This window comes from Planctomycetota bacterium (assembly GCA_021414025.1).
GTDB lineage: Bacteria > Planctomycetota > Phycisphaerae > Phycisphaerales > SM1A02 > SYAC01.
The window spans coordinates 230,687-344,989 of sequence record JAIOPG010000007.1 but is presented as its reverse complement, the minus strand read 5'-3'; the positions used below and the strand labels follow the sequence as shown (position 1 = coordinate 344,989).

95 protein-coding genes, 8 tRNA genes, 2 pseudogenes and 1 riboswitch (2 of these 106 only partly in view) are annotated in these 114,303 nt (G+C 64.8%); of the genes and pseudogenes, 49 read left to right on the top strand and 56 right to left on the bottom strand.

Annotated features, from left to right (window positions below):
* Window positions 1-304, bottom strand: partial view of a hypothetical protein gene (locus K8R92_10605; GenBank protein MCE9620339.1) — the beginning only. It extends 350 nt beyond the left edge of the window; 304 of the gene's 654 nt are visible here — the first part of the coding sequence; the start codon lies at window positions 302-304; its stop codon lies off the left edge, out of view.
* A gap of 118 nt (window positions 305-422) precedes the next feature.
* Here K8R92_10605 and K8R92_10600 point away from each other — a divergent pair.
* From K8R92_10600 to K8R92_10585, 4 genes and pseudogenes are all read left to right on the top strand, one after another.
* Window positions 423-497 (top strand) — tRNA-Glu (locus tag K8R92_10600).
* Between the two features lie 223 nt (window positions 498-720).
* Window positions 721-1,731 (top strand): AAA family ATPase, encoded by a 1,011-nt coding sequence (locus tag K8R92_10595; protein ID MCE9620338.1) that lies wholly within the window; start codon window positions 721-723, stop codon window positions 1,729-1,731.
* A 3-nt stretch (window positions 1,732-1,734) separates the two neighbouring features.
* A complete protein-coding gene (locus tag K8R92_10590) occupies window positions 1,735-4,410 on the top strand; it encodes a S8 family peptidase (protein MCE9620337.1) in 2,676 nt (891 codons plus the stop codon).
* A 28-nt stretch (window positions 4,411-4,438) separates the two neighbouring features.
* Window positions 4,439-4,660 (top strand): annotated as a pseudogene (locus K8R92_10585) (type I restriction-modification system subunit M N-terminal domain-containing protein).
* Between the two features lie 489 nt (window positions 4,661-5,149).
* On the opposite strand, the gene K8R92_10580 reads toward K8R92_10585, so the two are convergent.
* Both K8R92_10580 and K8R92_10575 read right to left on the bottom strand, forming a co-directional pair.
* Complete coding sequence (locus K8R92_10580; protein MCE9620336.1) at window positions 5,150-6,217, bottom strand: hypothetical protein; 1,068 nt, start codon at window positions 6,215-6,217, stop codon at window positions 5,150-5,152.
* 320 nt (window positions 6,218-6,537) lie between these two features.
* Window positions 6,538-7,566 carry a formylglycine-generating enzyme family protein gene (locus K8R92_10575; GenBank protein ID MCE9620335.1) on the bottom strand — a complete coding sequence of 343 codons (1,029 nt, stop codon included), beginning with the start codon at window positions 7,564-7,566 and terminating at the stop codon, window positions 6,538-6,540.
* A gap of 201 nt (window positions 7,567-7,767) precedes the next feature.
* On the opposite strand from K8R92_10575, the gene K8R92_10570 reads away from it, so the two are divergent.
* The 5 genes from K8R92_10570 (at window position 7,768) to K8R92_10550 (ending at window position 13,102) form a co-directional block, all read left to right on the top strand.
* A tRNA-Glu gene (locus K8R92_10570) sits at window positions 7,768-7,842 on the top strand.
* A gap of 12 nt (window positions 7,843-7,854) precedes the next feature.
* The gene (locus tag K8R92_10565; protein ID MCE9620334.1) at window positions 7,855-9,642 is read left to right on the top strand and encodes a lysophospholipid acyltransferase family protein; all 1,788 of its coding nucleotides are present in this window, start codon (window positions 7,855-7,857) and stop codon (window positions 9,640-9,642) included.
* Window positions 9,639-10,742 (top strand): 3-dehydroquinate synthase, encoded by a 1,104-nt coding sequence (aroB, locus tag K8R92_10560; protein ID MCE9620333.1) that lies wholly within the window; start codon window positions 9,639-9,641, stop codon window positions 10,740-10,742. The genes K8R92_10565 and aroB overlap by 4 nt, the downstream gene beginning before the upstream one ends.
* A 141-nt stretch (window positions 10,743-10,883) precedes the next feature.
* Window positions 10,884-11,900, top strand: coding sequence for a ParA family protein (locus K8R92_10555; protein ID MCE9620332.1), 1,017 nt, complete (start codon window positions 10,884-10,886; stop codon window positions 11,898-11,900).
* Window positions 11,897-13,102 (top strand): hypothetical protein, encoded by a 1,206-nt coding sequence (locus K8R92_10550; protein ID MCE9620331.1) that lies wholly within the window; start codon window positions 11,897-11,899, stop codon window positions 13,100-13,102. The genes K8R92_10555 and K8R92_10550 overlap by 4 nt, the downstream gene beginning before the upstream one ends.
* A 47-nt stretch (window positions 13,103-13,149) precedes the next feature.
* Here K8R92_10550 and K8R92_10545 read toward each other — a convergent pair whose 3' ends face one another.
* The gene (locus K8R92_10545; protein MCE9620330.1) at window positions 13,150-14,148 is read right to left on the bottom strand and encodes a membrane dipeptidase; all 999 of its coding nucleotides are present in this window, start codon (window positions 14,146-14,148) and stop codon (window positions 13,150-13,152) included.
* A gap of 69 nt (window positions 14,149-14,217) precedes the next feature.
* Here K8R92_10545 and K8R92_10540 point away from each other — a divergent pair, with 69 nt between their 5' ends.
* Genes K8R92_10540 through K8R92_10525 form a run of 4 tightly spaced genes read left to right on the top strand, consistent with a single transcriptional unit; the run spans window position 14,218 to window position 17,181 of the window.
* The gene (locus K8R92_10540) at window positions 14,218-14,661 is read left to right on the top strand and encodes a DUF2752 domain-containing protein (protein ID MCE9620329.1); all 444 of its coding nucleotides are present in this window, start codon (window positions 14,218-14,220) and stop codon (window positions 14,659-14,661) included.
* Window positions 14,658-15,344, top strand: a complete 687-nt coding sequence (locus K8R92_10535; protein ID MCE9620328.1) for a hypothetical protein — start codon at window positions 14,658-14,660, stop codon at window positions 15,342-15,344. Before K8R92_10540 ends, K8R92_10535 begins: the two co-directional genes overlap by 4 nt.
* 2 nt (window positions 15,345-15,346) lie before the next feature.
* On the top strand, window positions 15,347-16,021 hold the full coding sequence (locus tag K8R92_10530; protein MCE9620327.1) for a hypothetical protein: 675 nt from the start codon (window positions 15,347-15,349) through the stop codon (window positions 16,019-16,021).
* Entirely contained in the window at window positions 16,018-17,181 is a 1,164-nt protein-coding gene (locus tag K8R92_10525) for a hypothetical protein (GenBank protein ID MCE9620326.1), read from the top strand. The genes K8R92_10530 and K8R92_10525 overlap by 4 nt, the downstream gene beginning before the upstream one ends.
* Here K8R92_10525 and K8R92_10520 read toward each other — a convergent pair.
* The gene (locus K8R92_10520; GenBank protein MCE9620325.1) at window positions 17,082-18,242 is read right to left on the bottom strand and encodes an amidohydrolase; all 1,161 of its coding nucleotides are present in this window, start codon (window positions 18,240-18,242) and stop codon (window positions 17,082-17,084) included. The two genes, K8R92_10525 and K8R92_10520, sit on opposite strands and share 100 nt — an antisense overlap.
* Window positions 18,243-18,267: 25 nt before the next feature.
* Entirely contained in the window at window positions 18,268-18,834 is a 567-nt protein-coding gene (locus tag K8R92_10515) for a flavin reductase family protein (GenBank protein MCE9620324.1), read from the bottom strand.
* A gap of 193 nt (window positions 18,835-19,027) precedes the next feature.
* Here K8R92_10515 and K8R92_10510 point away from each other — a divergent pair, with 193 nt between their 5' ends.
* The 5 genes from K8R92_10510 to K8R92_10490 all read left to right on the top strand — a co-directional run bounded on the left by K8R92_10510 (window position 19,028) and on the right by K8R92_10490 (window position 23,831).
* Window positions 19,028-19,492: a hypothetical protein gene (locus K8R92_10510; GenBank protein ID MCE9620323.1), complete on the top strand. Its 465-nt coding sequence runs from the start codon at window positions 19,028-19,030 to the stop codon at window positions 19,490-19,492.
* 447 nt (window positions 19,493-19,939) lie between these two features.
* On the top strand, window positions 19,940-20,140 hold the full coding sequence (locus tag K8R92_10505; GenBank protein MCE9620322.1) for a carbon storage regulator: 201 nt from the start codon (window positions 19,940-19,942) through the stop codon (window positions 20,138-20,140).
* An 82-nt stretch (window positions 20,141-20,222) separates the two neighbouring features.
* Window positions 20,223-21,677, top strand: coding sequence for a hypothetical protein (locus K8R92_10500; protein ID MCE9620321.1), 1,455 nt, complete (start codon window positions 20,223-20,225; stop codon window positions 21,675-21,677).
* Between the two features lie 2 nt (window positions 21,678-21,679).
* Window positions 21,680-22,600: a diaminopimelate epimerase gene (gene dapF / locus K8R92_10495; protein ID MCE9620320.1), complete on the top strand. Its 921-nt coding sequence runs from the start codon at window positions 21,680-21,682 to the stop codon at window positions 22,598-22,600.
* A 1-nt stretch (window position 22,601) separates the two neighbouring features.
* Window positions 22,602-23,831 carry a M20/M25/M40 family metallo-hydrolase gene (locus K8R92_10490; GenBank protein ID MCE9620319.1) on the top strand — a complete coding sequence of 410 codons (1,230 nt, stop codon included), beginning with the start codon at window positions 22,602-22,604 and terminating at the stop codon, window positions 23,829-23,831.
* 50 nt (window positions 23,832-23,881) lie between these two features.
* On the opposite strand, the gene K8R92_10485 is transcribed toward K8R92_10490, so the two are convergent.
* The 4 genes from K8R92_10485 to K8R92_10470 form a co-directional block, all read right to left on the bottom strand.
* Complete coding sequence (locus tag K8R92_10485; GenBank protein ID MCE9620318.1) at window positions 23,882-25,042, bottom strand: DegT/DnrJ/EryC1/StrS aminotransferase family protein; 1,161 nt, start codon at window positions 25,040-25,042, stop codon at window positions 23,882-23,884.
* A 55-nt stretch (window positions 25,043-25,097) separates the two neighbouring features.
* Window positions 25,098-26,585 carry a hypothetical protein gene (locus K8R92_10480; protein ID MCE9620317.1) on the bottom strand — a complete coding sequence of 496 codons (1,488 nt, stop codon included), beginning with the start codon at window positions 26,583-26,585 and terminating at the stop codon, window positions 25,098-25,100.
* A gap of 75 nt (window positions 26,586-26,660) precedes the next feature.
* The gene (locus K8R92_10475; GenBank protein MCE9620316.1) at window positions 26,661-28,076 is read right to left on the bottom strand and encodes an ATP-binding protein; all 1,416 of its coding nucleotides are present in this window, start codon (window positions 28,074-28,076) and stop codon (window positions 26,661-26,663) included.
* A 343-nt stretch (window positions 28,077-28,419) separates the two neighbouring features.
* Window positions 28,420-29,346: a GNAT family N-acetyltransferase gene (locus K8R92_10470; protein MCE9620315.1), complete on the bottom strand. Its 927-nt coding sequence runs from the start codon at window positions 29,344-29,346 to the stop codon at window positions 28,420-28,422.
* Window positions 29,347-29,402: 56 nt separating this feature from the next.
* Here K8R92_10470 and K8R92_10465 point away from each other — a divergent pair, with 56 nt between their 5' ends.
* From K8R92_10465 to obgE, 3 genes are all read left to right on the top strand, one after another.
* On the top strand, window positions 29,403-30,035 hold the full coding sequence (locus K8R92_10465; GenBank protein ID MCE9620314.1) for a hypothetical protein: 633 nt from the start codon (window positions 29,403-29,405) through the stop codon (window positions 30,033-30,035).
* A gap of 150 nt (window positions 30,036-30,185) precedes the next feature.
* Entirely contained in the window at window positions 30,186-30,428 is a 243-nt protein-coding gene (locus tag K8R92_10460; protein MCE9620313.1) for a 50S ribosomal protein L27, read from the top strand.
* A 44-nt stretch (window positions 30,429-30,472) separates the two neighbouring features.
* Entirely contained in the window at window positions 30,473-31,504 is a 1,032-nt protein-coding gene (gene obgE / locus K8R92_10455) for a GTPase ObgE (GenBank protein MCE9620312.1), read from the top strand.
* Between the two features lie 2 nt (window positions 31,505-31,506).
* Here obgE and K8R92_10450 read toward each other — a convergent pair whose 3' ends face one another.
* The 3 genes from K8R92_10450 to K8R92_10440 form a co-directional block, all read right to left on the bottom strand.
* Window positions 31,507-32,070 (bottom strand): thioredoxin family protein, encoded by a 564-nt coding sequence (locus K8R92_10450; GenBank protein MCE9620311.1) that lies wholly within the window; start codon window positions 32,068-32,070, stop codon window positions 31,507-31,509.
* Window positions 32,067-34,715, bottom strand: a complete 2,649-nt coding sequence (gene mutS / locus K8R92_10445) for a DNA mismatch repair protein MutS (protein MCE9620310.1) — start codon at window positions 34,713-34,715, stop codon at window positions 32,067-32,069. Before mutS ends, K8R92_10450 begins: the two co-directional genes overlap by 4 nt.
* Window positions 34,716-34,810: 95 nt before the next feature.
* Window positions 34,811-34,883, bottom strand: a tRNA-Ala gene (locus tag K8R92_10440).
* An 82-nt stretch (window positions 34,884-34,965) separates the two neighbouring features.
* Here K8R92_10440 and K8R92_10435 point away from each other — a divergent pair.
* From K8R92_10435 to K8R92_10420, 4 genes are read left to right on the top strand one after another with little or no spacing between them, the layout of a single operon-like run.
* On the top strand, window positions 34,966-35,901 hold the full coding sequence (locus K8R92_10435; protein MCE9620309.1) for a ZIP family metal transporter: 936 nt from the start codon (window positions 34,966-34,968) through the stop codon (window positions 35,899-35,901).
* Window positions 35,898-36,077 (top strand): hypothetical protein, encoded by a 180-nt coding sequence (locus K8R92_10430; protein MCE9620308.1) that lies wholly within the window; start codon window positions 35,898-35,900, stop codon window positions 36,075-36,077. Before K8R92_10435 ends, K8R92_10430 begins: the two co-directional genes overlap by 4 nt.
* 45 nt (window positions 36,078-36,122) lie before the next feature.
* Window positions 36,123-38,942, top strand: coding sequence for an isoleucine--tRNA ligase (gene ileS, locus K8R92_10425; protein ID MCE9620307.1), 2,820 nt, complete (start codon window positions 36,123-36,125; stop codon window positions 38,940-38,942).
* Between the two features lie 9 nt (window positions 38,943-38,951).
* Window positions 38,952-39,356 (top strand): methionine--tRNA ligase subunit beta, encoded by a 405-nt coding sequence (locus tag K8R92_10420; protein ID MCE9620306.1) that lies wholly within the window; start codon window positions 38,952-38,954, stop codon window positions 39,354-39,356.
* Window positions 39,357-39,406: 50 nt separating this feature from the next.
* Here K8R92_10420 and K8R92_10415 read toward each other — a convergent pair whose 3' ends face one another.
* The 3 genes from K8R92_10415 to K8R92_10405 form a co-directional block, all read right to left on the bottom strand.
* A complete protein-coding gene (locus tag K8R92_10415; GenBank protein ID MCE9620305.1) occupies window positions 39,407-41,371 on the bottom strand; it encodes a hypothetical protein in 1,965 nt (654 codons plus the stop codon).
* Between the two features lie 18 nt (window positions 41,372-41,389).
* Window positions 41,390-41,989 carry a 30S ribosomal protein S4 gene (gene rpsD / locus K8R92_10410; protein MCE9620304.1) on the bottom strand — a complete coding sequence of 200 codons (600 nt, stop codon included), beginning with the start codon at window positions 41,987-41,989 and terminating at the stop codon, window positions 41,390-41,392.
* 138 nt (window positions 41,990-42,127) lie between these two features.
* Window positions 42,128-44,044: an amidophosphoribosyltransferase gene (locus tag K8R92_10405; GenBank protein ID MCE9620303.1), complete on the bottom strand. Its 1,917-nt coding sequence runs from the start codon at window positions 44,042-44,044 to the stop codon at window positions 42,128-42,130.
* An 81-nt stretch (window positions 44,045-44,125) separates the two neighbouring features.
* Here K8R92_10405 and K8R92_10400 point away from each other — a divergent pair, with 81 nt between their 5' ends.
* Entirely contained in the window at window positions 44,126-44,851 is a 726-nt protein-coding gene (locus tag K8R92_10400; GenBank protein MCE9620302.1) for a hypothetical protein, read from the top strand.
* Window positions 44,852-44,861: 10 nt separating this feature from the next.
* Here K8R92_10400 and K8R92_10395 read toward each other — a convergent pair whose 3' ends face one another.
* Together K8R92_10395 and lpxA are read right to left on the bottom strand one after the other, a co-directional pair.
* On the bottom strand, window positions 44,862-45,704 hold the full coding sequence (locus K8R92_10395) for an MBL fold metallo-hydrolase (protein MCE9620301.1): 843 nt from the start codon (window positions 45,702-45,704) through the stop codon (window positions 44,862-44,864).
* Between the two features lie 2 nt (window positions 45,705-45,706).
* On the bottom strand, window positions 45,707-46,531 hold the full coding sequence (gene lpxA / locus K8R92_10390; GenBank protein MCE9620300.1) for an acyl-ACP--UDP-N-acetylglucosamine O-acyltransferase: 825 nt from the start codon (window positions 46,529-46,531) through the stop codon (window positions 45,707-45,709).
* Window positions 46,532-46,586: 55 nt separating this feature from the next.
* Here lpxA and lipB point away from each other — a divergent pair, with 55 nt between their 5' ends.
* Window positions 46,587-47,297 carry a lipoyl(octanoyl) transferase LipB gene (lipB, locus tag K8R92_10385; GenBank protein MCE9620299.1) on the top strand — a complete coding sequence of 237 codons (711 nt, stop codon included), beginning with the start codon at window positions 46,587-46,589 and terminating at the stop codon, window positions 47,295-47,297.
* On the opposite strand, the gene K8R92_10380 is transcribed toward lipB, so the two are convergent.
* The 15 genes from K8R92_10380 to tsaD form a co-directional block, all read right to left on the bottom strand.
* A complete protein-coding gene (locus K8R92_10380) occupies window positions 47,266-47,985 on the bottom strand; it encodes an OmpH family outer membrane protein (GenBank protein MCE9620298.1) in 720 nt (239 codons plus the stop codon). The genes lipB and K8R92_10380 overlap by 32 nt on opposite strands.
* 65 nt (window positions 47,986-48,050) lie before the next feature.
* Window positions 48,051-49,889, bottom strand: coding sequence for a translation elongation factor 4 (gene lepA, locus K8R92_10375; GenBank protein MCE9620297.1), 1,839 nt, complete (start codon window positions 49,887-49,889; stop codon window positions 48,051-48,053).
* A 35-nt stretch (window positions 49,890-49,924) separates the two neighbouring features.
* Window positions 49,925-50,416: a hypothetical protein gene (locus tag K8R92_10370; protein MCE9620296.1), complete on the bottom strand. Its 492-nt coding sequence runs from the start codon at window positions 50,414-50,416 to the stop codon at window positions 49,925-49,927.
* An 11-nt stretch (window positions 50,417-50,427) separates the two neighbouring features.
* Window positions 50,428-51,975 carry a 30S ribosomal protein S12 methylthiotransferase RimO gene (gene rimO, locus K8R92_10365; GenBank protein MCE9620295.1) on the bottom strand — a complete coding sequence of 516 codons (1,548 nt, stop codon included), beginning with the start codon at window positions 51,973-51,975 and terminating at the stop codon, window positions 50,428-50,430.
* 31 nt (window positions 51,976-52,006) lie between these two features.
* The gene (locus tag K8R92_10360; GenBank protein ID MCE9620294.1) at window positions 52,007-52,471 is read right to left on the bottom strand and encodes a YkgJ family cysteine cluster protein; all 465 of its coding nucleotides are present in this window, start codon (window positions 52,469-52,471) and stop codon (window positions 52,007-52,009) included.
* Window positions 52,468-52,998 carry a YkgJ family cysteine cluster protein gene (locus K8R92_10355; protein ID MCE9620293.1) on the bottom strand — a complete coding sequence of 177 codons (531 nt, stop codon included), beginning with the start codon at window positions 52,996-52,998 and terminating at the stop codon, window positions 52,468-52,470. The genes K8R92_10360 and K8R92_10355 overlap by 4 nt, the downstream gene beginning before the upstream one ends.
* A complete protein-coding gene (rpoC, locus tag K8R92_10350; GenBank protein MCE9620292.1) occupies window positions 52,995-57,515 on the bottom strand; it encodes a DNA-directed RNA polymerase subunit beta' in 4,521 nt (1,506 codons plus the stop codon). Before rpoC ends, K8R92_10355 begins: the two co-directional genes overlap by 4 nt.
* Before the next feature lie 102 nt (window positions 57,516-57,617).
* Window positions 57,618-61,454, bottom strand: a complete 3,837-nt coding sequence (gene rpoB / locus K8R92_10345; GenBank protein ID MCE9620291.1) for a DNA-directed RNA polymerase subunit beta — start codon at window positions 61,452-61,454, stop codon at window positions 57,618-57,620.
* 354 nt (window positions 61,455-61,808) lie between these two features.
* Window positions 61,809-62,207 (bottom strand): 50S ribosomal protein L7/L12, encoded by a 399-nt coding sequence (gene rplL, locus K8R92_10340; GenBank protein ID MCE9620290.1) that lies wholly within the window; start codon window positions 62,205-62,207, stop codon window positions 61,809-61,811.
* A 119-nt stretch (window positions 62,208-62,326) separates the two neighbouring features.
* Window positions 62,327-62,872, bottom strand: a complete 546-nt coding sequence (gene rplJ / locus K8R92_10335) for a 50S ribosomal protein L10 (GenBank protein ID MCE9620289.1) — start codon at window positions 62,870-62,872, stop codon at window positions 62,327-62,329.
* Between the two features lie 22 nt (window positions 62,873-62,894).
* Window positions 62,895-63,599, bottom strand: coding sequence for a 50S ribosomal protein L1 (rplA, locus tag K8R92_10330; protein MCE9620288.1), 705 nt, complete (start codon window positions 63,597-63,599; stop codon window positions 62,895-62,897).
* A gap of 3 nt (window positions 63,600-63,602) precedes the next feature.
* A complete protein-coding gene (gene rplK, locus K8R92_10325; protein ID MCE9620287.1) occupies window positions 63,603-64,028 on the bottom strand; it encodes a 50S ribosomal protein L11 in 426 nt (141 codons plus the stop codon).
* Between the two features lie 177 nt (window positions 64,029-64,205).
* Window positions 64,206-65,408, bottom strand: a complete 1,203-nt coding sequence (locus tag K8R92_10320) for an amidohydrolase (protein MCE9620286.1) — start codon at window positions 65,406-65,408, stop codon at window positions 64,206-64,208.
* Window positions 65,409-65,517: 109 nt separating this feature from the next.
* On the bottom strand, window positions 65,518-66,075 hold the full coding sequence (locus K8R92_10315; protein MCE9620285.1) for a peptide chain release factor-like protein: 558 nt from the start codon (window positions 66,073-66,075) through the stop codon (window positions 65,518-65,520).
* Complete coding sequence (gene tsaD / locus K8R92_10310) at window positions 66,072-67,133, bottom strand: tRNA (adenosine(37)-N6)-threonylcarbamoyltransferase complex transferase subunit TsaD (GenBank protein MCE9620284.1); 1,062 nt, start codon at window positions 67,131-67,133, stop codon at window positions 66,072-66,074. Before tsaD ends, K8R92_10315 begins: the two co-directional genes overlap by 4 nt.
* Window positions 67,134-67,156: 23 nt before the next feature.
* Here tsaD and hflX point away from each other — a divergent pair, with 23 nt between their 5' ends.
* Entirely contained in the window at window positions 67,157-68,608 is a 1,452-nt protein-coding gene (gene hflX, locus K8R92_10305; GenBank protein ID MCE9620283.1) for a GTPase HflX, read from the top strand.
* Window positions 68,609-68,632: 24 nt separating this feature from the next.
* Here the strand turns inward: hflX and K8R92_10300 are convergent, their stop codons facing one another.
* Complete coding sequence (locus tag K8R92_10300; GenBank protein MCE9620282.1) at window positions 68,633-69,565, bottom strand: hypothetical protein; 933 nt, start codon at window positions 69,563-69,565, stop codon at window positions 68,633-68,635.
* A gap of 119 nt (window positions 69,566-69,684) precedes the next feature.
* Here K8R92_10300 and K8R92_10295 point away from each other — a divergent pair, with 119 nt between their 5' ends.
* Window positions 69,685-69,996: a hypothetical protein gene (locus tag K8R92_10295; GenBank protein MCE9620281.1), complete on the top strand. Its 312-nt coding sequence runs from the start codon at window positions 69,685-69,687 to the stop codon at window positions 69,994-69,996.
* On the opposite strand, the gene K8R92_10290 is transcribed toward K8R92_10295, so the two are convergent.
* The 4 genes from K8R92_10290 to K8R92_10275 all read right to left on the bottom strand — a co-directional run bounded on the left by K8R92_10290 (window position 69,978) and on the right by K8R92_10275 (window position 71,616).
* Window positions 69,978-70,051: transfer RNA gene (locus K8R92_10290), tRNA-Phe, on the bottom strand. The genes K8R92_10295 and K8R92_10290 overlap by 19 nt on opposite strands.
* On the bottom strand, window positions 70,042-70,515 hold the full coding sequence (locus K8R92_10285; protein ID MCE9620280.1) for a hypothetical protein: 474 nt from the start codon (window positions 70,513-70,515) through the stop codon (window positions 70,042-70,044). The genes K8R92_10290 and K8R92_10285 overlap by 10 nt, the downstream gene beginning before the upstream one ends.
* A 187-nt stretch (window positions 70,516-70,702) precedes the next feature.
* Window positions 70,703-71,536 (bottom strand): carbon-nitrogen family hydrolase, encoded by an 834-nt coding sequence (locus K8R92_10280; protein ID MCE9620279.1) that lies wholly within the window; start codon window positions 71,534-71,536, stop codon window positions 70,703-70,705.
* 7 nt (window positions 71,537-71,543) lie between these two features.
* Window positions 71,544-71,616: transfer RNA gene (locus tag K8R92_10275), tRNA-His, on the bottom strand.
* Between the two features lie 145 nt (window positions 71,617-71,761).
* Here K8R92_10275 and pckA point away from each other — a divergent pair.
* The 4 genes from pckA (at window position 71,762) to K8R92_10255 (ending at window position 77,029) form a co-directional block, all read left to right on the top strand.
* A complete protein-coding gene (gene pckA / locus K8R92_10270; GenBank protein ID MCE9620278.1) occupies window positions 71,762-73,342 on the top strand; it encodes a phosphoenolpyruvate carboxykinase (ATP) in 1,581 nt (526 codons plus the stop codon).
* Complete coding sequence (gene ilvA, locus K8R92_10265) at window positions 73,233-74,621, top strand: threonine ammonia-lyase (protein ID MCE9620277.1); 1,389 nt, start codon at window positions 73,233-73,235, stop codon at window positions 74,619-74,621. Before pckA ends, ilvA begins: the two co-directional genes overlap by 110 nt.
* A gap of 114 nt (window positions 74,622-74,735) precedes the next feature.
* Complete coding sequence (locus K8R92_10260; protein MCE9620276.1) at window positions 74,736-75,323, top strand: excisionase family DNA-binding protein; 588 nt, start codon at window positions 74,736-74,738, stop codon at window positions 75,321-75,323.
* Between the two features lie 44 nt (window positions 75,324-75,367).
* A complete protein-coding gene (locus K8R92_10255; GenBank protein ID MCE9620275.1) occupies window positions 75,368-77,029 on the top strand; it encodes an NAD+ synthase in 1,662 nt (553 codons plus the stop codon).
* Here the strand turns inward: K8R92_10255 and K8R92_10250 are convergent.
* Window positions 76,959-77,717, bottom strand: a complete 759-nt coding sequence (locus tag K8R92_10250; GenBank protein ID MCE9620274.1) for a metallophosphoesterase — start codon at window positions 77,715-77,717, stop codon at window positions 76,959-76,961. The two genes, K8R92_10255 and K8R92_10250, sit on opposite strands and share 71 nt — an antisense overlap.
* 122 nt (window positions 77,718-77,839) lie before the next feature.
* Between K8R92_10250 and mutL the strand changes: the two genes are divergently transcribed.
* The gene (mutL, locus tag K8R92_10245) at window positions 77,840-79,702 is read left to right on the top strand and encodes a DNA mismatch repair endonuclease MutL (GenBank protein MCE9620273.1); all 1,863 of its coding nucleotides are present in this window, start codon (window positions 77,840-77,842) and stop codon (window positions 79,700-79,702) included.
* A gap of 8 nt (window positions 79,703-79,710) precedes the next feature.
* Here mutL and K8R92_10240 read toward each other — a convergent pair whose 3' ends face one another.
* Genes K8R92_10240 through K8R92_10230 form a run of 3 tightly spaced genes read right to left on the bottom strand, consistent with a single transcriptional unit; the run spans window position 79,711 to window position 81,624 of the window.
* The gene (locus K8R92_10240) at window positions 79,711-79,935 is read right to left on the bottom strand and encodes a (2Fe-2S)-binding protein (GenBank protein MCE9620272.1); all 225 of its coding nucleotides are present in this window, start codon (window positions 79,933-79,935) and stop codon (window positions 79,711-79,713) included.
* 2 nt (window positions 79,936-79,937) lie between these two features.
* Window positions 79,938-80,729: a type II secretion system GspH family protein gene (locus K8R92_10235; protein ID MCE9620271.1), complete on the bottom strand. Its 792-nt coding sequence runs from the start codon at window positions 80,727-80,729 to the stop codon at window positions 79,938-79,940.
* Window positions 80,719-81,624 carry a hypothetical protein gene (locus tag K8R92_10230; protein MCE9620270.1) on the bottom strand — a complete coding sequence of 302 codons (906 nt, stop codon included), beginning with the start codon at window positions 81,622-81,624 and terminating at the stop codon, window positions 80,719-80,721. Before K8R92_10230 ends, K8R92_10235 begins: the two co-directional genes overlap by 11 nt.
* Before the next feature lie 47 nt (window positions 81,625-81,671).
* Window positions 81,672-81,884: riboswitch (cobalamin riboswitch) on the bottom strand.
* A gap of 144 nt (window positions 81,885-82,028) precedes the next feature.
* Between K8R92_10230 and K8R92_10225 the strand changes: the two genes are divergently transcribed.
* Both K8R92_10225 and K8R92_10220 read left to right on the top strand, forming a co-directional pair.
* Window positions 82,029-84,257, top strand: a complete 2,229-nt coding sequence (locus K8R92_10225) for a HEAT repeat domain-containing protein (protein MCE9620269.1) — start codon at window positions 82,029-82,031, stop codon at window positions 84,255-84,257.
* Between the two features lie 53 nt (window positions 84,258-84,310).
* Window positions 84,311-84,383: transfer RNA gene (locus K8R92_10220), tRNA-Thr, on the top strand.
* On the opposite strand, the gene K8R92_10215 is transcribed toward K8R92_10220, so the two are convergent.
* From K8R92_10215 to K8R92_10200, 4 genes are read right to left on the bottom strand one after another with little or no spacing between them, the layout of a single operon-like run.
* Window positions 84,352-85,671 (bottom strand): Y-family DNA polymerase, encoded by a 1,320-nt coding sequence (locus K8R92_10215; GenBank protein ID MCE9620268.1) that lies wholly within the window; start codon window positions 85,669-85,671, stop codon window positions 84,352-84,354. The two genes, K8R92_10220 and K8R92_10215, sit on opposite strands and share 32 nt — an antisense overlap.
* Window positions 85,668-85,988, bottom strand: a complete 321-nt coding sequence (locus tag K8R92_10210; protein MCE9620267.1) for a hypothetical protein — start codon at window positions 85,986-85,988, stop codon at window positions 85,668-85,670. The genes K8R92_10215 and K8R92_10210 overlap by 4 nt, the downstream gene beginning before the upstream one ends.
* Window positions 85,989-86,023: 35 nt before the next feature.
* The gene (locus K8R92_10205; GenBank protein MCE9620266.1) at window positions 86,024-86,653 is read right to left on the bottom strand and encodes an SOS response-associated peptidase; all 630 of its coding nucleotides are present in this window, start codon (window positions 86,651-86,653) and stop codon (window positions 86,024-86,026) included.
* 44 nt (window positions 86,654-86,697) lie between these two features.
* Window positions 86,698-87,249 (bottom strand): hypothetical protein, encoded by a 552-nt coding sequence (locus tag K8R92_10200; protein ID MCE9620265.1) that lies wholly within the window; start codon window positions 87,247-87,249, stop codon window positions 86,698-86,700.
* A 131-nt stretch (window positions 87,250-87,380) separates the two neighbouring features.
* Here K8R92_10200 and K8R92_10195 point away from each other — a divergent pair, with 131 nt between their 5' ends.
* The 4 genes from K8R92_10195 to K8R92_10180 are packed head-to-tail and all read left to right on the top strand — an operon-like array spanning window position 87,381 to window position 91,020.
* Window positions 87,381-87,680 carry a hypothetical protein gene (locus tag K8R92_10195; protein ID MCE9620264.1) on the top strand — a complete coding sequence of 100 codons (300 nt, stop codon included), beginning with the start codon at window positions 87,381-87,383 and terminating at the stop codon, window positions 87,678-87,680.
* 29 nt (window positions 87,681-87,709) lie between these two features.
* Complete coding sequence (locus K8R92_10190) at window positions 87,710-88,684, top strand: TIM barrel protein (protein MCE9620263.1); 975 nt, start codon at window positions 87,710-87,712, stop codon at window positions 88,682-88,684.
* Window positions 88,685-88,739: 55 nt separating this feature from the next.
* The gene (locus K8R92_10185; GenBank protein MCE9620262.1) at window positions 88,740-89,765 is read left to right on the top strand and encodes an NAD-dependent epimerase/dehydratase family protein; all 1,026 of its coding nucleotides are present in this window, start codon (window positions 88,740-88,742) and stop codon (window positions 89,763-89,765) included.
* A 28-nt stretch (window positions 89,766-89,793) separates the two neighbouring features.
* On the top strand, window positions 89,794-91,020 hold the full coding sequence (locus K8R92_10180; protein ID MCE9620261.1) for an aminotransferase class I/II-fold pyridoxal phosphate-dependent enzyme: 1,227 nt from the start codon (window positions 89,794-89,796) through the stop codon (window positions 91,018-91,020).
* A gap of 39 nt (window positions 91,021-91,059) precedes the next feature.
* Here K8R92_10180 and K8R92_10175 read toward each other — a convergent pair whose 3' ends face one another.
* A complete protein-coding gene (locus tag K8R92_10175) occupies window positions 91,060-92,115 on the bottom strand; it encodes a paraquat-inducible protein A (protein MCE9620260.1) in 1,056 nt (351 codons plus the stop codon).
* Between the two features lie 148 nt (window positions 92,116-92,263).
* Between K8R92_10175 and K8R92_10170 the strand changes: the two genes are divergently transcribed.
* From K8R92_10170 to K8R92_10160, 3 genes are read left to right on the top strand one after another with little or no spacing between them, the layout of a single operon-like run.
* The gene (locus K8R92_10170) at window positions 92,264-93,745 is read left to right on the top strand and encodes an efflux transporter outer membrane subunit (GenBank protein MCE9620259.1); all 1,482 of its coding nucleotides are present in this window, start codon (window positions 92,264-92,266) and stop codon (window positions 93,743-93,745) included.
* Between the two features lies 1 nt (window position 93,746).
* Window positions 93,747-94,910, top strand: a complete 1,164-nt coding sequence (locus K8R92_10165; GenBank protein MCE9620258.1) for an efflux RND transporter periplasmic adaptor subunit — start codon at window positions 93,747-93,749, stop codon at window positions 94,908-94,910.
* Window positions 94,911-94,916: 6 nt separating this feature from the next.
* Window positions 94,917-98,060 carry an efflux RND transporter permease subunit gene (locus tag K8R92_10160; protein ID MCE9620257.1) on the top strand — a complete coding sequence of 1,048 codons (3,144 nt, stop codon included), beginning with the start codon at window positions 94,917-94,919 and terminating at the stop codon, window positions 98,058-98,060.
* Here the strand turns inward: K8R92_10160 and K8R92_10155 are convergent, their stop codons facing one another.
* Window positions 98,061-99,053 carry an Mrp/NBP35 family ATP-binding protein gene (locus K8R92_10155; GenBank protein MCE9620256.1) on the bottom strand — a complete coding sequence of 331 codons (993 nt, stop codon included), beginning with the start codon at window positions 99,051-99,053 and terminating at the stop codon, window positions 98,061-98,063. It lies immediately after the preceding gene.
* A 264-nt stretch (window positions 99,054-99,317) separates the two neighbouring features.
* On the opposite strand from K8R92_10155, the gene K8R92_10150 reads away from it, so the two are divergent.
* Window positions 99,318-100,052 carry a hypothetical protein gene (locus tag K8R92_10150; GenBank protein MCE9620255.1) on the top strand — a complete coding sequence of 245 codons (735 nt, stop codon included), beginning with the start codon at window positions 99,318-99,320 and terminating at the stop codon, window positions 100,050-100,052.
* 1,089 nt (window positions 100,053-101,141) lie between these two features.
* On the opposite strand, the pseudogene K8R92_10145 reads toward K8R92_10150, so the two are convergent.
* The 3 genes and pseudogenes from K8R92_10145 to K8R92_10135 form a co-directional block, all read right to left on the bottom strand.
* Window positions 101,142-101,243, bottom strand: a pseudogene (locus K8R92_10145) (prepilin-type N-terminal cleavage/methylation domain-containing protein).
* A 114-nt stretch (window positions 101,244-101,357) separates the two neighbouring features.
* Window positions 101,358-101,861, bottom strand: coding sequence for a tRNA (cytidine(34)-2'-O)-methyltransferase (locus K8R92_10140; protein MCE9620254.1), 504 nt, complete (start codon window positions 101,859-101,861; stop codon window positions 101,358-101,360).
* Window positions 101,858-103,282, bottom strand: a complete 1,425-nt coding sequence (locus tag K8R92_10135; protein MCE9620253.1) for a hypothetical protein — start codon at window positions 103,280-103,282, stop codon at window positions 101,858-101,860. The genes K8R92_10140 and K8R92_10135 overlap by 4 nt, the downstream gene beginning before the upstream one ends.
* 112 nt (window positions 103,283-103,394) lie before the next feature.
* Between K8R92_10135 and K8R92_10130 the strand changes: the two genes are divergently transcribed.
* Window positions 103,395-103,535: a hypothetical protein gene (locus K8R92_10130; protein ID MCE9620252.1), complete on the top strand. Its 141-nt coding sequence runs from the start codon at window positions 103,395-103,397 to the stop codon at window positions 103,533-103,535.
* A gap of 15 nt (window positions 103,536-103,550) precedes the next feature.
* On the opposite strand, the gene K8R92_10125 is transcribed toward K8R92_10130, so the two are convergent.
* Window positions 103,551-103,624: transfer RNA gene (locus K8R92_10125), tRNA-Arg, on the bottom strand.
* A gap of 18 nt (window positions 103,625-103,642) precedes the next feature.
* Window positions 103,643-103,716: transfer RNA gene (locus tag K8R92_10120), tRNA-Met, on the bottom strand.
* Window positions 103,717-103,839: 123 nt separating this feature from the next.
* Between K8R92_10120 and K8R92_10115 the strand changes: the two genes are divergently transcribed.
* Window positions 103,840-105,984 (top strand): hypothetical protein, encoded by a 2,145-nt coding sequence (locus K8R92_10115; GenBank protein MCE9620251.1) that lies wholly within the window; start codon window positions 103,840-103,842, stop codon window positions 105,982-105,984.
* Here the strand turns inward: K8R92_10115 and K8R92_10110 are convergent, their stop codons facing one another.
* Window positions 105,985-107,838: a CTP synthase gene (locus K8R92_10110; GenBank protein ID MCE9620250.1), complete on the bottom strand. Its 1,854-nt coding sequence runs from the start codon at window positions 107,836-107,838 to the stop codon at window positions 105,985-105,987.
* Between the two features lie 97 nt (window positions 107,839-107,935).
* Between K8R92_10110 and K8R92_10105 the strand changes: the two genes are divergently transcribed.
* On the top strand, window positions 107,936-110,512 hold the full coding sequence (locus K8R92_10105; protein MCE9620249.1) for a HEAT repeat domain-containing protein: 2,577 nt from the start codon (window positions 107,936-107,938) through the stop codon (window positions 110,510-110,512).
* On the opposite strand, the gene kdsB is transcribed toward K8R92_10105, so the two are convergent.
* Together kdsB and K8R92_10095 are read right to left on the bottom strand one after the other, a co-directional pair.
* On the bottom strand, window positions 110,502-111,323 hold the full coding sequence (kdsB, locus tag K8R92_10100; protein MCE9620248.1) for a 3-deoxy-manno-octulosonate cytidylyltransferase: 822 nt from the start codon (window positions 111,321-111,323) through the stop codon (window positions 110,502-110,504). The two genes, K8R92_10105 and kdsB, sit on opposite strands and share 11 nt — an antisense overlap.
* Window positions 111,323-112,819, bottom strand: coding sequence for a hypothetical protein (locus tag K8R92_10095; protein ID MCE9620247.1), 1,497 nt, complete (start codon window positions 112,817-112,819; stop codon window positions 111,323-111,325). Before K8R92_10095 ends, kdsB begins: the two co-directional genes overlap by 1 nt.
* A gap of 98 nt (window positions 112,820-112,917) precedes the next feature.
* On the opposite strand from K8R92_10095, the gene def reads away from it, so the two are divergent.
* Together def and K8R92_10085 are read left to right on the top strand one after the other, a co-directional pair.
* On the top strand, window positions 112,918-113,436 hold the full coding sequence (gene def, locus K8R92_10090; GenBank protein ID MCE9620246.1) for a peptide deformylase: 519 nt from the start codon (window positions 112,918-112,920) through the stop codon (window positions 113,434-113,436).
* On the top strand, window positions 113,437-114,303 hold the 5' portion of the coding sequence (locus K8R92_10085) for a methionyl-tRNA formyltransferase (protein MCE9620245.1). 96 nt of this gene lie beyond the right edge of the window; the window shows 867 of its 963 coding nt (coding positions 1-867); the start codon lies at window positions 113,437-113,439; its stop codon lies beyond the right edge, outside the window.

Sequence of the window (114,303 nt, the reverse complement as noted above, 5' to 3'; positions counted from 1 at the left end):
AAAACAATGGAAGCGTTTCCGCCCCGTTGGGAATCCATCGAGCCGGGATGGTCCGGCCATCTTGCGTAGTCACTTGCGAGATTGCATAGGCGTGGCCGGCCCTAGCCTGGTTGGTCAGCCCGCCGGCGACCCCGGCCAGGATTGCGGTAGTTCCGGGGCCAAATTGGCCCGCCAACGTCCGCAACGCATGGGTGCAATGCTCGCCGACGCCGATGGTGTGGATGGCGGTGAAAAGGGGCCGAAGTCGCGGCTCAATTCGGCGGTTTTCAAAGCTCGTGGGGCAGAGAAGGATGGTCGCCGGCATGGCGGTCACGGTACCCGAGACCACGGGGAAACGCGCGATTTGTCGTGCCGGGCGGGCTCGCTATACTCCTCCCCGCTACTTGTCGGCCACTTCGATTGTCACTGGTTTGGCCATGTCTGGCCCCATCGTCTAGCCCGGTTTAGGACATATCCCTCTCACGGATGGAACAGGGGTTCGAATCCCCTTGGGGTCATTGGCACTGTTTGCACAGTTTCGCACTCGTTCGTATTTGTTCGCAAATCATCGGTAAAACAAGGTGTTTTTGAAACATCTCGCGAATCGGTGCGATTGCGTGCGGACGGGTGCTGCGCCTCATATTGGACATTGAGTGCGCCGCTTTTTGGACGAGAAGTTGCGAGTTAAACAGGTGGTCGGCACAGCCGTTCTCGGCAACGGACGCGAAAGACGGTGACAGCATGAACGCAGAAATCCTCAAGAGAATCGTCCGTGCCATCGCAGAGGGCTCTCAGCTTGACTTGGATCGCCTTGCCGAAAAAGTTGTGGAAGCCGAACGCAAAACCGGCCACAGTCGGCTAGCTAATCAACTCGAATCGATTCTCAGTGAATCCAGACGCCGTACGGCTGGGCATGGTCACCACGCGGCGGACAAAGCTGCATCGCTCCGTGAACTACCACAGAGTAAACGCAACGGCGAGCAACTCGCCACGCTAATCCCTCGCGAAGAGCTAGAGCACGACATGGTGCTTCCACCCGCGATCGAGGCACGTTTTGCACGCATCGAGTGCGAGTACGCCGCCCGGGAGAGGCTTGGTGCCTATGGGCTCAGACCGCGTAAGACGATTCTCTTGCACGGCCTGCCTGGGTGCGGAAAGTCTCTGGGTGCCAAACGACTCGCATGGAACACCGGTCTGCCACTAATGAAGGTCCGATTCGATGCACTGCTCTCGTCCTTCTTTGGGGAATCGGCGTGGAATCTCCGCAGCATATTCGTCGCTGCCAAGGATCGGCCGTGCGTGCTGCTCTTGGACGAGTGCGACTTCATCGCTCGTTCTCGCGGAAGTAGCAAAGACATCGGCGAGGCAAATCGTATCGTCAACTCACTTCTTCAACTGATGGAGGAGTACGACGCGCCAGGTCTGCTCGTCGCGACGACGAACGTCGAGTCATCACTTGACGAGGCGCTGTTCCGCCGCTTCGACGATGTGTTCTTGGTGCCACCTCCCGGTCCGAACGAAGTGTCGCGTCTGCTCCGAATGACTTTGGCTTCCGTCGTGGTGGATGAGAATTTGCCTTGGCAGTCGATGACAGATGCACTTGCAGGGGCATCCGCCGCGATGGTCGTTAAGGCCGCGCGTGATGCCGCAAAGGCGGTCGTACTCATGGGCCGCAAGGCCGTCACCGAGTCCCACCTTCGAGAGGCAATCACAGAAGCTCGTCGGCACAGATCAAGCGAATCCAAAACGTAAATCATGGCTGATGCCCACCAGTTCGAGCATCTTCCGCTACTTCTTCGCTACCGGGGACGCGCCAAACTCCGTGGAGGTGGCAGAACGTCTCCGCAGACGATTGCAAATCGGAGCGCGAGAGCCGCTCACAGCGAGTCCCTTCGAGCATCCGCTCACTCACTTTCGACGAGATGGGAAGCTCAGCAGGCTCAGCGTCAGGAACAGAATCTCCCGGTGCTGCCGGTCGGCAAACCGTTTCTGGTCCAGGTTGATCCGGGTCTTGACCTAGATGTGCTTCGCGACAAGTTTGCTTTCGAAATCGTCGCCGAGCAGGAAGAGGGCTTCGTACTAGTCGCGTCGGAGGACATCGACCTTGCTGAGTTTACGAGGATGGTCAATGCCTTTGCCGTTAAGGTACATGGCTCGGCGACAATCGCTTCGGTACACAAGCTCTACGAAGATCCGAACCAAGCCGATCGACTCAAGCGAGTCCTATCCGAGAGGTTGCTCAATCAATGGCCGACGATCAAAGACAATCAAGTCTTTGTCGTCGATGTAAGCATCGCATGCACAGGCACAAAGGAGATTCCGGATATGCCGGAGCGAGGCAAGCGAGACTCTGATGCGGACTGGGCAAAGAAGCAGAGTGAATGGGCTCTGCAGCGGACCGAGGCGTACGACACGTGGGACACTTTGTGCTCAGAGCGTCAGTCGGAAGTCATTGCGTTCGTACGGGCCTATGACGCCGACATTTTGAATTTGGTGCATGATGATCTCTCCGGGGCAGTAATGCCGGGAAGTTTCGACGTGCGGCTCAAGATCAAGGGTATCGGGTTTAAAGACTTGATCCTCAACTACCCGTACGTGTTCGAGGCTTTAGAACCAGATGACATTGCCTTGCCGCAGTACGCTGACGCCGGTGGTGCGGCCCCCTTTCGGGCGGTCACTCCGGTGGCGCCATCCGCAGATGCCCCGACGGTGTGTGTGATTGACAGCGGTATTCAGGAGGGCCATGTCTGGCTTGCACCGGCAATGGACACCTCCAACTCCAAGTGCTTTCTTCCCGGCAAAGCGACGACAGAGATTGGCGATTTTGTCTCGCCCGGAGGTCACGGAACCCGCGTGGCCGGCGCAGTCGCCTACGGCGAGTCCGTACCGCAGGATGGATCGCCGCAATTGTCTGCCTGGCTTCAGAATGGCAGGGTCCTGAACGAGAACTGCCGGATGCCCGAAGAGTTGTTCCCTCCCTCCGCGACGCGAGCGGTTGTCGAGCACTTCCACCTAGATGGCAGGAAAACCCGGATCTTCAATCAGTCAATCAACTCCAAAGGCGCCTCACGCGCTAGGTACATGTCCTCTTGGGCCGCTGAGATCGACCTCCTGAGCAGCCAGCACGATGTCCTGATTGTTCAAAGTGCGGGCAATCTTCCTACGTCGGGCAACCCACCAGTCATTGGAGCTAAGGAACATCTTGCCGCGGACCGCAAGTATCCACGGTACCTGAACGAGGACTCCAGCCGCGTCGCGAACCCGGCGCAGAGCCTTCAAGCACTCACTGTTGGCTCCGTCGCCTACGGCGCATTTAACGCCTCGGGTTGGAAGTCGTTCGCTGAACACAGGGGTCAGCCTTCGGCCTTTTCACGAAGTGGATTCGGAATTTGGGGCGTCATCAAGCCCGAAGTCGTCGAGTACGGCGGGGACGCTGTTCGCACTGCCACTCATCCGCCGGATGTGATCGTTGGTAGTCGTGTGCCAGGTGTGTGCCCGGAGTTGATCCGGTCAACGATGTTTCCGCCATCGCCGGCATTCGCACGCGATGCCGCGGGCACCTCATTTGCTGCTCCCAAAGTCTGTCGCACGGCGGCCGCAGCACAGAGGGTATTACCGGATGAGCCCGCCTTGCTCTACCGCGCTCTTGTGGTGCAATCAGCTCAATGGCCGGAATGGGCTGAGGCTATCCTTGCAGAGCTTCGCAACCCTGTTACGCGAAGCAACGCCGCGAGGCGGCAAGAACTTTTGGATCAAGCAGGGGAGATCGTCCGTTGGATTGGCTTCGGCGTCCCCGACGAGGCCAGGGCTTCGACCAACTCTGACCACCGAACCACGCTGATAACGGCGGGCACTACCCCGATCCGCGCCCGCGAGTGCCACATCTACCAGATACCCATTCCCGCAGAACTTCGCGGGCCGGCTGATGAGTACGACGTGCGAATCGACGTGACCCTCTCGTATGTGGCTGAGCCTCGCCGTACACGACGCCAACTTCGACGGTATCTGTCCACATGGGTGGACTGGAAGAGCAGCAAGCTCGGTGAATCAATTGACAGCTTCCGTGTCCGGATGATGAAGGAGGAAGAGCTTGAGGGCACACCAACGGATGGCAGTGTCTTGCCTTGGACTCTTCACGAGAAGGAGTCAGATGGTCTCATCCGCAGCGCCCGCCGCAATGGCGGCACGGTTCAGAAGGACTGGGCCGTCGTCAAATCCAACATGCTTCCCGAGCACTTCTGCATCGCCGTGGTGGGACACGAAGGCTGGAATCACGATCCCGATGCCACGGCGCACTACTGCCTTGCCGTGACATTGGAGATTCAGGGGCAGGAGATTGTCATCTACGACCCGCTCCGCGTTGCAGTCGAAGAGCTACAGACTGAGATCGAGGAAGTCGAAACTGAAGCCACCGTCGAAGTCGAGGAGTGATGGAACGTCGGATAGTTTAAGGAGCCGTATGGACCAAGGCCAACTCAACTGGATCGCCAACTTTATCTGGGGCATCGCCGACGATGTACTCCGCGATGTTTACGTCCGGGGCAAATACCGCGATGTCATTCTCCCAATGGTGATCCTTCGCCGGCTGGACGCGGTGCTCGAACCGACGAAGCAGGCGGTGCTGCAACAAAAGGCCCGGCTCGACAAGACCAAGATCACCAACCAGGACGGGGCACTCCGAAGCGTTTCGCGCCTTGCGTTAGGTAAAACATCGTCCCACAGCCCGTCCTTTGATGGGATGGACCTTGCGTCAGTACGCACTCCCGAAAATAAATCGCCCATTTCCCGTCAGGATTCAAACTGACCCACTACTCCGATTTTTCGGCCGGTTCATGATCCGTACGGATTCACAAATCAACATAATATGGCGGCTTTCCGCCAAATGTAATCTAATATCAGTTGAAAATTAGACCAGAACCCCGCTCCTCTGGCTTACTAACAAAGCCAAAGCAACTAGGTCTCGGTCGACCAGAATTTCTCCCGCTGAAACTGGAGCTAATTTGATCAACCAAAGCCGTGAGGGTGATAGGCAAAAAGACCAGCTAGTTCGTCTCGCCTCTCGTCGCCAGCACCATTTTGTATAAAAACTGATCCAATTCGTGAAGCGATACGAGTACAAAGTTTCTGTAAATCGAGATTGTTACTGAGCACAGATTCAATTATCGCGCGATTATGGACCACATAAATCGCATGACGAAGATTCACAGGGAATGTAGTCCATACACAACAATATCTGCCCCACATCACCACCGTCGACAGTTCCAGTCTTGTCAATGTCAGCGGCACAGCCCTCACATTCACCGAAACTTAATAACACCAAGCCAATATCTCCGAAATCAACTTGACCGCTCCCATCCAAATCGAGTGGGTGATGTATAAACAGAGTAACAGAGCCTTGATCGAGAGTAGACCATAAGTAAATCGAGTTGCATGATGTTCTTTTGACATATTGCGCATTAAATAATGTGTCATTGGTCTTCATTCGACAATGGAATGTGTAATCTGCGCCGCAAAACGGGCCAATTGTGGTTGTCGGCTTTTCGAGTGGATCTTCCGAATCAATAGTCAAAGTATCTTCCCAGACAGTTGCGCTACCACTAGTGATCCAGCATCTAAATGTTATTAAGAATTCTTCAGGAACATTGGCCGGCGGATCCAGGGTTTCCCCGATGGATACATTTTCTGAAGCCAGCAAAGCATAAAGGTCTATAACGGCGGTATCGCACAAAGAAAAATTCGTAACCAATTCAAGATCCCCGTTAAACGCTATTGTACCCAAACTGCTCGAGTCATCCACAGGTCCGCCCACAACGTGTATGAGGCACTTGAGCACACTCCACGAAGGCTTTTGGAAGGTTGTTTGTAAGTCTAACTCGCTGCTTCCAACGGTCGTCGAAGAACCCGAAATTACTGCGCCGTAATTATATCCATCGATCACAACATCAGGATTATTAGAGTTGGAGTAAGTGGGGACGGGCAAATACCATGGTCCAAGTGAGTTGGGATCGTTGTCAATGGACGAACTGCAAGTCCCCGGAAGTTCTTGTCCGCCCCCGTGATATTGGCATTCAGAAGTGGAAGACGGTATATCACAAACTTTGTTGAGTTTTGTTGTTTCAGAGTTCAAAATGCTTGTCGTTGTTCCAAATGTTACAACACCCGCATTTGCTGAAAGGCAGGCATGTAAAAAAAACAGACTAGCGCCGAATGGTAGGAATGGAATTTTCATAAAATTCATGTTCGTGATCTCCTTAATTTGCTTGGGCTAACACTGTCGACTCCGTAACTTCATTTTGATCATTAAACACCTGTTGTCAACACTAATTGTAGGGTTGGAGCAAAATCTGGTAGTAGTAGCGATTGAAAAATGACGTTCAACAAGTTGTAAAAGCGGCCTTTTGGATTCGCACGCCCAAGTTTCCAAATTTGGGGGAAAAGGCTTCGATTCCTAAAGGTCTTGGAGTCACTTTTGCGGCACAACGCGGCTCCGTCGCCATGCAACAACATGGGCGGAGTTTCGCTCCGCCAATCCAGCAAATCACTTCTTGAAACGGCCGCTTACGGATTCCGAGCGACCCGGAACCCCGTGCAGTAGCAGTGGAAGTCAGCCACCTCGACCTTGCGCATCGAGGACCTGCAATACTGCCCGCTGCTGAGCCAAGTTCCGCCGCGCGAGATGTGGTAGGAGCCGGCCGCAGGACCCGTCGGATCCACCTGGCTGTCGCCTGAGTACCAATCCCAGTAGTCCGCGGTCCACTCCCAGACATTGCCGAGCATGTCGTAGAAACCCATGGCGTTGGGCAATTTCAATCCGCCCAGCTTCGGTGCGCTCGTGTTGCTGTTGCACCAGGCGACCAGGTCAAGCAGGTTGTATCGCGCCGCGGTATTGCCTGCCCGGCATGCATATTCCCACTCGGCTTCCGTCGGCAATCGCATGCCAGTCGCCGCGCAGAAAGGTTGGACATCGTTCCACGAAACATGCTCCACGGGATCAGTCAGATTCGTTCCGCCCAGGCTTGGATTGGTGCCGATCACCGTAACCCACTTCGACTGCGTCACCTCTTTGCGAGCCAGGTAATAGGGCTGAGTGATCGTGACTTGGTGGGAGGGGCCCTCATAGGCGAACGCCTCGGCATCGCCCGGGCTCGTGCCCATCATGAAAGTTCCCGGCGGCACCAGCAGCATCTCGATGCCCGTTCCATTATCCATGACGCGCCATGGCAAGTGAGTTTCTGAAATGCTCTGCCGCATTTCCTCGCTGGCCACGACGGCCGGATCTGCCGACCACTCCAGCACCGTCGCCCATGAAGGGCCGGCGCAGGGGCCGAAGTCCAACAGCAGCAAGCCAACATCGCCGCCATCCACTTCACCGGATCCATCCATGTCCGTGGCGCAGCCCGCGCAGGGACCGAAATCAAGCAGCACCAGTCCGACATCGCCGGCATCCACTTCGCCCGAACCATCCAGGTCGCTTGAGCACACCTGGGCCCGCGCCTGCAGCGTGAAGCAGGCCACGATCGCGCACATCAGCAGTTTGAATCGGGCGAAGGTCGGTTGTTTGGCGTTCAAGGCGGATGTCTCTTTCATTGCTGGGTCTCGGCTCCAAGGGTGCGTCACGGACCATAGGCAGGGCAAAGCCTGCCGGTCGGTTCAGACGCCCCGTCAGTGTGGACCAAACCCCGATTTTTGCAAGCCGAATCTTGAAATTATGCCCAAAAGGGGGGCTTGGCCCCGGGCAATTTTCAGCCCATATCCCTTCCATCCATCGCTTATAGTCTGAGGCTCGCCGGCCCCATCGTCTAGCCTGGCTTAGGACACCACCCTTTCAAGGTGGCTACAGGGGTTCAAATCCCCTTGGGGTCATTTGCGGTCTCGATGCCAGAAGAGAAATCTCCATTCCGCGTCCAGCCTCCCAAGTCCAGGGTGCTGCAATGGCTCTGGCCTGTCTCGCGCCATCTCACCGGAGTCAGCCGCGTTGAAAAAATCGTCGATCGATCGCATCGGATTCGCGGCGATGGCTCCCTGCTGGACGCGCTGAACCGCGCCACCCACATCCACGCCGATTGCTCCGCGGCCGACCGCGAGCGCATTCCCAGGACCGGGCCGCTGCTGGTGGTGTCGAACCATCCGATGGGCGCGACCGACACGCAGCTGATCTCGACGCTGATCGAGTCGGTTCGCAGTGATGTCAAGTTCATCGCCAATGAAATGCTCTGCAAGATCCCGGTGGTCGCCGAGCGATCGCTCGGCGTGAAGATTCTCGGCAAGCCATCGGTCAGTGCCAACATGAACGCCATGCGCGAGGCCCTGCGATGGCTTTCCAACGGCGGCTGCCTCTGCGTTTTCCCATCGGGCGAGGTAAGCCACTCCACCTGGAGCCGGTGGCGCCCCGTCGACGGCCAGTGGCCGACCCAAGTTGCCAAGATGGCCCGCATCGCCCGGCCCACCGTGCTGCCGGTGTTTATTTCCGGCCGGAATCCCTGGTGGTTCCAGCTGGCCGGCCTCTTCCATCCGCTGCTGCGGACGGCGCTGCTGGGCCACTGCTATCCCGGCCAGCAGAACCGGAAAATTCCGGTGGTGGTCGGCACGCCGATCCCCGCGAAGGAGTTTGATGCCTTCGAAAGCGACGAGGAACTGATCGGATATTTCCGCCTGCGCACGTATCTGTTGCGAGCGCGCTTGGAGGAAAAATCCACGGGCCCCGGTGTGATAGTGCACACGACTCCGCTGCTGGAGCGACCGCAGCATGCGCCCGAGGAACTCGCCGCGGAAATTTCCGGCCTTCCGGAGTCCCATCTGCTGCTCAAGCACGGCGAGTGCGAAGTCTGGTGCACGCCCAGCGGTGAAATTCCGCTGACCATGCTTGAGATCGGCCGCCTGCGCGAGGAGGCCTTCCGTGCCGTGGGCGAGGGCTCCGGCAAGGCGATCGACATCGACCGCTTCGACCGCTCTTACCGGCAACTTTTCATCTGGAACGCGCGGACGCAGGAAGTGATGGGCGGCTACCGGATGGGCCTGACCGACGAGATTCTCGCGGCCAATGGCATCGACGGCCTCTACACCAGCACGCTCTTTGACTACTCGCCGAAGATGCTCAAATCCCTCGGACCCGCCATCGAGCTGGGCAGGAGCTGGGTGGCCTGCGCCCATCAACGCCGTCCGATGCCTCTGCTCATGCTGTGGCGCGGAATTGCGCAATTTGTGCTCCGGCATCCCAAGTACGCCATTCTGCTGGGGCCGGTGAGCATTTCGGACGAGTACCAGAGCATGTCCAAGCGGCTGATCATGGCCTTCCTGCAGACGCACCACGCGCTGAAGTCTTTCGCCAAGGATGTGAAGCCGCGGAACCCGCCCTCCGACGAGCCTTTCCTGGATTGGGATCCGGCCCACACACGCGCGGCGGTCCGCAATGTGGGTGATGTGGACCGGCTCATCCGCGAGGTGGAGGCCGACGGCCGCACGATGCCCGTGCTGCTGCGCCAGTATCTAAAGCTCAACGCTCGGCTGATCGCCTTCAATGTCGATCCCGACTTCGGCAATGTGGTGGATGGGCTCATGTTTGCGGATCTGCGGCAGGTGCCCGCCCGCGTCCAGGAGTACTACTTCGGCAAGGAGAACGCCGAGCAATTCCGCGAGTTTCATCGCGAGAGGACGCGCACATGAATGTGATTCCGGTGCAAAGTCTCCACGGCAGCTACGACATTCAGGTCGGTGACGCGCTGCTGCAGAACGTGGGCAGCGAGATCGCTCGGCAATTTCCCAAGGCGCGGACGGTTGCGCTGGTCGCAGACCAGGCGGTTGCGCAGACCTGGGCCCGCGAGGTCGCCTCGTCGATCGAGTCCGCAGGGTTGCGCGTGGCCTCCCACGCGGTGAAGGCGAGCGAAGAAAACAAGTCCATTGCCGCAGTCGAATCGCTGTGGAAATTTGTGCTTGCGGAGCGCGTGCAGCGCAGCGATGTTCTGGTGGCCATGGGCGGCGGCATCGTGGGGGACATGGCGGCCTTCGCCGCGGCGACCTACATGCGCGGCCTTTCCACCGTGATGATTCCCACCACCTTGCTGGCCATGGTCGACGCTGCGATCGGCGGCAAGACGGCGGTCAACCTGCCCATGGCCGGCGGCCAGCTGGCCAAGAATCTGGCGGGAACCTTCACCGCCCCCGCATGGGTGGTCAGCGATGTGCGGACGCTCTCCACGCTGCCGGACCGCGAATTCCGCTGCGGTCTGGCCGAGTGCGTGAAGCACGGGCTACTGGCGGACCAAGGCATGCTGGACTGGCTCGCGAACCATCAGGCGGGCTTGCTGGCGAAGGATCCCGCCCGACTGGTCGAGTTGGTGCAGCGCTCGGCTTCGGTGAAGGCCGCGATCGTCTCGCGCGACGAGCATGAGCGAGGCGAGCGAGCACATCTGAACCTGGGGCACACCTTCGCCCATGCCATCGAGTCGCTCCTGCACGACGAGATCCACCACGGCGAGGCTGTCTCAATCGGCCTGGTCGCCATGGCGGCGGCGAGCCAAGCGGCGGGGTGGTGGAAGGACGCCGAGTCCTTCCAGCTTTCCCAGCGCCTGGCCCAACTCGGCTTGCCGGTTCGACTTCCAAAGCCGATCGACCGGGCCAAGGTCAAAGCCGCCATGAACCTCGACAAAAAGGGGGAATCCGGCGAGATCCGCCTTGTGCTGCTGAGGGGTCCCGGCAAGCCTGGAGTTCTTCAGGCCGCAAGCGACGCGGTGATCGACGCCGGGCTCGCGGCCATCGGCGCCTGAATCGAAAATCCGACTTGGAAAGCCGAAGACCCGTAGGCGAATCGACCGATAGAGCAGGGCATGCTCGAAGCGCCGGAGGCGTGAAGGCATGCGACCCTCGGCCTGGGCTGGGCTGACTTTCCTTGAGGCGACCTGAGCAGGATGCGTTGCGTCGCAATCGTGAATCAGAAAGGCGGATGTGGCAAGACCACGACCGCTATCAATCTGGCGGCCACGCTCGCTTCCAAGAATCGCCGCACGCTTTTGGTGGACATGGATCCACAAGGCCATTGCGGTGTCGGTCTTGGTGTGCCCGAGGACCGGATCGAGCAGGGACTGGCCGAGGCGCTTCTGGCCGAGCCGCCGGGCGGCGCCGATCCCGATGTCATGCTTTGGGAGGTCGCCAAGAATCTGCGCCTGGCCCCGAGCACGCTCTCGCTGGCTGGGCTCGAGGCGGCCCGCGGAGGTCTTGCCAATCTGCCGGACCGCGATGCGCGACTGGCCAAGTTTCTGGACCGCATTGCCGACCGCTTCGACTGGTGCGTGATCGACTGCCCGCCGACGATCGGATTGCTCACCTTCAACGCGCTCTGCGCCGCCGACGAAGCCATCATTCCGGTGGAGACGGGATTCTTCTCGCTCAAGGGCAGCGAGCGCCAGGCGGCCGCCGTCGAGGCCATGGCGGCGCGGCTGGAGCGGAAGCTGCCGCTGCGAATCCTGCCCACACTGCATCGGCCCCACGCCAAACTGGCCACGGATTTGCTGGCGGCGATCGAGCGCCGCCATGGCATGCTCACGCTGCCGCTGGCCATCCGCGAGCACGAGGAGCTGCGCGAGGCGGCCGGCTTCGGCCAGCCCATCACCGAGTACGCGCCCAGCTCCGAAGCCTGCCGCGACTTTGTCCTGCTGGTCGATTGGCTCGACCTTCATCCCGTTCCATGCACGAGGAAACATCCCGGAGATGGAAAGGTGTTTCGCCGTGAGCTTTCCGCCGGTGAAACCGCGCCGGGTCCCGCGACGGCACCGGGCGAGCGCATGGCTGATCTGCTTTCGCGCATCCGCCAGCAATCCGCGGGTGTGGAGAGTGTGAACGCGGAAAATGCAAGCGCAGTGTCCGCTGAACAGCCCGGCGTTGCTGCCAGAGTCGCCGAGTCGCCCATCGCCGGAGACGAGCGATGAGCAATCTCGACGAGCGATTCGATCGGCTGACCTCGCTCTTCCTGGGAGAGCCTCATGGGGAAGAGACCGGCGAAACGGCACACGAACCCGTCAAGCAAGTTCCGCGACGCGAAAGCCAAATCACGCCGCTGCTGGCCGGCAATTTGCCGGTCATGGCGCATCCATGGCTGACGCATGTGGCCGCCCGATTGCGCGAGGGGCCCGCGGCGCTGCTTCGAGCCAGCACCGACGGCATCCAGTGCTCACTGTTGGGAACCAAGGGACCTGCCGAAAGTTCCGACCAGGATTTCGCTGCGTGGTTATTGCGTGCGGCGGCGATCGTCCGCCATTGGTTCGTGGTGCCCGCGACCGTTCAGGGCGCCGAGGATGTCGCCACGATGGAGGTCGAGGAAGCTGTCATCGCCACCGGAGGCGATGAGGCCGCGACCGTGGCCGCCTATCAGCTTGTTCGCCGAATCGTGGAGTGCGCCCGCAAGCACGATCGAGTTCCGCCGCTCACGCCGATCGCGATCGTGGGCTGCTCGGTGGAATCCGCCCAAGAAGCAATTGCCACGATTTCAACGGCGGCCCAGGCCTTTCTTCGCCAGCCCGTTCCATTGGCCGGCGCCTATCCGCGGTTGGAGCGGACCGATGTCGCACAGCAAGCTTCGTTTCCCGGCGGGTTTTCGCTCGCCGAACTCTTCGAGGCAATACGAGTCGCCGAGGCAACCGTGGATGGAAGCCGCCGAACCCAGGCGCCGCCAGCAGCTGCTCCAAGGCCTGCGGTTGCGGAGACCCCCGCGCAACAATCCTTCGCATCTTCCAGCGCCACGGCGCGGCAACCGCTGCAAGTGCAAATGCGGCCGGGCTCCTATGCCTCGATCATTTCGGGCCTCTGGTCGATCGCGCTGCGCTACCCCGGCGACGCCATGATCGAGTTCGCCACCGATCACGCCGGGCGATTGCATGTCATCGCGGCGGTCGAGCAAGCCGCGTTGGTCCGCCAGGCCGCTGCGTGGGCGCAGCGCAATGCCTCGCTGATCCGGCTGGGCTTCCCAGGCTTGGCTCCCGATCCGCTTCCCATTGTCGAGCGCATCGTCTTCAGCGACGCGACGCAAGCCGTCGACTGGCATCGCTGCGGCGTTCGCCTGGACCTAGTGCTTCGTGCCCAGGACAAGTTTGTGCATGTCTCGCTCAACGATGAGCGCACGCTCAAGCCCTGAGCCAAAATACAGCAGTTGAAATCTTTGAGGGAGTGAGCGGGGGAGTCTTATTTTTGTGGAAGTGAAGTGCGAAGCACGCGCAGCCAATTGCCGCTTCGGAATCCGTCGAGTTCCTGCGTGGAGATGCCGGCCTGAGCCAAGGCGCTCTCGATCTTGGGCAGATCCTCGGGGCGCTGCGCGTTGGGCGGGCAATCCTCGGGAGTGAAACCGCCGTCAAAATCGCTGCCTAGGGCCAGACGTTCCGGCCCTCCGACCTCGCGCACGTGCTTGACGTGTCGCACCGCATCGTCAAGCGTTGCAGCACGGCCGCCGGCCAGGAATTTTCCATAGAGGTTGAGACCACACACACCCTTTCGCGCGGCGATCGCCCGAATCGTCTCATCGGTGAGGTGGCGCTCATTGCCGGGCACAAGACTCCGGCAATTGGAATGGCTCGCCACGATCGGCCCCGTGGCAAGCTCGATCACTTCGGCGCACGCCTGGTCGCAGAGATGCGAGAGGTCGTGGATCATGCCGACGCCATCGAGCGCTCGAACCAACTTTCGACCGGCCTCGGTCAATTCGCCCGGCACAGAATTTCCGCCCGCGTAGCGCGAGCCCTTGGCCCAGGTCAGCCCGACCATTCGCACACCTTGGTCGAACCACCACTTCGCGCGCTCGGGCGATTCGATCGGATCGGCGCCCTCCATCAGAATCACCACGCGCAGCGGCCCCGGCTCGTTCCAACTTTTGAGATCCTGCTGCGTCCGGACAATCTTGATCGCGCCGCGAGCCTCGAGGCCCTGATAGAGCCGCAACTGCAGGCGGCCCGCGCGGGCGGCCTGTTCGACATCCGCATGGTCGGCGTAGCCCCAGGGCTCGTCGCAACCGACCTCGGTGAAGATCGTTCCAAAAACCAGCTTGAAAGAGCCCTCGCGAAGCGCCGGAAAATTGACCCCGAATTTCGCCCGATCCGGGGAGTCGGATTCGAGATCCACGCCTTGCATGGCGAGATAGGCCAGGTCAAGGTGGCCATCGATGCGGCTGAGCGTCGAGGGGTTGGGCATCACGGCATTCTGCACGGGCCGGGTCCCGAGTGTCTAGGGCTTCGCGGCTCCAGTTACACTCTTGCGTCCATGGCTGAAGCGACCACGATCAACGCATCCACTCGAGGATGGATCCTGCTTTTGGCGGCGGCACTCCTGACGCCGCTGGTGGTCGCGGCCCGGCTGGTTCCCGACGCGCGGGGCATGGGCACCCACCAGCAGCTCGGACTGCCGGTGTGCACCTGGCCTATGGCGCTGGGAATTCCCTGCCCAAGCTGCGGCATGACCACGGCCTTCGCCCACGCGGCGCGGGCCGAATTCGGCCAGGCCTTCAGCGCCCAGCTCATGGGCGCGGTGCTCGCCTTCGCAGCCTCGATTGGTTGCCTGATCGCGCTGGGTGTTGCACTGACGGGCTACCAGTTTCAGCGCCTCTTCGATCCTCTCTTGAACCGCTGGGGATTCATCGCGCTTGTGGCCCTTTTCCTCGCGGCGTGGTTCTGGAAATTGGCCGGGATGAAGGGTTGGTTGCCATGAGGTGCGCCCGTTTCCCAGGTGCATGGTGGAGCGTGATGGCCGGTATCAGCGCTGCAGGCGCCTTGTGCCTCGTCATGAGCTGCCAGGTCTTCGGCGTCGCCTCCGCGATCGGGCAGAACATCGAGCGCGAGAAGAAGATCGAGGTCCTGGCGAAATACGCCGGACTGGACAACAAGCGCGTCGCCGTGCTGGTCAAGGCCGACATGGGGACGGTATACGAGCATCCGACGGCCGTGCCGAACATCTCCTTCAATCTCGCCCAGCGGCTCCAGGAAAATGTGCCGGGCATCAAGATGCTGGACCCGCGCATCTGCATGAACTTTCAGCACCAGACTCCCAACTGGTCGGCGCAGCCGCTGGGGCAGGTCGCCGAGGAACTGGACGTCGACCGCCTGGTCATCGTGGACCTCTATGAATACCGGCTGAATCCGCCGGGCAATCGCTATCTCTGGGATGGCGTGGCGGCGGCCAACATCGGCGTCGCGGAGCGCGACGGCATCGACTCCGACCAGACCGTGGACCAGTGGAACGTGTCGGCGCAGTTTCCCCTCGACGCGGGCGTGACTCGGGAATCCATGAACATCGCGATGGTGCAGACCGGGTTGCTCGCCACATTCGTCCGCAACAGCGCGTGGGTTTTCTACGACCACATCGAAGACAAGTACCCGGATCAAAAGAAATGAACATGAACCTCACCCGAAACCTTCGCCTGACGTGCGCCGCCGCGGCGCTGACCTTGGGAGCGGCACTTTCCTCGTGCAACTACATCGTGCCCGCGGCCTACATCATCGACGGCCCGCCCTCCATCGATGCGCAGTACACGCTGCCCGACCGCAAGACCGTGGTCTTCGTGGACGACCGCTCCAACATCCTCAGCCGCACGCAGCTCCGCGCGGTCATCGGCGACAAGGTCGCGACCGACCTGATGAAGCAGGGGCTGGTCACCGAGACGATCGCCAGCCGCGACGCGATCGCGATTGCGCGCAAGGACGAGACGGTGGACAAGCCCATTCCCATCAGCGAGATCGGCCAGCGCGTCGGGGCCGACACGATCATCTACGTGCAGATCCAGGACTTTTCGCTTTCCGCTCCGGGCGGGCAGGCCAAGCCTTCGGCGCTGGCGACCGTGAAGGTGATCGACGTCACCGGGCGCTCGCGGCTCTATCCCGCGCCGAGCGAGCTCACGGGCCAGCCCGTGACGACCGACATGCGCGAGGTCAGCGACGACCTCTACCAGAGCACGGCGGGCCGCCGGCAGATTGAGGACACGCTGGCCGCCGAGATCGGCACGGAAGTGGCCAAGCTTTTCTACAAGCACGAGCGCAAGGAACTGGGCAAGAACATGGGCGTTCGCAAGTGAGTTCCGGGTCGCGCGTCGTGTGCGTGACCGATCCCCTGGGGCCGGGCGGCGGCGCGGCGACCCTGACCGCGTGCCGACTGGCGGTCCGCGCGCTCGAGGAGCGGATGGGCAGCGGGGCGGTGGAAGTCGGAGTGCTGGGAACGGCGGCCGCCTTCGAGCGGGCCCGCGAATGCGGTCTCTCTCCCGCGTGGAGAATTCCGGTTCCCTGTGGAAGCCTGAGGCTTGCCGAAAGACCGCTCACTCGACTCATGCAAAAAAATACTCCCGCCGCCGTGGTGGCCTGGGGCGAGCGGGCGGCTCAACTGATTTCGCGCGGGGCGGAGGAGCTGCCGCTGGTGGTCGTGATGGACGCACCTTTCAAATCCAAGCTGGTGCGGCAGGCCGAACTGGCCGAAGTGCTCTGCATGGGCGAGGCTCTCGCCGACCAGGCGTGCAGCCTCGGCTGGCTTCCGATTCGAATCCGCTCGGTGCTTCCGCCCATGCCGGCCTGGCAGCCTTCACCCTCGAGGGATCGCAATTCGATCCGGAGAATCTGGAACGCCGCGGAGTCGGACTTCGTCATCGGCGTCCTTCCGACAGCCTCGGGATTCGGCAACTCACTCTTCGCCTTTCACGCGTTTGGGCGGTTCGCGATCGCCGGGCATGGCGCCCATCTCGTGCTCGATCCCGCCACGCGCTATGCAAACGAGGTGCGTCCCTTTGCGCGGAGGCTTGGCCTCGATGAGCGGGTCCACTTCGACGATGCGATCGGATGTCCGTGGAACTTGGCCCCGGCGGTCGACCTCTGGATGTCGCTGCCCGATCCGAAGCGCGACGAAACGGCGCTGCATCCCTCCGGCGCGGCGGCTCTGGGCTCGCCCATCCTGGCGACCGTCGGAAGCTTGGCCGCTGCCGCGATCGAGCCTTCCGTGGACGGCATCGTTTCCGAGGCGGGCATCAACGCCTTCGCGTTTGAATTGATCCAGGCGGCACGGAATCCGGCTCGGTGCAGCGACATGGTGACCGCGAGCCGCGTGAAATATGCGCCTCAAAGTGTGCGCGATGGCTTCGCTTTGGCGATTCAGGAGAGCGTGCTGCGAGTCTGCCCCGAGGCCTTTGCCATGTCGGAGCCCGCGCCGCGCTTGCCCGCCGCCACAAAATTCGCGGCCGCGTCCACATAGAGCGACTTCAACACATCCGGCGGCAGATGCTGCCCGCACAGGCGCGGCGCGTCCTGCGGAGTGAATCGTTGCGGATCGACCATCGCCAGATCCGGATCCGCGATGGGGCTTTCGCCGTCAAAGTCGCTTTCCCAGAGCGTCCGCAGAGCCCAGTAGCGACTGGCGTAGAGATCGAACGCGTCCTCGGCGCCGCTGGCTTTGGCCGCCATTTCGCTCTTGGCGTCGCTGGAAACGAAATGCTCGTCGGTGGTGACGATGTCGCTGCCGAACAGGATGCGGCCGCGGAATCGCTCCAGAAAATTCGGCACGGCGCCTTTGGGATGCTTGGACACTTCGCGCACGATCCATTTGGTGGCGCTGGTGTCCAGGAAAAGATTGGGATGCCGCTCCAGCAGTCCGGTCAGGAATTTCAGATCTTCGGGCCATCCGCCCATGTGCGCCAGGAGCCACGGCACGGTGAACCGATCCAGCAGTCGCTCCAGCGGCAGGTAGTGCGATTGCTTTGTTCCGTAGATCGCGGCGTCGCGGTAGCGCGTCTGGAACCAGGTGTCGGGATCGGCGACATGCGCCATGAGCGACATGCCTAGGCTGGTCGCCAACTCCATCGCGCTCACCCGGATCGGCGCGTCGAGGCGGAACATGTTGGGATCGCCCGCCGCGATCGCCAGATCGATGCTGCGCGGAGCCGCCCAGATCTTGCAGATGCCCGAGCCGAGCTCGCGGTAACGGCCGATGCGCTCGAGAAAACCAGCCCCGAGGGCGTGCTTGCGGTCCTTGGACGCAAAGTCCGGAACCGCGATGAGATGAATCCGGTCACCAAGCTCGGCTCGCACCGCCTCCACCTGCTCGAGATAGGTCATGGACCAGATCGAGCCGATGCCGTAGAGGTCCATCGCCTCTCGCAAGAGTCGCGAGGCCCGCGCACCATTCACATGGGAATGAGCATCGTTGATCGCGAAGGGCAGCTTCGGCATCCGCCGCGCCAATGCTCGGTAATCCCAGCCGAATCGATTCGACGAATTCACGGCCCGGGTCGACGAGATGTTGGATGGCGTGGACACGGCGGAATCGTAGCCGGGCCGAAGCTCACGAACGTGGGCGGAGCGAGCGGGCCTTGCTTCGCGAACCCGGACGCTCGCCTGAACCCTTGGCTTTCACCGCTGGCGCTGCGCGCTTGCGCTTGGCGATCGGCGCCTCGGCGTTGCGGCCCGCGTGATGAATGCATCCGATGTAGACCTCGTGATCGGCCTCAATGTCGAAGTGGCGCATGATTTCGCAATCAAACCACGCGGTGGCGCGAGTGGGAACGGGCGCCCCCGAGGGCGTCTTCGAGCAGGGGATTGAGATCAGCGGATCCTGGGTGTGCTCAGGAAGCTGGCGAAAAAGCCGCGAGCAGATCGGATCGTTGGCGCTGATCAGGCACAGGGCGAATCCCCGTGAATCGCGGATGATGGGACTGAGGGGCTGACCCTTTTCAATCGCGATGACCAACATCGGCGGGTTTGAAGCCACTTGCTGCACCCAGCGCACCAGTGCGGCGCCGCGCATTTCGCCGTAGGCGCCCGTCAACAAAAAAAGATCGCTTGGAATCTGATCCAGCAGATCGCTGATCCCGGACCTCTCGATTGGTGTCCAATCGCATCGCGATGCCATATGCACACACGGTAACCCTAAAAAATAGAATTTCTAGTCTAAATCTATTATTTGCAGGTATTTATAAATAATTTGACGTCTGTTATTGGGCTGCCAATGGGTTCGGGTGCATGAAAAATGCAGAAATTTGATCCAAGGTGGGGCAAGGTGTTGCAAAGTGTTGAATCGGTATTACCATGCCCACAGGTGCTCAATGCTCTTCCTAGGCCAATTCGAACATTCCCTCGATGCGAAGCAGCGTCTCGCAATTCCATCGGAAATTCGATGCTGTCTTCCGGACGAAGGCAAGGATGCAGTTTTTGTTTCAGCGCCGGGGACCAACGGATTTCTCTGGCTGTGGCCGGAGCCGACCTTCGCCGAATTGGCCAACGCCCTCGGCGGCTCCTTGCTGGGCGACGAGGGAGTTCAGAATTTCGAGCGCTACATGTTCAGTCAATCCTCGCGCTGTCCTCTGGACAAGGCGGGTCGACTGCGCATTCCCGACCACATGCTCGAGCGCTACGGATTGTCGGGGAAATTGATGATTCTCGGCGTGCGAGATCATCTGGAACTTTGCACCTTGCACCAATGGAAAGAGGAGCGTGACCGACACGAGCCCGCCGCCGCGGACATCTGGCGGCGAGCCCGGGAGACGATTCGAACTCGAAGTTCGAGCTGATCTCAGACAAGCTTTCGACCCCGTTGCAGGACGCAACGGTTTCATCAAAGACTTGCGCTCACGCCAGGGACGGCGGAGCGCAGGGGAGCATCGAATGGACGACTGACTCCAGCCAGGGACGGCGGAGCAGGAGCCATTCGAACAGAACACGCGGGCCATGGACGGCCCGCAGGAAGGGTCTGAGACCGCCAAGGATGGCGGCCAGGACTCTGGAACCCCGATTTTCGGGTTCTATCCGTCGTCGCCCCCGTACCGTGACCCGGTGCGGGGGCGTTTCTTTTCATGCCGAGATTGGGCGGGCTTGGGGTAGACTCCGTCCTCGGAGTTTCCCGATCAGCAGACCCGATCGCACGGATTCGCAGAGGCTTGGAGCACTGCGGCGAGACGGCCTTGGCAATGAGGTTCAAAGCTATGTTGGTGATTACCCGACGCGAAGGTGAAGAAGTTGTGATCGGCAACCCCGCGGCGCCGCTGGGCATCGTCCGCATCGCCTCGATCAAGGGGGACCGGGTCCGGATCGCCTTCGAGTTTCCGCGCGAGGTGCTGGTGCACCGCCGCGAGGTCGCCGACCAGATCAACGCCTCGGAAAAGAACGACAACCCGATCGCGGGTCAGATTCGTCCCGCTTCAGGCGGCGAAGCCCAATAGACGCTTTCAGAAGTTCACCCGACGCAGGCCGCACTTCAAGGCCTTGCTGTTGATCGCGTGCGTTCGCCGATAGACTGGCTCCATGGAATTGCCTCCTCGTCGCCGGGCTTGGCTTCGCCGGGCATCCGCCTCGATGATCATCCTGCTCGTGCTGGAGGCCTGCGCGGTCTCCGGCGGCAAGGATCCGCTCAAGACGCTCTCCAACCCGGAATCGCTGCCGGTTGTGCAGGTCGCGGCGATGGAGCAGCTCGACGCCAATCCAAGCCCCGAGTACATCGCAGCCCTGAAGCGCTTGATCTGGCAGCCCGGCTTCCCGGAATCCACCCGGATGGAGGCTTTCAACCGCCTGGTCAAGCTGGACGAAGCGGGCCTGAAGGAAATTCTGCGATTGCAACTGCCCAAGATGCAGATGCTTGCTTGGCGGGGCACGCTTTGTGAGCTCATCGTCAAGATGGGTTGGTCGGACCTGACCCCCACGCTGGTCCGCGCCTGGAGCATCCCCATGGGGGCGTGGGTGGAGAGCGACAAGGACCGGCCGGAGCGCATCGCCATCGAGAAGCTCAACGGCAAGGAGCAGTTGACCGACCTGCTGGTGAAGATGCTGCTGGATTCCAACCCGATCACCGAGGCGAATCTGCGCATGCGTTGCTGGGAGTTGCTCCAGAAGCTCGGGCAGCGCGAGCGGCTCGTGGCCCTGCTGGCGGATGCGACGGTCAAACCCGACGATGTGCTGCTCTCAAACCTTCGCAGCTGCGCCGGCGAGCTGGGCATCGTCCCGACCAACAAGGAGGAGATCCTCTGGCTGCAGGCGCTGCTCTCCACCAAGAACTTGACCTTCTGGGCGGAGGCCAAGGCCGCGGTGATGCAGCTTCCGCCGGAGGTGCGCGTCAAGCTTGAGATTCGCGAGCTGCCCATCGCGGTGGCCGTCGCCCGTTTCAAGCCCGACCTGCTCAAGCAGAATGCCGGACAGCTTTATGAGATCGTCGAGGCGCGAAGGCAGGCCAAGGGCTCGCGGGTGGTCAGTCCGAATTTCGAGGGCTACGGCGTGGAGCACACCGAAAATTTGTACATGATGCGCTCCAGCCTCTCGTGGGGCGACCTGGCGGCTATGGCGATCGTCATGGAAATCTTCGACTCTCCCGAGCTCCGACTGCAGTTGTTTGACATCGCGGATCGCGACCTGCAGGACCGCAACACGGAGTATGGCGGTGTGATCCGCATCGGTGGCGACGGCAAGCCCTCGGTCGAAGAGATGAAGCCGCGCGTGCAGGGCAACGACCTGCGCTATGAGTCCTCCCAGAAGATGTTCGACAGCGCCTACACCGGGCTCTTCCACTTTCACCTGCACTGCCAGGGCTATGAGAACGCGATGTACGCCGGGCCGCACTTGGGGGATTTCGCCTATGCGGAGAGCACCCGCGCCAACTGCCTGGTGTTCACCTTCCTCTCGCGCAACGAATTGAACGTGGACTTCTATCGTCACGGCCCGACGGTGGTCGATCTGGGCAGCATCCGCCGCCCCGGGAAGGAGGGGTGACCATGCAGTTCGCGAAGATGCACGGGCTTCGCAACGATTACATCTACATCGACACCTTTCGGGAACGGGTGCCCAATCCCGCCCGTCTGGCGCGGGCGGTCAGCGACCGTCACTCGGGCATCGGCAGCGACGGCCTGATCCTGGTGGGGGCCGCCGACGAAGGTGCCGCGGCCGATCTGCGCATGCGCATCTTCAACGCCGATGGAAGCGAGTCGCAGATGTGCGGCAATGGCATCCGCTGCGTCGCCAAGTTCGCGGTGGAGCGGGGGCTGGCCGAAAGAAATCCGCTGCGCATCCAGACCGGGCGCGGCACACTTGCCGTGTCCTGGCGTGGCGATCCACGCGGCGGCGTGAGCGAGGCGACGGTGGACATGGGCGAGCCCATTCTGGAACTCTCAAAAATTCCGGCGAAACTTGCCGGAGTTTCGCCGACGGCGCGGGCGATCGCCGTGACGCTGCCGCCTGCGTGGTGGGCCTTTGACGCAAACCCGCAATGGATGACAGCCAGCGGCTGCGACGGGAAACTCACTCTGGTCTCGATGGGCAATCCACACGCCATCTTGTGGTGCCGCGATGTCGCGAGCGTTCCGCTGGAACGGATCGGTCCGGCGATTGAGAACCATCCGTCTTTTCCGGAGCGCATCAATGTGCATGTCGCGCAATGCGAAGGCCGAAGTCACGTCCGTGTTCGCACCTGGGAGCGCGGCAGCGGCATCACGCAGGCGTGCGGCACCGGCGCCTGCGCGGTCGTCGTCGCCGGCGTGCTCGAAGGAAAGCTGTCGGGTCCCTGTGAGGTGATTCTGCCGGGCGGCTCGCTCACGGTGGAGTGGCCCGGCGCGGACCATGGGGTTTCCATGACCGGTCCCGCCATCGAAGTGTGCCGCGGAACCCTGTCGAACGAGCTTCAGGAGAAGGCGAATTGAAATGGCGCTGACCTCTGTCGAGCAAGCGATCGTGCAGCAGATCCGCGGCGCGCGGGACCCAATGGAAGCCCGGCTCGCTGAGATGGTCGCCATCCCGACCGGCCATGAATTTGGTCCGGGCCTTGATGCCATGCGATCGCTCCTGAGCCAGCGCCTGCGATCGCTTGGCGCCGAAGTGGAGGAATTGGCGGCCGACACGCGTCCGAAGTGGATCACACCCAATGACCGCGGCGAGATGGGCTCCCCGACCGTGGTGGCCCGGCGGCTTCAAGGCCGAAGCGGACCCACGCTGCTGCTGGCGGGCCATATGGACACCGTGCACGATCCGGCCGGGGATTTTCAGAAACTCCAGCGACTGAGCCCGAGTCGCGCGACGGGACCCGGGGCGGCGGACATGAAGGGCGGTCTGGAAGTGGCGCTCACGGCACTGGAAGCCCTTGAGAAACATGCGCCGGGCATTCGCTGGATCTTCATCGTCAATGCGGACGAGGAGGCGGGTAGCTTCCGCTCCGCGCGCCACCTGGCCCAGATCGCCAAGGAGTGCGACGCGGGATTCATTCTGGAGCCGGCGCTGTCCGACGGCGGCCTCGTGGTCGAGCGTCCCGGCAGCGGGCAGTTCATGATCGACGTGGTCGGCCGCGCGGCGCACTCGGGAAGGGACTTCGCCAGCGGTGTCAGTGCCGTCAACGCCCTCGCCGCGGCCATTCTGGAGGCCTCCCGGATGACGGACCTCTCGCGGCGCCGGATCGTGAACATCGGCCCGTTGCAGGGAGGCGAAGCGACCAACATCGTCGCCGACCATGCCCGTGCCTGGGGCAACATCCGCTTCGCCGACGCGGCCGAGGGCGAGGAGCTCGGCTCCCGCCTTGAGGGGCTGGTCTCGGGCGATGTCCAGAAGCTTCCCTGCGTCACCATCCACAAGGCGCTGAACCGGCCGGCGAAGCCGCTCACGCCGGAAGTCTCTCGCCTGGCCGCGGTCGCCCAGGGCGCCGGCCGCGACCTTGGCCTGGCGCTTTCGACCGGCAGCACCGGCGGCGTGAGCGACGGCAACTTGATCCAGGCCGCCGGCGTCCCATGCCTGGACGGCCTGGGCGTGCGCGGAGGCCACTTGCATCGAAGCGACGAGTTCATCGAGCTGGACAGCCTCACCGAGCGTGCGGCGCTGCTGGCGATTCTCCTGAGTCGGGTGGCGAAGGACGAATCGGGCGCGTTCGCGCGCAAGCCTCGCTGATCAAGACCTGCGCATTCACACCACAGATGACGAAGCACAAAGCTTCGGCATCACTCGCGTGTCGCGCCGACGCGGCTCATGAGCGTCTTGAGCGTCTGGCAGACGTCGTCGATTTCGCTCTCTGAAATGCTTTCAAAAAACGGCAGCGCGATGGTGCGGTGGCTCAGCCGCTCGGCGAGCGGGAAGTCGCCGGGCTCGTGATGGGTTTTCTTGCGCACGTGCGGAAGCAGGGCGGCGCAGGGCCACCAATCCGCGGCGCCGATGTCGAGGCGGTGCATGCCGTCGATGATCTGGTCGCGGTCGTCCTTGGTGAAGCGGTCGGAGAGGCGGATTACGAAGTTCGACCAGCTCATCTTGCACTCCTGCGGCGGATTCGGCAGCAGGATGTCGGGCTCGCCGCCCAGGCGCCGCGTGTAGCTCTGGGCCACCTTGGCGTGCTGGGCCAGCGTGGCGTCGAGCCGTTGGAGTTGACTCAGGCCCAGGGCCGCGTTCATCTCCGGAAGGCGTCCGTCATAGCCGTCGTAGGCGTGTTCCATTTTCATGCCCAGGTCGCAGGGCTGGTCGGGGAAGGAGTAGCGATCGACGCGTCCCTGGTGGCGGATGGCGCGGCAGGCGGCAGCGAGGTGGTCGTCGTGGGTGACGATCATGCCGCCCTCGCCCGTGGTGATGAGCCGGCTGGCGAAGAAGCCGAAGCAGGCGATGCGCCCGAAGCGCCCGATGTTGTCCTTGCCGCAGGTTCCGCCGAGCCCCTCGGTGCCGTTCTCGATCATCGGAATCTCGAGCTGCGTGCACAGCGCGATCAGATCGGTGAAACCCGCGGGGTTGCCGAAGGTTTCTGCCACCAGCATGGCGCGGGTCTTGGGCGAGCTCTTCTGCTCGGCGGCCGCGGGATCCATGTTCATGGTGCGCGGATCGACGTCGACGAAGACCGGCGTGGCTCCGACGTGCAGCACCGAGTTCACGTTGGCGCTGTAGCCGAAAGCGCTCACCAGCACCTCGTCGCCGGGGCCGATGCCCAGGGCGCGCAGGGAAATCTCGATCGCCAGCGATCCGGAATTCACCCCGATGCCGTGCGTGCGGCGGGTCTGGCGGGCCATCTGCCGCTCGAACTCCACGAGCTTGGGCCCCATCGTCGTGCAGCCCGAGCGCATTGACTGCTGTACCGCGTCAAAGTCCTCCGGCGCGAAAGTTGGCTTATAGAGGGGGATCATGCGGAGTGCTCCGCGATGTGAAACTGCGTTGTCTCGGTCCGGGTCTTCATGGGATTCAGCGGATGATCTGCGCGATCGCTTCCTTGTCGCGCTTGGAATACTTGAGGTAGAGCCAGGCCGCCTGCATCTGGGAGGATTCGTCCACCTTGCCGCCGCCGGAGGCGATCATGCCGAGCTCCTGGATTTCCGCCGCCGAGAGCGGCGCGGAGGACTTGGCCAGGGCGAGCATCGCCATGGATTCGCCGCGTCGGGGAAGTTTTCCGCGGACCAGACGGGCGAACGCCGCGGCCTCGGGGCTGGAGGAGTCGGCCACGACCGCAAGGATCGTCTCCGCCAGTTCCACGTTGTGGTCCACGCTGTCCAGCGTGGTCTTGAGCAATTCCTGGTGCGCGTCGGGCATTTTCAGAAGTTGCTGCACGGCCAGCAGCGTGACGATCTGGTCTTCGCTGCGCATGCCCTTGCTTGCGGCCACGCGGTTGAGCACATGCAGAAGCAAGGGCTTGGAGAGAGCAGGGGAGAGCGTTGGCGTGATGCCGAGAACGAACTCGCTGGTCGATCGATTGCCATTCTCAAGCAGCGCGGTGAGTGCCGCACCGGTGTCCGCCGAGGGGGTCCGCATGGCGGCGCCGGCGTTGGCCATGGATTCGAGAAGTGGATCGCCATTTCGGATCCGATCGAAATCGGCGGCGTCGAATCCCTCCTTGGCGGAGAGCATGAGCAGCCCGGTCTGCACCAGATTGGATTGCGATCGGTCCGACTTCAACTTTTCAAGGACCGCGGCACGGCCGGATGCCGGCGCGAGACTGACCGCGGCGGTGACCGCGGCGACGCGGTCGGCGCCGGTGGAATCGGCGGTGGCCTCCAGGAGCGGCGCGACCGCGGACACGATGCGGTATTGCCGCGCGGCGTTGGCCAGCTGCTTCAGCAGTTCCGTCCGGTCCTCCGGCGTGAGCTCCTTGCATTTTCGAATCAGTCCCTGCCAGCCGCCGGTGTCGCCCTGCTCCAGGAGCAGCATCGAGGCGAGTCCGGCCACCTCAGCGGCGCTGTCGGCGGGAGCCGATTCCAGCAGCGACTTGTTCCAGGCCTGGCCCTGCCGATTGAGCTCCGCGACCAGCAAAGTCCGCTCGTAGTTGGAAAGTTCCGGCGCCTCGAGAAATTCCCTGATCGCCGCGGGCTTGAGCAGCTCCAGTCCCAGCGCCTCGGTGATCAGGAGCCGGCGGAGCGTGGGATCCTTGAGCTGGTTCACCCGTGCCGCGTCGAGGCTCTTCGCGGGGCTCACCAGGGCGATGCCCATGTATCCGTCGACCCGCAGCGCCACGTTTTGCTGCGCCGCCAGCGCCTCGAAGAGGGGGTTCATCGCCGGATCGGAGAGCAGTCGCAGCGACACCCAACGGAAGTGCTGGATCCCGCTTTCACTCGGGGACATCGCCTTGCGGATCTGGGTGACGGAGGTCTGGAAGGGATCCGCGCGGGCGTATTGGGCGCTCGCCGCGGTCGAGAAAAACAGGAGAGTCGCAAGGAACAGGGCGGCCGCGAATTGCATGCGCCGAGTGTATCCACCGGGCCGCGCTGCGGGCAGAGGAAGCGGCGGCAGCGCCGCCGCACGGGAAGGATCGGCCTACGAACGGCGCGTCTTGGGGGAGTTGCGCAGCTCGTGCCGCAGGCGATCGAGCAGTTCGACGATCCTGCAGTCGCCCGCGGCGCCGGCGTCCACGCGCGCTCCGGCTTCGATCAGCGAGTCGATCCGCGCGGCGCCGGTGTGGATGGCCGAGTGCGACGTCCGGCCCAGCGAACGGGCGATTTCCGGAAAACTCATCGAAGTGTGGCGCCGCGCCAGCCAGGCGATCAGCGCCCGCGCCAGCGAAATCCGCCGGTGCCGGCCCGCGCCGGCAAGCTGGGGCATCTCGACGCCCGTGACCGTGCACACCTGGTCGATGATTTCGGTGAGCCGGACGGGATTGGTGCCGCGCTGCTCCTCCGCGCGGCGAAAGAGCACATCGACCATGCTTCGGGTGATTTCGGCCGGCTCACTCTGGTTGGAGCGCAGGGCCTCGAGGCTGGCGAAGGTTCCCTCGATTTCTCGGGCGCCGCCCGCACAATGTTGGGCGATCGCTTCCGCCGCCTCCTCGGAAAGGTCGATGGCCCTCCGCAGCGCCAGCGACCGGACCAGAGCCAGCCGCAATTCGAGATCCGGCGGGTCGATGCGGACCACCATCCCCGCGATCATCCGGCTGATGAGCGACTGACTCAGGCGCCGGACCAGGTGCGGGTGCTCATCGGAAACGATTGCCACCTGCGAACCGGAGAGCTGCACGGCGTCGAGCGTGTGCAGGAACTCATTCTGCGTCGCGGTCTTGCCCGCCAGGAAATGGACGTCGTCGATGGCCAGCAGGTCGACGCGCCGCACCCGGGCCCGGAACGCGTCGATGGTGCCGTGGCGGACGGACTGGATGTACTCGTTGGTGAACTGCTCAGCGGTGATGTAGCGGACGCGCTGCTGCGTCCGCGACTCGCGCCGCTGGCGGCAGAGGCCCTGAAGCAGGTGCGTCTTGCCGACGCCGCAGCTTCCATGCAGGACGAGCCCGTTGCCGACGGAATGATTCGAGGCGAAATTGCGGACCGCCTCATAGGCCATGCGGTTGGTCCGGCCCACTGCGAAGTCTTCGAGGCGACGCCAGGCCTCGCCGGACCGCGGCCGGGGGGCGGGGGCGGCATCAGTGCCGGTGAAGGGTGCCGGGGCGATTGACAGCGGCTCGCTCGGGCCGGGGTGCGACTCCGCAGTCGCGGCCCGGACGCGAAGTTCGAAATCATCGCGTCCCAGTGCCTCCTGGGAAACGGCTCGAAGGTCGCCGCCAAAATTCTTGCGGATCCAATCCGCGGCGAAGGTGCTCTGGGCGTCGACCGCCAGCCTGCCGCTCTCCACCCGGACCGTCGAGGCCGAATCGAACCAGAGATCGGCCCGGCGATGGCCCAAACGCTCGGTGAGCAGGCTCCGGATCCGGCTTGGAAGTTCCAGGGTGCGTTCGGGGGACACGGACAATCGGCTCCAAGTGAGAGGACGGACAGGAAAACGGGCACAACTCAAGCCCGACGCACCGACCAGATCCGACATGAAGCCGCGCAGCGCAGGAGACAGCCAGCCGGTTCATGCCGGTTGTTCCCCTCTGCGTTGGCGTCATCCGTTCCTGGGCTGCGACCAACCCCGTGGGTCGCAAACTTCCCCGCGTCCTGCGGAGTGTCAGCAGCGTAGTGCGAAAATTCCGATCTGCAAGCGTGATTTCAATGCGCCGCGCCGCGCCCATCGCAAAGGCTTGCAATCGTTGGAGTTTGCGGCGGAAAAAAACTTGTCCACCCGTATCGGCGCGAATGTGTCGACATCATGTGGAGCGTTTCAGACTTGACAAAGCCATCGCGACCCTGCGCAAGATGGCGCGGAAACCGCGCGAGTGGTAGAGGCGCAAAGCGGGGGAATTTCGCTCGTCCACCGCGAGCAGCACGCTGCGTTCAGGCTGTTTTGCCGCAAGAAACAAGGCGTGGTCGAGCAGATGCGCGCCCAGCCCCTTGCCGCGTGCGTGTTTCGCAAGACCGAAGTACGCAAGCTCGATGCAATCCGCGGCGGGCGTGCGGTTCAGGATCGCGACGCCGACATTGCGGCCCCCGTGGCGCAGAACGGTCCAGAGGCGCGGATCGAAATTCCCCCCTCGTCGATGGCCTTCCAGAATGTCGCGGTCGTGGCGCAACTCGGAGAGTCCCGGGCAGTCAAGCGACTCCTCGTAGGTGGCTTGGAGCAACTCCAGCATCGTCTCGTCGGGAAGGGTCTCCGAGGTCAGCTCAACTTCCGCCACGGGCGCGGGTCGTCGGGCATTGCGGATGTTGGCCCGCTCCATGGAAGCCAAAACTGCGAGTTGCAGGAATCCCGCCTCCTGCAGCACGCCGAGTTCCAGGGCGTCGTCAGGGTCGCCCAGGTACTGAATCAGGTCGATGTTTCCCGCACTCCAGGCGTGACGGGCCATGTCACGGACCAGCCGGGTCGTTTCACCGGCGTGGCCCCGATTTTGAATGGGGGAAAGCAGCAAAGTGGCGGTTCGGCCGGGATTGGCAGAGAGCAGCCCCGCCGCGACCAGCGATCCCTTGTCGTCCAGCCGCTTCCATAAGTCCTGCAGAGATATGCCCTCGCGGGTAGCCGCGGCAAGGAACCGGCTGCTCTCGGCCCGCCGCCTTCCCAGCAACTTCTCAAGGACGGGCAGCCGCTCCGAGTCCAAAACGGGCTTGGAACGGTCGTCCGTGGAGGGAGTGGAGCTCACGGAAAGAAGCGTAGCACCGAAGCGGAGTTTCTTGCGTATTGGTTACCATGACCCAGATGCTTTCATTCGCCTTGATCCTGATGTTCGCCCTCGATGCAACTACTCCTCCCGCCGCGGCGCCGATTCCGCCCGCCGCCAGGCCGCCTTCGGCGCGAGGACGAGCGTTGGACCAGTGGGAACTAGAATATCAGGCGGGTCCCGTCCGCCTCTACAAGGATGGCGAGTCCGGCGAGGCCTTCTGGTACGCCACCTACACCATCGTCAACAGGACGAGCCGCGACCGCAGCGTGGCGCCGCAATGGGAACTCCTTGACGAGGAGGGCCGTCTCTTCAGCGCCGGCGAGGGCGTGCCGCGCCGCGTCTACCGCGCGGTGCAGTCGCTGCTGGCCAATCCGCTGCATGAGGACCAGTCCGCCATCATCGGTGACATCATGCCCGGCGAGGAGAATGCCAAGAGCGGATTCGTGATCTGGAAGGTCGGCCCCGAAGTGCGGCGCTTCTCGATCCTGGTCACGGGGCTCTCCAACATCAAGAAGCCCGCCACCGATCCGGTCACGAAGAAGCCGATCGTGCTGAAGAAGACCCGGCGGCTCGACTACCAGATGGCCTGCGACCGTGCCTCCCTGATCGGCGAGGTGCCCATGGCCACCATGGGGGACGAGCCCAATCCGCGCTGGATCATGCGCTGAGCGCAATTTCAAGCCTCTTTCCGCGGTTTTCCATGATTCGCCGGACCCGGGGTTGCGGGTGAACGGCCGACAAGGGCTTGGCGTGGGAGGGAAATGTCGCTAGACTGCCCGACCCGGAATTTCCCGCACGGCAATTGAAGGAACCACACCATGGCACACAAAAAGGGTCAAGGCTCAACAGAAAATGGTCGCGACTCCAACGCGCAGTACCTGGGCATCAAGCTCTACGGCGGCGAAAGCGCCCGGACCGGATGCATCATCCTGCACCAGCGCGGCACCAAGTGGAAGCCCGGCAAGAACACCTTCCGCGCCAAGGACGACGCCATCATGGCCGGAGCCGATGGCAAGGTCGCCTTCCGCGGACGCTTCGTCGACATTGTTCCCTCGAACTGACCGGCGACGACGGCACTTGACCCCCAGGGTCGGGACGACGAATCATGCTTGTTGATCGTGCGCAAATCATGGTGCGATCGGGCAAGGGCGGCAATGGCGCCAGCCACATGCGCCAAGAGAAATCCAATCCCAAGGCGGGGCCCGACGGCGGCGACGGCGGCGATGGCGGCGACGTCACGCTGGTGACCGATCCCCATCTCGACACGCTGCTTGCCTTCCGCTACCAGCGCCATTTCTTCGCCAAGGACGGCGAGAAGGGACAGTCCAAGAGCTGCCACGGAGCCAACGGCGAGTCCGTGGAGGTCCGGGTGCCCTGCGGCACGCTGGTCTTCGACGAGGCGACCGAGGAGCTTCTCTGCGACATGGTGGAGCCGGGGCTGCGCCTGGTGGTCGCCAAGGGCGGCAAGGGCGGGTTGGGCAACGAGCGGTTCAAGACCAGCACCCACCAATCGCCGACGGAGTTCACGCCGGGTGAGCCGGCCATCGAGCGGACCCTGCGATTTGAATTGAAGCTGATCGCCGACGTAGGGCTAGTGGGACTGCCCAACGCCGGCAAGAGCACCATGCTTTCTGCGCTGACCCGCGCCGAAGCCAAGGTCGGCGCCTATCCCTTCACCACGCTTTCACCGCAGCTGGGCATCGCCGAGCTGCCGGGCGATCGCAGACTTGTGTTCGCCGATCTTCCAGGATTGATCGCCGGCGCCGCCGAGGGCGCCGGGCTGGGCCACGATTTTCTCCGCCACATCGAGCGCACCCGGGTGATTTTGCATCTGGTGGACGTGGTGCCCGACGACGGCTCGGATCCGGTGGACAACGTCGAGATGATCCGCAATGAACTGGCCGTGTTCAGCCCTGAGCTGGGTGCGAAGCCGGAGTTGCTGGTGCTCAACAAGATCGACCTGATCCCCGAGGCTGAGCGGGCCAAGAAGATCATGAAAATTTGCAACGCACTGCGAGTCCCGGCGGCGCGGCGCATGGTGGTCAGCGGCGCCACCGGCGAGGGGCTGCGCGACATGCTCGAGGCCTGCTGGAAGCTGGCGGCCCAGGATGTCTCGGTTCCCTGGCGAGCCGTCTGAAGTCAATCCCCGTGTTTCTGGCGCAGCCGCGCTGAGAGGCGCAGCAGCAGCTGCACGCGCTCGAATTCATTCACCCATTCCTGCAGGGTCTCCGCGGCCTCGTCCGCAGGAAGCGCCGCGCCGGGCATGGGGCAGGAGGGGCCGAGCTGCGAGCGCGCGATCGACCGGTAGCGGCTGAGTGTGCGGTCGCCCAGCATGTGGACGAACTCGAAATCCTCGGCCATCCAGATCGCCACCGGGACCCGGGCGCCGTCGCAGATCCGCGTGTGCTCGACCAAGTCGGGACGGGTGTCGCGGTCGATCCAGCGCAGTTCAATCATTGGGGAAGCCTGGGCGATGGCCTGAATCATCGGACCCTGCTGGGCGCAGTCGCCGCACCAGACGCCGCTGACCACCAGCACCGGCATCTGCCGCGTGAAGGACTTGATGAGGGTCTTCTGCAGTTCTGTGAGATGGACGCCTTTTTCGGCGCGGCGCCATGCCGCGGCGCGGCCCGGATCGCTCTCCAGGTAGCGGTCGTAGGGGAGCGATTGCTCAAAGGCGCTTTTGAGGAGCGATGCGTTCATGATTCCTTGGTCTCGCTTTGAGCCGACGCCTGGAGTTTGCGCAGTGCGTCGAAGGCCTGCATCGGGGAAAGTTGATCGAGATTCATTGTTCGAAGTTCCTTGAGGGAGGGGCTGACCCTGGGTGGCGATGTCGAAAGCTGAGAGAACAAGTCAGGCGCGTCGGCGCGGGTCGGTCTGGCGGGGCGCCGGATTTTTTCCTGAGTGGGCGTTCGAAGTTCGCTCTCGACCGCCAGCGAGTCCAGGATGACCTCCGCCCGCGCGACGACATCCAGCGGCAGCCCCGCAAGCCGGGCCACATGAATTCCATAGCTGCGATCGGCGCGACCCTCGGCGATCTTGTGCAGGAAGACGATGCCATCCTCCCATTCGCGCACCGTCACCTGCAGGTTGGCGACGCGCGGCAGACGGTCCGCCAAAGACGTGATCTCGTGATAGTGAGTGGCGAAGAAGGTGCGGCACCCGCGCGCGGCGAGCCCCTCGGCGATGGCCCAGGCCAGGCTGAGCCCGTCGAGGGTGCTTGTGCCGCGCCCGATTTCATCCATGACCACCAGGCTCCGCTGCGTGGCCTGGTGCAGGATGCGCGCCGCTTCGAGCATCTCGATCATGAAGGTGGATTGGCCCAAATGGAGCTCGTCCGAGGCGCCGATGCGGGTGAAAATGCGGTCGGTGACACCGATGGTCGCCTGGTCGGCGGGCACGAACGCTCCGGCATGGGCCAGGATGACGATTAGGGCATTCTGCCGGATGTAGGTGCTCTTGCCCGCCATGTTCGGCCCGGTGATCAGGGCCAGGGTCGGCTTGGTCGATTCATCCGTTGAGCCAAGCGTGGCGTCGTTGGGAATCACCTTCCGACCAAGCGAAACTTCCAGCGCCGGATGCCGACCCCCGATGATCCGCAGCACGGGCTCGTCGACCATGACCGGACGCACATGGCTGCGCCGCTGCGCCGTGGAAGCGAACGATGACAGTGCATCAATCTCCGCGACGCGATCGGCGATCTCCTGGATGAGCGGAATGTGCGAGGCGATCTCGACGCACAGGGCGTCGAAGAGGCGCTGCTCGCGGTCCAGCGCCCGCCGCTCGGCGCTGAGCACCTTGACCTCGAAGTCGCGCAGCTCCGGCGTGATGCAGCGCTCGGCGTTCTTCACCGTCTGACGGCGGGTGAAGTCGGCGGGAATCTTTGCGGCCTGCGCGTTGGTGACCTCGATGTAGTACCCAAAGACGCGATTGAACCCGACCTTCAGGGAGGGGATGCCGGTGCGCTCGGCGAGCGAGCGCTGGTAGTCGGCGAGCCACCCATCCGCATCGCGCTGCAGGCGGTGGCACTCATCCAGTTCCGCGTCGAAACCTCCGCGAAAGAGGCCGCCCTCGCGGAGATGCGCCGGCGGATCCTCCACGCAGGCGGCGACGATTTTTTCAGCCAAAGGCCGCAGTTTCTGAGCTGGATTCCTGAGACCTGCCCGATCGGGTTCGAAGGCGCCGCCCGCGGGGAGCTGCTCGACGAGCTGCTCTGCGGCGAGGACGCTGCGTCCCAGCGCCATCAGGTCGCGCGGCGTGGCGCGCCCCAGCGAAAGCCGCGCGGCGATGCGGGCGATGTCCTGGACGGTGTCGAGCGACTTCTCGATGGCGGCGCGGCGCTGCGGATCCGCCGTCAGCAAGGCCACGCGATCATGCCGTCGCGAGATTTCAGTTCGGTTCGATGAAGGGCGCACCAGCCAGGCGCGGACCAGCCGCCTGCCCATGGAGGTGCGCGGCGATTCCAGGCAGGAGATCAGCGAACCCTCCGAAGACTGGCTTCGCATGGTCCGCTCCACCTCGAGCGAGCGAAGCGACGCGGCATCCATGATGAGCGTCTGCGAATGCGCGACCGGCAGGGGCGGGCGAAGATGGGCCAGGGCCTCTCCGCTGGCCGAGGCTTGAGTCTCCAGCAGGTATCGAAGCAGCGCCCCGGCGGCGCAGGTTTCGGTGCCTTCCGCTTCAAGGCCGAAGCCGCTGAGCGAAGCCACTTTGAAGTGTTTTTGCAGCAATTCGGCGGCGTCACGCGGGGCGAATCCCCAGGCGGGCCGCTCCAGGCAGGATTTCACCAGCGTCGCGGCCAGTTCTCTGCCGGCGAATCCCTCCGGCAGCAGCAATTCCGCGGGCTCCACTCTTGCCAGCGCATCGAGCCAATCATTGGCTGCGACGGTGAGGACTTCGAAAGTGCCGGTGGAGAGCTCGGCCGACGCGATACCAACCTGTGCACCATCGCTGCTGATGGCGAGAGCTGAGACGCGGTTCGCCGCACCCGCATCCAGCAGCGACTCGTCGACCAAGGTTCCAGGCGTGACGACCCGCGTCACGGCGCGCTCGACGACGCCCTTGGCCTCCCGGGCGTCCTGCACCTGCTCGCACACCGCCACGCGGAAACCCTGCTCGACCAGCCGGCGCAGGTAACCCTCAGCGGCGTGGTGGGGCACACCGGCCATCGGCACTCCCTTGGTGCGCTCCGTCAACGTGATGCCCAAGGCGCGCGAGGCGGTGATGGCGTCCTCGTCGAAGAGCTCGTAGAAATCGCCCATTCGAAAGAACAAAAGGCAGCCCGGATGCTCGCGCTTGAAGCGGTCATACTGCTTCATTGCGGGGGTTTCTCGGGTGGCGACGCTCATCGAACGCAGGATACGAAAGAGGCATGGCTGATCCCCGGCCCGCCGCGGTGAAATTCAGAAAAAGAAAAAGCCCCGCTCGAAAGCGGGGCCGATCATGGAGTGGATGAGGATCGAACTCACAACCTCTTGAATGCGATTCAAGCGCTCTCCCAATTGAGCTACCACCCCGCGAGGCGAAGAGTGTAGTCGCGCCCGGGCCTCGTTGCCACCGCCGCTGCACATGCCTTCGGGGAAGGGTTATGCTCTTTCCGTGGACATGCCCTGGCTCTGGACAGCGTGCGGAGTGATCGCGGTGGCGAGCGTCTTCGGCGGAATCGTGCCCACCCTGGTCCGCCTCACCCATCAGCGCATGCAGATCGCCCTCTCGTTCGTCTCCGGCGTCATGCTGGGTGTCGCGCTCTTTCACATGCTGCCGCACGCCATCATGGAGAACGCCCAAGGTCGCGAGGCCGACCACCACACCATCAATCCGGTGATGATTTCCGCGGCGCTGGGGTTCCTGGCCATGTTCTTCCTGGAGCGCTTCGCCAGCTTCCATCAGCATGACGTGGTGGAGGAGGGTGGCGGATCCGAGAGCAAGTGCGATCACGGACACGACCACGATGGCCATCACCACGGCGTGACGCCGCTGACCTGGTCCGGCGCTGCGCTGGGCCTTTCCCTGCACAGCGTGTTGGAGGGAGTGGCGCTGGCCTCGAGCGTCGCCGTGGCCGCGACGCTGCATCCCGGCGTGGGACTCGCCGGGCTGGGCACTTTCCTGGTCATCCTGCTGCACAAGCCCTTCGACGCCATGACCCTCACCACGCTGCTGCGCGCCTCAAAGATGGGCGCGGGGAAGACGCACCTAGTCAACTTTCTCTTCGCGCTGATCGTGCCGGTCGGCGCCGGGCTCTTCCTGCTCAAGACCGGCGGGGGGGATCACGCCTTCACCGCCTGCGCGCTGGCCTTTTCGGCAGGCTCCTTCCTCTGCATTGCCGGAAGCGACCTGCTGCCTGAGTTGCATTTTCACTCGCACGACCGCGTCCGGCTTTCCCTCGCCCTGGTGCTGGGGCTGGCCATCGCCTGGGGCATCGGCGCCTTCGAGGCGATGTCCCACGACGAGGCGCCGGATCATCACGGCACCCCGGCCGCGCCGCATTCCGCATTGACAAACCCATCGGACACATACGCGAGGATCGCCCCATGAAAGTTGAAAAAGTTCTGGCCGAGCTCAATCGCCTGCGCAATGACCTCGAGAAGAATCCCAAGGACATGGAGTGGTTCGCCCTGCACCATGCCTTCTGCTTTGTGAGCTACAAGATGGGGGAATTCCAGAAGTATCTGGATGAAGCAGTCAAGCCGGGCGAGTGCCCGGAGGAGTGACCGCGGTTTCCGAACGCTTCGGAAGATCCCTATCATTCGCCCTCCATGCCGGACTACCGAGACACGCTGCAGTTGCCCGCCACCGACTTCGCGATGAAGGCGAATCTGTCGCAGTCCGAGCCGAAGACGCAGCAGCGCTATGAGGCCTCCCGCCTCTACGAGCGGCTCGACGCCGCCCGCGCCTCGGCCCCGATCTACCGCTTCCACGATGGACCGCCCTACGCCAACGGCCCGATCCACGTCGGCCACATGTTGAACAAGGTGCTCAAGGATCTGGTGGTTCGCACTCGGTTGATGGAAGGCATGCGCTGCCCCTACACGCCGGGGTGGGATTGCCACGGACTGCCGATCGAGCACCGCGTGATGACGGAGCTCTCCAAGAAGGGCAAGATGAAGGAGCTCGACGCTCTGCCGGCGGACCAGCGGCGCATGGCGATCCGCCGCGCCTGCGGTGGCGACGCGGGAAAATTCATCCAGACCCAGGCCGACGGCATGAAGCGCTTGCTCACCCTCGCCGACTACGCGCAGCCCTACCGCACGATGGATCCCGCCTACGAGGGAGCCACGCTGGAGCTCTTCGCCTCGCTCGTGGAGCAGGGGATCGTCTTTCGCGAGCGCAAGCCCGTGCACTGGAGCATCGCCAACCGCACCGCGCTGGCCGAGGCCGAATTGGAGTACGAGGAGCGCGAGGATCCGAGCATCTGGGTGGACTTCGAGGTCGCCGACCGCGAGGCCGTCGGCAAGGCGTTCGGCATTGAGCTCGATGCCACGCCGAGCCTGATGATCTGGACCACCACGCCCTGGACGCTTCCGGCCAACCTCGCGATCGCCGTGGGCGGCCGCTACAACTATGCGCTGGTCCGCATCGACGGCAGCGAGACGATCATCGCCAGCGACCTGCTTGAAAAAGTCTCCAAGGCCATTGGCGCCGAGCATGTCGAGCGCCTCGCCGAGACCACCGGCGACCGGCTCGTCGGCCTGGAGTATCGGCATCCGTTTTGCGAGCGCACCGGAAAAGTCATCGCGGCCGACCATGTGACGCTGGAGGATGGCACCGGCCTAGTGCACACGGCCCCGGGCCATGGCGAGGAGGATTGGCGTGCCGGCCGCAAGGAAGGTCTCGATGCCTATTGCCCCGTCCGCGACAACGGCACCTACGACGACACGGTTCCAGAGTGGCTTCGCGGCGTCTCGATCTGGGAAGCCAACAAGAGCATTCTTGAACATCTCACCAAGAGCGGTCACCTGGTTCACCATGTGATGTTCAAGCACAGCTATCCCCACGATTGGCGCAGCAAGACGCCGGTGATCTTCCGGGCGACCGAGCAGTGGTTCATCGGCGTCGACCGCAAAGCCAAGAATTCCGGGCGCACGATCCGCGAACTCGCCTCCGAGGCGGTGGAGTCCAAGATCGAGTTCGTTCCCGAGTGGGGGCGCAACCGCCTGCGCGGCATGGTCGATTCGCGCCCGGACTGGTGCCTGAGCCGGCAGCGCTCCTGGGGCCTGCCGATCCCGGCGTTCCAGCTTGAGGATGGATCTCTCTTCATGACGCCCGCCTCGATCCGCGCGGTGGCCAAGGCGATTCGCCAGCATGGCTCCGACGCGTGGTTCACGCTCGCTCCGCAGGAACTGCTCGCGCACTACGACCCGTCGAAGGATCCGGAGGCGCCGAAGGCGTTGAAGGTCGCCGCGCTTGCGAAGCTCTTCGACATCTTTGACGTCTGGTTCGAGGCGGGCTCAAGCTGGCACTCCGTCCTCGAGGAGCGCGGCCTGGGATTTCCGGCCGAGCTCTACCTGGAGGGCAGCGACCAGCATCGCGGCTGGTTCCAGCTCTCTCTGCTGCTGGCGCTGGCCGCGCGGGGGCAGCCTCCCTTCCGCCGCCTGGTGACCCACGGCTTCGTGGTTGACAAGGATGGAAAGAAGATGAGCAAGAGCCTGGGCAACACCATCGAGGTCGAGGCCATCGTGAAGGAGTTCGGTGCCGATGTCTGCCGCTGGTGGGTCAGCGGGATCGCCTACGAGGGGGATGTCCGCATGGACCTCGAGCACCTGCGGACCGCGGGCGAGGCCTACCGCAAGATCCGCAACACGGTGCGCTTCCTGCTGAGCAACCTGGGCGATCTGCCCGCGGACACGGAATGGCGGACGCAGTTGAAGCAGGTCGAGCCCGAGTCGATCGACGGCTGGGCGCTGGGCGAGACCTCGCGGCTGGAGCGCGAGGTGCGCGACGCCTATCAGCGATTCGATTTCCGCGCGGCGCATCTGGCCCTCTTCGCCTTCTGCAATGACGCGATGTCCTCCAGCTACTGCGTCGCCGTGAAAGACCGCCTCTACTGCGACCGGCCCGATTCGCCGCGCCGCCGCCGCTCGCAGGTGGTCATGCGAGCCTGCGCCGAGGTGTTGTGCCGGCTCCTGGCGCCGATCCTGCCGCACACCGCGGACGAGATCTACCGGACGCTGCACCCCGGCGACGCGACGGTGCACGAGCAGACCCATCTGGGCCTGTCGTTCCAGGCGCACGCCGGCTGGAGCCAGGCGATGGAGGCGCGGTCCGCCGCCCTGAAGGCGCTGGAGGAGGCCAAGGCCCGCGGCGTGGAGAACGCGATGGACGCGGGGCTGGTCGTGCCCGACCGCGAGGGAACCCTCGGCCGCTTCGCCGCGGATTTCGCTGATCTCTGCGGCGTCTCCCGCGCCCGTTTCGATCCCAAGGCCGCCGCGGTGGAAGTGATCGATCTGCGCGACGCGCCGCGCTGCGAGCGCAGCCGCCGCCGCGACGAGAGCGTCGCCCTGCGCAGCGACGGCGGCATGCTCAGCGACCGCGATTTCGACGCCGTGACCGCCTACAAGACCCTGAACCCCGTTTGAGGACACCGCATGGAAGGATCCATCATGACCGAGCCGCTGCCCGCCATCGCCTACGACCTCTTCTCCAAGATCGACCTGCGCGTCGCCACCGTGCTGGCGGCGGAGGCGCATCCCAACGCGGACAAGCTGCTCAAGCTGCGACTGGATGATGGGACCCCCGAGGGTCGGCAGGTCTGCGCCGGTGTGAAGGCGTGGTATGACCCGGCGTCCCTGGTGGGCAAGCAGGTGGTCATCGTCGCCAATCTCGAGCCGCGCATGCTCCGCGGCGAGGTCAGCGCGGGAATGATCCTCGCGGCCAGCGACCTGAAGAGCGAGCCTGCCGCCGGCGCGGATGGAAAGCCGGGGCCGGATGAGCGCGATGTGGTCCTGCTGTGCGTGGACAAGCCCGTCAAGGCGGGCTCGAAAGTCAGTTAAAGAAACTCGAAATCACGGACGATCCGTCTCGGCCGATGCACGAACCCGAATCAGAAGGGGGGCGCAGGCGGGCTCAGGTCGACCGGAGCGGTTTGCTCCTTGGTCGCCTTGAACTTGTTCCGTGCGGCCAGGGCCTCGAAGGAAAACTCCTCGGGCACCTTGATCTGGCTGCTTTCGCTGAGCATGGCGTTGCGGAAGCGCTGGTTGCCCGCCAGGCTGTTGAAATCCTCGGCGTACATGGGCAGCACATCGCGGACGTGAACCGCAACCAGGGCGAGCTTGTCGGGGGAGGCGACCACGAAGGTCCGCGCGGCATCCGGCGTGGTGGCGAACTGGGCCTCGGGAATGGCCAATGAGCGCCTGACGATTTCGTTCACCACGGAAGCGTCCTCGCCCAGGCCGGGAATGGCGGTCGGCATCTTCAGGCCATACTGCACGAACTTCATGTCGGCGCCGCGGATCTGCGGGGCGAACTCGACTTTGGTGTTGTATTCCTGGGCGAGCGCCTCAAGTCCCTTCTCCTTGGCCTTGGCCTCGATCGAGGCGAGCTGGCTTTCCAGCGCCGCGAAGCGGAGGAGCTTCTGCTCGTCTTCGACGGCCTTAGCGCCGGCTTCCTGGGCGTTCACCGCGGAATGCGCGGGCGAGGCCTGGAGCACGCGGAAAGCGTAGAGGTCGGTGGTCAGCGGCTCGCGGCTGGGTGAGGCGGGGTTGGCGTCGGTGCGCGGAGGGCGCGACAGATCCGGTGCTCGCAGCGGGGGACCGATGACGCCGACCTGCAGGACGGCGCGAGACTCGGCAGGCTTCAATTCCTTGGTCATCGAGACCAGGGTGCCGATGGGCATGGGCTGGGCGCCGAAGCGGTCGCTGGCGGCGCTGCCGAGTCCGGCGACCTTGGAGAGATCGGAGAGCACGGTCGGTCCGACAGTCTCGACCTTGGGGGCGGTCACGTTGAACTGCTTGGCCAGGTCGGTCGCGAGGGCCGGGAGCCCGGGAAGATTCCGCCAGTCCTCGGGCAGCTTGGCGTAGATGCCGTCCTTGGGAAGAGTCCGCGTGGAGAGCTGGGCCTGATCGGCGATGAACTTCACCATCTCGTCGAGGCGCTCAGCAGTGATCTGGTCGAGCACCTTGGTGCGGACTTGCTCCTTGAAGGTGTCGAAGTTCGGGTCGACCTCGCCGAGGCGGGCGCCGAAGGAAGTCGGATTCCGCAGGAAGGCCTTGCGCAGTTCGACGTTGGAGAGGCGCGGATCGTTCATCATCTGGTTGCGGACCTGTTCCGCGGGGACGACGAACCATTCCAACTGGATCTGTTCGGGCTGCCGGTAGCCAACGCCGTGCGGACCCTTGCCCGGCTCCTTGTCGGCGTTGTCCTTCACGAGCTTCTCGACCTGCTCCGGTGTCGGAACCGGATCGTTGGCGGGGAGGGGCTTGTCGGTCGCAATCACCACCACGTCGGCGCTCAGTCCGGTGAGGGCGTTCTGCGCCGTCGACTTCATTCGCGCCTCGCTGATGCGCGGCGCCGCGGCGGCCAGGTTCAGCATGCGGGCCACGCCGGAAAGTTCCGCGAGCGTTTCGTAGATCATCGGGGGCTGGTAGCCGCTGGCGCTGCAGAGCTGGCCCAGCAGCAGCAGAGCCTGGCTGGACATCGGCTCGCCGGGCTTGACCTCGCCGCCGGCGATCTTCTGCAGGACGTCCTTGCCGTCCGAGGGGCCGCTGACCAATCCGGCCTGCTTCGCCTCACGGACCAGCAGATACCACTGGCTTGGATTGTTGGTGATGCCCAGATCACGGGCCATCGGCAGCTTGAGGGCGTCGATGATCTTGACCTGCCGCGCCAGCTTCTGCTCCTCAATGAGCGTGACCTTCTCGCCGTCACCCACCGTTGCCCAGACCGCATTGGCCGAGGCGGACGACTTGGAAAGCTGCTGGATCGCTGAGGGCACGAGCCAGGTGACCATGAGCACCACGCTGAAGAATCCGAAGAGGACCTTGTTGTATTTTCGGAGGAACTTGAGCATGCCCGAAGGCCCGATGGATCAGCGATAGAACTCGATGATCAGATTGGTGTTGACATCGAACGGAATCTGGTCCGAGGTCGGCAGGCTGGTGACCTTCGCCGACAATTGGGCCGGATTCACTTCGAGCCAGCCGGGCACGTTGTGGCTCGACATGCTCTCCATGTTCTCGCGGATCAGCTTGTGCGTGCCTTCACGCAGGGTGATCTCATGTCCGATTTCAACCAGGTAGCTGGGACGATCGACCTTCTCGCCGTTGACCTTGACGTGGCCGTGGGCGACCAGCTGGCGGGCGGCCCAGATCGTGCGGGCGAAACCCGCGCGGCGGAGCAGATTGTCCAGGCGGCGCTCCAGGAGCTGCATCAGCACTTCGCCGGTGTTGCCGGTGGTCCGTCCCGCGTTGGCGAGGACGTGGCGGAATTGCTTCTCGAGGACGCCGTAGTGGTAGCGCAGTTTTTGCTTCTCGTCCTTGCGGATGCCGTAGGGCTTCGGGCGCTTGCCGCGGAAGCCGTGCATGCCGTTGGAGGTGAGCTGGCGCTTGGCGGTGTGCTTCGGAATGTCCGCAATGGGAACGCCGACACGACGAGAAAGTTTGACTTTGGGACCGGTGTAGCGAGCCATCTGTGCCTCGAAAGGAGCCTTGAAACCGCGGTTCGATTCGTCGAACTGCGGCGAGCCGACTAGTAGACCCGAATTCGACCTTTCGGTCAAGTTCAACCGGCGCCGAGGCGGCTGCGGAAGGGCTTTCCTGAATCCCGATCAATAAGCCCGTTTTTCGAGCTTTTTTCTCCAGTTCAGATAGGCCGTGTTCAGGACCCGCAACCCGCCCGGGGTGGGATAGTCGCCGGTGAAATACCAGACGCCCTTGTGCTCGGGCATGGCCTGGGCGAGGCCCTCGACCCGCTGGTAGACGACCTCCAGACGACCCTTCCAGGCGAGGCTCTCGGGGCGGATGAGCCGGGCGATCCGGTCGCAGAGCTCGTCGTGCGAAACCGCGTCGTAGATCCGCCGGACATGATTCTTCATCTGCGCCGGCGGAAGGGTGGCCTGCTCCAGGCAGAGCCGCTCGATCTCCTCGAACATTCCCTCGTCGCCGCGGTCGCGGATCACGCCCACGGCCGCCTCGAAGGCGATGAACCTGCCCAGTTGGCTCATGTCGATGCCGTAGCAGTCGGGGTAGCAGATGGGCGGGGCCGAGCTGGCGATGACGATCCGCGAGGGGCGCAGGCGGGCGAGCATGGTGACGATCGAATCGCGCAGCGTGGTGCCGCGCACGATCGAGTCGTCGACCATGACCAGCGTGTCGTTCTCCCGGACCACGCCGCGGGTGACGTCATAGACGTGCGTGACCAGGTCCCGGCGGGCCGCGTCGTGGGTGATGAAGGTGCGCAGGCGCTGATCCTTGTGGGCGATTTTCTCCACCCGCGGCAGCATGCCCAGCGACGCAGCGAGGTCGCTCTCGGCAAGGGTGCCCGCGCGCAGCTTGCCGGTCAGGGCCGCAATTTCGCGGGTGCGCATGCGCTGCTCCACTTCCTCCACCAGGCCGAGAAAAGCGGGCTCGCTGGTGTTGGGGATGAAGCCGAAGACGATGTTGGCGAAGTCCTCGCCGGTCCGCTGGAGCACCGGCTCGGCCAAGCTGCGGCCGAGGCGCTTGCGCTCCTGATAGATGTCGGGGTCATTGCCGCGGCTGAAGTAGATCCGCTCGAAGGAGCATTCGAGGCGGCGGTCGGGGGGACGGAACGCCGCGCGAATGATTTCGCCGTCGCGGCGGACGATGAGCGCTTCGCCCGGAGGCAGCGCCTTCACCGATTCCGGCGGGACATCGAAGACGGTGGTCAGCGCGGCGCGCTCGCTTGCGGCGGCCACGACGTCGTCGGTCTCCAGCACGAAGACCGGCCGGATGCCATTGGGGTCGCGGCAGACGAAGCAGTCGCCATGGCCGAGCAGACCGACAAAGACATAGCCGCCATCGAAATCCGCGGTCGCCTTCTCCAGCACGCGGACCAGGTCCAGTTGCTTCGCCACCGTGTGGGCCAGCTCGACGCCATCCAGATTGAAGAGGCTTCCCTGCCCCGACGCCTTGCGGTGCAGGTCATGCTCCACATCGAGGAAGTGGCCGATCTTCTCCAGCACCACGCCCGTGTCCGTGTCGCCGACGGGATTCAGCCCGTAGCCCGCGAGCGTTTGAAAGAGTTCGCCCGCGTTGGTGAGATTGAAGTTGCCGGCGATCGCCAGGTTGCGGCTGGCCACATTGGAGCGGCGGATGTAGGGATGGCAGAGGCTCTCGCCGCGCCCGCCGGAGGTGCCGTAGCGCAGATGGCCCAGCATGACTTCGCCCAGCATGGGGATGCGCCGCTTGAGCTCCAGCGGATCCATGCTCCGCAGCTCGGACTCGGACCATTTCAGTGCCGGCCCCATTGCTGCGTCGAAGATTCGCTCGATCGGGCTGCGCTTGCTGTTGCGCAGCCGGGAAAGGAAGGGCTCGCCGGGAGCCGTGTCGAACTTCACGCTGGCAATTCCCGCGCCGTCCTGTCCGCGGTTGTGCTGCTTCTCCATGAGCAGATAGAGCTTTCGCAGTCCCCACAGCGGATCGCCATGGAGGCGCTGCATCTCGGCGAGCGGGCGCTTCAGGCGGACCAGCGCGACGCCGCAGTGATGTCCGATGAAGTCGCTCATGGGGAAGTCGAAGCGTAGCGGCGGGGGGTGGATTCATCCGGAGGCATGTTTTGCGAGCCGCCGGGCGGCTACGCTCCGGAAGTGGCAGAATCATCGAGCGATATCACATGGCCGGCGCTGCTGGCACGCTGGATCGAATTCGCCCAGGCGGCGAAGGCGTGGCCTGCAGGACTGGAGGTGCAGCGGCTCCGCGAGAGCGTGGCCAGTGTGATCGCCCTGCAGGCGGTGACGCACGCGCTGGGAGAGTTGGACCGGGTCGCGCCGTCGGCGAGGGCCTTCGCCCGCGACAGCGCGGAAGTGGCCATCGAGGAGGCGGTCAAGCGGCTTGAGAGCGCCTGGAAAGGCGCAGTCCTACCCGCGGAGATCGCGGCGCTGGTGCAGGAGGCGCGGCAGGCTCTTCGCGCCAGCCTGTATGCCCAGCTGCGCGGATGGATCTGGGAGGGGCCTGGCGCGATGAAACTTCCATCGTGGCCCGACTTCGACGCGGTCGGAACGCTCGCGGCCATGGAGCCCGGCTCAATCGTCCTTCCCGGCGAGGTGGTCGCCTGGTGGACCGAGCGCGACGCGCCGCCCTGCGCCGGTTGCCGCGAGACGAACCTCGACCATCCAGTGCAGCTCTACCGCATGTTTTCCAAGGCCGGCAGCTACCTGCGCAGCGAGATGCTGCCGCTCTCTCAGGAGTCTCGCGGCGGGCTGCCGATGCTTGTGCCGCTCTTCCTGCAGGGGCATGAAATTGGAAAGTTCCTCAGAAACCCGCAGGAGTGGCATGAATTGCAGGTGGCGGCCGGCGTCGCGGAGAAGGATTGAAGCGCCGCGCTCAGCTCATCTCGGCGAAGAGCGAGTCGCTCCATTGGCAGGGTCGAGTTTCGCCGACGGCGAGCCAAGGCAGCGGCGCCGCCTGCGTGGCGACCTGCAGCTCCGCCGCAAGTTCGGGAGCGCGCTCGCTCCACAACGATCGCACCAGCGCGGGATTGTTGCACTGTGCCGAAAGATGAAGCAGGACCACCTGCCGCAGCGGGTGACGGCGGTGCAGGTGAAGAACGGCTTCCAGCGTCTCGTGGTTGGAGAGATGGCCGCGCCCGCCCATGATGCGCTGCTTGAGAAAATCCGGGCGCGACGATTGCCGCTGCAGGTGCGTGTCGTAGTTGCTTTCGATGCAGAGCGCGTCGACGCCGGCGAAGAACTCCAGCGCCTCGGGCGGAACGCGACCCAGGTCGGTGGCCCAGCCCAGCGACGCGCCATCGAGCGAGATCCGGAACCCGGTCGAGCCCGCCTGGTCGTGGGGCAGCTCGATCGGCTTGAGCTCGGCGCCGGGCGCCCGCCAGCCGCCGTTGGGTTCGAACAAGAACGATTCGCGGATGCCGCCACCGCGGATGGCTCGGTGGTGCGGGCCCCGTGCGATCACCCGCGCCTTCTCGAAGGGCCAGCGCTGCGACCATCCGGAGTGCAGGTGGTCCGCGTCCGCGTGCGTCAGCAGGATCGCCGAAACCTCGGCGGGCGAGATCCCCTCCGCCGCAAGGGCGCCGCAGAGTTTCCGCGGCGAAAGGCCCAGGTCGATGATGGCGTGGATCGGCGCGGCATTGCGCGGGCGCAGCGAGAGAATTGCGGCGTTGCCCGAGCTGCCGCTGGCCAGGATCCGGAGACGAATCGGCGGATGCATCGTCAGGTGGGAACGATGCTGGAGGCGCCGCGCATGACGCTGCCGGTGTTGGGCGTGATCGGTCGCTTGGCGGCCTCGATGAAGCGGATGTACTCCTCGACCAGGGGATCGCCCTTGCGTTCCGCGAGCAGCGCCAGCATGTTCGGCCGCGAGAGTTTGCTCTTCTGCACCACGTCGAAGACCCAGCGCACCGTGTCGATGTCCGTTCGCTTCATGCCGCTGCGGCGCATGCCGACCAGGTTCAGGCTGCCGGCGACATTGATGCCGGTGAGCATGAAGAAGGGCGGCAGGTCCGTGCTCAGTCCGGTGAGCCCGCCGATGAAGGCGCCGCGACCGATGCGCACGAATTGGTGGGCGGTGCCCGAGCCGCCGAAGATGACGCCGTCGCCGACTTCCACGTGGCCGCCCAGGCTCACGGTGTTGGCGAAGATGCACCGGTTGCCGACGACGCAATCGTGGCCGGCGTGGCTGTTGGCCATCCAGTAGTTCTTGTCTCCAATTTGGGTCGGCCGCTCGGTCTTGGCGCGGTGAATGGAGACCGATTCGCGGAAGGTGTTCTCGTTGCCGATGATGCAGCCGGAGCCCGCCTTGTCGGGATCGAAGCTCAGGTCCTGCGGCGGATAGCCGATGGTCGATCCCGGATAGAAACGGTTGCGCTCGCCGACGGTCAGCGGCCCCTGCATCGAGACCATGTGCATCAGGCGCGTGCCGGCTCCGAGGGAAATGGGTCCGATCGTTCCATCCAGGACGCAGTAGGGGCCGATCTCGACACCGTTGGCCAGCTTGACGTCGCCGGTGAGGATCGCGGTGGGATGCACGTTGGACATGGGCCGGCATTGTATTGCGAGTCGGGGAAGATCGGCAGCGTAAACTGCACGGTCCGTGAACATTCTGCAGATCACCGACCTGGGCCGCATGGCCTACGCCGACGCGCTGGCGCGGCAACGCGAGGCGCACGCCGAAGTTCTCGCCGCACGCGCAGCGCGGGGAAAGATGCAGCTGCTGCTGGTCGAGCATGACCCGCAGGTCATCACCGTCAGCCGCCGGCCCACGGCCGGCCGGAACATCCTGGCCTCCGACGAGCGCTTGGCGGCGCTGGGCGTGCAGCGCGTGGAGACCGACCGTGGCGGCGACGTCACCTGGCACGGTCCCGGGCAACTGGTGGCCTATCCCATCCTCGATCTGGAGCGCATGGGCCTGCGCATCCATGGCTACATGCGCTTTCTTGAAGAGATCGTGATTGGTGTGCTGTCGGACTTCGGCGTACCGGCGCGGCGCGACCCGGAGGCGACGGGCGTCTGGACGGGGGCGGAGGATCGGCCGGGTCTGAAGATCTGCGCCATGGGTGTGCGCGTGAGCCGCTGGGTGTCCATGCATGGACTGGCGCTCAATGTGGACCCCGATCTTCGCGCCTTCGACTTGATCGTGCCCTGCGGGCTCGCCGGACGCGGCGTCACCAGCATGCGTCAGGAGCTCGGGAAAAAGTGCCCGTCAATGGACGAAGTGAAAGCCGCGCTCTCTCAAAGAATCTCAGCCGGTGTCGCCCGTCATGTCGCCGCGCTCACGGATCCTTCAGGCCCAGCTCCTTCATGACGTCGGCGGTGATGTCCAGGGACTCCGGGCAGCGCAGGAATGTGCGCGCCTGCACCTGGACCATGGCATCGCCCAGTTGCGCAGACTCGAAGGGCGCGGCGGCCGGAATGAAGCGGTAGACCATGTCGATCTTCTGCCGGTCGCAGACCACGTCCACCGCGGTCACCAATTCGCGGTAGGCGGTCTCGACCTGGCCGGCCATGAGCTTGCTCTGCGAGGCGGTGACCCCCTCGTTCCACTTTTGATATTGCTGGAAGAGGCTCTGCATCTCCTCCTTGCCCTTGGCCAGCTCGGGGTTGTCCTTGGCCATCTCGCCGTACTTGGACTTGATGGCCTCCATCTGCCGCTGGAAATCGTCGCTCTGCTTTTTGGCGGCGTCGTCGAACTGGTTGCGCTCCTCAACGAAGCGGTCGGTCTTGAGCATGGTCTTGAGGACCTTGTCCACGTGGACGGCCGCCGAGCTCCAGACCCGTGACGTGGGCTGCTCGCCCCAGGCCAGATGCGACGCTTCGTTGCGCAGGGTGAGCACGCCGTCCTTCCCTTCGAGCAGAATGTTTTGCGCCGGGCCGAGGTCGGCCATGAAGGGGGAGCGCGCGCTGGCGGGGGCGTCGGGCGATGGGCGGCCCAGAAGCATCCATGCGATGGCGAGCGCGGAGAGGGCGAGAACGAGCCGTTCGATTTTGTGCATGCGCGGAGTTTAGCGATCCGCGGTAGGCGCGTCTCGCCGCGGGGCAGGGTCGGACCGCCGCCCGGTCACTCGCCCTGGTCGAGGATGGCCATGAAGGCCTCCTGCGGGATGCTGACCATGCCGATGGTCTTCATGCGTTTCTTGCCCTTTTTCTGCTTCTCGAGCAGCTTGCGCTTGCGGCTCACGTCGCCGCCGTAGCACTTGGCCAGCACGTTCTTGCGCAGGGCCTTGATCGACTCGCGGGCGATGATGCGCCCGCCGATGGCGGCCTGCAGCGGAATCTCGAATTGATGGCGGTCGATCTGCTTTTTGAGTTTTTCCAAAATGATCCGGCTGCGGTGCTCGGCGGTGGATTTGTGCGTGATCAGGCTCAGGGCCTCGACCACCTCGCCGTTGACCAGCACGTTGACCTTCACCAGCTCGTCGGCGCGGAAGCCGATGACCTCGTAGTCCATCGTGCCGTAGCCGCGAGTGATGCTCTTGAGCTTGTCGTAGAAGTCGTAGATGATTTCGGCCAGCGGCAGCTCGTAGTCCAGGATCTGTCGGGTCTCGCTGACGAAGCGCTGGCTCTTGAAGAGGCCGCGGCGCGAGTCGCTGAGCTTCATCAGGTCGCCGATGTTCTCGTTGGGGCAGATGATCTCGATCTTCACGATCGGCTCCTCGATGGCCAGCACCTGGCTCATGTCGGGCAGGTCCGCGGGGTTGTGGATCTCCAGCCGCGTGCCGTCGTGCAGGACGATCATGTAGGTCACGGTCGGCGCGGTCTGCACGACTTCGACGCCGCCTTCGCGCTCCAGCCGCTCCTGCACGATGTCCATGTGCAGCAGACCCAGGAATCCGCAGCGGAAGCCGAAGCCCAGGGCCTCGGAGTGCTGCACCTCGAAGGTGAAGCTGGCGTCGTTGAGGTGCAGCTTCTCGATCGCCTCGCGCAGCCCCTCGAATTCGCCCTTCTTGCCGCTGCTGCCTTCGGCGTTGCTCGAGGCGGGATAGAAGTCGCAGAAGACCATCTGCTTGGGCTCCTGGTAGCCGGGCAGCGGCTCGTCGGCCGGGTCCAGATCCAGCGTGATCGTGTCGCCGACGCGCACGTCGGCCAGGGTCTTGATGCTGGCGGCGAGGTAGCCCACCTCGGCGTGACCGAAGCTCTTCATCTTCTGCGGGAAGGGAGTGTTGCGGCCGAGCTCGGCCACGGCGAAGACGCGGCCGGTGCCCATCATGCGGATCTTGTCGCCGGTCTTGATCGAGCCGTCGAAGACGCGGAAGTAGACCACCACGCCCTTGTAGTCGTCGTAGATGCTGTCGAAGATCAGCGCCCGCAGCTTGTTGGATTTGGACGGCGGCGGCTCGGGCAGTTTCTCGCAGATGGCGTCGAGCAGCTCGGCGATGCCCTGACCGGTCTTGGCGCTGACCAGGATGCAGGTCTCGGCGCGGAGCCCGAGCACGCGCTCGATCTCCATCGCCACTTCGTCGGGATCCGCCGCGGGCAAATCGATCTTGTTGATCACCGGAATCAACTCAAGGTTGTTGGCGACCGCCAGGTAGGCGTTGGCCACGGTCTGGGCCTGCACCCCCTGAGTCGAGTCGACCACCAGCACGGCGCCCTCGCAGGCGGTCAGGGCGCGGCTCACCTCGTAGGCGAAATCCACGTGGCCCGGCGTGTCGATGAAGTTGAGCTGGTAGGTCTGGCCCTTGTAGACATGCTGCACGGTGACGGCGCTGGCCTTGATGGTGATGCCGCGCTCGCGCTCCAGGTCCATCGAGTCCAGAATCTGCTCCTTGGCCTGGCGGCTGCTGACCGCGTTGGTCGCCTGCAACAGGCGGTCGGCGAGCGTGCTCTTGCCGTGGTCAATGTGAGCGATGATGGAGAAGTTGCGGATGGGCACGATGGGGTCTTTTGAGCGCCGCATTCTAGTCGACGGAGGCGATCAAGTCGCGACCGGGATCAGGAATCGTCCGCGGAGAGCCGCGTTCCGCATTCGGAACATCGAGCGACCGTGCGGTCCGCGAGCCGCTGCCCGCACGCCGGGCACATGGGCATGCCCATGGCGGTGAGCTCGCGGCGGACGAAGGGTGCGTAGAAGCGGTTCAGGACATAGATGAAGACCAGGTGCTGCAGCAGGATCCATCCCGTCACCGAGAAGCCCAGGATCACCAGAAATGGTGTCGGAGGGAGGGATCCGAAAAAGATGCCGTAGATCCTCCACAGGTTGGCTCGCCACATCAACAGAACCATGGCAAAGGTCGGCACGACGGAAATGAGCGACGAGATCACCAGAATCTTCGGCGAGCGGAGCATGCTCAGGTTGGCCCGCCAGTGCACCAGCAGCCGCGTCCGCAGCGGCAATTCCACGAACTCATGCATGCGGAAGGACCAGCCCCAGTACGACGGCCGCGCCGGCGCGTCGCCAGGATTCGATGCGTTGGTCGGCTCCATGCGCGAGGCGATCAGTGGCCGCGGCGGGTCCGGGCCATCGGCAGAGAGATGCTCCGGCCGGCTTCGTCCTCGGGACGCGCGACCAAGTCGTAGCCGTCGGAGTCGAAGGCCTCGCACATCACCAGCTCGCCGGGCGAGAACTCGCGCTTCGAGCGCACCACGGTGGAGCTGTCCACCTGCGGAGCCTGGAACCAGGCACGGCCGATGTAGGCATGCTCGCCCTTGCGAGCGCGCTCGGGATCCGGCGCGTCGATCAGCACCTCGAGTCGCTTCTTCGCCTTGGCCATGGCGGCCACATGCTCGAAGGCGATCTCCTGCTGCAGCAGCATCAGCTCCTCCTCGCGGCGGGCGGATTCCTCGGGGGGAACGTGCAGCTTTGGGTCGAGGTTCATCGTGCCGCTGGGAGTTCCCTCCTCGTGGCTGTACTTGAAGCAGCCGGCCATTTCGAATTTCTGCTCGCGGACGAATTCCAATAGCTGCTCGAAATCCTTTTCCGTCTCGCCGGGATGGCCCACAATGAACGTGGTCCGAAGCGCCAGGTTGGGAATCCGCTTGCGGAGGCGGCCCAGCAGGTCGCGGGTCTCGTCGCCGGTGATGCGCCGGCGCATCAGCTCAAGCATGGAGTCGCTGGCGTGCTGCAGCGGCATGTCCAGGTACTTGACCACGCTGGGCAGCGAGGCGATGGCGTCGATCATCTCGTCGGTGAACTTGCTGGGATAGGCGTACATCAGGCGGATCCAGCCGCCGCCATGCTCCTGCGCCGTGCGGTCGAGCGCCGCCAGCAACCCCGGCAGGCCGCGCTCGTCGCCGATGTCGAAGCCCCAGCTGGTCGTGTCCTGCCCGATGATGTTGAGTTCGAAGGCGCCGTCGTCCATCAGGGCGCCGGCCTCGGCGACGGTTTCGTCGAGGCTCTTGGAGCGCATCTTGCCGCGGATCGAGGGGATGGTGCAGAAGGCGCAGCGCTGGTTGCACCCTTCACTGGCGCGAAGGTAAGCCCAGTGGCGCGGCGTGAGCCGGAAGCGGTTGGCGTCGGATTCGAAGTAGCCCACGCCGCGGCCGTCGGCGCCATTTACGGTGAGGCCGACGGTCGTGCGGCCGCGATCCTTCGCCGCCTGCAACGCGTTGGCCGCGATCCAGTAGGGAGGTCGCTCCGCCTCGGAGCCGAGCTCAGTGCGCGACGGCGTGATGCCGGTCACCGCCTCGACCACGCGGTCGCGGTCGAAGACGCCGATCATGGAGTCGACGCCCGGCGCCCACTCGAGGATCTTGGCGCGGTGCCGCTGCACAAGGCAGCCGGCGACGACGACCCGCTTCAGTTCGCCGCGATCCTTCCGCCGCAGCGCGTCGTGGATGACTTCCAAGCTTTCTTCCTTGCTGGCCTCCAGGAATCCGCAGGTGTTCACCACCAGCGCGTCGGGGGAGTCGCTTTCATTGACCGGGGTCAGCCCGCCCTCGCGCAGCATGGAGAGCATTTTTTCGCTGTCGACCAGGTTCTTCGGGCAGCCCAGGCTGACGAACGCCACGCGCTCGATCGACTTGTTTCGCTTGGTTCTGGGCATTGGGTGATCTTAGGCGAACGGCAAGTTGCAATCACGCGGCGAACGCACCAAGAAGCCGGCGCCATTCGTCGTAGCGATACTCGACCGCGAGCTCCTGGTGCAGGTTGCGGATGCGGCCCAGCCACGATTCCATGGCGGCTTCCTGCCAGCCTGCTCCGGCCTGGTCACAGAAATAGGCGCGGCAACCCAGCGGACGGGCGTGATGGATGCCGCACATGCCGTCGACGAGAAACGGGCATGTTCCCTGGCGCACCGACGCGGCGACGAGGTCGGCCGGGGGCGCCGAAGGAAGCTGCGAAAGCGTCCACGCGACTTCCAATCCGGTGAGCCACATCGAGTGGCCATGCTCCTCGAAGTGGCAGCACTTGCCGCTGGCCAGGCAGATGGGCCGGTGAAGGCGCAGCTGCTCCGCGGCCTCCTGCTCAAGCTCGCGCATGAGCGCGCCCACGCGAGGATCGCGGGCCGCGGCTTTCCATGATTCGATGGGGTCGCTCACCACGCCGCACCTTCGCTCGAGGCTCGCTCCGCTCGAAGGGCCTCGAGGATTTTCTCGGCGGGAATCAGCGGGCCGCTGCCCATGCCGGGACAGGGCGCCGATTTCTTTGCCTCATCCCAGGCCTTGCGCGAGCTCAGGGTGCGCTCCCAGAAGGGCCAGGTGTGGCATTGCTTGGGGCGGTCCTGGTAGACCTTGCAGAGGGCCTTGCCCGGCACGCTCTCGCGGTCGAGCAGGGCGCAGTCATGTCCGCGCCGAAGTCCCGCCGGGCCGGTCCGCTCCTGCAGCGACCAGCGGGCGCCGATCTTCCGCGCGTAGGTCTTGAGAAAATCCTTCTCGCTCATGCCCAGTTTGGCGGCCATCTTCTGGCCCTCCTCCCGGTCGAACCAGACTGCGCCGGGCTCGCCGCTGCAGCAGTTGCCGCAGCAAGTGCACTCGAAGCGCAGGCCGTCGCGCCACCAGGGCGCGCCGCCGCCGCGGCCGTCCGGCTTCTCATCGCGTTTGGCGCTTGGCCTCGGTGTGCCGCTCAATCGGGGTCCGTGTCGTCGCCGGCTTCCGTGCTTTCGTCGATCGCGATCAACGAGCCCTGCTCGGAGCCTTCGCCCAGAGCCGCCACGCGGTCGCCCACGGTCGGGCCTGCCCCCTGGCGCTCGGCGCCCAGGGATTCCGCCTCGTCCGCGGCGGCTTCCAGCTCCGTTGCGTCGTTGTCCTCGTCGCCCATCGGCTCAGCAACCAGTTTCTGGATGCGGATGGCCTGGTAGGCCTTGTAGCCGGTTCCCGCGGGAATCAGGTGGCCCAGCAGCACGTTCTCCTTGAGGCCGACCAGCGTGTCGACCGCGCCCTTGAGCGCGGCCTCGGTGAGCACCTTGGTGGTCTCCTGGAAACTGGCACCCGAGAGGAAGCTCTCGCTCTGCAGGCTGGCCTTGGTGATGCCCAGCAGCAGCGTGCGCGCCGTGGCGCGCTTGGGCTTGCGGGTCTTGGCCTTCGACTTCTCCTGCCCCTCGGCGGTGGTGTTGGCTTCCTTCACCTCGTCCTTGGAGTAGAGCTTGCCCTTGACCAGCGCGGTGCCGCCGGAGTCCTCGACCACGAGCATGTCGTCGAGTGCGGAGTTGACGTTCTTCAGATTGAAGCGGTCCATCACATCGTTGAGCAGCACCACGGTGTCGCCCGAACTGGTGATCTTCATCTTGGAGAGCATCTGGCGAAGAATGACTTCGATGTGCTTGTCCGAGATCGGCACGCCCTGGGCGCGATAGACGTTCTGCACCTCGTCCAGCATGTAGACGTAGAGCGCATCCTCGCCGTTGATGCGGAGGATGTCGGCGGGATCGCGCGGACCTTCGACCAGCGGATCGCCGGCCGTGACGGTGTCACCGGCGTGCACCAGCAGATGGGTTCCCTGGGGCACGTGGTGCTCCATGAAGGTGTCGCCCTCGCCGACGACGCGGATGGTCATCTTGCCCTTGCGCTTGTCGGAGAGCAGCTCGACCACGCCGGAAATCTCGGCGAGCACGGCGGGCTCCTTGGGCTTGCGGGCTTCGAACACTTCGGTGACGCGGGGCAGACCACCGACGATGTCCGCGGAGCGGGCCGCTTCCTTCGGGGTGTGGGCCAGCATCTGTCCGGCGACCACCTTGGAGCCGTTGGGCACCTCGATGCGGGCCTTGGCGGGCAAATGGTGGAAGTCCAGGATCTGGCCGTTGGCGTCGCGCACCTCGATGCGCGGATGGCGCTCGCCCTTGTGCTCGATGACGATGGTTTCGCGGACGCCGCCGGTCTTCTCCTCGACCTTGATCGTCTCGCCTTCGATGATGTCCTCGAACTGGATCGTTCCCGACTTCTCGGCGAGAATCGGCATGCGGTGGGGATCCCACTGCATGAGCAGGTGTCCCTTCTTGACCATCTCGCCGTTGCGAGCCATGACGAAGGCGCCGTAGGGCACCTTGAAGCTCTCGAGCTCCCGGTCCTTGGCGTCGCGGATGCGCAGCAGTCCGGTCTTCTTGAGGACCACGCGGCGGGTGTTGCCCGCGGCGTCGGTGACATCGACATCGTTGCAGTCCACCAATTCGACGCGGCCGGGATTGACCGACTTGTACTCGCTCTCGGCGGCGGTGGTGTAGGCGATGCCTCCGGTGTGGAAGGTGCGCATGGTGAGCTGGGTGCCGGGCTCGCCGATGCTTTGCGCCGCGATGATGCCGACGGCCATGCCTTCTTCAACGGCCTTGCCGGTGGAGAGATCCATGCCGTAGCAGCGGGCGCAGATGCCGTGCTGCGATTCGCACGCCAGCGGGCTGCGGACCTGGAAGACGCCGTCTTCGCCCAGGAACGCCTCGATCTCGCGGGCGATCGCCGGGTCGATGAGCTGTCCGGCCTCGACGATGGTCTTCTCGGTGCGCGGATCGATCAGCGCCAGCAGGGCGGTGCGGCCGCGGAGCACGTCGTTGAGCGGAACTTCGACGTCCTCGCCCTTCATGACGGCGCGCTTCGGAATGCCGCGCTTGGTCTTGCAGTCGTCCTCGCAGATGGTGACGCTCTGGGCCACGTCGCAGAGCTTGCGGGTGAGGTAGCCGGAGTCGGCGGTCTTGAGGGCGGTGTCGGCCAGTCCCTTGCGGGCGCCGTGGGTCGAGCTGAAGTACTCGAGCACCTTCAGGCCTTCGCGGAAGTTGGAAATAATCGGCGTCTCGATGATCTCGCCGCTGGGCTTGGCCATGAGGCCGCGCATGCCGGCGAGCTGCTGCATCTGGCTCTTGTTACCGCGGGCGCCGGAGTCGGCGAAGAGATAGACGGGGTTCAGGTAGCGGCGGAGCAGGTTGGCCTGCGTTGCCGCGGCGGAGTTCTCCCGGCCGTCCATGTCGCGACGATCGTTCTTCAGGGTCTCCATCAGCTTCTCGGAGACTTCGTTGCGGCACTTGGCCCACGCCTCAAGGACCTGGTTCTTGCGCTCCTGATCGGTGATGGCACCGGACTCGTAGCTGCGCTGCACCTTGTTGACGCGCTTCTGAGCCTCGTCGATCAGGCGGGTCTTCTCGGCGGGGACGCGAAGGTCGGCGATGCCGAAGGAAAGGCCGCTGCGCGTGCTGTAGCGGAATCCGATCTCCTTCATGCGATCCAGCAGGGTGATCGTGTGCGACTTGCCCATCTGGCGGAAGGTGTCGTCGATGACGCGGGCGGCGCCCTTCTTGCCCAGCGAGCAGTTGTAGAAGGGCATGCCGTCGGGCAGGATCTCGGAGAAGAGCAGGCGGCCGACGGTGGTCATCATGCGGCGGTTGGCGCGCATCTTCTTGGCCGGCTTGGCTTGGTCGAGCACGACCTCGTTGAAGCGGTCCAGGCGCACTTCGATCCAGGTGTGGTAATCAAGCGCGCCGGTTTCCCAGGCCAGAATGGCTTCATTCGGGGTGAGGAAGTGGGGGATCTTGGCGAGGCGCTTGCGCTCCTCGTCGCCGATCTCCCCGTCGCCCTCGACAAACCGGTCGAGCGAGGCGGGAGCCTCCTCGAGCGTGCAGGTGAGGAAGTAGACGCCCATGACGATGTCCTGGGAGGGGCTGACGATCGGGTTGCCGTTGGCCGGGCTGAAGATGTTGTGCGTCGACATCATCAGCACGTGCGCTTCGGTCTGGGCCTCGACCGAGAGCGGAAGATGGACGGCCATCTGGTCGCCGTCGAAGTCGGCGTTGTAGCCGGTGCAGACCAGCGGATGGATCTTGATGGCGTTGCCTTCGACCAGCACCGGCTCAAAAGCCTGGATGCCCATGCGGTGAAGCGTGGGGGCGCGGTTCAGAAGCACCGGATGATTCTTGATGACCTCTTCGAGCACGTCCCACACCTCGGGGTCGCGCCGATCGAGCATGCGCTTGGCGCTCTTGATGGTGTCGGCCAGGCCGCGGTCCTTGAGCTTGCGGATGATGAAGGGCTGGAACAATTCCAGCGCGATCTTCTTGGGCAGACCGCACTGGTGCAGCTTGAGCTCGGGGCCGACGACGATGACGGAGCGCGCCGAATAATCCACGCGCTTGCCAAGGAGATTTTCGCGGAAGCGGCCCTGCTTGCCCTTGATCATGTCGGTCAGGGACTTGAGCGGGCGGTTGCTGGAGCCGAGCACCGGACGGCGGCAGCGGCCGTTGTCGAATAAGGCATCGACCGCCTGCTGCAGCATGCGCTTCTCGTTGCGCACGATGACTTCGGGCGCGTTGAGGTCCATGAGCTTCTTCAGGCGGTTGTTGCGGTTGATGATGCGGCGGTAGAGATCGTTGAGATCGCTGGTGGCGAAGTTGCCGCTTTCGAGCATGACCAGCGGGCGAAGATCGGGCGGGATCACGGGAACAACGTCCAGAACCATCCACTGCGGATCGTTCTGGCTGCCGCGGATCTGCTCCACAAGCTTCAGGCGCTTGGAAAGGTCCTTCTGGCGCTGCTTGCTCTTGGTTTCGTCCAGCTTCTGGCGAAGCTCCACGCTGAGTTCATCGAGGTCCAGCTTGCCGTCGGAAAGCAGCTCGCGCACCGCGTCGGCGCCCATCATGGCGGAGAAGCTGCTTGAGCCATGCTTGTCCTGCTCGCTGCGGCACTCATCTTCGGTGAGGACCTGCTTGAATTCCAGATCGGTCGCGCCGGGATCGGTGATGACGTAGTCCTGGAAGTAGACGACCTTCTCCAGGTCGCTGGTCTTCATCTCGAGCAGGTTGCCCAGGCGGCTGGGCATGGCCTTGAAGAACCAGATATGCACGACCGGCGCGGCCAGATTGATGTGGCCCATGCGCTTGCGGCGCACGCGGCTGTGGGTGACCTTGACTCCGCAACGATCGCAGATGATGCCCTTGTACTTGGTGCCCTTGTACTTGCCGCAGGCGCACTCGTAGTCGCGCTCCGGCCCGAAGATGCGCTCGCAGAACAAGCCGTCGCGCTCGGGGCGGTAGGTGCGGTAGTTGATCGTTTCGGGCTTCTTGACTTCGCCGAAGCTCCACGAGCGGATGTCGTTGGGGCTGGCGAGGCTGATGCGGACGGCGCCGTAATCGTTGACTCGGTCGTAGATGCTGTCGTTCGCGATGGTCATGGATTCAGTTCCGATTCGTGGAGGGTGCGTGATCAGGACAGGCGCGATCATTCGTGGGATGGGCTCCGCCGCCGCGCCGCGGGGGAGCCGCCGAGTCACGGGTTACAGCAGCGGGTCGATGTCGTTGGATTGCTTCTCGAGCTGGATGTTCATGCCCAGACCCTTGATCTCGTGGCAGAGCACGTCGAAGACCACCGGCATGCCGGCGTCGAGCGTGTTGGTGCCCTTGACCATGGAGTCGTAGATCTTGGTGCGGCCCTCGACATCGTCGCTCTTGACGGTGAGGAGCTCCTGCAGCATGAACGCGGCGCCGTAGGCCTCAAGCGCCCACACTTCCATCTCGCCGAAGCGCTGGCCGCCGGTGCGGGCCTTGCCGCCGAGCGGCTGCTGGGTGATGAGGCTGTAGGGGCCCGTGCTGCGGGCGTGGATCTTGTCGTCCACCAGGTGATGCAGCTTGAGCAGATACATGTAGCCGACGGTGGTGCGCTGATGGAAAGGCTCGCCGGAGCGGCCGTCGTAGAGCTGCACCTTGCCGCCGAAGGGAATCTCGGCCAGCAGCTCGCGGGCGTGGCCCGGATCCTTGCCCGTCGACTCGAAGTTCGCGACGCGGGTGCGGACGTGCTTGTTGGCGGTCTCCATCGCCTCGAGGATCTCGGCCTCGGTGGCGCCGTCGAAGACCGGCGTGATCGCCTGGAATCCCAGGACCTTGGCGGCCCATCCCAGATGGGTCTCAAGGATCTGTCCCACGTTCATGCGGCTGGGCACGCCCAGCGGATTCAGCAGGACCTCCACGGGAGTTCCGTCCTTCATGAAGGGCATGTCCTCCTCGGGGACGATGCGGGCGATGACGCCCTTGTTGCCGTGGCGGCCGGCCATTTTGTCGCCGACCGAGAGCTGGCGCTTGGTGGCCAGGTAGACCTTGACCATCTCGAGCACGCCGGAAGGCAGCTCGTCGCCGCGCTTCATGTGTCCGAGCTTGCGCTCCTTCTCCTCGCGGAGTGCGGTGATGCGCGGCCAGAACTGTCCGTAGACGGTCTCGGCCTTCTCCTTGGCATCGGCGGATCCCTTGATCCACTTCGGCGCGAAGCCGTCGATCTGCTCGAGGATGACCTCGGGGATGTCGCTGGCGCCGACGGTCTGTCGGGTGCTCGGATCGATCATCGGGGAGCCGGTGATGTTGACGATCTCCTTGGTCATCTGGCGGAAGAGATCGATGCGCTTCTGGTCGATCTCGGTCTCGAAGGCTTCCATGTCCTTCTTGAGCTGCTTCTTCTGCTCGTCGCTCAGATGCATGCGGCGGCTGAACCGGCGGGCGCCGATGACGATGCCCTCGGTGCCGGCGGGAACTTCCAGCGAATCATTCTTCACGTCTTCGCCGGCGCGGCCGAAGATCGCGTGCAGCAGCTTCTCTTCGGGGGAAAGCTCGCTCTTGCTCTTGGGGCTGACCTTGCCGACGAGAATGTCGCCGGGGCCGACCTTGGCGCCGATGCGGATCACGCCCTTGTCGTCCAGGTTGCGCAGCAGACGCTCGGAAACGTTGGGGATATCGCGGGTGAATTCCTCGCGGCCAAGCTTGGTCTCGCGCAGCTCCACGTCGAAATTCTCGATGTGGATGCTGGTGAAGGCGTCGTCCTTGACCAGGCGCTCGCTGATCACGATGGCGTCTTCGAAGTTGTAGCCGTCGAAGGTGTTGAAGGCCACCAGCACGTTGCGACCGATCGAAAGCTCGCCCTGCGAAGTGCTGGCGCCGTCGGCCAGGATGTCGCCGGTCTTGATCTTCTGGTTCATCTTGACCAGCGGCTTCTGGTTCTGGCAGGTGCGCTCGTTCAGTCCGACGAACTTGCGCAGCACGTACTCGTCGGCGTTGTCAATGATGATGCGCTCGGCGTCGACCTGGGTCACCACGCCGCCGCGGCGGGCGCGGATGATCATGCCGCTGTTCATGCCGACCGACTTCTCCATGCCCGTGGCGACCACCGGCGGGTCGACGCGGATCAACGGAACGGCCTGGCGCTGCATGTTGGAACCCATCAACGCGCGGTTGGCGTCGTCGTGCTCAAGGAAGGGAATCAAACTGGCGCTGACGCCCACGATCTGCTTGGGGGAGATGTCGACGAACTCGACGTCGTCGGACGGAACCGGCGTGAGATCGCCGTCGCGGCGGGCGACGACATTCTCGCCGCTGAGGCGGCCTTCGCGGTCCAGGCTGTCGCTCGGTGCGAGCACCTTGCGGAGTTCCTCGTCGGCGCGGAGCTTGCGGATCTTGCCGGTGGCCTTGCCATCCTTCACTTCCCGGTAGGGAGTGAGCAGGAATCCGTAGGCGTCGACCTCGCTGTAAATACCCAAACTGGCGATGAGTCCGATGTTGGCGCCTTCAGGCGTTTCGATCGGGCAGATGCGGCCGTAATGGGAAATGTGGACGTCGCGCACCTCGAAAGTGGCGCGCTTGCGGTTGAGTCCGCCGGGGCCGAGCGCGGACAGACGGCGCTCATGCACGAGCATGGAGAGTGGGTTGGTCTGGTCGACCACCTGGCTCAGCTCGCTGCGGCCGAAGAAGAACTCGATGGCGCTGGAGATGCTCTTGGAGTTCACCAGGTCGGCGATCTTGCCGAGCTCGCTGGGGTCCTTCACGCTCATGCGCTCCTGCACGGTGCGGCGCAGCTTGAGGAAGCCCTTGCGGATCTCCTCGACCGCCAGCTCGTCGAGCGTGCGGAGGCGGCGGTTGCCGAGATGGTCGATGTCGTCGGGATGGGCCCGCGGATTGCGCGAGCGCAGGTCGAGGATGTACTGCACCACGGCGAGGAAGTCCTCGGCGCGCAGGCTCTGCGTCTTGGAATCCGCCTCGGTCCACTTCCAGGTGCGGCCCTCGGCCTTGTCGCGCTCCTTGTAGATCTCGAACTTGCGGTTGATGCGGAAGCGTCCGACGCGCCCCAGGCGGTAGCGGTTGTCGTCGAAGAACTTTTCCTTGAAGAGGGCGCGGGCCTTGTCCACCTGCGGCGGATTGCCCGGACGCAGACGGCCGTAGATCTTCAGGTTGGCGGCGTCGTACTCGGTGACCTCGGCGAGGAAGTCGAGCTTCTCTTCGGCGATGGTGTTGAGAATGAGCGAGTCGGTCGGGTTGGTGATCACTCGCGCGGTCTTCAGGCTGGACTGGATGATGATCTCCAGGCCCTTGACGCCCAGCTGCTGGCCGGGATTGCAGACCACTTCGCCGGTGTCGCTGTCCACGATGAGCTCGGCCGAGTGATGCTCGGGCTTGAGCTTCTCGACCTTGACGTCCTCGATCTCGTAGAAGAGCTTCAGCAGGGATTCCGTGCTGGAAAAACGCTCGTCCAGGGCGCGCAGGAAGGTGGTCGCCGCGATCTTGGTGCTCTGGTCGATGCGCATCGCCAGCACGTCCTTCTTGGTGACCTCGAGCTCGATCCAGCTGCCGCGCTCCGGGCTGATGCGGGCGCTGTGCAGCGGCCGGTCGCCGACGCGCGAGGCGATGGAGAAGTCGACGCCGGGGCTGCGGTGCAACTGGCTGACGATGACGCGCTCGGATCCGTTGACGATGAATTCGCCGCCGCCCATCATCACCGGGATCTCGCCGAGGTAGATGTCCTCTTCGCTGATCGTGGTGGTGCCGTTGCGGGTCAGGCGCACCTTCACGCGGAAGGGCAGGCCGTAGGTCAGGCGGAGTTCGCGGCACTCGTCGGGGGTGTAGCGCGGCTGCTCGAGCTTGTACTCGAGGTACTCCAGCTTCACCGTGCTGTCGTAGCTCTCGATCGGAAAGACCTCGCGCAGCAGCGACTCGATGCCGATGGTGGTGTCGCGCTCGTTGGGGGCTTTTTCTTTTTGGAGGAAACGCTCGTAAGCGTCTCGTTGAACTTGGGTGAGGTTTGGGACGGAAGTGGCATCACCGCGTTTTGAGAAATCGCGGATGGTCTGAGTGGGCATGGGAATGCGTCGTCCTGGATTCTCTGCAACGCCGAAAAAGAGCCGTGTTCCCGCCAGCCGGGTTCACTTCGAAACTGATTCAAAATATTCAGCCTTGGATCTTCCGAGTTGCTTGCACCGCCGAGCCCCGAAGGCTAGCAAGAGCCAAGCCAAAACTCAAGATGAGAAACAGTCAAGAACTTGAAAAAAATTATCCTATTCCTAAAGTTATACGGACCTTGCAAGATCAGCCAATGGTCTCCCGAATGGGAATCAGCCTCTTTTTCCGACCTTTTTGTCCAATAGAAAAGCCCGTTCCAGAGTCTGGAACGGGCTTGTTTTGCCAAAAAAATCCTCGAAATCCAGAGATTTCGATTACTTGATGACGACCTTGCCGCCGGCGGCCTCGAGCAAGCCCTTGAGCTTGTCGGCCTCCTCCTTGGTGATCTTTTCCTTGATCGCCTTGGGGGCTCCGTCGACCATGTCCTTGGCTTCCTTGAGGCCAAGACCCGTGGCTTCGCGAACGACCTTGATCACCTGGATCTTGTTGGCGCCCGCATTGTCGAGAATGACGTCGAACTCGCTCTGCTCGGCAGCGGCTGCGCCTGCGGCAGGTCCGGCGGCAGCCATCATCACGCCACCACCCGCAGCGGGCTCAATGCCGTACTTGTCCTTCATGTACTCGGCAAGATCGACCGCTTCCTTCAGGGTGAGGGAGGCGATCTCATCGCCGATCTTCGTGACCTTCGCTTCAAACGTTTTCGCATCTGACATGACTCAAACTCCTATGGGCCTTTCCTGTGAGGCGCCGGAACATCCGGCGTTTGACCCGAGAGGGCCTGACAGAAATCGGCAAAAAGACTGTTTCACAAACCAACACACATGCAAACGGTTCAGGCCTTGGCGGCGATGGTCTCGCCCGCCTCGAGCTTCCGTTGAATTTCCTTGACCAGACCGACCGCGGCCCGTCCCGGTCCGCACACCGCGCCGACCACGTTGCGGGCCGGGCTGAGGTAGAGGGTGACGATCGTGGACAGCGCCTCGACGCGGGTCGGGAACTTGCTCAGACGCTCCACGCCGGCCTTGCCGTCGAAGATCACGCCGTCGATGCAGGCGCCCTTGAACTGAAGGCTTTCCTTCTCCTTTGCCCAGGCGACGATCTCGCGGGCGATGTCCACGGCGCTTTCGGCGCCGGTCAGCACCGCGGTCGGGCCGACCAGGTACTTGGCCAGCCCCTCGAGCTTGGTGCCCTCGAAGGCCTTGCGGGCCAGGGTGTTTTTGACCACGCTCACCCGGATGTGCTTCTCGAGCAGGGTGGTGCGCATGGCGTTGTTGGTGCTGGCATCCATGCCGCGGATCTCGACCAGCACCGCGCCGGAGGCGCCGTCGAAGCGCTTCTTGTATTCGCGGACGATCAGTTCTTTGATGGTTTTGCTCATGGGGGTGTTCCTTGTCTGGGCGTCAGGCGCTGACCTGCACGCTCGGGCTCATGCTGCCCGCGATGACGCACTTCTTCAGGTAGACGCCCTTCACGCTCGAGGGCTTGACCTTGTGGATGACGCCGATGAAGTGCTTCAGGTTGTCGACCAGCTGGTTGTCCTTGAAGCTCATCTTGCCGATGACGCACTGCACGTTGCCGCTGTCGTCGTTGCGGTATTCCTGCTTGCCGGCGCCATACTCCTTCACCGCGGCGGCGACGTCGGCGGCGACGGTGCCGGCCTTGGGGCTGGGCATGAGCCCCTTGGGACCCAGGACCTTGCCGAGCTTGGAGACGATGCGCATCATGTCGGGGCTGGCGACGGCGACGTCGAATTCCATCCAGCCGCCTTCGATCTTGGCCACCAATTCATCGGAGCCGGCCTCGATGGCGCCCGCGGCCTTTGCCGCTGCGACCTTGTCGGATCCGCAAAAGCAGACCACGCGCGAGGAGCGGCCGATGCCATGGGGCAGGCTGATCGATCCGCGGAGGGCCTGGTCGGCGGCCTTGGGATCGATGCCCAGATTCACGACCACATTGACGGTCTGGTCGAACTTCGGGGCTTTGAACTTGCGCAGCGCCGACACCGCCTCCTCAGGGGAGACCGCGGTCTTCGGACGCAGCTCAAGGCTCGCGCGCATGCGCTTGCCGCCGTGGAACTTGGTTGTTTTTTGTGCTGTGATTGCCATGGTTTAGCCTTCCACCGTCACGCCCATGCTCCGGGCCGTGCCTTCGACGACGCGCATCGCGGATTCCACGCTGCGGGTGTTGAGATCCTTCAGCTTCTCCTCCGCGATCTTGCGGACCTGGGCCTTGGTCATCTTGCCCACCTTCACGGTGTTGGGCGTGCCCGAGCCCTTCTCGATCTTCAGCGCCGCCTGGATCATCACGCTCACGGGGCTGGACTTGATCTCAAGATCAAAGGTCCGGTCGCCGTAGACGGTGACGATGCAGCCGACGATGCGGCCGTTGAGCTCGCGGGTGAGCTCGTTGAACTTGGTGATGAACTGTCCGGGGTTGACGCCGTTGGCGCCCAGCACGGGGCCCAATGGAGGAGCCGGCGTTGCCTTGCCTCCCGGCGCCATGATCTTGAAAACTTTGGTGATCTTCTTGGCCATTGCTTCTTACCTCCTACGCAGCGAGCTTCTACAGGAAGCCATTTCGATCAGCCGGATCGAAACTTGTCGCGACGTAGTTCAAACGGCGTGCGAAAGTGAGCCGAACACTGTACCCGAAGCCGGGGGCGGCTTCAACGCCTTAAAGGATGAAATTTTGACCTTCGGATGGGGCGAAATTCAGGCCCGGTCCAGGGCCAGATGGCAGAACATTTCCACCCCGGTGGCGATGGAATCGTCGTTGAAGTCAAAGGCGGGATCGTGCAGGGGGGGAAAGGCCTGATTCGGCCGCTTCTGACCCAGAATGAAGAAGCAGGCCTTGGCGGCCACTCCATATTCAGAGAAATCCTCCGCCCCCATGACCGGACTGGCCATGGAACGGACCCGATCGGCACCCAGACCCGCACGGGCGACGCGCTCGAAGCGCTCGAAGGTCTCCGCGTCGTTGAAAGTGGCCGGTGTCCCGGGAAGGAACCGAACCGTTGCCGACACGCCCAGCGTCGCCGCGATGCCTTCGCAGATGGCGTGGACGCGCCGGTTCACATGTTCGCGCACCGGTTGACGCAGCGCGCGGGTGGTGCCGCGCAACGTCGCCGTCGGTGGAATCACGTTGAAGGCGCCGCCGGCATTCAGCGCCGAGACCGTCACCACCGCGGCGTCCAGGGGATCGATCTCGCGCGACACGATGGTCTGCAGCGCCTGCACGATTGAAGCGGCCGCGATCACGGGGTCCGCCGTCAGATGGGGCCAGGCGGCGTGGCCGCCGCGCCCCTGGATGACGCACTCGAAGGAATCGGCGGAGGCGAGCATGGGACCGGGGCGCGACGCCACGCATCCCACATCAAGCGTCGGCCAGGCGTGCATGCCGTAGATGCGCCGGACTGCGCTGCCGATGCGCGATCCGTCCAAGGCGCCATCGGCGACCATGCGTTCGGCGCCCATGCCGGTTTCCTCGGCGGGCTGAAAGAGAAAGGTCACGGGATTGGGCAGCGGCGACTGGCGGGCCAGGCGCGAAAGCACCCGCGCCGCCCCCAGCAGCATCACGGTGTGTCCATCGTGGCCGCAGGCATGGGCGCGGCCCTCCACCTTGCTGCGCCAGTCGCAGGGAGTCTGGTCGGGCATCGGCAGGGCGTCGATGTCGGCGCGAAGGCCGATGGATTGAGCTCCAGGTTCGGCGCCGGCGAGGTGGGCGACGGTGCCGGTTCCCCCGGCAAATCCCGCCTCGAAGGGAATGGCGAGTTTTTTCAACTCATCGCGGATCAACGCCGCGGTGTTGACTTCCTCGAAGGCGGACTCCGGATGCTGATGCAGGTGGCGGCGAATCTTCACCAGATCGCCAAGGGCTTCCTGGACCAGCGCGCGAATCTCCGTCGGGGAAGCCATGGGGAAAGTTTAGCAGGCGGCGCGGGTATCTCGTGATTGCGCAGGGCAGCCCACACCGGCGCAGGCGATCCGAACCGCTCACGGCAGGCGTCGGTGCAATCGCATGGAACTATTTTCGAATCGGCGGCAGACCGACTTCGACACGGCCCTCGTTGACCCGCGCGAAGGCGGCCTTGTCGTGGTGGATCAGCCGGCTCAGCTGGCTCATGGTGATGCCGAGCACGCCCGCCGCGCCGGCCAGGTCAAAGCGCCGCGCGACCACCACATCCAGCGCCTCGGCCAGCAGGCCGGGATAATCTTCGTGGTCGGGATTCACGCACATCTTGTCGCCCTGCCGCCGCGAGCGCCACAGCTCCGAGGCCGCGTGACGGTCGCGGTTGGTGGCCACTCGCAACTGGATTGCCAGCCGGCGGCGCAGGCGCTTCAGCGCCATGCTGCGATTCTGCGCCTGGCTTCGGCGCTCGGTGGCCTGGGATTCGATGCCCGTCGGCGTGTGGATCATCCACACCGCGGTGTCGCGGCGGTTGCGGTTCTGTCCGCCCGGGCCCGAGACGCGGCCGAACTCCACCTGGCACTCCTTGAGCAGCTCGATCTCGTCGATCGTCGCGGGATGGGGCGCCGGCACCATCTGGAATTTGTCGGAGACATGCGGAGGTCGGTAGGTCATCGGGATCGCAATCGGGAAAGGGGCTCGGCGGCCAGCGAAAGATCATCCCGCTCGCCCGCCGCCAGCCGCAGCAGCGCGAGCCCACCGATCATCACGGCGTTGTCCGTGCAATATTCCTTGGGCGAGAGGAACAAGGGAACCTTCTCCCGAAGGGCGAAGTCTTGCAGCATGGTACGGACGCTTTCGTTGCGGATCACGCCGCCGCCGGCGCAAATCGAACGGGCGGGATGCGCTTCCCACGCGGATCGCAGGCATTTCTCCAGTCCCTGCACCACGCCGCGCTGGAATGAGGCGGCCAGATCGGCCTTTCGCGAAGGGGTGAGCTCGGGCGGGGCGGGCCGCGAGGGGCGATTGGGTGCGCCGGGAACACCGCGGACTTCATAGAGGAAGGCGGTCTTCACGCCGCTGAGCGAGATGTCGGCGCTGCCGGCGAAGTGGCCGGCGCGAAAGTCGAAAGCTCGCTCGTTGCCGTCGCGGGCGAGTTTTTCCAGCAGGGGTCCTCCCGGCCAGCCGAGCTGCAGAATCGAAGCGGCCTTGTCGAAGGCTTCGCCCGCGGCGTCGTCGCGGGTGCGGCCGACCACGCGTGCCTCCAGCGGCGATTCCAGGAACATGAAGTGCGTGTGACCGCCGCTGGCGACCAGCCCCAGCGCCGGATAGCTGGGAGGTTCCGGCTGGAAATGACAGGCGACCAGATGGGCGAGCACATGGTCGACTCCCAGAAAAGGTTTTCCCAGCGACCAGGCCAGCGCCTTGGCGGCGCTGGTCCCCACCAGCAGAGACCCGATGAGTCCCGGCCGGATCCCGACGGCGACCGCATCGAGCTGATCGAACGATGCGCCGGCGCCGCTCAATGCGGCGCGGATCGCCGGCAGCAGCTTTTCCAGATGGGCGCGGCTGGCCAGCTCGGGGACCACGCCGCCGTACATGGCGTGCACCTGGTCCTGGTCGATGACGGCGCTGGACCGGGCCACGAGCCGCCCTTCGCGCAGCTCCACCACCGCCGCGGCGGTTTCGTCGCAGCTGGTTTCCAGCGCCAGCACGGTGAGCGGTGCATTCACGCCCGGCATCCTAGAATCGTTTCGTGGAAACGGATCTTCATCGCGGCTCGACGCTTTCCGAGTCCGCCATCCTGGTGCAGGTGCATTTGCCCGACTCCGATTTCGATCACCACGATCCTCTGGCGGAATTGCGAGCCCTGGTGGAAAGCGCCGGCGTGAAAGTGGCGGGCGAGCTCGAGCAAAACATGAAGCAGCCCCGCGGAGCGACCTATCTGGGCAAGGGCAAGGTGGAGGAGCTGGGCCTGATGGCCAAGCAGCTCAAGGCGGGCGTGGTGATCTTCGACAACGACCTCTCGCCGAGCCAGTTGAAGGGACTCGAGGAGGCGCTCAACTGCAAGGTGATCGACCGCAGCGAACTGATCCTGGACATCTTCGCCAACCGCGCCTCCACGCGACAGGCGCAGCTGCAGGTCGAGATCGCCCAGCTGCAATACACCGCGCCGCGCCTTCGCGCGATGTGGCAGCACCTGGGTCAGGTCACCGGCGGCTCGCCCATGGGCGTGGGCACGCGCGGGCCCGGCGAGCAGCAGATCGAAATCGACCGGCGCATCGTGAAGGAGAGGCTTGACCGTTTGCGCCGCGAGCTGGTCGAGATCGCCCAGCGCAAGGAGCGCGAGGTGCAGGGGCGCCGCGACAGCCATTTCACCGTGGGGCTGGTGGGTTACACCAACGCCGGCAAGAGCACGCTCTTCAACGCCCTGACCCGCGGCGGCGCCTTCGCCAACGATCAGCTTTTCGCGACGCTGGGCACACGCGTCGAGGAGTGGAGCCTGGGCGGCGGCAATGCCTGCATGCTCTCGGACACGGTCGGCTTCATCCGCGATCTGCCCCATCATCTGGTCGCGAGTTTTCGCAGCACGCTGGAGGACGCGATCCACGCGCACCTGCTGCTGCTGCTCATCGACGTCTCGGATCGGCGCGCACCGCAGCAGCTGGAAGTGGTCGAGAAGACCCTGGAGGAGATCGGCGCCACCGACCAGCCGCGCGTCCTCCTGCTCAACAAGGCGGATCGGCTGGGCGAGATCCGCGGCCTGGCGGCCAAAGGGGTGCGGCCGCTGGACGAGTGGCTGGAGCTCAAGCCCGACGCGATCGTGATCAGCGCGCAGCAGGGGAGCGGCCTCGACCTGCTGAAGCAGCGCGTCATGGACGCGATGCGCGGCGAGCTGCGCACCATCGCCGTGACCGTTCCGCTCAAGGAGGCGCGAATGATCGATTTCCTGGAGAAGCGCTGCCAGGTGTCCCATCGCGATTACACCGACGGCGTGGTGACGCTGACCGTGGAGGTGGGGCGGCGACATGTCGACCTGATGCTGGCGCGGGGGACGCAGTTTCAGATCGAGGGCATGCCCGCGGCCGACTATGTGCGCAATCATTGGGAGGCCGCCGCTGCCGCGGTGCCTCGGCGCCAGCCGCCGCACGAGCGATTGGCGGATTCGGTCGCGATTCCGGCGCCGCGCAAAAAAAGTCGCTCCTGAGACTTCGAACGAGGTCGCGCCGGGCTAGCGGGTTCGAAGCAAACCGCGCCGGGCGAGCGTGATGGACGCGTCGAGCGCCCCATCCTCCTCGCGCGCCAGCAGGACGCCGGGCGACAGTTCGACTTCGTCGCCTTTGATCTGGATCGCCAGGGAAACCGCGAGCCGGCACCACGGCGCGCGGTGGTGCGACCACATTCCATCGTCGGCGCGGCCGTAGGCGCGCCGTTCGCCCCGGCTGGGATAGCGATCCCACCGCTCCACGAAGCCGCCGCGCAGCGCAACGTCGAAGAGCTCCCAGTCGTCGGCGTGGTCGCCGACCAGCGCGATCACGTTGGCGGCGCGCGGCATGCACTGGTCGAAGGCGCGGAGGATCAGCCGCTCGATCCGGTCCAGGGTCCGCGCCCGGTCGCCGCGCTCCAGGCGAAGCTCCATGCGCCGCGCGGTGGGTCGGTGGATGCGGATGCGTCCGATCTCGCGGTCGGGCGCGTCGCGCACCGAGAGCGACTCGCCGATGGCGGCCTCGCGCAGGAAGGCGTCGAAGGAGCGCCCCAGCCGCGCCAGCGCCCTTGGCCCCAGGCGTGGCTCCCACCAGAGCTCGCCCCGCACTTTGCGGCCGCAGTGGATCGCACTGCGCAGCGGACGGGGGATGTCGAGCCGCGGTGCGGCGCCGGTGATCAGCCGCTTGACGTGCACGCACATGCTTTCGCCGCGGCGCGTCGCCCGGAAGTCGCAGCTTCGTCCGCTGGGCGTTGGGACGTCCGCCTCCACGGCGAAGCCGGCGCGGATGAGCCGCAGCGCGACCAGCGCCTCGGCGGCCGCGGAGGGGAGTCGCTCCGGTCCGGCGCGCTCCAGCAGCATGCACAGGCGCTGCAGCGTGCGAATCGTGTGCGCGTCGCGCGAACGTCCGAGTTGCCGCGCCAGTCGGGCCTGTAAAAGGAGGTGTAAAACGCGATTCACCTGGGGTTCACCCCGGCCTGAAGCGATGCGATCGTCGCCACCGTTACAGACGGAAAAACCCCGGCGCAAAGACGCGAATTCATCTTCAGTCGCGGTGGGAAACCCCCGATCAATTGCTCATGAAGAATTTCACGCCGGGCATCTGCAATGTGAGTCGTCGACAGGCATGGCAGTTCGCGATGGTTCCCCTGGAGGCCAGGGGAAACGAGCTGCACCTGATGTCGACCGCGGAGTTCGCTCCGCGCGCCGGGCGTTTCGTCCGGCGCGTCCTGCTCATGCATCCCTGCGTGCGTCTGGTCGGCGAGCATGTTCTGCGTGAGCGGTTGGATCGGGAGTATGGATTTGCGGGCGGGCTGCCGCGGGGCATTCGTCCGGGCCGGGCCCACTGGCCGTCGGACGGTGAAATCGAGAATGGCAACTCCCGGATTTGAACCGGGGACACCCGCATTTTCAATGCGATGCTCTACCAGGCTGAGCTAAGTTGCCGAAGCAAGAGAGGATGCGTTTCTCTTGGCCACGGGCTCAAGCCTATGGGGGTTCGCGCCCATGTCAAGCCGCGCCCCGATCGGCACTTCGATGAGGGACTCGAGGCCGCCGAAAAGACGGTCCGCGAGCCAGTGCCGCAGCGGGCGCAGTCCCGCGAACCATTGCAGTCGCGGCAGCGGCCATCCATCCTTGCGGCATTCGCCGATCCCGCCGCAGGTGCCGATGCGCAGCTCGCTCCAGAAGCGGTGGGCCGCGAGTCCGCCATCGACGCCGAAGCGCTCCATGGCGGCGCGCTCCAGGCACCATCCATGCTGAGTGGCCAGCTCGACCCAGGCCCGCGCGTTGCCGGAGATGCAGGCGACGGCGTGGACGATGCCCTCCAGATTTTCAAGCACGCGCTCGGGACGCGAGGCGACCGCGAGGCCGGCCTGCGAAAGATGCTCGATGATTTCGTCCGGGCTCACGCCGAATTCCCGCATCGACTTTGACGCGGCGCCGAAGCAGCCCCGGCGGATCCGACCTTCGAGGTCAGGATTCAGTGGGACAGCCCGCGGCACCACAGTTTGATTTGGATTCATCGTTCGGCCAAGGAGTTGCGACGCCACGGAACATTCATCACACCCGCGCAGTCTAAAGTGTTCCGCTGTCCAGTCAACAATCCGGCGCGACTTCTCCACAATCATTCACGCGGCAGCGACCGAGCCAATTCCGGCGGATGTCCCGTAACGCGGGGAACTTGCGGCGCCACGAACGGGTTTCCCCGATATCAACCTCGGCCGCGAGCACTTCCGGCTTGTCCGAAGCCTCGGCGATTATTTCGCCGGCGGGACCAATAATGAGCGAGCCGCCGGAATACTGGGTGTTTGGCTCGCTGCCGGTGCGATTGCACGCCACGACCACCGCCTGGTTCTCGATCGCTCGCGCGATGGCAAGGCTGCGCCAATGGCCGCTCCGAGTCGCGGGCCAGCAGGCGGAAAGCGAGAAGAGCTCCGCGCCCGCGAGTGCGGCGTGCCTCCACAATTCGGGAAATCGCAGGTCGTAGCAGATCATCGGCGCGACCGAAACTCCCGGCATGCCCACCGGTGTGCCGGTCGTTGTCAGCCTCGCGACCGTCGCGCTGCTTCCCGCGGAATAATGGGCAGGCTCGCCGGAAAGCGAGAAGAGGTGCGCCTTGGCGTAGCGGGCGATGATCTTTCCCTCAGGGGAGGCCAGCGCGACTCGGTTCTGAAAAGAGCTTCCGACCGCGTGGGTGAAACCATGCTGCAGGAAGCAGCCATGCTTCCTGGATTGATCGCAGGCGAACCGCTCGGACTTGCCGTCGGTGCAGTGCTCGGGATGGTTGGTGAATCCGCTCTCCGCCATCTCCGGCAGCACCACCAATGCACCGGACAGGTCGCCGGCCTCCGCGAGCAGGTCGGCGATCAGCCCGCGGGACTTCTCCACGTTCTCCCAGGCGGGCGGGAATTGAATCGCGACGCATTTCACAAGAAAGGGCGATCGACGGGATTTGAACCCGCGACCCATGGGATCACAACCCATTGCTCTACCGACTGAGCTACGACCGCCATCCGAAGCAGGGGACTTTACGGCATCTGAGGCGTCGCGGTCAAAGAGGGTCATGATTTGCGATGAGCCGGCTCGCTTGGATTGGACGTCGGGTTCGTGGTAGAGTCCCTCGTTTCGACTTTGTCCCAGTTAGGAGCCACCGCCATGCCAACCGCCACCGATCGCAAACTTGATTTTGGCACCGCTGCCATTCACGCCAACCTGCCCGTGCCGCGACTGGTCGAGCTGGCCCTGGCCCGTGGCGAAGGTGTGTTGGCGGCCAACGGTGCCCTGGTCTGCGACACCGGCGACCGCACCGGCCGCAGCCCCAACGACAAGTTCCTCGAGGACACCGCCGGCATCCACGGCAACATCGACTGGGGCAAGGTCAACCAGGCCATTTCACCGGAGAACTTTGAAGCCCTCGACGCCCTGGCCATGAACCATCTGCGGCAGCGCCGCGATCTCTTCCGCTTCGACGGCTATGCCGGCGCGGACGCGAATTACCGTTGCAAGGTCAGCGTCTTCACCGAGGAGGCGTGGCACTCGCTCTTCGCCAAGACGCTTTTCATCAACGCCGAGGCCAAGGAGCTCGCCGCCTGGAAGCCCGACTGGACCATCATCAACGCGGGATCGATGAAGCTGACCGATCCGGCGAAGTACGGCGTGACCGGCGGCGTGGCGATCGTGCAGAGCCTGGAGCGCAAGCGCGTGGTCATCATCGGCACGCGCTATGCCGGCGAGATCAAGAAGAGCATCTTCTACGCGATGAACCACGACCTGCCCGACCGCGGCGTCTTCCCGATGCACTGCTCCGCCAATGTGGACCGCAAGGATCCCAAGAACGTGGCCATCTTCTTCGGCCTCTCCGGCACCGGCAAGACCACGCTGAGCGCCGATCCCAACCGCGACCTGGTCGGCGACGACGAGCATGGCTGGAGCGATCGCGGCGTCTTCAACATCGAGGGCGGCTGCTACGCCAAGTGCATCAAGCTTTCGCTGGCCACCGAGCCGGAGATCTTCCAGGCCATCAAATTTGGAAGCGTCCTGGAAAATACGACGGTGGATCCGGTCACGCGCGTGCCCGACTACGACAGCACCAAGCGCACCGAGAACACCCGCGCCACCTATCCGCTGAGCCACATCGCCAACGCGGTGCTGCCCAGCGTGGCGGGACATCCGACCAACTGCATCTTCCTCTCCGCGGACGCCTTCGGCGTGCTGCCGCCGCTCTCCAAGCTGACCCCCGAGCAGGCGCAGTACTACTTCCTCAACGGCTACACCTCCAAGCTCGCCGGCACGGAGGCGGGCGTGACCGAGCCGCAGCCGAACTTCAGCGCCTGCTTCGGCGGACCTTTCATGCCGCGGCCGCCGATGGTCTACGCGGCGATGCTCGCCGAGCGCATCCGCAAGCATGGCACCGATGTCTGGCTGCTCAACACCGGGTGGACCGGCGGCGCCTACGGCACGGGCAGCCGCTTCAAGCTCTCCTACACGCGTGCGATGGTGACGGCGATCCTCAATGGCTCGCTGAAGAATGTGAAGACCACCACGCATCCGATCCTGGGTCTGCAGATGCCGGTGGAAGTGCCCGGCGTTCCCTCCGACGTGCTCGATCCGCGCAAGACGTGGAAGGATGGCGCCGCCTACGACAAGAGCGCCAAGGAATTGGCCGCCAAGTTCCGCGCCAACGACAAGAAGTTCGCGATCAGCGACGCGGTCCGCGCCGCGGGCCCGAAGGTTTGATGATCCGGCACCGGTGCGGGGTTCCATCGTGAGCAGCTCCGTCGCGGCGGACGTCAGTTACCAGGACATCGTCGACGCGCAGGCCCGCATCGCGGATGGAATCATCCGCACCTCCTGCCTTGAGAGCGCCGCGCTCTCCGAGCTCTGCGGCGCCACCATCTTCTGCAAGGCCGAATACCTGCAGCGCACCGGCAGCTTCAAGGAGCGCGGCGCCCGCAACGCGCTGCTTCTGCTGCCTTCCGCCACCCGCTCACGGGGCGTGATCGCGGCCAGCGCCGGCAATCATGCCCTGGCCCTGGCCTATCACGGGCGCGAGCTGGGCATCCCGATCACCGTGGTGATGCCCAAGGGGGCGCCGCTGGTGAAGCAGACGCGCTGCCACGCCTTCGGCGCCAAGGTGCTGCTGCATGGGCAGAACATCGCCGAGGCCAAGACCCGCGCGGATGAGATCGCGGCGGCGGAGCAGCTGACCTATGTCCACGGATTCAACGACGCGGCCATCATCGCCGGCGCGGGCACGGTGGGCCTGGAGATCGTCGAGCAGGTCGGCCACCTCGACGCCATCGTGGTGCCCGTCGGCGGCGCGGGGCTGATCGCCGGGCTGGCGATCGCGGTCAAGGAAAAAAATCCGCGCCTCAAGGTGATCGGCGTCGAGCCCGAGCGCTGCCCGAGCCTGCTCAAGGCGATGGCGGCGGGGCGACCCGTCGACGCCTGGGTCGGCGCGACGCTCGCCGACGGGTTGGCGGTGCCGCAAGTCGGCGACCGCGCCTTCGCCCTGGCCCGCAACCGGGTGGACGAGGTGGTGACGGTGCGCGAGGAGGAGATCGCCCTGGCCATCCTGCGGATCCTTGAATTGGAGAAGGGGGTGGTCGAGGGTGCCGGCGCCATCGGACTGGGGGCTTTCCTGGCCGGCAAGTTGAAATCGCTGCATGGGAAGCGGGTCGCACTGGTGCTCTGCGGCGGCAACATCGATCCCATGGTGCTCAGCCGTGTGATCGAGCGCGGCATCGTGCTGGATCACCGCATGGCCCGGTTCACCGCCGTGATTTCCGACCGGCCGGGCGGGCTGGCGGAGCTGGCCTCGACCATCGCCCAGGCCAGCGCCAGCGTGAAGCAGATCGAGCACGACCGGACCTTCGGCGGGGCGGACATCAGCACCGTGATGGTGAAATGCACGGTCGAGGTCCGCGATGCGGAGCATCTGGCCCAGCTTCGCGAAGCCCTGGCGAGCAAGGGGATCCGGGTCATCGCCGAATCCAAGCCCCTTCAGGACTCCTGAGCCACTCCGGCCGAGGGGGAAGGGCGGTCTGTTCCGCGCCAATAACGGAAAAAATTGAAAGTGGAAACCCACAGGCTTAAGTCGCCCCGGTGTTGGACCGATTGGTTTCGAGCCATGACCGAAACACTCCATCAAGAACGTGTCTACACCACCGGCGAAGTCGCCGCGATCTGCAATGTCGCGGCCCGAACGGTGAGCAAGTGGATCGACTGCGGAAGGCTCGAGGGCTACCGCATCCCCGGAAGCCGAGACCGAAGGGTGACCCGAGAAACGCTCGAGCGCTTCATGCGGGCCCACGGTTTGCCCCTGACCGGATTCACCCAGTCGACCGGCGAGGGAACCCTTCTCATCGTCGACAGCGATCCCAACACCAGCAAGATCCTGCGCGACGTGATCGCCCAGGAGACCAAGCGCGACGCGGTCGTGGTGCGCAGCGCCTTCGAGGCGGGAGTGATCTGCGAGCGCTCGCGCCCGAGCTCGATCATCGTGGACTGCAACATCGGCGTGAACGAGGCCGCCGGGCTGGCCTCCTGGCTCCGCGCCGAGAAACGAAATTCACGGGTGGTGGCCACCGGCGAGTCGATGACCGCGGGCGACGAGGCCACGCTCATTCGCGCCGGCGTCTCGGCCATCGTGCCCAAGCCCTGCACGGTCCGCGCCATCCTGACCGCGGTCGATGACCACTGGTCGCAGGCGAGCTGAGCGAAGGTCAAACAGCAATCGGAAGAATTCGTAGCATCCGCACGATGCGAGCGGCTCTGGCACAACTTGATCCGACGGTCGGCGACGTGGCGGGCAACCGCCGGCGGATCGCCGACGCCGCTGAATCGGCAAGAAAACAAGGTGCTTCGCTGCTGCTCACCGGGGAGATGGCGCTGCTGGGCTATCCGCCGCGGGACTTGGTCCTGCGCGCCGGGGTCGCCGAGGCGTGCGAGAAGGCGGTCGCGGAACTCGCCCTGCAGTTTCCCGACCTCACCATGATCATCGGCACCGTGCGGCGAGTCGAGCGGGCAGGCCGGGGGCTCGCCAATTCACTCGCGGTGTGCCGCAAGGGGAAAGTCGAAACGCATTACGACAAGCGCCTGCTTCCAACCTACGACGTCTTCGACGAGGACCGCTACTTCTCACCGGGAGCGGGTCCGCTGGTCGTGGAGCACGAGGGCGAAAAATTCGGGCTGCTCATCTGCGAGGACCTCTGGGTCGCGGACGACGTCTCCATCCCGCGCAACTATTCGATCGATCCCGTTGCGGAAACGATGAAGCTGGGCGCCACCGCGCTGCTGGTGGCCAGCGCCAGCCCCTTCGTGCTGGGCAAGCGCGCCCGCCAGCGGCAGCGGCTGGTGCAGATCGCGAAAAAGTTTTCGGTGCCGATCGCGTCCTGCCAGCAGGTCGGCGCCAACGACGACCTGGTCTTCGACGGGTCGGGACTCTGCGTTGACCGCGCCGGCAACGTGGCCCATGCGGCGAGGTTGTTCGAGGCCTCGCTGGCGGTGGTCGATCCCAAAGCCGCGGCCGCTGGAAAGGAGCCGCCGCCCCCCGGCGACGAGAGCGATCTGGTGGGGGCCATCGTCTGCGGCATCCGTGGCTATTTCCGCAAGACCGGGCACACGCGGGCCACCATCGGACTCTCCGGCGGCATCGATTCGGCCCTGGTGGCGTGCCTGGCGGCGCTGGCCATCGGTGCTGCCAACGTCACCGGCATCATGATGCCCTCGAAATACTCCAGCGCCGGCAGCGTCGACGACGCCCGCGAGCTGGCCAAGCGGCTGAAGCTTGGAAAGCTGCTTTCCTTGCCCATCGATGCCGCGCACGATCTGATGGCGAAGCGGCTGAAGGAGGGGCTGGGCGCCTTCGAGGGGCTGCCCGACGAGAATCTGCAGAGCCGGCTGCGCGGTTTGACCTCGATGTCGGTGAGCAACTCGGATGGTTCGCTGGTGCTGGCCACCGGAAACAAGAGTGAGCTGGCCACCGGATATGCCACCCTCTACGGCGACATGGTGGGCGGCATGGCGCCGATCGGCGACCTGCTCAAGACGCAGGTCTACGCGCTTGCAAAGTGGATCAACGCCAATTTCAAGTCGCTGGGCTTCGCCGAGGCGCCGATCCCGCAGGCGAGCATCGACAAGGCGCCCAGCGCGGAGCTGCGTCCCGATCAAACGGATCAGGATTCGCTTCCGCCCTACGAGGACCTCGACAAGATCGTCACCGGATGGATCGAGCATGAAGGCGACGTCGCCGCGATCGCAAGCATCACCAAACTGGATCCCAAGCTTGTGGAGCGCTGGTGCCTCGCCATCGACCGCGCCCAGTTCAAGCGCGATCAATCCCCGCTGGTCATCAAGGTCGCCGCGCGAACGTTCGGACGGGGCCGCCCGATGCCCATCGCGGCGCAGTGGCGACTGGCGTAGCGCCGAATCCGTCGCGCGAAGGCTGCTGCGAGGGCACCATGATCAGGCGATCTTCTTCGATGCAGTAGGCGGTCAAGGATCCACCGTAGGCGCAGCCCGTGTCGACATTGACCACGATGGGATCGCCGTCGCGGCGCAGCACCATCGGCTCAAAGAGTGGCTTGTGACCCACGATGATCAATCCATCCTCGCCGTTGTAGGACTCCCACCAGTGGGGGCGACCCGGCGGGGCCTTCTTGTGGATCTTCTCGAAGTCGCTCGTACCCGCCAGCCCAAGCTGCGGATCGATGCCGCCATGCACGACCGCCCAACCGGGGCCCTGGATGTGGGTGCGGGAGATGGTCTCGGTCAGGATGCGCCGTGCTGCGGTCAGCTTGCCGGAGCGCTCGAGAACTCGGATCGCATCCTCCTCGGCTGGGGCCAGCTCGTCCATGGTGGCGCCGGCGTCGCAGCGGCGCAGCGCGTCCATCAAGCGAAGGTCATGGTTGCCGCAGACGCTCTCGACGCGTCGACCCGCTGCGCGCAACTCGGAGATCACCTCGACGACCAGGTCGGGCCGCGGTCCTTTGGTGAAAAGATCTCCAACAAGAATTATTCGTGCGTCCACCCGATCGCGTCGCGCGATGTCCAGGAGTTCGACGAACTCCATCCCGCATCCATGCAGGTCTCCGATGACGAGGGTGGCCATCCTGGGCAAAACCATAACGGAACATCGTCAATTTGTCCCGGCGCGAGCGAAAAAATCGCGTGAAGTCTTGGTGAAGAATGGGGGACCGGCGGGGGACAAACCGGCGCCGATAGAATCGGGCGATGCCGATCCGCCGACTCTCGCAGCACCTGGTCAACCAAATCGCGGCCGGCGAAGTGATCGAGCGGCCTGCAAGCGTGGTGAAGGAGCTGGTGGAGAACGCCCTGGACGCCGGGGCCACCCAGATCGAGGTGCGCATCGAGGGGGGAGGTCGCGAACGGATCGAGGTTTCCGACAATGGCGGCGGAATCTCCGCCGAGGATCTGCTTCTGGCGGTCTCTCCGCATGCCACCAGCAAGATTTCCACCGCCGAAGACCTGGCCGGCATCGGCAGCTTCGGCTTCCGCGGCGAGGCGCTGGCAAGCGTGGGTTCCGTTTCGCGTCTGGTGGTGGTTTCCCGGCCCGCTTCCAGCGGATCCGGTGGCCAAGGAGCCTCGATCGAGGTCGATTTCGGCCAGTTCGCACCGGTTCGACCGGCAGCCAGTCCCGTGGGAACCCGCGTCGAGGTGCACCAGCTGTTCGGACAGGTTCCGGCGCGGAGAAAGTTCCTTCGCAGCGACCCGACCGAGGCCGGCAAGGTGGTCGATGTCCTGGAATGGCTGGCGCTGGGCCGCCCCCAAGTCTCGTTCCGGCTCTACCAGCATGACCGCATGACCCTTGAGTTGCCCGCCGTGGAGGATCCGCAGCTGCGGGTCGAGGCGGTGTTGGGCGATGAGTTTGCCGGGAAATTAATTCCGGTGGATCTGAGCGGCGCCGGCGCCGTGGCCATCTGGGGATTGATCGGACGACCCGACCAGGCGAAGGCCTCGGCGAATGGATTGCGGATCACGCTCAATGGGCGGCCGATCTCCGATCGGGGTTTGATGCATGCCATGCGCGAGGCCTACCGGGGGCTGGTCGAGCCCGGCCGCACGCCCGTGGGCTTCATCGCCATCGACATTGATCCGCGCGAGGTGGATGTGAATGTCCATCCCGCCAAAAGCGAGGTGCGCTTTCGCCAGCCTGCGTTGATCCACTCGGCGCTGCTTCGCGCAGTCCGGAGCGCTTTGCAGGGGGCGAACCTGGTTCCATCGCTGCCGTTGGGCGGCTCGTCCTTCGGCGCGCCGTGGCGAACAAGTTCCGGAAGCGGAGCGCATCAAGGCGCGTCGCCGCGCTCGGCCGAAGACTCCTGGCAGAACGCGAGCTTCACTCCTCACGGGGGCGAGCGCGGATTTGAGTTCGCATCTCTGAGAGATGCACTGGGCATGGGCGGCGCCTCGGGCGCCGGCGCGTCGAGCTCCGGCGCGGCGCTGGCGGAAAATCCAGCGGCCGGCGGAACCATGCATGAGCCGGGCTTGCTGGCGGCGCCGCGTCCCGCGACACGCTTTCTCCAGGCAGGCAAGGCGTGGCTGCTGACCTTCGACGCCGACGGCATCGTGGTGGTCGACCAGCACGCGCTGCACGAGCGGGTCATGTTCGAGCAGTTGCGGTCCAAATTAACTGCTGGATCGCTGCCCTCTCAACCGAGGCTGGTCCCGCGAATGATCGCGCTGGACGCGGCGCAGCTCGAGCGGCTCGAGGCTTCGCAGGAGCTCCTGCAAAGGCTGGGCTTTGATGTGCGGGCCGCAGGTCCCAAGAGCGCCGCGCTGTTCGCCGAACCTCTCTTCCTGGTCGAGCGCAAGGTCGATGTGGCCGAGCTGATCCTGGGCTGGCTCTCGCGCGACCGCGCCAGCACCGAGGATGGCGAGGCCGTGCTCTCCGAGGTGCTCGACATGATGTCCTGCAAGGCGGCGGTCAAAGCGGGCGACGCGCTCTCCGACGTTGAGATTGCGTCGCTGCTTCAGGATCTGGAGCGCGTCGAACGATCGACCAACTGTCCGCATGGCCGGCCCACCGCGATGCGCATTCCCTACCGCGAACTTGAGCGGCGCTTCGGCCGGGGCTGATCCGCTTCTCAGGATCGCGCAGGTGACCCGGGCTCATCCTGGTCGGTAAGGATCTGCACAAATGAAGTTTGCCCCGTCCGAAGGCAGCGGCGCAAGTACGGTCTGCAAAGCCCGCACCCGCCGCCGCAGCCGAGCGAGAGCTCGACCTCCTCGAAGGATTGCTTTTGGGCGCGGGCCTTTTCAAGCACCGTCGCGAAGGTGAGATCAAAGCAGACGCAGCGGTCGATCACCATGTTCAACGCGGATCGTAGGCGGAGTCGTCGCCGCTCAAGAATCCATTGCGGGGAAAGTCCACGACGTATTTCAGCAGATCGGCGGTGGAGAGGGCGCTTCGGCAGGGGTCGCCGAAGGTGGCGCCATGCCCATCAAGAAAGCAGGCGTTGCAGCAGCCCCGATGGCGGAAGGCGCTGGTGCCCGCGTGGATCAGGCCCGCGTCCGACTCCACGGTGTTGCCCGGGGCGCGCATGAATCGGTTGGTCCCGCCGCGAAAGCCTCCATCGGCGAACACCGCCACGGTATCCGTGCGCCGCCTCTGCGTCGCGTTCAATCCGAGCCGCACACGCGACCATCCATCGTGCATGCGGCCGTCGCTTCCAAGTTCGGGATAGAAACCCTCGTGGCCGATGAACGAGGTGTTGTAGTGATAGCCCGTGAGCGGCTCACGCCCCGGCACCGGCTCATAGTCGGGGCAGCGCAGGGCGTCCAGCGCCTGGTCGACAAAGAGCGCCAGCGACCCGGGCTTGGTCGCGCCGCCTCCATTGCTCTCGAAATCCCAACCCACCGTGCGCACCGAGTCGCCCTGCTGAAAATAAATCACCGCCGCGGGAAACGAATCGTGATAGGTGGAGGCGTAGGCTTCCGCGGCCACGCCGAACTGCCGCAGGTTGTTCGAGCAGCGCGAACTTCTTGAAGCGGCCATGGCGCTGCCGAGCCCGCCCATGGTCAGCGCGACCAGCAGGCTGACGATGCTCGCCACCACCAGAACTTCGATCAGCGTGAAGGCTCTTGCGCCGCGACTAGATCTCATTGCCCATATCCAGAAGAAGAAGGCCGACATCACCGCCATCCACCTCGCCCGAACCATCGAGATCGGTGGGGCAGCCGGGGCAGGGACCGAAATCAAGGAGCACCAGCCCCACGTCGCCGCCGTCAATCACGCCATTGCCGTCGAGATCGCCGAAGAGCACCGGCCGCACCACCATCACCGCGTCGACTTCCGGCGACGTCGTGGCGCCGGTGACTTGCCGGATGCGGACGAAGTGAGCCTGGCTCAGTCCGACGCTGGCGAGATCGATGCCCGCTCCGCCGCCCGAGCCGCCGTAGGCATTCACGACATCGACGAAGTCCAGATCCTGCAGATCGGCGAGCTCGATCGCGGGGTCCATCGGCTTGCGAAAATCCGTCGGCAGCGCGCCCGGCGCGTGGTCGAAGGGACCCGCGTCGATGTAGCCCATCGTCGGCATCGGACCGTCGGCCTGCACACCCGGAACCTCGAACCACGTGGAGCCGTCATCGCTCACATCCACAAAGCCGCCCTCGCCGAAGCAGATGCCCGGGCTGCCAAAGCCGCCGGAGACATCGGAGAAGAAGGCGTTGGAAAAAACGATCAAGTCAATACCGAAGGGATTGTTGGGCGAATCGATCGCGGCCTGTCCGAGCTCGAGCACGAGCGAACCGCCGGCGCCGATCGAGACCACCTGGTCGGGCCGCCAGGGCGGTTGAAAAGGTGTCACCGTCTCGGGCGCGCTGGCGGGGCCGGTGTCGCGGGCCGGCTCGCCCAGCGCCGACTGCGGATTGCGGTGGCCCGGCGAGGCGCCGCTGCCGGGCGCGTAGGAGACCACGCGGGTCGCGAAAGGGGAATCGCCAAAGCACTCCGCCGCCAATAGCAGCGGCAGGATCATCGCGGGACGAAAAGAACGCATGCCGGGCTCCAGAAAGGAAGCCTTGTCCTTGCCCTAAGTTCGCGAGGGCAGTGACCGTGGGTCCAGGCAGGTCTTCCGGCTTCGAGCATCCGAGCGGCCCGCCTTCCCAGTCCCGCGAGGGGACCAGTGGCTATTGGGCGCTCGAGCGGGATGACTCCCGCGGCTCGTTACGGCGGCGCGTCCGCGGCGGATTCTCACCGCCTTCCCTAAGCAACTTTTGCGGAGCGGCCGCAAAAGGTGCCCGGCCATCGAGGAACCACCCCGATCCACCAGGACCGGCGGAGTCTAGCGGCTTTGAGCCGGAGTTTCCGGCGGGCCGCTTCATTTTCTTCGTTGACCCGCGAAGCATTTGTGCCGTAGATTCACCCCTTCGCCTGATTGAAAGACCCCGTACGGAGAACCCTGTGAAAGTGATTGCCCCCTCGATTGCGTTTGCTCTGGCTCTGGCGAGCGTTTCGCTCGCGTCGCGCGACGATTCCACCGACGCGAAGCCCGCGGGCGAGAGCGAGCCGATGGCCGCGCCCGCCGCGCAGGAGGAGCCCGCCGCCGCGGTTCCGGCGCAGTCCGACGCGCCGGCCGACGCCCAGGAGGCCGCCAAGCAGAAGGCGATGGAGGAGTTTCTCTACAGCGTGCTCGTGGGCCGCAAGGAGCGCGCCGAGACCAACGCCAAGTTCCTGCTCGACAGCGGCGCCACCAACCGGCAGCTGGCGCAGATGGTCGACGGAGCGGGCTACCAGGAGCGATTGACCCGCGCCGTGCGCGCCGCCAAGGGCATGGGCGATGTCGCCGAACTCGCTTCGCAGATCGAGGTCCGCGTCGCCGCCGGACGACTGGAATTGGCGCGCGACCTGAAGCGCATCGACGAGGCCGTGCGTCAACTCGGCGGCACCATGCGCCAGCAGTCGATGGCCAAGGGCACACTCACCGCGGCGGGGGCCTACGCCGTGCCCGCGCTGCTCAAGGCGATGCGCGACGACGGCAATCCGCAGCTGGCTTTGCGGGCCACGCAGACCCTGATCGCCATCGGGCGCGGGGCCGTGCTGCCGCTCTCCGAGGTGCTGGTGACCGCCGCGCCGCCGGAGCAGGTGGCGATCTGCAACATGCTGACGGCGATCAACTCGAAGCTGGCGGCGCCCTGGCTGGCCAAAACCGTCCGGCTCGCTTCTTCGAGCGATGTGCGCCTGGCCGCGGAAGCGACCCTGCGCTCCCTGAAAAGTGATGGCGCCACCGAGCTGGGACTCTGGACCTCGCTGGCCCGCGACTACTTCGTCTCGCGCGACGCGCTGACGCCCTATCCCGGCGAGCCGACCCAGGTCGTCTGGTCGGTCGAGAGCAGCGGCACCATCGAACCCAAGCTGGTTCCGACGGACATCTACGGCGACCTGATGGCCAAGCGCTGCGCCGAGGAGGCCATGCGCCTCGATCCCGCCGCGGTCGACGCCCTCTCCATCTACCTGGCCGCCGGACTGCGCAGCGAGACGGCGATTCCTGAGGAGGAGCGCAGTGCGCACTCCATGCTGAGCATCACGCTGGCCGCGGGCTCCGCCCAGGCGGAACGCGTGCTGAAGCTTGCCCGCGACGTCAACGATCCGGGTCTCACCATGATCGCCATTCACATCCTGGCCAAGACCGCCAGCGAGTCGATGCTGGTCGACTCCAAGGCGGGCAGCCCGATCCTGGGATGTCTCTCCAATCCCAGCCGCACCATCCGGACGGCCGCCGCGCTGGCGATCGGCCACGCGATGCCCGAGAAAGCCTTCCCAAGTTCCGACCGCGTGGTGCCCATTCTGGCGGCGGCGGTGCAGCAGGGCAGCGCTCCCCGCGTGGTCGTGATCGCGGCCGACGAGTCGCAGCGGCGCGAGCTTGAGGGCCGGCTGCCGGCAATCGGCTGCGCACTGCTCTCCTCCGACGCCTCGGCGCCGGCGGTGCTCTCCACGCTTGCGGGCCGCGGCGCTCCGGACATGATCGTTGCCAGCGGCGGCGCGGACGAGATGAAGGCGGCGATGAAATCCCTGCGCGGCAGCTCCGCACTGGCCGCCACTCCGATTCTGCTGGCCATTCCTGAAGCGGACGAGGTCCGCATCGACCGATCCATCCGCCAGGACCCCTCGGTGGTCGTCTGGTTCCAGGGCCGCAGCGAAGCGGAGTTCCAGGCCGCCGCCAAGCAGCTCATGGGCCGGACCATCGGCGTCGCCGCCGCGGGTGCTGACATCGCCGCGGAGTCCAAGGCTCAGCAGCAAGAGGCGCTGCAGGTGCTCCGCACCATCGGGCAGATGCAGGTGACGCCGCTGAAGGTCTCGGACGCGTCGCGCGACCTGATCGACGCACTGCAGTCCACCACGGAGGAGACGCAGATTCTGGTGGCACGGGTGCTGGCGGTGACGCCGACCACCGAGGCGCAGCGGGCACTGATCAATGCGGCGCTGACCGCGACCGAGGCCCAGCAGATCGTCCTGTTGCAGTTGGTGGCTGAGAGCGGACGTCGCTACGGCAATCAGGCCGAGGAGAAGCAGATCGACCGGTTGCGCCAGGCTCTGACCGACGCCAAGGGCGCCAACGCCGACGCGCTCTCGGAGGCCTACGGGGCGCTCAACGTGGGCACGGCGCAGGTGCTCAAGCTGATCCTGCACTGACGCCGTCGGCGTGGACGCACGGCTACACTCCATCCCCGCGTCGCAGACGCGATGCCGCCTTGGCTCAGTTGGTAGAGCGGAGCTTTCGTAAAGCTCAGGTCACGGGTTCGAGTCCCGTAGGCGGCTTTTGCGCCCTTGCTTTGGCCTTGGGCAATTCGTTCCACTTGGTTGTGTACCGCGGCGACCTGCTATCGGATTTGCCCTGCCATTGCATGGTGCGCCCAGGAGTCAGACGCAGGGCAGCCGCAGACCCGATGCGCAGCGCATCATCACCCCATTCACGATTCACATCGTCCATCAGGCGCATCAGGCGGCGCGACCGCGCATGATCGCGGCCATCGAAAAGGCCCGCTTGCATTCTCTCGCGGCGGCACAGCCGATGCAGCATGACGCCCGCCTTCTTGTAGCGATGCCCGGCACGGTACACGCGCTCCAGGCAATGCAGCGCGGCCTGGGCAATCTCGCGTGTGTCGTAGGCGGGCACGGCCAGGCCCACCCCGTGGCTCGCGTGGTACTGCGGCACCTGCGGCGGGGCATGGATGTTGGTCCCGATGAAAACCGTGATCGCGCCGGTCGCCAAGTCCTGCCGGCGCAACTTGGCCGCGGCCAGTGATGCGAATGTGGCCAATGCGCGATGCAGGTCATCCTTGCGGATCGTCTCCTCACCGAACGAGCGCGAGCAGCAAATGTTCTGCTTGTCCGGCGGCGTCAGTTCAAGGCCGATGCACGGGATGCCGCGCAGTTCCAGCACGATGCGCTGACCGACCACGCCCAGTCGCGCGAGCACTCGATGCTCGTCCGCGTCGCGCAGCTCCAGCGGCGTCGATACGCCCATGGCTTCCAGTCGTTTGCGGTAGCCGCTGGAAACCCCCCACAGGTCCGTGAGGCCGACACTGCGCAGCGCGTCCTCCACGTCACGGGCTCCCGCCAGGACGCACACGCCGCCGCGCTCCGGAGTTCGCTTGGCGACACGGTTGGCCAGTTTGGCGAGGGTCTTGGTCGCGGCGATGCCCACGCTGATCGGCAAACCAAGCCACTGCGCAGCCATGCCCCGGATGCGCCGCCCCAATGCCTCCAAGGGCCGTGACTCGTCCAGGCGCATGAAGCATTCGTCGATGGAGTAGGGCTCCACTTCCGCGGAGTGCATGCGATAAATCTCAATCAGGCGATTGCTCATGTCGTCGTAGAGCGTGTAGTTGCTGCTCAGCACACGCGCGCCGATCCTGGCCAGCATGGAGCGTGCCTCGAAGTAGGGCTGCGCCATCTTGACCCCCAAGGCTCGCGCCTCGGCGGATCGGGCCACGATGACGCCGTCGTTGTTGGACAGCACAACCACGGGCTTGCCGCGCAGCGCCGGGTTGAAGACCTGCTCGCAACTGGCGTAAAAGTTGTTGGCGTCCGCAAGGGCAATCATCGCAGCCTCACGATGGACGCCGTGACGACGCCCTGCACCATCGTTTCGTCGCCGGCGCGCAGGTGCTCCACGATGAACTCGCCATCGCGCGCGGAGACCACCAGCAGGCCGGGCTTCGGCGTCACACTGCGATCCACCACAAGCACGGCACCGCTGGGCACGCCGTCCACCTTGTGCGAATCGCCAACCACTCGGAAGAAAAAGGTGGACGCCGGGTGGGTCACCAGCAGTTTTTGCAGGTCGATGCCTTGCTCTTCGTACCCCTCGGAGGCGCGGGGAAAACCGGCACCAATTCTGCCCAGCATGACGATGTGCATACCCGTACAATACCCTAACAAACGACCTGGGAAAGTCAGCCGTTGGCGGCAAGCGGACGAATGGCCAGAAGCGAGCGCTCATCCGGCAGCGGGCCAAGCCGTTGTGCCACATCGGCAAAGGGCCGAACCCCATCGAGCCATGCTTCCACATCCTCGCGCTGCCGCAGGAAGCACACCATGCGCGGGTCGCCGGGGTTTGCATTGTGGATTTCAGCCCAAGCGCGGTTCGCATGGCATGTCAGCATCGAGCACACAGCGCCGCTTTCCTTCGCCGCCCATATTCCGGCCACGGCCCCAATGCACCCATCGGAAAATCCAATGGAGTGGGGCACCTTGCGCAGTCGGCCCGCTTCGTCGGTGCGATGCTGCCACTCGATCGCCTCCGACAGCGGGAAAACGCAGCGCGTGCCAAGATGCCGTTTCCAGAATGCGCTGGTTGCTGCGGTTTCCGCGCGCGTGTTGTTGATCGGCTTCGATCCCTTGAATGGGGGAAAGCCCCAAGTCATCTCCTGAAGCATTCGCCCCTCAGCTGCTTGCACGATCACGGGGACCGATTTGCCCGGGAAGAACTCGGCCACGATCGGCTCGCGCGGCAATCCCTGCAACGCACCGAAGTACGCGACGAACTCATCCGGCTTGGCTCGGAGTTTGTATCTGTTGCACATGGGGGCACAGCCCGCTGCGGGGGCTGTCGCAGTTTATGAAAGAATCAGCTCCCCAGGCGTTCCAGCTGCGCCGAGATCTGCTCCGCGTAGTTGATGAGCCCCACGGCGCCCTCCGCCTCCACCTTGATCCGCGACATCGTCTTGGACATGTCATCGCGCTCCGGCGGATTTGTCTCGCCGCGCTGCAGCGCCGAGACCAGCTCGATCATGCCCACCTGCAGGGCGCCCGCGTCGCGGCGCAGATCCTGGATCGCGCCCTGCACGCGCGTGCGGGCGAGCAGCGCCGAGGAGGCCGCGGCCGGGGATTCCGCCTGCATCTTCTGCAGGCCGCGGAGCAGGTTCTGCCGCAGCGCACTGGAGCCAAGGTCGCCGGCATTGGTGATGTTCATGTCCTTGGCCGCCCCCATCAGCGCCTCTTGAAGCTTCTTGGTCGCCTTCTTCAGGCCGCTCTCGGCGACATCGATGTCCTTCCATGCGGTCGCGACGGGGACCTGCTTGACCTGGCTGGAGCAGGCCGCCAGCGACAGCGCGGCGCCGAGGCCGCACAAGGCGAGGGCCCGCAGCATCGAGTTGGACTTGGCGGAGATGGATTTCATTCGATTGGGATTCGGCCGCCCGTAGAGTACGAAATTCTGCGCGGTCCACGCGACGCGGCCGCCGCGACGAAACTCAGGCCGCGCCGAGCCGCGACGGGCGATCGGTCATGCCTTCGGCTATCCTCGGCCAAATGACCCATCCGTCCAATTCTCACCATGCTCCGCCGCATAATCCGCGGAGGTTCCGGCACGCCATCCGGCTCTTCATTCTCAACGCAATCCTCTACGGTGCGTGCTCCGCCTTCGCCGGCGTGATCGTCGGCGACTCGCTGCGGGACACCAACCAGATGAAGCTGCTCCTGGCCTTCGGCGCGGTGCCGCTGGTGCTGGCGGTGGTGAGCACCATCGTCCACGTGAAGGCGAACCGGTGGACCAACGTGGACGACATCGCCGAGCGATTCGCCCATCCCCACCAGACCCCGCACGAATAGGCCTCTTCCTCCCGCGCGGAGACCCTGCGATGCAGCGACGATTGTTCATCGGAAACCTCCTGAAGCCCGTCGGCCTCTTCGCCGCTGCCTGCGCCGCGGCGCCGTTGGCGGCGCAGAGCACGCCGGGCGCGCCGAACACTCCCGCGCCAAACACCCAGGCGCCGCTTTCGCCGGAGAAGGCGGCGGCTCGTCAGGCCCAGGCGGCGCTCAATCCGCTGGCGGTGTCACAGGCCTCATTTCACCGGCTCTTCAAAAACGGCACGGTGACGGTCGAAAGTTTCCCGGAATTCGTGACCTCCAAGTGCGGCCTGACGCGCGTCCAGTGGAGCGCGCCGCTGCTGCCCGGCATCACCGAGGCATCCGCCAAGACCCTTCGCGCGGCGTGCGACGCGCGTCAGGTGCGCAGCACCCTTCTCGATCCGGCGATCGGTCCGGGGCTGGCCTCCGCCGACGAGAGCGCCCGCAGCGCGGCGATCGAAAAATTGAAGCCCTGGTGCGCCATCGCCTCGGCGCTCTCCTGCACCGGGTTGGCGATCGATCTGCGCGGCGAGGGCACCTACGAGGAGCAGCTTCCGCGCGCCGTCGCCGGGGCCAACCTCGCCTTCAAGATGGCCAGCGAGGCCGGGCTTCCGCTGGTGGCGCAATGCTCGGGCGGGCTCACCAGCAACGGCACCTTCATGGCGGCGCTGATGGAGCAGTTGAAGAATCCCGCGATCCGCCTCGAACCCACCTTCGATTCCTGGAAGGTCAGCGACAAGGACACCTACAACCGTTCGCGCGGCCTCGAGATGCTCATTCCCTATGCAGCCTCCGTGCTCGCGGACTATCTGGCCTTTCTTCCCACCGGGGAGTCCACGACCTTCAAGACCGACTACCTCATGAGCACCGTGCGCAAGAGCACCTTCCGCGGCCCGGTGACCATCCTCTACAAGGGTCCCGCCGACGAAGTCGAGAGCGTGCTCAAGGCGAAGAAGATCCTGACCAAGTACAAATGCGTCGCCTGAGAAAGCAACCATGAAAACCACCGCACCCGCAGCAGAGAGCGCGTCCGCGAGCGGACTGCAGCGTCGCAAGGCCATCCTGGTCACCGGTGCCGGCGGCGAGCTGGGCCACGCGCTCATCGAACTGCTGGCGGCCCGCGGCGGCAGCAGCGTGGTCGCCGTGGACATCCGCGAACTGGCTCCCGGCATCCGCGCGCATTGCGACAACGCCTTTGTCGGCGACATCTGCGATCACTCGCTGCTGGAGCGCCTGCTGGCGATGTACGAAGTGGACGAGGTCTTCCATCTGGCGGCGCTGCTTTCCACCCGCGGCGAGTTCGCCCCGGAAACGGCCCACCAGGTGAACGTGGTCGGCACGTTGAACCTGCTCAAGCTGGCGTCCGAGCAGGCGCGAAGCCACGGCCGCAGCGTGAAGTTCCTCTTTCCAAGTTCCATCGCCGCCTATGGGCTGCCCTCGCTGGAGGAGAAGAAGCGCGCCAAGTCCGTTCGCGAGGACCAATATTTGGAGCCGCACACGATGTACGGCATCAACAAGCTGGCGGGGGAGCACCTGGGCCGCTACTACCAGGAGCACTACCGCAAGCTGGCGAAGGACCGGGCGGCGCAGTCCATCGACTTCCGCTCGATCCGCTTCCCCGGCATCATGAGCGCCGACACGGTGCCCGCCGGAGGCACCAGCGACTACGGACCGGAAATGGTCCACGCTGCGGCGCAGGGTCGGCCCTACGCCTGCTTCGTGCGCCCCGACAGCCGGATTCCCTTCATGACCATGCCCGAAGCGGTGGGCTCGCTGATGCAGCTTTCCAACGCCCCCAAGAAGAGCCTGACGCGGAGCGTCTACAACGTCGCGGGATTCTCGCCGACCGCGGCGGACTTCGAGCGGATCGTGAAAAAGTATTTCCCGTCGGCCAAGATCTCCTTCGCGCCGGATCCGGGCCGCCAGTCCATCATCGACAGCTGGCCCGAGGACATCGACGACTCGGCGGCGCGGCGCGACTGGAACTGGAGGCCGCTGCACACTCTTGAGAGCGCCTTCGAGCACTACCTGGTGCCCGCGGTCCGCAGCCGCTACGCCGCGAAATGATCCGATCGAATCGAAAGAGGCAGATTTCATGAGCACCGCCACCACATCGAGCTTCGAGAGCCGCACCCATCAGATCCTCCAGCAGCTGGAGCAGAGCGGGCAGTTGAAAACGCTGCAGACCATCGAAGGACCGATGGACGCCACCATCAAGCTCCGCGGCTACGGCGAGGTGGCGTGCTTCTGCAGCAACAACTACCTGGGGCTGGCCAACCATCCCGAAGTGGTCCAGGCGGGCGTCGACGGGCTGCGGAAATACGGCGCCGGCACCGCGAGCGTGCGCTTCATCTGCGGCAACTTCGACTGCCATGAAAAACTCGAGGCCACGATCGCGCGATTCTACGGCGTGGAGTCCAGCTACACCTTCACCAGCTGCTGGAACGCCAACGAGGCGATCTTCCCGACGCTCTGCGAGCCCGGCGACGCCATCGTCTCCGACGAGCTCAACCACGCCAGCATCATCGACGGCATCCGGCTTGCGGTCAGCATCAAGAAGGGTCTGCTGCGCGGCGTCTACAAGAATGGCGACGCCAAGTCGCTGGCGGCGAAGCTTGAGGAGCTGCGCGGAAATCCCGAATGCACCGGGACGCTCTGGGTGGTGACCGACGGCGTCTTCAGCATGGAGGGCAGCGTCGCCAATCTTCCGGAGCTCCGCGCGGTGTGCGACGGCTTCGGCGCCAAACTGGTGGTGGACGACAGCCACGGCACCGGCGTCATGGGGGCCACGGGCCGCGGCACGCATGAGCACTGGAAGATGCCCGCGACCAAGATCGACTATTTCACCGGGACGCTGGGCAAGGCGCTGGGCGGCGGCGCCGGCGGCTACATCGCCGGAAGCCGCGAGGCCATGACCCTGCTGGTGCAGCGCGGCCGGCCGACCTTGTTTTCCAACGCCTTGCCGGCCACGATCGCCTGCAGCGCCAATCGCGCCATCGAGATCCTGGAGCGCGAGCCGCAGCGCGTGGCCAAGCTGCGCGGCAACGTCGCCGCGGTGCGCGAGGGGATCCGCAAGGCGGGATTCACCGTGCTCCAGAGCGAGACCGCCATCTGCCCGATCATCGTGCACGACACCGCCAAGGCCATCGCCATGAGCCGCGGGCTGCTCGAACTGGGCGTCTTCGTCATCGGCTTCGGCTATCCGGTGGTGCCCGAGGGCCACGCCCGCCTGCGCGTGCAGGTGAGCGCCGCCCACGAGCCGGCCCACATCGAGAAGCTCGTCGGCGCGCTGGCCGCGCTCAAGCGCAAGTTCGCGATGTGAATTCGCAGCGGCGCGCCGGCGGCGCCTGGGCAGCCCCGCTCAATCGCACATGCGCTTGGTGATCCGCTCCAGGGCCACCAGGCTGACGAAGCTGCCCGAGTAGTAGATCACGATGGTGGTGGTGATGATCCAGAGTCCCGCCCGGACCTCCGTGTTCATCAGCGCCTTGCCTTCCCAGAGAAAGAGGAGCAGACCCAGGGCAAAGACCTCGAGCATGCACCATTCATGCAGGATGCGAAGCCGCCGGTTGCGCGAGTGGTGCATGGCGGCCGTGGCCGGGGTGACCCAGATCCAGACCTGCTGCACCAGCGCCATGCCCGGGGCGATGATCAGCGTGATGGCGACCAGCGCCGCCAGCGCGGGCTGCTTCGACTGGATCAGCGCCGTCACGCTGGAGAGAATCGAATAGCTGTCGCTGGACAGCAGAAACTGGTCGAGTTGGAAGAAAGGTGTGATGAGCGCGATCAGGAAGCAGACGCCGGAGATCGCGACCGTCGTGGGGCCGGCAATGCCGAGCCATCCACTGGCCCGGATCAGCACCGTCTTTCGGTCGGGATCGGCGACCTTCATGTAGGTGTGCTTGTGGGCCGGATTGAACGCCCGGTCCACCTGCATCGCCACCGTGGAGAGCGTGATGGCCGAGGCGATGCCGGCGAGAAAGAGGTAGACCCCGGAGAAGGTCTGGGTGGACACCGCCCACTGGTCGGTGGCCAGGACGATGAGCAGGATCACGATGAAGGGGTCGAGCATGGACCATTTGCCCAGCAGGCCGAGCCAGTGCAGGACCCGTTTCCGATTGTGGGTGGGTGGGACCGCGATCCAGATCAGCAGCAGCGAAGCCAGCTTCAGGAAAGGAAAGGTGATGCTGAAGAAAGCGATCAGGATCGCCACGATGTAGAGCTCGGACTGCCACATCAGCTTGACGGAATGGGGCAGGGAATAGACATCGCTGCCGACCAGAATCACGTCGATGGACATGAAGGGCACGAAGAGGGCCAGAGTCTGGATGCAGAAGGTCATCAAAAGCACGACGAGGTAGATCCATCCGACGATGCCGCTCTGGTGCAGCAGACTGTCCTCGTGCTTGATCGCCATGCGGTGGGCAGTCTAGCGGGCGGGCGCATCGCGTTTGGATTTCATGAGGCCGTGCGGCGTTGCTCTCGTTCGCCAATCGCGCGGCCTCCCGGTATGCTCCCTCGCGATGATTTTTCGGAAGCGACATGCATGGAGAACGATGGTCGGGGTGTCGCTCTTTCTTGCGGTTTCCTGCATGGTCGGCCCCGACTACGAGCGGCCCAAGCCGATCCCGATGGAGCCCTTCCGGCCCGTCGAGGGCGCGCCATCGCAGGCCCGGGAGGCGGAGCTCGAAGGGTGGTGGAAGAACTACAACGATCCGGTGCTCACCAGCCTCATCGAGCGCGCCGAGAAGGGCAACCTCAACCTGCAGCAGGCGGCGATGAACATCGCGGCCTACCGCTCGGGCTACGGCATCTCCTTCAGCAAGCTCTTTCCCTCCATCAGCCTGGACGCCAGCTACGCCCGCGTTCTTTCCAACCGGGCTCTCAACCAAGGCGCCCTCACGCCGGACACGCCGTTCAACTATTGGAGCGAGGGGGCGATGATGACGAGCTGGGAGATCGATCTTTTCGGCAAGATCCGCCGCGGCATGGAGGCCTCCAAGGCGCGACTGGAAGGATCGGTCCAGGCGTGGCGTTCCGCGCTGGTCGCGGTCCGCTCCGATGTCGCCAGCGCCTACCTGGCGGTACGAACGTATCAGGCCGAGCTGGGGCTGGCGAAGATGAACGTGGACCTGCTGGAGCAGGTGTTCAAGGTGGTCACGAGCAAGTACAAGGCGAAGGTCGTGTCGCAGATCGATCTTTCGCAGGCCGCGGCGCAGCTGGCCGTCTCGCGGGCCATGGTTCCCAAGTTGGAGGCGTCGATCCAGCAGCAATGCAACGGCCTGAGCGTGCTGCTGGGCGAGTCGCCCGGTCCCATGCAGGACGAGCTGCGCCAGACCGCCGCCATTCCGCTGCCGGAAGGCATGGTGGACATCGGCATTCCCGCCGACCTGATCCGCCGCCGCGCCGACATTCTCAGCGCCGAGATGGACCTGGCTGCGGCGACCGCCGAGATCGGCGTGGCCGAGGCGGGCTACTACCCCGAGCTCACCATTCAGGGAGACTTTTCCATCGCCGCCACTGATTTCGCGGGGCTGGGAAATTGGTCGAACCAGGTGTATGCCTTCGGGCCCAAGATTTCCTGGAACTTCTTCAATGGCGGACTCGTCACCAGTCAGGTGAGTCAGAGGCAGGCCATCGCCTTCCGTCTGGCCATTCGCTGGAAGGAGACGGTGCTGAAGGCGGCAAGCGAGGTGCAGTCGGCGCTGGGCAACTACGGCGGGGCATTGCGCCAGATGAGAGACTTTCAAAGCGGCCTGAGCGATGTGGAGACCGGATTCAAGCTGGTCTTCGCGCGCTACAAGTCGGGCACCATCGATCTGACCAATCTGCTGTCCTACCAGCAGATCGTGCTTCAGGCGGAGTCGGGCTACATGCAGGCGCGGGGACTGGCGGCCCAGAATCTGGTCGACCTCTACCGCACGCTCGGCGGGGGCTGGGAGACGGCGGAAATTCCGGTGCCGGGCCGGGACGCCTTCGAGAAGAATGGACCCGACATGTTGAAACCCATGCCGTCCCTCAAGGACGAAGCCGAAGGAAATACCTGACATGATTTCACGATCGACACGATTGTTCTGGACCGCCGCGCTTCTGGCTGCATGGCTCGGCGCCGCGCCCGGGTGCAAGGAAGAAGCCAAGGTCGCCGCCGCGCCGCCGGCGATTCCGGTCAACGCAATCACCACCGCGGCCTCCGATGTCCACCTGCACACCGAGTATCCGGCGATCGCCGTCAGCGTCCGCACCGTCATGATCGACGCCCGCGTCGAGGGCTGGCTGCTCAAGCAGCGCTTCAAGGATGGCGCCACGGTCCAGGCCAACCAGTTGATGTACGAGATCGATCCCACGCCCTTCCGCATCGCCCTGGAAAAAGCCGAGGCGGAACTGGCCTCGATGGAGGCGGTCCACTTCGACGCCAAGCAGAAGTACGAGCGGAACAAGCCCCTGGTCGCCACCGAGGCGGTCAGCCAGGAGCAGTTCGACCAATACGAAGCCGCCTACCTCGCGAGCAAGGCCAACGTGCAGACGGCCAAGGCAAACGTGGACAATGCCAAGCTGAACCTCTCCTACTGCGTCATCACCTCGCCGCTGGCGGGGCAGGCCGCGAAGACCAACGTCTATGAAGGCACGCTGGTCAAGCCCGCCACCAACAGCCAGCTCACCAACGTCCGCCAGCTCGACCCGATCTGGATCGAGTTCGCGCCGGTGGCCGGCGACCTGCCGGCGCTGCGCGACCTGATGAAGGCCGGCGACACCAAGGTTGCGGTGCGCGATCCCAGCGGAACGTGGACGGGGCAGGGGCGCGTCGTCTTTATCGACAACAGCGTCAGCCAGACCACCGGCACCATCCTGGCGCGAATCGAGGTGGCCAATCCCAACTTCCTGGTGATGCCCGGGCAGTACCTCAGCGTGGCGCTGCCGACACAGAGCTTTCCCGGCGCGATCTCGGTTCCCGAAGCGGCGGTGGTCTACCAGACCGCCATGCCGACGGTCTGGGTGGTGGGCAGCGATGGCGCCGTGCAGAACAAGCCAATCGTCCTGGGCGAGCGGGGCGGCGCGGGTCTGATCGTGACCTCCGGGCTCGCCGCGGGCGAACAGGTCATCACCGCGGGCCAGCAGAAGCTCCGCCCCGGCACCAAGGTGAGCGTCGCGCCGCCGGTCGCAGCTCCCGCGGAGACGCCGGCGGAAGCCAAGACTCCGGCCGCACCCAAGTAGCGCCACATGATTTCATTCTTCATCAAAAGACCGATCTTCGCCGGCGTTCTCGCCATCCTGATGACGCTGGCCGGCGCGCTCTCGATCAAGATCCTGCCGATTGCGCAGTTCCCCAACATCGTGCCGCCGGTGGTGCAGGTCACTGCGACCTACCCCGGCGCCAACGCCAAGGTGACCGGCGACTCCGTCACGCGGCCGCTGGAACTGGCGATCAACGGCGTCCCGGGCATGATGTACATGTCCAGCGTCAGCACCAGCGCCGGCAACTCCATCATCACCGTGACCTTCAACGTGGGATACGACCTGGACATCGGCGCCGTCGACGTGCAGAACTACGCCAACAGTGCGCTGGCCCAGCTGCCCGAGGGGGCGCAGCGCCAGGGCGTCACCTTCAAGAAGCAATCCACCAACCTGGTGATCGTGCCGGCGCTGACCTCGGACAATCCCGCCTTCGACAGCAAGTTCCTGGGCAACTACATGGACATCGTGCTGACGCCGGCGCTGCTGCGCGTACCCGGCGTCGGCGCCATCAACAACTTCGGCCTGCTGCAGTACTCGATGCGGGTCTGGATCGACACCCCCAAGCTGGCGGCGATGGGGATCAACCCTTCGGAGGTGGAGGATGCCATCCGCGGGCAGAACCAGGAGGTCATCGCGGGATCCTCCGGCGCTCCGCCCTTCCTGGGAAGTCCGGCGCAGTCGCTGCAGGTGGTGGCGCAGGGCCGGCTCTCCTCCATCGAGGAGTTCTCCAACATCATCGTCCGCACCGAGAGCGACGGGCGCGTCGTCCGGATCCGCGACGTGGGCCGGGTCGAGCTCGGCGCGGCGAACTACACCACCAGCTCGCTGCTCTCCGGCAAGCCCAGCGGATTGCTGGGCATCTACCAGAATCCCGACGCCAACGCATTGGCGGTGGCCCAGGGGGTGCGCGACGTAATGACCTCCATGCAGGAGACCTTCCCGCCGGGAGTGAAGGGCAGCATCTGCTTCGACAGCACGCGCTTCGTTAGCGAGAGCATCTCGGAACTGGTCAAGACGCTGATCGAGGCCGCGGTGCTGGTGCTCATCGTGATCTACATCTTCCTGCAGAAGGCGCGGGCCACGCTGATTCCGCTGATCGCCATCCCGGTCAGCATCATCGCCACCTTCGCGGTGCTGCTGCTCTTCGGCTTCAGCATCAACACGCTCTGCATGCTCGGCCTGGTGCTGGCCATCGGCCTGGTGGTGGACGACGCCATCGTGGTGGTGGAAAATGTCGAGCGCAATTTCGAGGCGGGCGAAACCGATCCGCACAAGGCGACGCGCAAGGCCATGTCGGAGGTGACCGGCCCGATCGTGGCGACCACGCTGGCGCTGGTGGCGGTCTTCGTGCCGGCCAGCCTGATGCCCGGCATGACCGGACAGCTCTACAACCAATTCGCCATGACGATCGCGATCTCCGTGGTCTTCTCCGGAGTCAATTCGCTCACGCTCAGCCCGGCGCTCTGCGCCGCCCTGCTCAAGGGCGGGGGCCATGCGGCCAAGAGCGGGCCCTTCTTCCTCTTCAACAAGGCCTTCTCCAAAGTGGAGCACGCCTATGAAAAGCTGGTGGAGGTTTTCGGGCACCTCTGGCTGATCGTGGTCGGGTTCCTGATCGGAATCGCGGCGCTGGCGGGATGGTTCTTCACCCACATCCCCACCGCGTTCATCCCCGACGAGGACAACGGGTATCTCTTCGTCCTGGTTCAGTTGCCCTCCGGCTCCTCGCTGGCGCGCACCCAGGAAGTCGTGGCCAAGGTGCGCGCGATCGTCGAGAAGAATCCGGTGGTCGAGAATGTCATCGAGGTCGACGGCCTGAACTTCCTCACCAGCGCGACTCAGAGCTACACCGGATTCCTTATTCCCGTACTCAAACCCTCGGACCAGCGCAAGGGGCCGGGCGGCAGCGCCTTCGAGGTGATTGACCAGCTCAATCGCGAGTTCTTCGCGATCCCGGACGCCTTCGTCTTCGCGATCGGCCCGCCCGCTATTCCGGGACTGGGCAACGTCGGCGGATTCCAGTTGCAGGTGAACGATCTCACCGGCTCCGGCGGCGACGAGCTCTGGGCCGCGGCAGGAGAGCTGCTCGCCGAGGCGAGGAAATCCCCCAAGTTCATCGGACTGAGCACCACATGGTCCACCGGCGTTCCGCAGACGGAGCTTTCGGTGGACCGCGTCAAGGCGCAGACCCTGGGCATTCCCATCGACAACGTCTTCAAGGTTCTGCAGGCGAATTTCGGCTCCGCCTACATCAACCAGTTCAACAAATTCGGCAAGGTCTACCAGGTGTACATCCAGGCTGACGCCCGCTACCGCATGACCCCCGACAAGCTCAGCGCCATCTACGTCGAGGGCAAGTCGGGAATCCCCACGCCGCTCTCCTCGTTCTGCACGGTGCGACAGGAATCCGGCAGCGACCTGATCACCCACTACAACGCGATGGACTCCGTGCAGATCAACGGCAACACCGGGCCCGGAGTCTCCAGCGGCGAGGCCATCGCCTCCATGATGCAGATGGCCAAGGACATTCTTCCCGTCAAGTTCCAACCGCAGTGGACCGGCATCGTCCAGCAGCAGAACGCCGCGGGCAACGCGGCGCCGATCGTCTTCGGCCTCTCCATTCTCGCCGTGTATTTGCTGCTCGCGGCGCAGTACGAGAGCTGGACGCTGCCGCTGCTGGTGCTGACCGCGGTGCCCGGGGCCATGTTTGGCGCCGTGGGCACGCTCATGCTTTTCCACAACGCGCTGGACGTCTACGCGCAGGTGGGACTGGTGATGCTGGTCGGGCTTGCGGCCAAGAACGCCATTTTGATCGTGGAATTCGCCAAGGACGCGCGCGAGAAGGGGCAGAGCCCGATCGAGGCGGCCAAGACCGCGGCGAAGTTGCGCCTGCGTCCGATTCTGATGACCTCGATCTCCTTCATCCTGGGATCGCTGCCGCTGGTGCTGGCCAGCGGCCCGGGCTCCAACAGCCGCCACTCGATCGGCTACACGGTGGTGGGCGGATTGCTGGTGGGAACCGCCATCACGCTGCTGATCACGCCGATCCTCTACATCGCGCTGGAGACCTTCCGCATGCACTGCGGCATCGACTCCGTGAAGAACAAGGCCAAGCTGCTCGAGGAGATCTAATCACTCCGCGATGGTCAGGACCGGACGGTCGGTCCGGCCCGCGACCTCGGCGAGCATCACCTGCGCCGAGATGCGCTGGCACAGGGCGTCCAAGGCCGCGCCCATCGCGGCATTCTTCCAATTATCCAGGGGCTTGCCCACATCCGAGTTGCGGCAGAGCTCGACGTGGATCGGGATCGATCCCAGGAAGGGAAGCCCCATCGTCTGGGCCATGATCTCGGCGCCGCCGCGTCCGAAGAGGTCGTATTCCTTCCCATCGGGGGCTGCGAAGTAGCTCATGTTCTCCACCACGCCCAGCACCTCAATGCCCAGGTTCTGGAACATCCGCGCCGCCCGCCGCGCGTCATCCTGGGCGACCCGCTGCGGGGTGCACACCACGACGGCGCCGGAGACCGGCAGCAGCTGCGACATGGTCAGGGCCACATCGCCGGTGCCCGGCGGCAGGTCGATGATCAGATAATCGAGCGCCCCCCAGTCGGTCTGCGTCGCCAGTTGCTTGAAGGCGCCATGTGCCATCGGACCGCGCCACACCAGGGCCTTGTCCGGATCGACCAGCTTGCCGATGGTCATGGCCTTGACGCCATGCACCTCGAAGGGCAGCAGCATCTGCCCGCGCGCCTTGGTGCCCACGTCGTCCAGTCCGAGCATGGTCGGCGCGCTGGGCCCGTAGATGTCGGCGTCGAGCAGCCCGACCGCATGGCCCATCCGGGCCAGCCCCACAGCAAGATTTACGGCGACAGTGCTTTTGCCCACGCCACCCTTGCCAGCGCCGACGGCGATGATGCGCTTCACCAGCGGCAGGGGATTCTCCGTCTTCGCGCCAGGGGCCGGTGCCGGCGCCGCGGCGGTCTTGGGCGCAGCAAACTCGATCTCGATGGTTTCAATCTCGGCCTGCGCCGCCTTGGCGGCCTCGCGCAGGGCGCGATCAACGGCCGAGCGGAGGTGCTCCTGGCGCGGGGCAAACTGCGGCGAAAGCTCCAGCACGATCCGGATGGCTCCCTCGAAGGCCGCGATGTGCTTGACCATGCCCAGCGTGACCAGATCCTTGCCGGTGGCCGGATCCAGCACGGTGCGAAGCGATTTTTCAATGGCGGGCTTGTCCAAGGGCATGGGTTTTGATCCTAGAACCTAGTTATACCAACGCCGCCGCTTGGATTCGGGCCCTCTTGACGAATTCGCCGGGCCGCTCTGCAATAGGAGGTCGCATCGTGCATTTCTCAGCCCAGACCAGAATTCTCTGGTCACGAAAGGAAAATTATGCGACCACTGACTCCCGGTTCCGTTCTCTCGATTCGAAATGTCCTGGCGGCCACCACGCTGCTGGGATGCATGAGCTTCGCCGCGAGCGCGGCTCCCCCGTCCAACCCGCCCTCCACTCCGCCCGCGAATCCCAACCTCGGAGGACCGCCGGTGGCTCCGGGCGCCTCAGACAGCGAAAAGGGTTTTGACGGCGGCAAGCAGGGCGGCAAGAAGCGTCCCGAAGCCGGCGGCCCGATGGGCGAGGAACGCGGAAAGCACATGGCGTGGATGCGTACCTTCGAGGAGATCAAGCCGACCCTCAGCGCCGAGGTGCAGGCCAAGGCCGAGGCGATCAAGGCGCAGTACGAGGCCTCGATGAAGACCTGGAAGGACGCCAACGCCGACAAGTTGAAGGCGCTCGCCGAACAAGCGAAGGGACAGGGCCAGAAGCCCGACAAGGCCACGATGGAACAGTTGAAGGCGCTGCGCGAATCGGCCCCCAAGCCGGAGGAATCGCAGAAGCAGATCTTCGCGCTTCTGACCGAGCCTCAGCAGGCCGACTTCAAGACCAAGCTCGAGGCCAACGAGAAGAAGATGAAGGCCCTGGGCGTCCGACGCGGTGAAGATGAGATGGGTGACGGAAAGGGCAAGGGTCCTGGCAAAGGCAAGGGCGGTCCTGGCGGCAAGCCCGGCGACGCTCCTCCAGCCGATGGCAAGGACAAGACTCCTCCGCCTCCTCCGTTCGATCCTTGATTCTCACTGAACGATTGGAATTGAATTGAAAAAGAACGGACGCCCGATTGCGGGCGTCCGTTTTCTTTTGCATGCAGGAGTCGATCCGATCGACTCGTCGATGAATCGATCCGATCAGCCGCCGCCGAAGAGGCGGATGTCGTCAAAGTTGTCCAGGCCTGCAAGGCCCGATTTGCTGAGCATGACTGCCGGGGTCACGGGCGAGCCCTTGGTGCCCAGACCGTCGACGCGGTTGAAGTACACGCCGTCCTTGCCCGCGGAAATCAGGATGTATTTGCCTCGAGCTGTGCCGGAGAGCGGTGTCGTGGCGTCGCCGAAGCCGGGATGGCGAAGGATTTGCGCAAACAGTTCCTTCTGCTTGGCCGGCGTCGTTCCATCCTCAAACAAGCTGTAAATTTCGGAGCCCGCCGCGTCCGCCTTGGTCTGGGGCAGGCTGAGCTCGCCAAGACCCGCCGAGCCCAGGTAGGGATCCATCGCGCCGTACAACTTTCCGGTGTCGTCCATCACCAGGAACTGGGCGCGCTCGCTGTTGCTGCCGGCCAGCGGTCCGACGTTGCGGGCGGCGCGGAGGAAGATGATCGGATTGCCCCAGGAGTCCACCAGGTCCGGCATGCCGCCGGCGGCGGCCAGGGCGGGGAGTTCCCCCGCGGTGCGTGTGCCCGAGCTGCTGTACATCTGTCCCGCGGCCGGGCGAAGTTCGCTGGCCTTGGGCGCGAAGAAGGGCGGGTACTGCTTGTTGTTGATCTTGGGGCCTTCGCCGATCTTTCCGGGATTGATCTTCACATAGAACTTGTCGTTGGGGGCCGCGTTGCCGGTCTTGAAGGTCAGCTCGATCCAGCCCGGGGCGCCGTAGCCGATGGTCGTGTTGGTGTAAGAGGCCGAGTCCACGTCGTTCTTGCGAACGCCGCCGCCCATCAACTCCAGGATGGCGTTCTCCGTGCCGGAGATCTGCGGATCATTGGCGAGGATCTCCTCGGGCACCAAACCCGGATAGCGGCCGAACTCCTGCTGGAAGGCGTCGCAGGCCTTGGCAAATTCCTGCATCAAGCCCGTGGTCTGGGTCACCTTGGCCCGCTCCTGCACCTTGCTCAGTGCCGGAAGCAGAATGCCCACCAGCAGGGCGATGATTCCGACCACCACCAGGATTTCAATCAGGGTGAAGCCGCGACGCTGTTGTGGGGAGTTGTGCATGAATGGGTCCGTGGAGGAAAGCGAATGGGGGTCGGCAAACATGGCCATGGGACGACCCAGGGCCGTGGGGTCAGGGATGCATCCGATGCCCATATCGTAATGGTTCCCCGGAATTCAAAGAGGAATGCAATCCCCTGAGGTGGAAAGCTGCCGGATGCCCTCGTACACCCCGCAGGCCACTGCCGTGGCCAGATTCAGGCTTCGGCAATCGGGATGGTCGCGAAGCGGAAACCGGATCCGGTGGTCGGCCCCGAAGTCGCGGTCGACCCACTGGTGGATCTCCGGCGGGGTGCCGGCGGTCTCGTTTCCAAAGAGCAGGAAGTCCCCGCGCCGCATCGGGGCCTTCCAGTGCGGCAGGGTCGCGTGCGACGAATAGAGCCAGACCCGCTGCGGGCGTTCGCTGCGGAGAAAGGCCTCCCAACTCTCGTGCTCGCGGCAATCCACCAGGTGCCAGTAGTCCAGGCCGGCGCGGCGCACCGCCTGCTCGTCCATGTCGAAGGCGATCGGCCGCACGATGTGCAGCCGGCACCCGGTGACCGCGGCGGTGCGGCCCACATTCCCGGTGTTGTTGGGAATCTGCGGATGGATCAGCACGATGTTGAAGAGGGGATCGCTCACGGGCCGCGAGGCTCCGGTGAAGTGGCGCTGCGCAGCTTGACGCCCTTGATTTCAATCGTGTCCAGCAGCGCGCGACCCTCGCGCTCGCCGCGCCGGATCGCCAGCTCGGGGTCGGGCTCGAAGGTGAGCGTCGCTGGAAGAGCGGTGTCCCATTGCTTGGGGATCGTGAAATTGGAAAGCTGCCCTTTGTATCCGGAGGTGAAGGGGGCGGACATCCAGAATTGCCCCGCTTCGGCCGCGTGATCTCCCTGCGCGACCTTGACGCGGTAGCCCAGGCTCAGATCGGCGGGAAGAAGACTCGCCTTGTAGGCGGGCAGTTGCACCACGCCGCTCTGATGCACCTCGTCGACTTCGATCGTGCTTGCGGCGAGCCACTGCTGCACCCGGCCGGCCAGATCGGGATCCGATTCAAACGAGATGAGCGTCGCGGCGGGATCGCGGATCCGAAAATTCCAGGGAAGGACGAGCGTGCGTTCGAAGGGCGCATCGCGTTTCGCGTCGCCCGCTTCGACGATGCGCAGGTCGATCTGGGCCTCGTAGACGCCTGGGGTCGTGGGGGCAAAAAGGGCGAGGGTGGCGAAGCCGCTCGGAGTCGAGTCGCCGGCGGTGAATTGCTTCACGGTCTGCGGCGCTTCGCCCTTGAGAGCGATGCGGAGCGACTCGATCGAGATCCGAAGGCCCGGCCACGAGGCATTCAGCGAGCCCGGCGAGGCCTGCGCGGGATCCAGGGGCGAGCTCGACTGGATGGTCAGCGCGATGGACTTGCCCGGCATGAAGGTGCCGGCGCTGGTGATCGTCACCGAGTCATGCTTGAGCAGAAATTCCAGCAGCGCGTGACGGCGCTGGGGCGTCCAGCGGGATTGCAGTGTCATTGAGCGCAGGAAGGGTCTCGCGTCGTCGTAGTTGGCGATGGTGTTGGGCGGCTTGAGCGCGGCGGCCGTGGCAAAGGAGAGCACATCGTCGATCTCGCCCTCGGAGAGCAGCTGGGCGTTGAGGCGCCGGGTCCATTCGCGCCAGGCGTCCTCGGGATCGCTCGCCGCGACGGAGATCAGCGTGGCGACCGACTGCTGCGAGCGCCACCACTCCTTGATGCGCGGCAGGGTGGTCGGCTTGTTGGCGATGAAGGCCAGCGCCGCGACCGCGCTGAGCAGAAACGCGGCGAAAAAGGTGCCGGCGGAGCGGGTGCGGGCGGAGGGCGCAATGGAGCGCGGACGCAGCAGATCGGCCCCGCATTCAGGGCATTTCACCAGTTCGGGAGGAACGGCGTGCAACCGGAAGCGGCAGCGCGAGCAGGAGGGGCGCCAGTCGGAGATCCGACCCTGGAAGGCCAGCGCCCACAGGGCGCCGGCGCCGAGCGTGGCGAGCACGCCGGCCCAGAAAAGAGCCCAGGTCAGCGAGAGAAATAGGTTCCAGGAATTCATGGGCCGCGGCGGTGCAGTCTAGTCAACCCCGGCACTCGCTCTGATCGCCTCGTCGCCCGCAGTACGACCTTTGGTGGCAGGCATCGCGGCCTCAAGCTACACTCGGCCGATCATGATTCAGGTTCTTCTGGTCAACTTGGCGTGGGTGATTTTCCTGGCGGCTTGGTGCATCGCGTACTTCATCCAAGCGAGGGTGGATCGCGCCAAGGGCGGCCGGTACATCGCCAACCTCGAGCCTGAAAACAAGGACTGAGGTCCTTTCCCCGAACGCCCCGCGCGCGACTTGAACGCGCGACCTCCAGTTTAGGAAACCGGTGCTCTATCCAACTGAGCTAGCGGGGCCGCAAGCGTGAAAGTCAATGCCGACGGGCGGACTCGAACCGCCAACCTGAGCGTTATGAATGCTCCGCTCTAACCGGTTGAGCTACGACGGCGCAGGCGAACAGTTTAGCGAAAGTTTTCCGTCGTGTCCGCGCAGGATTTCGATCGTAAAATGTGAAATGAGCTTGGATTGCCCGGCTGGAAAAGCCGAAAGATTCCTTTCCACAGGAGCCCCCATGAACCCCATCGACGCAGCCGCCCGAGTGTCCATTGCTTTCCTTGCGACGTTCTCCATCGCCTTCACAGCGCCCGCATTGGCCCAGGGAGGCGGCGCGAACTCATCCGCCGTGGTTTCCGTTGCTGCCGCCGACACCGAGTGGCCGCAGACGCTCAGCCGCGATGGTTACACCTTTGTCATCGCGCGGCCCGCCTTCCAATCGATCAATGGAACCGCCGTCAACCTGGTGGCCAACCTCGTCGTGACCCAGCCGGGCGGGACGCAGAACCAGGGCACGCTCTCGCTGATGGGCTTCACCGCGACCGGCGACCGCCCGCAGGACATCGAGATCAACCAGCTCTCGGTCGAGCAGGTGCAGATGCCCAATGGCGGCGACGCAAGGGCGGCGCAGACGGCGCTCTCTTCGCTCATGGCGGGGCTGGCGGTGGAGATTGACCGGCGACTCGTCGCGCAGCAGATGACGATCGATCCCATCACCACGCCGGGCCTCGGCGCGCAGATGCCGGACATTGTGCAGCGCAGCGTGCCCACCGTCCTGGTGCAGGTCGCAGGGGTGCCGCAACTGGCGCCGCTGGCGGGCACGGGATGGGCGCGCGTCACCAACACTCCCTTCATCTTGATTCAGAATCCCGCCAAGGCGTGGTTCGTGCGGCTGGGGCAGGGCAATTGGAAAAGCAGTCCGTCAATGGATGGACCCTGGTCTGCGGCAGCGGCGCCTGATGCGGCCGTCACGCAGGCGCTGGGCGTGGTGCCCACTCCGCCAGCCGGCCTGAACGACGCTGCCGCGAAACCACCATCCGCGATTCCTTCGCCTTCGCTGGACATCCTGGTGGCGACGCGACCGACCGTGTTGATCGCCTCGAATGGGGCGGCGCAATTCACCACCGTCTGCGAGGGCGTGCAGCAGATGACCAACACCAACTCGACGGTGCTGCGCACCTTGTCGCCCGCCGCGGATTGGGTCCTGGCCAGCGGGCGCTGGTTCCAGAGGGCGCAGGGCACGACGATGTGGCAATTCGTTCCGCCGGCACAGCTGCCGCCATCCTTCGCCAATCTGCCCTCCACCGGTTCGTTGGCCTCGGCGCGAGCGAGCGTTCCCGGAACCCTCGAGGCGAAGTCCGCAGTGCTGGCCGCATGCCAGACGCAGACCGTCACGCTGCTGCGCTCCAAGGCCGTCTGCGGCGTGCGCTACATCGGCGCACCGCAATTCGCATCCATCACAGGGACCAGCATGCAGTACGCGACCAACGCCTCGGTGCCCGTGATCCAGTCGGGGTCCACGTTCTACTGCTGCGACGACGCCGCCTGGTTCACGGCCTCCGGCGCCGACGGCCCATGGGTGCTCTGCGACACGCTGCCCGCCTCGTTCGCCGACATCACAGCGGCCTGCCCGGTCTACTGCGCCACCTATGTCGATCCGGTTTCCAGCACCGCCGACTCGGTCACGTTCGCCTACACCAGTGGATACCTGGGCACCTACCTCAATGGCGGCACGGCCGTCTTCGGAACCGGCGTCAACTATCCGACCGCGGCACTCGCACAAGGTCAGTCGCAGACCTATCCGCAGACCTACGGATCGGACAATGAATACGACGAGAACACCGGCACCTACGCACCGGACTACGACTACTACGACGAATACCCGGCGGTGCAGCCCGCGGTGTACGGCTACGGCTACGGCGGCTGGGGCTATTCCTCCGCGTGGACTCGCGCCTGGGGCTGGGGCGTTGGGCACGACGCGTGGTGGAACCATGACAACTGGAACAGCTTCCATCCCTACGGCAACCGCTGGGCGGATGGATACAGCGACTGGCAGCGCGATCAGAACCGGCTGAGCGAGAACCGCCGCGCGGACATGGCGGCGACGCAGCGCACTCAGGCGCAGCGGGCGAACGAGGCCCGCGCAAATCCCAATGGGGAGATGGCCAACCGTGCCGCAGGCGCCGAGGGATATGGGCGCTACACCGGGTTCCATCCCCAGGCTCACGCCGACGCGGCGGCCCGTGGAACGAATCGAAATGCAGCCCAAAACCATGCCAATCAAGCCACCCATCGGCCGCAAGTCCACGCCCAGGCTGCCCAGCACTCGGGCGCTGAGCGATCAGGGGGTGCGTCGCATGGCGGCGGGGGCGGACGGCGTTAATCAGTGCGCCGCGGCGGTCGCGCTCGGGGCGTTGAGCCAGCGCGCGATGCGCTCGTCGGTCGCCGACTGCGGATGCTTGCGGATCAGGGCCGCGGCCACCAGTCCCATGAAGAGCGGCTGCGGATGGGTCGGCCGGCTGGTGAGCTCGGGATGGAACTGCGCCGCGACGAAGCAAGGGTGCTCGCTCGCGGAGAGCTCCAGCACCTGCATGATCGGATGCTTGGGATGGCGCCCGCTGAAATGCATGCCCGCCTTGGTCAGGGCCTCGACGCAATTCGGTTCCACCTCGTAGCGATGGCGGAAGCGCTCACGCACCAGGCGCGATCCGTAGAGGCGCTCGGCGAAGGATCCGGGCTCGATCAAGACATCTTGACCGCCCAGGCGCATGGTGCCGCCGACGATGCCTTCGAGTTTCTTCTGCTCGGGCAGCTCGCTGATGAAGGGATGCTTGGTGTTCGGGTCGAACTCCGTGCTGTTGGCGTCGGCCAGGCCGAGCACGTTGCGGGCGAACTCGATCACCGCCATCTGGAATCCCAGGCAGATGCCCAGGAAAGGCAGGCGCGTGGTGCGGGCGTGCTCGACGCACATGATCTTGCCCTCCACGCCGCGCTGGCCGAAACCACCGGGAACGATGATGCCGTCGATGCCCTGCAGCACCGCGGCGACGTCCTTCTTGGAGTCCAGCGTGCTGGTGTCCATCCACTGCAGCTCGACGGAGGCGTTGAGCCAGATGCCGCAGTGCTCGACCGCCTTGTCGATGCTGGCGTAGGCGTCGCGCAGGCTGGCGTACTTGCCCATGATCCCGAGGGTCACGCGGTGGGCGCGCGGCGCCACCAGCCGCGAACTGAACTCGCTCCACTTGCGCCGTGACTGATCCTCGTTGACGGCGTTGACGCGGTTGTGCAGCTGCAGCAGGGTCAGAATCTCGCGGTCCAGACCCGCGGCGCGCATGGCATCGGGGATGAAGTAGATGCTCTCGCGGTCGTGCATGGAGAAGATGCGGTTGAGCGGCACGTTGGAGAACATGCCGATCTTCTGCATCACCTTCTCGGTGACGGGATTGGTGGCGCGGCAGGCGATGACCTGGGGCTGCACGCCGCACTCCATGAGGCGCTTGATGCCCAACTGCGCCGCTTTGCTCTTTTGCTCGCCCAATGTGGCCGGCTCAAGGATGTAGGTGAGGGCCACGAAGCAGGTGGACTCGGGGCCCTCTTCGAAGGCGAGCTCGCGCAGGGCCTCGATGTAGAAGCCATTTTCATAGTCACCCGCGGTGCCGCCGACCTCGACGAAGACCACATCGGCAGGCCCGCCGTTGGGACCGCCGGTCATGGCAAGCTGGCGCAGGTGCATCTTCACGGTGCCGGTGACGTGCGGAATCATCTGCACATCGCGGCCCAGGAAGTCGCCGCGCCGCTCGCGGTCGAGGATCTCGCCGTAGATCTGCCCCGCGGTCACAAAATTGCGCCGCGAAAGATTCTGGTCGAGGATGCGCTCGTAGGTGCCCAGGTCCATGTCGGTCTCGAGGCCGTCCTCGAGCACGAAGACCTCGCCGTGGCGGAAGGGATTGAGCGTGCCCGAGTCGATGTTTAGGTAGCCCTCCATCTTGATCGGCGCCACGGAGAGGCCCTTGTCCTTGAGCAGCTTGGCCAGGCTCGAGGAGAAAATGCCCTTGCCCAGACCGCTCATCACGGTGCCGATCACGACGACGAATTTGGTGCGGCCCTTCTGATAGCCCTGGGGCGTCGGCGAGAACCACTCCTTCTGCTCGTCGGTCGCGGCGAATTGGGAGAGAAATCCCGGGCTGTTGCTTTGATTCGAGGACGTCGGGGGTTGGGAACGATCCTTGGAGGGCACGCTTGATCGTACCAAACGCGGCTCTCGGCTCAAGTTCTTCGGTGAATTTTTCTTTTTCGCCTGTGCAATTTCGGGCAAACTTGGGAGGATTCACGCCATGAGCACCCCGTTCCTTCATCGTGCGCTCGCCGCATCCGCCTTGCTCGCCGCCTCCATGGTCCTGACCGCCACCGCGGATGACTCGAGCCTGGGGTGGGACTTCGAAAGCGGCTGCCTTGAACACCGGCTTGAGATGGCACAGCGCCCACCCAGCCGGGGCACCGGCCAGGCCTGGAACGAGGCCACCGGAGCGGACTCCCGCAACTGGCCGCCCAATCCACTGGTGAATTATGAGCACATCAAGATCGCGCTGCGCTTCCCCGACCTGGTCGCCGCCGAGGCTGAGGGGGTGGCCACCTACACGGTTCGTCCGATCGGCGTGCCCGTGGAGAACCTGAAGCTCAACGCCGAAGGGCTGAAGATCGAGACGGTCAAGGTGAATGGCGCCGACACCGAGCACTACAGCGACGGCAAGGTGCTGACCATGAAGTTCGCCAAGCCGCTGCCCGCGGACAAGTCCACCTCGATCGAAGTGGGCTACAAGGTTTCGCGGCCCACCGACGGCATGACCTTCTCGCCGGCCTATCCCGACCGCGCCGGCTACGGCCCGCAGGTGCACACGCAGGGGGAGACCGAGAGCAACAATTACTGGTTCCCATGCCATGACTTCCCCAATGTCCGCCAGAGCACCGAGCTGCTGGTCGATGTGCCCAAGGGCATGAGCGTCAGCGGCAACGGCAAGCTGGTCGACCACTCGACCAAGGGCGACCGCGAAATCTGGAATTACCTGCAGGAAAAGCCCCACGCCGCCTATCTGGTCAGCCTGGTGGTGGGCGACCTGGAGGCGGTGCCCCTCAAGAGCCCGCTCTCGGGCGTGCCGATGCATGTGTGGGTCCCGAAGGATCGCGCCGGCGACGTCGAGCGCACCTATGGTCGCACCGACCGCATGATCGCCCTGTTTGAAAAAGTGTTTGGCCAGAAATATCCGTGGGCCAGGTACGACCAGCTGCTGGTGCGCAACTTCGGCGCCGGCGGCATGGAGAACACCAGCGTCACCAACATGTACCCCAACGCCATCCTCAGCGAGACTGCGGCGAAGGAGGAGGACCTCGACGGTCTCATCAGCCATGAGCTCTGCCATCAGTGGACCGGCGACTTCATCACCTGCAAGAGCTGGGCGCACATCTGGCTCAACGAGGGATGGGCGACCTACGGCACGGCGCTGTGGATGGAGGAGCGCGACGGCCCCGACGGCTACTTCGAATCGGTGCTGGACAACGCGGGCGTGGCCCGCAACGACAAGACGGAGAACACGGTGGGCATGGTGAGTCCGATCTACAAGAACGCCGGCGAGACCTTCGGCCGCGCCGCCAATCCCTACCCCAAGGGCTCCAGCATCCTGCACATGCTCCGCGAGATGCTCGGCGACGAGATCTTCTTCAAGGGCGTGCGCGCCTACATGGCCAAGTATGGACTTTCGACCGCGGAAACCAGCGATTTCCGGATCGCCATGGAGCAGGCGAGCGGGCTCGGACTGGAATGGTTCTTCGACCAGTGGTGCATGCGGCCGGGTTCGCCCAACATCACCGCCAAGGCCACCTATGACGGCGCGACGCGCATGCTGAGGATCAAGGCCGATCAGACGCAGAAGATCGACGAGCGCACGCCGGCGATGCGGGTGCGCACTCCGATCTGCGTGCGCACCGCTTCAGGCGAGAAGACTGTGCCCTGGGAGTGGCGCGAGAAGTCGGCGGACATCGAGATTCCGCTGGACGGACCGCCGGTGTGGGTGGCCTTCGATCCGCGCTTGAACACGCTCAAGACCCTGAAGATGGAGTGGCCGCTGGAGTGGCTGCGGGCGCAGGCCAAGAGCGGTCCGACCATGGCGTCGAAGCGGCAGGCGGTTGAGGCGCTCCGCACCGACGGATCGCCGGACACGATCGCGGTGCTTGAGCAGATCGCCAAGGACGAGACCGGACGCCGAAGGATCCGCGGCGAGTGCATCGACGCGATCTCCGACTTCAAGAATGCGGACAGCGTCGCCAGCATTACGCGACTGCTGGAAACTCCGCCGCAGGATCCGCGGGTCCGCTCCATGCTGACCAGCGCGGTCGGGGCGCTTCCCAAGGAGAAGGCGATTCCAATCCTGACCAAGACTCTCGCGGAGGATCCCGGTGAGCTGTGCCGCAAGAACGCCATCGATCAGTTGGCCAAACTCGAGGCCAAGGAGAGCGCCGACGCGATCCTGGCCGCGGCCGAATTGCCCAGCCACCAGGAGCAGATCCGCTCGGCGGCCCTGCGCGCCCTGGCCAAGTTTGAGGTGAGCAAGGCACTGCCGCTGGCTCTGAAGTATGGCTCGCTCGGCGGCTACGACCGCTCCCGCGGCACGGCGATCGACACCGCGGCCAAGTTGGTGCCCAAGGACGAGAAGGATCCCCAGCGCATCGCCGCCATTGAGCAGTTGATCTTCTGGCTGGATGATCCGGAGCGCGGGGCGCGGCGTGCATCAGGCGAGGCGCTGGCGACCTTGAAGGCGAAGGCCGCGATTCCGCGGCTGGAGGCGATGGCAGCGAGCGATCCCGATCCCGATGTGCGCGAAGCCGCCACCGACTGGGTGAAGCGCATCAACGGTTAGTCGCCGCGCGGGCTTCGAGTTTCGCGAGCTGCTCGGGTGTGTCCACGCCGTGGAAGCGAGCCTCGCCGACGGCCACTGCGATCGCGTGTCCATGCTCAAGGATGCGCAATTGTTCGAGTTGCTCGGCGAGCTCCAACGGTGTTGCGGGCAGCGCGATGAAAATCGGAAGGAAATCGCGACGGTAGACATACAGGCCCACATGTTTCAGCGGCGAGCCCGGGGCGCTTGCAACACCTGCGCCGCCCGCCACGCCCGCGGCTTTGGCATCGCGTCGGAAGGGGATCAGCGAGCGGCTGAAGTAGAGGGCACGTCCATTGGCGGCAATGGCGACCTTGACCAGATTGGGATCGGCGGGGTCTTCTCCGGGCATGAAGGGGCTCGCCACGGTGGAGACCGGCACGTCGGGGCCCGCCTTGAGCAGGGCCTCGATCGCGCGGTCGATCAACTCCGGCTCGATTCGCGGCTCGTCGCCCTGCACGTTGACGATGATCTGTGCGTCCAGCATCGCGGCCACCTCGGCGATGCGGCTGGTTCCATTCGGATGGTCTCCGCGGGTGAGCATCGCCTGGAAGCCCGCCTTGGTCACGACGTCGGCGATGCGTTGATCATCCGTGGCCACGATCACGCGCTGGATGTGCCTTGACTTGGCCGCCTGCTCGCAGACATGGACGATGACCGGCTTGCCCGCCAGCGGCGCCAGCGCCTTGCCGGGGAATCGCGTGCTGCCCCATCGCGCGGGAATCACCGCGACGATGCTTGAATTCTTGCTCTGTTGATCCGAACCGGAATCGGCACGCGCTCGGTCCGGCATCAGCCGCCGAGCTCCTTGACGACCGTGTCGATCAGCTTGCGCTTCTCGCGGATGTCCTTGTAGCCGATGTTCTTGCGCAGGATCGCCGAGCAGATCTCGGCGGCCTCCTTGGCGGGGCCGACGCTCTTGTCGGCGCGGGCCTGCTCGATCAGGCTGTTCATCAGGTCGTAGCGGATGTCCAGCTCGCGGTCGGCGCTGGTGGCGTCCAGCACCTGCAGCGCCTCGCGGAACTCGCCGATCGCCTCGACGTGCCAGCCCTCGGCGGCGAAGCACTTGCCCAGCATGTGGGCCGCGGTCAGGCGGCACTTGGCCTCGTCCTTGGCGGACTGGAAGCAGGGCATGGCGTCTTCGAAGCGACCCAGCTCGTACCAGATGCGGCCAACTTCGAGCTTGAGCGCGCGGTCGGTCGGATACTTCTCCATGCGGTCGGCGTACTCGCTGCCCTCGAGTTCGAGGGTGCTTTCGCGCTGCGTCTTGAAGGCCTCCTTGAGACTCTCGTTGGCGGGGTCCTTGGCCAGCGCCGCCTCGGCCTCGCGCAAACTTCGCCGCGCCTGCGCGATCTTGATGTCGCCGGCGGCGATGCGGAAGCGGTACTCGCCCAGGCGCGTGAATCCGTCGAGGTAGACCTCCTGGGCCTTGGCCTCGTCCTCGGGCGTGCCGCGCCGGCGCAGCAGGGTGGCGTACTTCTGCACATTCTCCGGCAGCGCTGAGTTGGCCTCCCAGTCGGCCTTGGCGCGCTCGATGTTGCGCAGGTCGGTGTCGCCGCCCGCCGCGATGCTGTCCTGCTCCTGCAGCGCCCGCTGCTTGTCGGCGTCCTTGATGTTGGCGCGGAAGCCGCCCTCCTGGTTGATCGTGTTGTGGTAGCCGCCTTGCTGGATGGCGCGGGCGGCGGTGAGTTGCTTGAGCTCGGTGACCAGCTTGCCGTCGGTCGGGTCCAGGCGCACGGCTTCCTCGCCGCAGGCGAAGGCCTCGTTCCAGGCGTCCACCATCAGGAAGAGCTCCTTGGCCTGGATCCACAGGCTTTTGCTGGCCTTCTTGCGCTGCTGGACGCGGACCAGGTTGAGCGCCATCGGCGAGAGCCACTGTCCGAGTTCGCTCATCGAGAGCTTGCCGGCGAACTCAAGGAACTTCATCAGCGCCGGCAGGTTGTTCAGATCGCGCATCCAGACGAATTCGGCGGCGGCGAGCTTGGAGGCATTGCCGCCCACTCCGTCATCGACCGCCTTCACGTCTTTGCCGGTGGCGGGCTGGCCGCCCCCCTGGATGTAACTTTTTGCAGCCTCGAACATCGCCTGGTGGAAGGCCATGTTGCCCGGGTCGAGCTTGATCGCGTTGGCGTAGAGGTTGAGCGCGTACTCGAAGTTGCCGCTCTTGACCATGGCGCTGGCATGCTGGAAAAACTTGGCGGCCTTCTCCGGCTGCGGCGCGACGACGCCCTTGGCCGATTTTTCTTCGGCCTTGGCTGCAGCGTCACCACCTTTTTTCCAGTTAAACATGCGCGTCGACTCTCCTGGAACTCCGTAGGTCGGTCAAAGGTAAGCCATGGTAGGCCTTGGGTCAACGAAGAATACGGGAGTGAATTACGATAGGTTGCGTGATCGACCCGCAGCGCACCATCCTCATCTATCCCGATCCGATATTACGGAAGAAAGCGAAGGCGATCACCAAGGTCACCGCGTCGCTGCGCGATCTTGTCGCGGACATGTTCCGGCTGATGCGCGAGGAGGAGGGCGCGGGTCTGGCGGCGCCGCAGGTGGGCGAATCGATCCGTCTTTTCATCACCGAGGCGCGGCCCGACGAGCACATTCCCGAGCGCGTCTTCATCAATCCGGTGCTGAGCAAAATGGATGGCGAACTCGTCCCGTACGACGAAGGTTGCCTGAGTTTGCCCGAGGTGCGCGGCATGATCCGCCGTCCTGCGTTCGTGGCCATCGACGCCACGGATCTGGAGGGAAATCACGTGCATCTGGAGAGCGGCGAGTTTCCGGCGCGGGTCTGGCAGCACGAGTTCGACCACCTCGAAGGCGTCCTGATCATCGATCGCATGACGCCGATCGACCGTCTGCGCACCCGCAAGGCGGTGAAGGATCTTGAGCGGGAAGCGGGGAAGTAGTTGAACGAATCGAGCGTCGCCTTCCTCGGCAGCGGAAGCCTGGGCGAGCCCTGCTTGCGGGCCTTCGCGCGGCGCGGATGGATCGACGTGGTGGTGAGCCAGCCCGACCGGCCGGCGGGGCGCGGACGCGCCACCACGCCCACACCGATCTCGACCTCGGCCATGCAGTGCGGACTGAAGCTGCTCCGCACCGCCGACGCCAATCATCCCGAGGTGCGCGAGCAATGCGCCAAGGCCAAGGTGATCGTGGTCATCGCCTTCGGTCAGAAGCTGCTTCCGGAATTGCTCGCAGGGCGCACCGCGATCAATCTTCATCCCTCGGCGCTGCCCAAGTGGCGCGGCGCGGCGCCGATCCAGCGCGCCATGATGGCGGGCGAGGAGAGGATTGATGCCTGCGCCATGCAGGTCGCGCCGCGGATGGACGCCGGTGCCATCTACTCGCGGCAGAGCTTTGATGTGGGCGCGACGGAGACCGCGGGCGAATTGCACGACCGGGTCGCGCGGGAGAGCGTGCCCATGATGGTCGAGACCGTGGAGCGGGCGCTCAAGGGCGTACTGGTGGGGCAGGACCAGGATGAATCGATGGCCACCCGCGCCGCAAAACTTTCCAAGGCCGAGGCCTTTGTCGATTTTTCAATGCCGGCGCGCCTCGTGCGCTGCCGCATTCACGGATTGGCGCCGTGGCCGGGGTGCGACGCGGAAATCGCCGGCGAAACGATCCGACTGTTGCGCGTCCGCGAGGTTGCTGCAGCGGCACGCGCGACTTCAGGTGCCGGCGCGAGCAGCGCAATGCCGGGCGACATTCTTGGCGACGGGCTGATCTCCTGCGGCGAGGGGGCCATCGAATTGCTCAGCGTGCAGCCCGCC

What these genes read in the sequence shown, in the direction of transcription:
- K8R92_10595 (MCE9620338.1), top strand. Translation starts at nt 721, where the DNA reads ATGAACGCAGAAATCCTCAAGAGAATCGTCCGTGCCATCGCAGAGGGC.
- K8R92_10590 (MCE9620337.1), top strand. Translation starts at nt 1,735, where the DNA reads ATGGCTGATGCCCACCAGTTCGAGCATCTTCCGCTACTTCTTCGCTAC.
- K8R92_10580 (MCE9620336.1), bottom strand. Translation starts at nt 6,217, where the DNA reads ATGAATTTTATGAAAATTCCATTCCTACCATTCGGCGCTAGTCTGTTT.
- K8R92_10575 (MCE9620335.1), bottom strand. Translation starts at nt 7,566, where the DNA reads ATGAAAGAGACATCCGCCTTGAACGCCAAACAACCGACCTTCGCCCGA.
- K8R92_10565 (MCE9620334.1), top strand. Translation starts at nt 7,855, where the DNA reads ATGCCAGAAGAGAAATCTCCATTCCGCGTCCAGCCTCCCAAGTCCAGG.
- aroB (MCE9620333.1), top strand. Translation starts at nt 9,639, where the DNA reads ATGAATGTGATTCCGGTGCAAAGTCTCCACGGCAGCTACGACATTCAG.
- K8R92_10555 (MCE9620332.1), top strand. Translation starts at nt 10,884, where the DNA reads ATGCGTTGCGTCGCAATCGTGAATCAGAAAGGCGGATGTGGCAAGACC.
- K8R92_10550 (MCE9620331.1), top strand. Translation starts at nt 11,897, where the DNA reads ATGAGCAATCTCGACGAGCGATTCGATCGGCTGACCTCGCTCTTCCTG.
- K8R92_10545 (MCE9620330.1), bottom strand. Translation starts at nt 14,148, where the DNA reads ATGCCCAACCCCTCGACGCTCAGCCGCATCGATGGCCACCTTGACCTG.
- K8R92_10540 (MCE9620329.1), top strand. Translation starts at nt 14,218, where the DNA reads ATGGCTGAAGCGACCACGATCAACGCATCCACTCGAGGATGGATCCTG.
- K8R92_10535 (MCE9620328.1), top strand. Translation starts at nt 14,658, where the DNA reads ATGAGGTGCGCCCGTTTCCCAGGTGCATGGTGGAGCGTGATGGCCGGT.
- K8R92_10530 (MCE9620327.1), top strand. Translation starts at nt 15,347, where the DNA reads ATGAACCTCACCCGAAACCTTCGCCTGACGTGCGCCGCCGCGGCGCTG.
- K8R92_10515 (MCE9620324.1), bottom strand. Translation starts at nt 18,834, where the DNA reads ATGGCATCGCGATGCGATTGGACACCAATCGAGAGGTCCGGGATCAGC.
- K8R92_10510 (MCE9620323.1), top strand. Translation starts at nt 19,028, where the DNA reads ATGCTCTTCCTAGGCCAATTCGAACATTCCCTCGATGCGAAGCAGCGT.
- K8R92_10500 (MCE9620321.1), top strand. Translation starts at nt 20,223, where the DNA reads ATGGAATTGCCTCCTCGTCGCCGGGCTTGGCTTCGCCGGGCATCCGCC.
- dapF (MCE9620320.1), top strand. Translation starts at nt 21,680, where the DNA reads ATGCAGTTCGCGAAGATGCACGGGCTTCGCAACGATTACATCTACATC.
- K8R92_10490 (MCE9620319.1), top strand. Translation starts at nt 22,602, where the DNA reads ATGGCGCTGACCTCTGTCGAGCAAGCGATCGTGCAGCAGATCCGCGGC.
- K8R92_10485 (MCE9620318.1), bottom strand. Translation starts at nt 25,042, where the DNA reads ATGATCCCCCTCTATAAGCCAACTTTCGCGCCGGAGGACTTTGACGCG.
- K8R92_10480 (MCE9620317.1), bottom strand. Translation starts at nt 26,585, where the DNA reads ATGCAATTCGCGGCCGCCCTGTTCCTTGCGACTCTCCTGTTTTTCTCG.
- K8R92_10465 (MCE9620314.1), top strand. Translation starts at nt 29,403, where the DNA reads ATGCTTTCATTCGCCTTGATCCTGATGTTCGCCCTCGATGCAACTACT.
- K8R92_10460 (MCE9620313.1), top strand. Translation starts at nt 30,186, where the DNA reads ATGGCACACAAAAAGGGTCAAGGCTCAACAGAAAATGGTCGCGACTCC.
- obgE (MCE9620312.1), top strand. Translation starts at nt 30,473, where the DNA reads ATGCTTGTTGATCGTGCGCAAATCATGGTGCGATCGGGCAAGGGCGGC.
- K8R92_10450 (MCE9620311.1), bottom strand. Translation starts at nt 32,070, where the DNA reads ATGAACGCATCGCTCCTCAAAAGCGCCTTTGAGCAATCGCTCCCCTAC.
- mutS (MCE9620310.1), bottom strand. Translation starts at nt 34,715, where the DNA reads ATGAGCGTCGCCACCCGAGAAACCCCCGCAATGAAGCAGTATGACCGC.
- K8R92_10430 (MCE9620308.1), top strand. Translation starts at nt 35,898, where the DNA reads ATGAAAGTTGAAAAAGTTCTGGCCGAGCTCAATCGCCTGCGCAATGAC.
- ileS (MCE9620307.1), top strand. Translation starts at nt 36,123, where the DNA reads ATGCCGGACTACCGAGACACGCTGCAGTTGCCCGCCACCGACTTCGCG.
- K8R92_10420 (MCE9620306.1), top strand. Translation starts at nt 38,952, where the DNA reads ATGGAAGGATCCATCATGACCGAGCCGCTGCCCGCCATCGCCTACGAC.
- K8R92_10415 (MCE9620305.1), bottom strand. Translation starts at nt 41,371, where the DNA reads ATGCTCAAGTTCCTCCGAAAATACAACAAGGTCCTCTTCGGATTCTTC.
- rpsD (MCE9620304.1), bottom strand. Translation starts at nt 41,989, where the DNA reads ATGGCTCGCTACACCGGTCCCAAAGTCAAACTTTCTCGTCGTGTCGGC.
- K8R92_10405 (MCE9620303.1), bottom strand. Translation starts at nt 44,044, where the DNA reads ATGAGCGACTTCATCGGACATCACTGCGGCGTCGCGCTGGTCCGCCTG.
- K8R92_10395 (MCE9620301.1), bottom strand. Translation starts at nt 45,704, where the DNA reads ATGCATCCGCCGATTCGTCTCCGGATCCTGGCCAGCGGCAGCTCGGGC.
- lpxA (MCE9620300.1), bottom strand. Translation starts at nt 46,531, where the DNA reads ATGTCCAACGTGCATCCCACCGCGATCCTCACCGGCGACGTCAAGCTG.
- K8R92_10380 (MCE9620298.1), bottom strand. Translation starts at nt 47,985, where the DNA reads ATGCACAAAATCGAACGGCTCGTTCTCGCCCTCTCCGCGCTCGCCATC.
- lepA (MCE9620297.1), bottom strand. Translation starts at nt 49,889, where the DNA reads ATGCGGCGCTCAAAAGACCCCATCGTGCCCATCCGCAACTTCTCCATC.
- K8R92_10370 (MCE9620296.1), bottom strand. Translation starts at nt 50,416, where the DNA reads ATGGAGCCGACCAACGCATCGAATCCTGGCGACGCGCCGGCGCGGCCG.
- rimO (MCE9620295.1), bottom strand. Translation starts at nt 51,975, where the DNA reads ATGCCCAGAACCAAGCGAAACAAGTCGATCGAGCGCGTGGCGTTCGTC.
- rpoC (MCE9620292.1), bottom strand. Translation starts at nt 57,515, where the DNA reads ATGACCATCGCGAACGACAGCATCTACGACCGAGTCAACGATTACGGC.
- rpoB (MCE9620291.1), bottom strand. Translation starts at nt 61,454, where the DNA reads ATGCCCACTCAGACCATCCGCGATTTCTCAAAACGCGGTGATGCCACT.
- rplL (MCE9620290.1), bottom strand. Translation starts at nt 62,207, where the DNA reads ATGTCAGATGCGAAAACGTTTGAAGCGAAGGTCACGAAGATCGGCGAT.
- rplJ (MCE9620289.1), bottom strand. Translation starts at nt 62,872, where the DNA reads ATGAGCAAAACCATCAAAGAACTGATCGTCCGCGAATACAAGAAGCGC.
- rplA (MCE9620288.1), bottom strand. Translation starts at nt 63,599, where the DNA reads ATGGCAATCACAGCACAAAAAACAACCAAGTTCCACGGCGGCAAGCGC.
- rplK (MCE9620287.1), bottom strand. Translation starts at nt 64,028, where the DNA reads ATGGCCAAGAAGATCACCAAAGTTTTCAAGATCATGGCGCCGGGAGGC.
- K8R92_10320 (MCE9620286.1), bottom strand. Translation starts at nt 65,408, where the DNA reads ATGGCTTCCCCGACGGAGATTCGCGCGCTGGTCCAGGAAGCCCTTGGC.
- K8R92_10315 (MCE9620285.1), bottom strand. Translation starts at nt 66,075, where the DNA reads ATGACCTACCGACCTCCGCATGTCTCCGACAAATTCCAGATGGTGCCG.
- K8R92_10295 (MCE9620281.1), top strand. Translation starts at nt 69,685, where the DNA reads ATGAAGAATTTCACGCCGGGCATCTGCAATGTGAGTCGTCGACAGGCA.
- pckA (MCE9620278.1), top strand. Translation starts at nt 71,762, where the DNA reads ATGCCAACCGCCACCGATCGCAAACTTGATTTTGGCACCGCTGCCATT.
- ilvA (MCE9620277.1), top strand. Translation starts at nt 73,233, where the DNA reads ATGGCGCCGCCTACGACAAGAGCGCCAAGGAATTGGCCGCCAAGTTCC.
- K8R92_10260 (MCE9620276.1), top strand. Translation starts at nt 74,736, where the DNA reads ATGACCGAAACACTCCATCAAGAACGTGTCTACACCACCGGCGAAGTC.
- K8R92_10255 (MCE9620275.1), top strand. Translation starts at nt 75,368, where the DNA reads ATGCGAGCGGCTCTGGCACAACTTGATCCGACGGTCGGCGACGTGGCG.
- K8R92_10250 (MCE9620274.1), bottom strand. Translation starts at nt 77,717, where the DNA reads ATGGCCACCCTCGTCATCGGAGACCTGCATGGATGCGGGATGGAGTTC.
- mutL (MCE9620273.1), top strand. Translation starts at nt 77,840, where the DNA reads ATGCCGATCCGCCGACTCTCGCAGCACCTGGTCAACCAAATCGCGGCC.
- K8R92_10240 (MCE9620272.1), bottom strand. Translation starts at nt 79,935, where the DNA reads ATGGTGATCGACCGCTGCGTCTGCTTTGATCTCACCTTCGCGACGGTG.
- K8R92_10235 (MCE9620271.1), bottom strand. Translation starts at nt 80,729, where the DNA reads ATGAGATCTAGTCGCGGCGCAAGAGCCTTCACGCTGATCGAAGTTCTG.
- K8R92_10230 (MCE9620270.1), bottom strand. Translation starts at nt 81,624, where the DNA reads ATGCGTTCTTTTCGTCCCGCGATGATCCTGCCGCTGCTATTGGCGGCG.
- K8R92_10215 (MCE9620268.1), bottom strand. Translation starts at nt 85,671, where the DNA reads ATGATTGCCCTTGCGGACGCCAACAACTTTTACGCCAGTTGCGAGCAG.
- K8R92_10210 (MCE9620267.1), bottom strand. Translation starts at nt 85,988, where the DNA reads ATGCACATCGTCATGCTGGGCAGAATTGGTGCCGGTTTTCCCCGCGCC.
- K8R92_10205 (MCE9620266.1), bottom strand. Translation starts at nt 86,653, where the DNA reads ATGTGCAACAGATACAAACTCCGAGCCAAGCCGGATGAGTTCGTCGCG.
- K8R92_10200 (MCE9620265.1), bottom strand. Translation starts at nt 87,249, where the DNA reads ATGAAATCCATCTCCGCCAAGTCCAACTCGATGCTGCGGGCCCTCGCC.
- K8R92_10195 (MCE9620264.1), top strand. Translation starts at nt 87,381, where the DNA reads ATGACCCATCCGTCCAATTCTCACCATGCTCCGCCGCATAATCCGCGG.
- K8R92_10190 (MCE9620263.1), top strand. Translation starts at nt 87,710, where the DNA reads ATGCAGCGACGATTGTTCATCGGAAACCTCCTGAAGCCCGTCGGCCTC.
- K8R92_10180 (MCE9620261.1), top strand. Translation starts at nt 89,794, where the DNA reads ATGAGCACCGCCACCACATCGAGCTTCGAGAGCCGCACCCATCAGATC.
- K8R92_10175 (MCE9620260.1), bottom strand. Translation starts at nt 92,115, where the DNA reads ATGGCGATCAAGCACGAGGACAGTCTGCTGCACCAGAGCGGCATCGTC.
- K8R92_10165 (MCE9620258.1), top strand. Translation starts at nt 93,747, where the DNA reads ATGATTTCACGATCGACACGATTGTTCTGGACCGCCGCGCTTCTGGCT.
- K8R92_10160 (MCE9620257.1), top strand. Translation starts at nt 94,917, where the DNA reads ATGATTTCATTCTTCATCAAAAGACCGATCTTCGCCGGCGTTCTCGCC.
- K8R92_10150 (MCE9620255.1), top strand. Translation starts at nt 99,318, where the DNA reads ATGCGACCACTGACTCCCGGTTCCGTTCTCTCGATTCGAAATGTCCTG.
- K8R92_10135 (MCE9620253.1), bottom strand. Translation starts at nt 103,282, where the DNA reads ATGAATTCCTGGAACCTATTTCTCTCGCTGACCTGGGCTCTTTTCTGG.
- K8R92_10130 (MCE9620252.1), top strand. Translation starts at nt 103,395, where the DNA reads ATGATTCAGGTTCTTCTGGTCAACTTGGCGTGGGTGATTTTCCTGGCG.
- K8R92_10115 (MCE9620251.1), top strand. Translation starts at nt 103,840, where the DNA reads ATGAACCCCATCGACGCAGCCGCCCGAGTGTCCATTGCTTTCCTTGCG.
- K8R92_10105 (MCE9620249.1), top strand. Translation starts at nt 107,936, where the DNA reads ATGAGCACCCCGTTCCTTCATCGTGCGCTCGCCGCATCCGCCTTGCTC.
- kdsB (MCE9620248.1), bottom strand. Translation starts at nt 111,323, where the DNA reads ATGCCGGACCGAGCGCGTGCCGATTCCGGTTCGGATCAACAGAGCAAG.
- K8R92_10095 (MCE9620247.1), bottom strand. Translation starts at nt 112,819, where the DNA reads ATGTTTAACTGGAAAAAAGGTGGTGACGCTGCAGCCAAGGCCGAAGAA.